This is a genomic window from Winogradskyella sp. ECml5-4, assembly GCF_036903175.1.
Classification (GTDB): domain Bacteria; phylum Bacteroidota; class Bacteroidia; order Flavobacteriales; family Flavobacteriaceae; genus Winogradskyella; species Winogradskyella damuponensis.
Genome location: NZ_JAYJLF010000001.1, coordinates 1 through 115,343 on the forward strand (window position 1 = coordinate 1; position 115,343 = coordinate 115,343).

89 protein-coding genes and 1 riboswitch (1 of these 90 running past the window's edge) are annotated in these 115,343 nt (G+C 34.1%); of the genes, 55 read left to right on the forward strand and 34 right to left on the reverse strand.

What is annotated here, in order from left to right; all coding sequences use genetic code 11:
• The first annotated feature begins 729 nt into the window (after nucleotides 1-729).
• The 23 genes from ilvD to hisIE all read left to right on the forward strand — a co-directional run bounded on the left by ilvD (nucleotide 730) and on the right by hisIE (nucleotide 26,338).
• Nucleotides 730-2,409: a dihydroxy-acid dehydratase gene (gene ilvD / locus VDP25_RS00005; RefSeq protein WP_334465174.1), complete on the forward strand. Its 1,680-nt coding sequence runs from the start codon at nucleotides 730-732 to the stop codon at nucleotides 2,407-2,409.
• 156 nt (nucleotides 2,410-2,565) lie between these two features.
• A complete protein-coding gene (gene ilvB / locus VDP25_RS00010) occupies nucleotides 2,566-4,302 on the forward strand; it encodes a biosynthetic-type acetolactate synthase large subunit (protein WP_334465176.1) in 1,737 nt (578 codons plus the stop codon).
• Nucleotides 4,303-4,304: 2 nt separating this feature from the next.
• Nucleotides 4,305-4,835, forward strand: a complete 531-nt coding sequence (gene ilvN / locus VDP25_RS00015; RefSeq protein WP_334465179.1) for an acetolactate synthase small subunit — start codon at nucleotides 4,305-4,307, stop codon at nucleotides 4,833-4,835.
• Nucleotides 4,836-4,848: 13 nt separating this feature from the next.
• Entirely contained in the window at nucleotides 4,849-6,348 is a 1,500-nt protein-coding gene (gene ilvC / locus VDP25_RS00020; RefSeq protein WP_334465180.1) for a ketol-acid reductoisomerase, read from the forward strand.
• A 150-nt stretch (nucleotides 6,349-6,498) separates the two neighbouring features.
• Nucleotides 6,499-7,764, forward strand: coding sequence for a threonine ammonia-lyase IlvA (ilvA, locus tag VDP25_RS00025; protein WP_334465181.1), 1,266 nt, complete (start codon nucleotides 6,499-6,501; stop codon nucleotides 7,762-7,764).
• Between the two features lie 79 nt (nucleotides 7,765-7,843).
• On the forward strand, nucleotides 7,844-9,436 hold the full coding sequence (locus tag VDP25_RS00030; protein WP_334465183.1) for an NADP-dependent glyceraldehyde-3-phosphate dehydrogenase: 1,593 nt from the start codon (nucleotides 7,844-7,846) through the stop codon (nucleotides 9,434-9,436).
• 412 nt (nucleotides 9,437-9,848) lie between these two features.
• Nucleotides 9,849-10,478, forward strand: coding sequence for a GNAT family N-acetyltransferase (locus VDP25_RS00035; protein WP_334465186.1), 630 nt, complete (start codon nucleotides 9,849-9,851; stop codon nucleotides 10,476-10,478).
• On the forward strand, nucleotides 10,471-11,652 hold the full coding sequence (locus tag VDP25_RS00040; protein WP_334465188.1) for an argininosuccinate synthase: 1,182 nt from the start codon (nucleotides 10,471-10,473) through the stop codon (nucleotides 11,650-11,652). Before VDP25_RS00035 ends, VDP25_RS00040 begins: the two co-directional genes overlap by 8 nt.
• A 51-nt stretch (nucleotides 11,653-11,703) precedes the next feature.
• On the forward strand, nucleotides 11,704-12,687 hold the full coding sequence (argC, locus tag VDP25_RS00045) for an N-acetyl-gamma-glutamyl-phosphate reductase (RefSeq protein ID WP_334465191.1): 984 nt from the start codon (nucleotides 11,704-11,706) through the stop codon (nucleotides 12,685-12,687).
• A gap of 58 nt (nucleotides 12,688-12,745) precedes the next feature.
• On the forward strand, nucleotides 12,746-13,546 hold the full coding sequence (gene proC / locus VDP25_RS00050) for a pyrroline-5-carboxylate reductase (RefSeq protein ID WP_334465194.1): 801 nt from the start codon (nucleotides 12,746-12,748) through the stop codon (nucleotides 13,544-13,546).
• Nucleotides 13,543-14,682 carry an aspartate aminotransferase family protein gene (locus VDP25_RS00055; RefSeq protein ID WP_334465196.1) on the forward strand — a complete coding sequence of 380 codons (1,140 nt, stop codon included), beginning with the start codon at nucleotides 13,543-13,545 and terminating at the stop codon, nucleotides 14,680-14,682. The genes proC and VDP25_RS00055 overlap by 4 nt, the downstream gene beginning before the upstream one ends.
• A 67-nt stretch (nucleotides 14,683-14,749) precedes the next feature.
• Nucleotides 14,750-15,685: an acetylornithine carbamoyltransferase gene (locus tag VDP25_RS00060; protein WP_334465207.1), complete on the forward strand. Its 936-nt coding sequence runs from the start codon at nucleotides 14,750-14,752 to the stop codon at nucleotides 15,683-15,685.
• 70 nt (nucleotides 15,686-15,755) lie between these two features.
• On the forward strand, nucleotides 15,756-16,532 hold the full coding sequence (gene argB, locus VDP25_RS00065) for an acetylglutamate kinase (protein ID WP_334465210.1): 777 nt from the start codon (nucleotides 15,756-15,758) through the stop codon (nucleotides 16,530-16,532).
• Entirely contained in the window at nucleotides 16,529-17,590 is a 1,062-nt protein-coding gene (locus VDP25_RS00070; protein ID WP_334465212.1) for a M20 family metallo-hydrolase, read from the forward strand. The genes argB and VDP25_RS00070 overlap by 4 nt, the downstream gene beginning before the upstream one ends.
• Nucleotides 17,591-17,686: 96 nt before the next feature.
• The gene (gene argH, locus VDP25_RS00075) at nucleotides 17,687-18,961 is read left to right on the forward strand and encodes an argininosuccinate lyase (protein WP_334466073.1); all 1,275 of its coding nucleotides are present in this window, start codon (nucleotides 17,687-17,689) and stop codon (nucleotides 18,959-18,961) included.
• Nucleotides 18,962-19,202: 241 nt separating this feature from the next.
• Nucleotides 19,203-20,060, forward strand: coding sequence for an ATP phosphoribosyltransferase (hisG, locus tag VDP25_RS00080; RefSeq protein WP_115815982.1), 858 nt, complete (start codon nucleotides 19,203-19,205; stop codon nucleotides 20,058-20,060).
• The gene (gene hisD / locus VDP25_RS00085) at nucleotides 20,060-21,349 is read left to right on the forward strand and encodes a histidinol dehydrogenase (protein ID WP_334465219.1); all 1,290 of its coding nucleotides are present in this window, start codon (nucleotides 20,060-20,062) and stop codon (nucleotides 21,347-21,349) included. Before hisG ends, hisD begins: the two co-directional genes overlap by 1 nt.
• A complete protein-coding gene (gene hisC / locus VDP25_RS00090; RefSeq protein WP_334465222.1) occupies nucleotides 21,342-22,406 on the forward strand; it encodes a histidinol-phosphate transaminase in 1,065 nt (354 codons plus the stop codon). Before hisD ends, hisC begins: the two co-directional genes overlap by 8 nt.
• Nucleotides 22,406-23,497, forward strand: a complete 1,092-nt coding sequence (gene hisB, locus VDP25_RS00095) for a bifunctional histidinol-phosphatase/imidazoleglycerol-phosphate dehydratase HisB (RefSeq protein ID WP_334465225.1) — start codon at nucleotides 22,406-22,408, stop codon at nucleotides 23,495-23,497. Before hisC ends, hisB begins: the two co-directional genes overlap by 1 nt.
• 101 nt (nucleotides 23,498-23,598) lie before the next feature.
• Nucleotides 23,599-24,177 (forward strand): imidazole glycerol phosphate synthase subunit HisH, encoded by a 579-nt coding sequence (gene hisH / locus VDP25_RS00100; protein WP_334465228.1) that lies wholly within the window; start codon nucleotides 23,599-23,601, stop codon nucleotides 24,175-24,177.
• A gap of 117 nt (nucleotides 24,178-24,294) precedes the next feature.
• Nucleotides 24,295-25,008, forward strand: coding sequence for a 1-(5-phosphoribosyl)-5-[(5-phosphoribosylamino)methylideneamino]imidazole-4-carboxamide isomerase (gene hisA, locus VDP25_RS00105; protein ID WP_334465231.1), 714 nt, complete (start codon nucleotides 24,295-24,297; stop codon nucleotides 25,006-25,008).
• The gene (gene hisF, locus VDP25_RS00110; protein ID WP_334465234.1) at nucleotides 25,002-25,760 is read left to right on the forward strand and encodes an imidazole glycerol phosphate synthase subunit HisF; all 759 of its coding nucleotides are present in this window, start codon (nucleotides 25,002-25,004) and stop codon (nucleotides 25,758-25,760) included. The genes hisA and hisF overlap by 7 nt, the downstream gene beginning before the upstream one ends.
• On the forward strand, nucleotides 25,751-26,338 hold the full coding sequence (hisIE, locus tag VDP25_RS00115; protein WP_334465237.1) for a bifunctional phosphoribosyl-AMP cyclohydrolase/phosphoribosyl-ATP diphosphatase HisIE: 588 nt from the start codon (nucleotides 25,751-25,753) through the stop codon (nucleotides 26,336-26,338). Before hisF ends, hisIE begins: the two co-directional genes overlap by 10 nt.
• A gap of 174 nt (nucleotides 26,339-26,512) precedes the next feature.
• On the opposite strand, the gene VDP25_RS00120 is transcribed toward hisIE, so the two are convergent.
• Nucleotides 26,513-27,976 (reverse strand): glutamate synthase subunit beta, encoded by a 1,464-nt coding sequence (locus tag VDP25_RS00120; RefSeq protein ID WP_334465240.1) that lies wholly within the window; start codon nucleotides 27,974-27,976, stop codon nucleotides 26,513-26,515.
• A 77-nt stretch (nucleotides 27,977-28,053) separates the two neighbouring features.
• The gene (gltB, locus tag VDP25_RS00125) at nucleotides 28,054-32,562 is read right to left on the reverse strand and encodes a glutamate synthase large subunit (protein ID WP_334465243.1); all 4,509 of its coding nucleotides are present in this window, start codon (nucleotides 32,560-32,562) and stop codon (nucleotides 28,054-28,056) included.
• A 442-nt stretch (nucleotides 32,563-33,004) separates the two neighbouring features.
• On the opposite strand from gltB, the gene VDP25_RS00130 reads away from it, so the two are divergent.
• Both VDP25_RS00130 and VDP25_RS00135 read left to right on the forward strand, forming a co-directional pair.
• On the forward strand, nucleotides 33,005-34,063 hold the full coding sequence (locus VDP25_RS00130) for an outer membrane beta-barrel protein (protein WP_334465245.1): 1,059 nt from the start codon (nucleotides 33,005-33,007) through the stop codon (nucleotides 34,061-34,063).
• Between the two features lie 30 nt (nucleotides 34,064-34,093).
• Complete coding sequence (locus VDP25_RS00135; protein WP_418636624.1) at nucleotides 34,094-35,392, forward strand: ammonium transporter; 1,299 nt, start codon at nucleotides 34,094-34,096, stop codon at nucleotides 35,390-35,392.
• A 183-nt stretch (nucleotides 35,393-35,575) separates the two neighbouring features.
• Here the strand turns inward: VDP25_RS00135 and VDP25_RS00140 are convergent, their stop codons facing one another.
• From VDP25_RS00140 to VDP25_RS00160, 5 genes are all read right to left on the reverse strand, one after another.
• On the reverse strand, nucleotides 35,576-38,155 hold the full coding sequence (locus VDP25_RS00140) for a phosphoenolpyruvate carboxylase (RefSeq protein WP_334465249.1): 2,580 nt from the start codon (nucleotides 38,153-38,155) through the stop codon (nucleotides 35,576-35,578).
• A gap of 9 nt (nucleotides 38,156-38,164) precedes the next feature.
• Entirely contained in the window at nucleotides 38,165-39,283 is a 1,119-nt protein-coding gene (gene leuB / locus VDP25_RS00145; RefSeq protein ID WP_334465251.1) for a 3-isopropylmalate dehydrogenase, read from the reverse strand.
• Nucleotides 39,284-39,328: 45 nt separating this feature from the next.
• Complete coding sequence (gene leuD, locus VDP25_RS00150; protein WP_334465252.1) at nucleotides 39,329-39,919, reverse strand: 3-isopropylmalate dehydratase small subunit; 591 nt, start codon at nucleotides 39,917-39,919, stop codon at nucleotides 39,329-39,331.
• 80 nt (nucleotides 39,920-39,999) lie between these two features.
• Nucleotides 40,000-41,382 (reverse strand): 3-isopropylmalate dehydratase large subunit, encoded by a 1,383-nt coding sequence (leuC, locus tag VDP25_RS00155; protein ID WP_334465255.1) that lies wholly within the window; start codon nucleotides 41,380-41,382, stop codon nucleotides 40,000-40,002.
• 5 nt (nucleotides 41,383-41,387) lie between these two features.
• Nucleotides 41,388-42,563: a 2-isopropylmalate synthase gene (locus VDP25_RS00160; RefSeq protein WP_334465258.1), complete on the reverse strand. Its 1,176-nt coding sequence runs from the start codon at nucleotides 42,561-42,563 to the stop codon at nucleotides 41,388-41,390.
• Nucleotides 42,564-42,711: 148 nt separating this feature from the next.
• On the opposite strand from VDP25_RS00160, the gene VDP25_RS00165 reads away from it, so the two are divergent.
• From VDP25_RS00165 to VDP25_RS00210, 10 genes are all read left to right on the forward strand, one after another.
• A complete protein-coding gene (locus VDP25_RS00165; RefSeq protein ID WP_334466079.1) occupies nucleotides 42,712-44,259 on the forward strand; it encodes a hypothetical protein in 1,548 nt (515 codons plus the stop codon).
• A gap of 102 nt (nucleotides 44,260-44,361) precedes the next feature.
• Nucleotides 44,362-44,485, forward strand: a riboswitch (SAM riboswitch).
• Between the two features lie 120 nt (nucleotides 44,486-44,605).
• Complete coding sequence (locus VDP25_RS00170; RefSeq protein WP_334465261.1) at nucleotides 44,606-45,904, forward strand: O-acetylhomoserine aminocarboxypropyltransferase/cysteine synthase family protein; 1,299 nt, start codon at nucleotides 44,606-44,608, stop codon at nucleotides 45,902-45,904.
• Nucleotides 45,905-45,985: 81 nt separating this feature from the next.
• On the forward strand, nucleotides 45,986-46,438 hold the full coding sequence (locus VDP25_RS00175; RefSeq protein ID WP_334465264.1) for an OsmC family protein: 453 nt from the start codon (nucleotides 45,986-45,988) through the stop codon (nucleotides 46,436-46,438).
• Nucleotides 46,439-46,447: 9 nt separating this feature from the next.
• On the forward strand, nucleotides 46,448-47,455 hold the full coding sequence (locus VDP25_RS00180; protein WP_334465265.1) for an alpha/beta fold hydrolase: 1,008 nt from the start codon (nucleotides 46,448-46,450) through the stop codon (nucleotides 47,453-47,455).
• A gap of 144 nt (nucleotides 47,456-47,599) precedes the next feature.
• The gene (locus VDP25_RS00185) at nucleotides 47,600-52,684 is read left to right on the forward strand and encodes a translocation/assembly module TamB domain-containing protein (protein WP_334465267.1); all 5,085 of its coding nucleotides are present in this window, start codon (nucleotides 47,600-47,602) and stop codon (nucleotides 52,682-52,684) included.
• Between the two features lie 2 nt (nucleotides 52,685-52,686).
• The gene (tamL, locus tag VDP25_RS00190) at nucleotides 52,687-54,969 is read left to right on the forward strand and encodes a translocation and assembly module lipoprotein TamL (RefSeq protein WP_443089846.1); all 2,283 of its coding nucleotides are present in this window, start codon (nucleotides 52,687-52,689) and stop codon (nucleotides 54,967-54,969) included.
• A 106-nt stretch (nucleotides 54,970-55,075) separates the two neighbouring features.
• Nucleotides 55,076-55,549 (forward strand): nucleoside deaminase, encoded by a 474-nt coding sequence (locus VDP25_RS00195; RefSeq protein ID WP_282030532.1) that lies wholly within the window; start codon nucleotides 55,076-55,078, stop codon nucleotides 55,547-55,549.
• Between the two features lie 163 nt (nucleotides 55,550-55,712).
• Nucleotides 55,713-57,125: an FAD binding domain-containing protein gene (locus VDP25_RS00200; RefSeq protein WP_334465276.1), complete on the forward strand. Its 1,413-nt coding sequence runs from the start codon at nucleotides 55,713-55,715 to the stop codon at nucleotides 57,123-57,125.
• A complete protein-coding gene (locus tag VDP25_RS00205) occupies nucleotides 57,115-59,445 on the forward strand; it encodes a xanthine dehydrogenase molybdopterin binding subunit (protein ID WP_334465279.1) in 2,331 nt (776 codons plus the stop codon). Before VDP25_RS00200 ends, VDP25_RS00205 begins: the two co-directional genes overlap by 11 nt.
• Before the next feature lie 229 nt (nucleotides 59,446-59,674).
• The gene (locus VDP25_RS00210; protein WP_334465281.1) at nucleotides 59,675-60,049 is read left to right on the forward strand and encodes a hypothetical protein; all 375 of its coding nucleotides are present in this window, start codon (nucleotides 59,675-59,677) and stop codon (nucleotides 60,047-60,049) included.
• 648 nt (nucleotides 60,050-60,697) lie between these two features.
• On the opposite strand, the gene VDP25_RS00215 is transcribed toward VDP25_RS00210, so the two are convergent.
• Genes VDP25_RS00215 through xdhC form a run of 3 tightly spaced genes read right to left on the reverse strand, consistent with a single transcriptional unit; the run spans nucleotide 60,698 to nucleotide 63,109 of the window.
• Nucleotides 60,698-61,180 carry a nucleoside-triphosphatase gene (locus VDP25_RS00215; RefSeq protein ID WP_334465283.1) on the reverse strand — a complete coding sequence of 161 codons (483 nt, stop codon included), beginning with the start codon at nucleotides 61,178-61,180 and terminating at the stop codon, nucleotides 60,698-60,700.
• Nucleotides 61,177-62,319 (reverse strand): hypothetical protein, encoded by a 1,143-nt coding sequence (locus tag VDP25_RS00220; protein ID WP_334465286.1) that lies wholly within the window; start codon nucleotides 62,317-62,319, stop codon nucleotides 61,177-61,179. Before VDP25_RS00220 ends, VDP25_RS00215 begins: the two co-directional genes overlap by 4 nt.
• A 7-nt stretch (nucleotides 62,320-62,326) precedes the next feature.
• Entirely contained in the window at nucleotides 62,327-63,109 is a 783-nt protein-coding gene (xdhC, locus tag VDP25_RS00225; protein WP_334465289.1) for a xanthine dehydrogenase accessory protein XdhC, read from the reverse strand.
• 177 nt (nucleotides 63,110-63,286) lie between these two features.
• On the opposite strand from xdhC, the gene VDP25_RS00230 reads away from it, so the two are divergent.
• From VDP25_RS00230 to VDP25_RS00290, 13 genes are all read left to right on the forward strand, one after another.
• On the forward strand, nucleotides 63,287-63,622 hold the full coding sequence (locus VDP25_RS00230; RefSeq protein WP_020895861.1) for an arsenosugar biosynthesis-associated peroxidase-like protein: 336 nt from the start codon (nucleotides 63,287-63,289) through the stop codon (nucleotides 63,620-63,622).
• A 69-nt stretch (nucleotides 63,623-63,691) separates the two neighbouring features.
• Nucleotides 63,692-64,747: an arsenosugar biosynthesis radical SAM (seleno)protein ArsS gene (arsS, locus tag VDP25_RS00235; protein ID WP_334465298.1), complete on the forward strand. Its 1,056-nt coding sequence runs from the start codon at nucleotides 63,692-63,694 to the stop codon at nucleotides 64,745-64,747.
• Between the two features lie 35 nt (nucleotides 64,748-64,782).
• Entirely contained in the window at nucleotides 64,783-65,463 is a 681-nt protein-coding gene (locus VDP25_RS00240) for a DUF2064 domain-containing protein (RefSeq protein WP_334465301.1), read from the forward strand.
• Between the two features lie 89 nt (nucleotides 65,464-65,552).
• On the forward strand, nucleotides 65,553-68,747 hold the full coding sequence (locus VDP25_RS00245; protein ID WP_334465304.1) for a SusC/RagA family TonB-linked outer membrane protein: 3,195 nt from the start codon (nucleotides 65,553-65,555) through the stop codon (nucleotides 68,745-68,747).
• An 82-nt stretch (nucleotides 68,748-68,829) separates the two neighbouring features.
• Nucleotides 68,830-70,272 (forward strand): SusD/RagB family nutrient-binding outer membrane lipoprotein, encoded by a 1,443-nt coding sequence (locus VDP25_RS00250; protein ID WP_334465308.1) that lies wholly within the window; start codon nucleotides 68,830-68,832, stop codon nucleotides 70,270-70,272.
• 6 nt (nucleotides 70,273-70,278) lie between these two features.
• A complete protein-coding gene (locus VDP25_RS00255) occupies nucleotides 70,279-71,613 on the forward strand; it encodes a sodium:solute symporter family transporter (RefSeq protein ID WP_334465311.1) in 1,335 nt (444 codons plus the stop codon).
• Nucleotides 71,598-72,425, forward strand: coding sequence for a metallophosphoesterase family protein (locus VDP25_RS00260; protein WP_334465313.1), 828 nt, complete (start codon nucleotides 71,598-71,600; stop codon nucleotides 72,423-72,425). Before VDP25_RS00255 ends, VDP25_RS00260 begins: the two co-directional genes overlap by 16 nt.
• Before the next feature lie 30 nt (nucleotides 72,426-72,455).
• Entirely contained in the window at nucleotides 72,456-72,950 is a 495-nt protein-coding gene (locus VDP25_RS00265; RefSeq protein WP_334465315.1) for a rhodanese-like domain-containing protein, read from the forward strand.
• Nucleotides 72,943-73,572 carry a TIGR04282 family arsenosugar biosynthesis glycosyltransferase gene (locus VDP25_RS00270; protein ID WP_282030517.1) on the forward strand — a complete coding sequence of 210 codons (630 nt, stop codon included), beginning with the start codon at nucleotides 72,943-72,945 and terminating at the stop codon, nucleotides 73,570-73,572. Before VDP25_RS00265 ends, VDP25_RS00270 begins: the two co-directional genes overlap by 8 nt.
• Nucleotides 73,565-74,377 (forward strand): purine-nucleoside phosphorylase, encoded by an 813-nt coding sequence (locus VDP25_RS00275; protein WP_282030516.1) that lies wholly within the window; start codon nucleotides 73,565-73,567, stop codon nucleotides 74,375-74,377. The genes VDP25_RS00270 and VDP25_RS00275 overlap by 8 nt, the downstream gene beginning before the upstream one ends.
• 72 nt (nucleotides 74,378-74,449) lie before the next feature.
• A complete protein-coding gene (locus VDP25_RS00280; protein ID WP_282030515.1) occupies nucleotides 74,450-75,358 on the forward strand; it encodes a sterol desaturase family protein in 909 nt (302 codons plus the stop codon).
• 27 nt (nucleotides 75,359-75,385) lie between these two features.
• On the forward strand, nucleotides 75,386-76,246 hold the full coding sequence (locus VDP25_RS00285; RefSeq protein WP_334465325.1) for a DUF547 domain-containing protein: 861 nt from the start codon (nucleotides 75,386-75,388) through the stop codon (nucleotides 76,244-76,246).
• A gap of 32 nt (nucleotides 76,247-76,278) precedes the next feature.
• Nucleotides 76,279-77,031: a TIGR04283 family arsenosugar biosynthesis glycosyltransferase gene (locus VDP25_RS00290; RefSeq protein ID WP_334465329.1), complete on the forward strand. Its 753-nt coding sequence runs from the start codon at nucleotides 76,279-76,281 to the stop codon at nucleotides 77,029-77,031.
• 7 nt (nucleotides 77,032-77,038) lie between these two features.
• Here the strand turns inward: VDP25_RS00290 and VDP25_RS00295 are convergent, their stop codons facing one another.
• Nucleotides 77,039-77,773: a metallophosphoesterase family protein gene (locus tag VDP25_RS00295; RefSeq protein ID WP_334465332.1), complete on the reverse strand. Its 735-nt coding sequence runs from the start codon at nucleotides 77,771-77,773 to the stop codon at nucleotides 77,039-77,041.
• 171 nt (nucleotides 77,774-77,944) lie between these two features.
• On the opposite strand from VDP25_RS00295, the gene VDP25_RS00300 reads away from it, so the two are divergent.
• A complete protein-coding gene (locus VDP25_RS00300; RefSeq protein WP_334465335.1) occupies nucleotides 77,945-79,474 on the forward strand; it encodes a carboxypeptidase-like regulatory domain-containing protein in 1,530 nt (509 codons plus the stop codon).
• 69 nt (nucleotides 79,475-79,543) lie between these two features.
• Here VDP25_RS00300 and VDP25_RS00305 read toward each other — a convergent pair whose 3' ends face one another.
• Complete coding sequence (locus VDP25_RS00305) at nucleotides 79,544-80,821, reverse strand: hypothetical protein (protein WP_334465338.1); 1,278 nt, start codon at nucleotides 80,819-80,821, stop codon at nucleotides 79,544-79,546.
• Between the two features lie 59 nt (nucleotides 80,822-80,880).
• On the reverse strand, nucleotides 80,881-81,888 hold the full coding sequence (locus VDP25_RS00310; RefSeq protein WP_334465341.1) for a glycoside hydrolase family 113: 1,008 nt from the start codon (nucleotides 81,886-81,888) through the stop codon (nucleotides 80,881-80,883).
• A gap of 97 nt (nucleotides 81,889-81,985) precedes the next feature.
• Between VDP25_RS00310 and VDP25_RS00315 the strand changes: the two genes are divergently transcribed.
• From VDP25_RS00315 to VDP25_RS00335, 5 genes are read left to right on the forward strand one after another with little or no spacing between them, the layout of a single operon-like run.
• A complete protein-coding gene (locus VDP25_RS00315; RefSeq protein WP_334465344.1) occupies nucleotides 81,986-83,290 on the forward strand; it encodes an NAD(P)/FAD-dependent oxidoreductase in 1,305 nt (434 codons plus the stop codon).
• 2 nt (nucleotides 83,291-83,292) lie between these two features.
• Complete coding sequence (locus VDP25_RS00320; protein ID WP_215927109.1) at nucleotides 83,293-84,882, forward strand: 4Fe-4S binding protein; 1,590 nt, start codon at nucleotides 83,293-83,295, stop codon at nucleotides 84,880-84,882.
• A gap of 32 nt (nucleotides 84,883-84,914) precedes the next feature.
• A complete protein-coding gene (locus VDP25_RS00325; protein WP_334465348.1) occupies nucleotides 84,915-85,607 on the forward strand; it encodes a glycosyltransferase family 2 protein in 693 nt (230 codons plus the stop codon).
• On the forward strand, nucleotides 85,604-87,094 hold the full coding sequence (locus VDP25_RS00330; RefSeq protein WP_282030506.1) for a cellulose synthase family protein: 1,491 nt from the start codon (nucleotides 85,604-85,606) through the stop codon (nucleotides 87,092-87,094). The genes VDP25_RS00325 and VDP25_RS00330 overlap by 4 nt, the downstream gene beginning before the upstream one ends.
• Nucleotides 87,091-88,458 (forward strand): mannosyltransferase, encoded by a 1,368-nt coding sequence (locus VDP25_RS00335; protein WP_334465351.1) that lies wholly within the window; start codon nucleotides 87,091-87,093, stop codon nucleotides 88,456-88,458. The genes VDP25_RS00330 and VDP25_RS00335 overlap by 4 nt, the downstream gene beginning before the upstream one ends.
• 37 nt (nucleotides 88,459-88,495) lie before the next feature.
• Here the strand turns inward: VDP25_RS00335 and VDP25_RS00340 are convergent, their stop codons facing one another.
• From VDP25_RS00340 to VDP25_RS00400, 13 genes are all read right to left on the reverse strand, one after another.
• Complete coding sequence (locus tag VDP25_RS00340) at nucleotides 88,496-88,867, reverse strand: hypothetical protein (RefSeq protein WP_215927105.1); 372 nt, start codon at nucleotides 88,865-88,867, stop codon at nucleotides 88,496-88,498.
• Nucleotides 88,868-89,046: 179 nt separating this feature from the next.
• A complete protein-coding gene (locus tag VDP25_RS00345; protein WP_215927103.1) occupies nucleotides 89,047-89,460 on the reverse strand; it encodes a VOC family protein in 414 nt (137 codons plus the stop codon).
• 76 nt (nucleotides 89,461-89,536) lie between these two features.
• Nucleotides 89,537-89,863 (reverse strand): hypothetical protein, encoded by a 327-nt coding sequence (locus VDP25_RS00350; protein WP_215927101.1) that lies wholly within the window; start codon nucleotides 89,861-89,863, stop codon nucleotides 89,537-89,539.
• Nucleotides 89,864-90,000: 137 nt separating this feature from the next.
• Entirely contained in the window at nucleotides 90,001-91,530 is a 1,530-nt protein-coding gene (locus tag VDP25_RS00355) for a bifunctional GNAT family N-acetyltransferase/carbon-nitrogen hydrolase family protein (protein ID WP_334465357.1), read from the reverse strand.
• On the reverse strand, nucleotides 91,530-92,507 hold the full coding sequence (locus tag VDP25_RS00360) for a deoxyhypusine synthase family protein (protein WP_215927097.1): 978 nt from the start codon (nucleotides 92,505-92,507) through the stop codon (nucleotides 91,530-91,532). Before VDP25_RS00360 ends, VDP25_RS00355 begins: the two co-directional genes overlap by 1 nt.
• Complete coding sequence (gene speB, locus VDP25_RS00365) at nucleotides 92,497-93,438, reverse strand: agmatinase (protein ID WP_334465361.1); 942 nt, start codon at nucleotides 93,436-93,438, stop codon at nucleotides 92,497-92,499. Before speB ends, VDP25_RS00360 begins: the two co-directional genes overlap by 11 nt.
• 176 nt (nucleotides 93,439-93,614) lie before the next feature.
• Entirely contained in the window at nucleotides 93,615-95,063 is a 1,449-nt protein-coding gene (locus tag VDP25_RS00370) for an arginine decarboxylase (protein ID WP_334465364.1), read from the reverse strand.
• A gap of 547 nt (nucleotides 95,064-95,610) precedes the next feature.
• Nucleotides 95,611-95,994, reverse strand: a complete 384-nt coding sequence (locus VDP25_RS00375; protein WP_334465367.1) for a hypothetical protein — start codon at nucleotides 95,992-95,994, stop codon at nucleotides 95,611-95,613.
• A 117-nt stretch (nucleotides 95,995-96,111) separates the two neighbouring features.
• A complete protein-coding gene (locus VDP25_RS00380) occupies nucleotides 96,112-96,951 on the reverse strand; it encodes a pseudouridine synthase (RefSeq protein ID WP_215927091.1) in 840 nt (279 codons plus the stop codon).
• 112 nt (nucleotides 96,952-97,063) lie between these two features.
• Entirely contained in the window at nucleotides 97,064-97,966 is a 903-nt protein-coding gene (locus VDP25_RS00385) for a geranylgeranylglycerol-phosphate geranylgeranyltransferase (protein ID WP_215927090.1), read from the reverse strand.
• Nucleotides 97,967-98,021: 55 nt separating this feature from the next.
• Nucleotides 98,022-98,951: a mevalonate kinase family protein gene (locus VDP25_RS00390; RefSeq protein WP_334465373.1), complete on the reverse strand. Its 930-nt coding sequence runs from the start codon at nucleotides 98,949-98,951 to the stop codon at nucleotides 98,022-98,024.
• 40 nt (nucleotides 98,952-98,991) lie between these two features.
• Nucleotides 98,992-100,083 (reverse strand): diphosphomevalonate/mevalonate 3,5-bisphosphate decarboxylase family protein, encoded by a 1,092-nt coding sequence (locus VDP25_RS00395; protein WP_334465376.1) that lies wholly within the window; start codon nucleotides 100,081-100,083, stop codon nucleotides 98,992-98,994.
• 98 nt (nucleotides 100,084-100,181) lie between these two features.
• Entirely contained in the window at nucleotides 100,182-100,715 is a 534-nt protein-coding gene (locus tag VDP25_RS00400; RefSeq protein WP_334465379.1) for a DUF1697 domain-containing protein, read from the reverse strand.
• A 348-nt stretch (nucleotides 100,716-101,063) separates the two neighbouring features.
• Here VDP25_RS00400 and VDP25_RS00405 point away from each other — a divergent pair, with 348 nt between their 5' ends.
• Entirely contained in the window at nucleotides 101,064-103,208 is a 2,145-nt protein-coding gene (locus VDP25_RS00405) for a response regulator (RefSeq protein WP_334465382.1), read from the forward strand.
• Here VDP25_RS00405 and VDP25_RS00410 read toward each other — a convergent pair.
• The 8 genes from VDP25_RS00410 to VDP25_RS00445 form a co-directional block, all read right to left on the reverse strand.
• Nucleotides 103,175-104,392, reverse strand: coding sequence for an NAD(P)/FAD-dependent oxidoreductase (locus tag VDP25_RS00410; RefSeq protein WP_334465385.1), 1,218 nt, complete (start codon nucleotides 104,390-104,392; stop codon nucleotides 103,175-103,177). The two genes, VDP25_RS00405 and VDP25_RS00410, sit on opposite strands and share 34 nt — an antisense overlap.
• A gap of 80 nt (nucleotides 104,393-104,472) precedes the next feature.
• Entirely contained in the window at nucleotides 104,473-104,961 is a 489-nt protein-coding gene (locus tag VDP25_RS00415; RefSeq protein ID WP_334465388.1) for a hypothetical protein, read from the reverse strand.
• 24 nt (nucleotides 104,962-104,985) lie between these two features.
• Entirely contained in the window at nucleotides 104,986-107,106 is a 2,121-nt protein-coding gene (locus tag VDP25_RS00420; RefSeq protein ID WP_334465391.1) for a glycoside hydrolase family 97 protein, read from the reverse strand.
• A 63-nt stretch (nucleotides 107,107-107,169) separates the two neighbouring features.
• A complete protein-coding gene (locus VDP25_RS00425) occupies nucleotides 107,170-108,846 on the reverse strand; it encodes an alpha-amylase family glycosyl hydrolase (RefSeq protein ID WP_334465395.1) in 1,677 nt (558 codons plus the stop codon).
• A gap of 77 nt (nucleotides 108,847-108,923) precedes the next feature.
• The gene (locus tag VDP25_RS00430) at nucleotides 108,924-110,819 is read right to left on the reverse strand and encodes an alpha-amylase family glycosyl hydrolase (protein ID WP_334465398.1); all 1,896 of its coding nucleotides are present in this window, start codon (nucleotides 110,817-110,819) and stop codon (nucleotides 108,924-108,926) included.
• 5 nt (nucleotides 110,820-110,824) lie between these two features.
• Nucleotides 110,825-113,212 (reverse strand): TIM-barrel domain-containing protein, encoded by a 2,388-nt coding sequence (locus tag VDP25_RS00435; RefSeq protein ID WP_334465401.1) that lies wholly within the window; start codon nucleotides 113,210-113,212, stop codon nucleotides 110,825-110,827.
• A 47-nt stretch (nucleotides 113,213-113,259) separates the two neighbouring features.
• Nucleotides 113,260-114,267 carry an alpha/beta hydrolase gene (locus VDP25_RS00440; protein WP_334465405.1) on the reverse strand — a complete coding sequence of 336 codons (1,008 nt, stop codon included), beginning with the start codon at nucleotides 114,265-114,267 and terminating at the stop codon, nucleotides 113,260-113,262.
• Between the two features lies 1 nt (nucleotide 114,268).
• A protein-coding gene (locus VDP25_RS00445) for a glycoside hydrolase family 13 protein (protein WP_334465408.1) crosses the window boundary here: on the reverse strand, nucleotides 114,269-115,343 show its 3' portion. 869 nt of this gene lie beyond the right edge of the window; the window shows 1,075 of its 1,944 coding nt (coding positions 870-1,944); the start codon falls outside the window, past its right edge — the gene reads right to left on this strand; it ends in the stop codon at nucleotides 114,269-114,271.

A 115,343-nucleotide genomic window follows, 5' to 3' on the forward strand; every position in this document is an offset into this window, starting at 1 on the left:
TTCAATGCTAAAATAAAAGCGTTCAGGGCACAGTTTAGAGGGGTCAAGAATGTGGAATTCTTTCTGTTTAGATTAACTACAATCTTTGCTTAAACACAACTTTTGATCTTGATCCAAAAATATACCGTTTTTTAATATTTATTTCAGCTCTGTCACCATTTTTTATAAAATCAAAAAAATTACCACTGTGAGGTATTTCTACTCATTTTACACTTATTACTTTCAAATAAAACAATACAATCAGGTCTGCATAACTTTATAAAACGACAATAGCGTACTAAAACGCACCTTATTCAAAACATAAAAAGTATAAAAAGCGCCATAAAGTTCATAAGAAGATGTTGTGCGCAATGTGAACTCTAAAATACCTGTTATTGGGTATTTAATACCAACTGAAACTATTCATGTACCAAACCAAGATTTATCTGAAACGAATGAGATAAAAAGATTGAAACCTATTCGGACAAACCCAACAACAAAGAATAAAAGCATGAACATTCTAGAAACCATAATTTTATTTTAAGCCTTCCTTACATCGAGAAGGCTTTTTTTATGCAAAAAAATAGCACACTTGGACATCATATTTATTTCAAATCAAAATACTGATTAACAGCGATTTATAACCGTGTCAGTTCTATTGAATTTAGATTAAGAAATAGAATATTAATATACAAACGCTGCATAACAAGTAATTTAGATTCAGCAAATCATTTTTGCCATAATAAAACTATGAACGAATTAAACAAATACAGCAAGACCGTCACTCAAGATCCAACACAACCTGCAGCTCAAGCTATGCTACATGCCATTGGATTAACAAAAGAAGATTTTTTTAAACCTATTGTTGGTATTGCAAGTACAGGTTACGAGGGCAATCCGTGTAACATGCACCTTAACGACTTAGCCAAATTGGTAAAAGAAGGCACAAAAAACGAAGACATCGTTGGATTAATTTTCAATACCATTGGAGTAAGTGATGGCATTTCCATGGGAACGCCAGGCATGCGCTACTCACTTCCATCGCGAGACATTATTGCAGATTCTATGGAAACCGTAGTCCAAGCCATGAGCTACGACGGCTTAGTAACTGTAGTCGGTTGTGACAAGAACATGCCTGGCGCTTTAATGGCTATGATTCGATTAAACAGACCAAGTATTTTAGTCTATGGTGGCACTATTGATTCGGGTTGTCATAACGGCAAAAAACTAGATGTTGTTTCTGCTTTTGAAGCTTGGGGAAGTAAAGTGGCTGGTACAATGAATGAATCAGAATACCAAAATATTGTTGAAAAAGCCTGTCCAGGAGCTGGCGCATGTGGTGGTATGTATACCGCAAACACCATGGCTTCTGCAATTGAAGCTTTGGGAATGACATTACCGTTTAATTCTTCAAACCCAGCACTAAGTGATGCCAAACAAAACGAATCCATAAAAGCTGGAGAAGCCTTACGTTTATTATTAGAAAAAGATATTAAACCTTCAGATATTATTACAAGAAAGTCACTCGAAAATGCCGTAAGACTTGTAACAATCTTAGGAGGATCAACCAATGCCGTCCTACACTTTTTAGCAATAGCAAGAGCTGCTCAAATAGATTTTACACTTAAAGATTTTCAAGATATTAGTGATAACACGCCATTCTTAGCAGATTTAAAACCTAGCGGAAAATATTTAATGGAAGATGTGCATGCTGTTGGAGGTATTCCAGCTGTATTAAAATACCTTTTAAAGAAAGGCATGATTCACGGTGATTGTTTAACCGTTACAGGAAAAACAATTGCAGAAAACTTATTAGATGTTCCTGACCTTAAAGCAGGGCAAGATGTTATTAAACCTATTGAAGAACCTATAAAAATCTCTGGACATTTAAGAATGCTTTATGGCAATTTAGCAACCGAAGGCAGTGTGGCTAAAATTACAGGAAAAGAAGGCTTATGCTTTAGAGGAAAGGCCAAAGTTTTTGAAGGAGAATATGCCGCTAATGATGGTATTAGAGATGGCAAAGTTGAAAAAGGAGATGTTGTTGTCATTAGATATGAAGGGCCAAAAGGCGGGCCAGGAATGCCCGAAATGCTAAAACCTACCGCTGCTATTATGGGAGCTGGTTTAGGTAAGGATGTTGCTTTAATTACAGATGGTCGTTTCTCTGGTGGAACTCATGGTTTTGTGGTAGGTCATATTACACCTGAAGCACAAGAAGGAGGCACAATCGCCGTCGTAAAAGATGGAGACATTATTACTATTGATGCTGAAACCAATTCCATATCATTAGAAGTTTCTGAAGTCGAGCTTCAGAAAAGACGCCAACAATGGAAAGCACCAGAATTAAAATTTGAACGTGGTGTCCTCTATAAATATGCCAAAACAGTATCGTCAGCATCTAAAGGATGTGTGACTGACGAGTTTTAACTAATTTCTTAAAAAAGGAATCTCTAAGTCGGAAAAGCAAAAAGCCAATCCATAAAAAAAGAGAACGATAATATAAGTATTGAATAACCAATCTATGCTTCCTTCGAGACGTACAGATTTTAAAATGAGATTCCCATTGTCGTGGGAAGTAAAAACATGAAAGAAACTCAAACCGTACAAAACAACACCAAAAACACTGAAGCTACAGAACGTATTTCTGGAAGTGAAGCCATTATAAAATGCCTATTAGCCGAAGGTGTTGATATTCTTTACGGATATCCTGGAGGTGCCATTATGCCTGTTTATGATGAACTATATAAGTATCAAGACAAAATCCATCATGTTTTAACGCGTCATGAACAAGGCGCAACACACTCAGCACAAGGTTATGCTCGTATTTCAGGTAAAGTTGGTGTCTGCATGGCAACGTCTGGCCCTGGAGCCACCAATTTAATTACAGGTATTGCTGATGCCCAAATCGATTCGACACCAATGGTTTGCATCACTGGCCAAGTCGGTTCGCATTTATTAGGAAGCGATGCGTTTCAGGAAACTGATATTGTTGGAATTTCAACTCCTGTAACCAAATGGAATTGTCAGGTTACTAAAGCCTCTCAAATCCCAGAAGCTATTGCTAAAGCATTTTATATTGCTAGAAGCGGACGACCAGGACCGGTTTTAATAGATGTCACTAAAGATGCTCAATTTGAAGAATTTGACTTTAAATATAAAAAATGTAAAGGCGTAAGAAGCTACAAACCTTTACCAGACACTGATAAAAACACACTAAAAGCAGCTGCCGAACTTATTAATAATGCAAAAAAACCATTAGTCGTTTGGGGACAAGGAGTCATTTTAGGTAAAGCGGAACAAGAGTTTAAAGCTGTTATCGAAAAAGCAGGAATCCCTTCAGCTTGGACAATTTTGGGTGCTTCTGCCATCCCAACTTCGCATCCATTAAATGTTGGTATGGTTGGCATGCATGGAAATTATGCTCCAAATGTATTAACAAACGAATGTGATCTTTTAATCGCGATTGGCATGCGATTCGATGATCGTGTTACCGGAAATTTAGAAACATATGCAAAACAGGCAAAAATCATTCATTTTGATATTGATCCTGCCGAAATAGATAAAAACGTAAAAACAGATGTTGCCGTTCTTGGAGATGCAAAAGCAAGTTTAGAAGCTTTACTACCCTTGTTAAATGCCAATTCTCATATCGAATGGCATCAAAAATTCAAAGATTTATATAACATTGAATTCGAAAAAGTCATTAAAAATGATTTACACCCAACCAAAGAAGGCCTAACCATGGGAGAAGTGTTGAAAGAAATCAACATTCAAACCAAAGGAGATGCTGCTATTGTAAGTGATGTTGGTCAGCACCAAATGATTGCTTGTCGTTATGCCGAATTCAATAAAAGCAAAAGCAATATTACATCAGGTGGTTTAGGGACTATGGGATTTGCATTACCAGCAGCCATAGGTGCAAAAATGGCAGCACCAGACCGAGAAGTCATAATGATTGCAGGAGATGGTGGTTACCAAATGACGATTCAAGAGTTAGGTACTATTTTTCAACAAAAAGTACCCGTTAAAATCGTGGTATTAAATAACGAATTCCTAGGCATGGTTCGCCAATGGCAACAGTTATTTTTTGACAAACGTTATGCATCAACAGAAATGACAAACCCCGATTTTGTAGCCATTGCAAAAGGCTATTCTATTGAAGCTAAAAAAGTAACCGAAAGAAAAGATTTAAAAGCAGCTGTAAAAGAAATGATTGACTGTGAAGGGCCTTATTTCTTAGAAGTCCGAGTGGAAAAGGAAGGTAATGTCTTCCCAATGATTCCAACAGGCGCAAGTGTTTCAGATATAAGACTAGACTAACTATGGAAAACGAAATAAAACAATTTACCGTTTCTATATATACGGAAAACAACATCGGATTATTAAACAGAATTTCTGCAATATTCCAAAGAAGACACATCAATATTGAAAGTTTAAACACTTCGCCATCTGAAATTGAAGGAGTCTCTAGATTTACGATTGTCGTCAATATTACAGAATCTCAAATGAAAAAGATTCAAGGCCAAATTGAAAAGCAAGTCGAAGTCATAAAAGCCTATTATCATACTGAAGAAGAAATCATTTATCAGCAATCGTGCATCTTTAAAATGAAATCTAATTTATTGTTTGATGAACGTCAAATTCAGAATATCATTAAAGAAAGCAATGCTAGAATTGTCACTGTAAATCGCGATTTCTTCGTTATAGAAAAATCAGGTAGAAAAGAAGAAATCGATTTATTACATAGAGAATTAAGTGTCTTTGGCATTATGCAGTTTACACGCTCAGGTCGTATTGCTGTAACCAAAGACGAAATGAAAATATCAACAATGCTATTAGCATTAGAACATTAAAATACAAGAAAAAATGTCAAATTACTTTAACACATTACCATTAAGAGAACAATTAGGTCAATTAGGAAAATGTCGTTTTATGGACGCTTCAGAATTTGAAGATGGCGTCAACGCATTAAAAGGAAAGAAAATCGTTATTGTGGGTTGTGGAGCGCAAGGCCTTAATCAAGGTTTAAATATGCGCGATTCTGGATTAGATATTTCATACACGCTTCGTCAAGTTGCCATTGACCAACAACGCGATTCTTATAAAAATGCAACGTCTAATGGATTTACAGTAGGCACTTATGAGGAATTAATTCCTACAGCCGATTTAGTTTTAAACTTAACTCCAGACAAACAACATACCAATGTCGTAAAAGCCATAATGCCTTTAATGAAGAAAGGAGCGACGTTAAGCTACTCTCATGGTTTCAATATTGTTGAAGAAGGCACTAAAATCCGAGAGGATTTAACCGTAATTATGGTGGCACCAAAATGTCCTGGAACCGAAGTAAGAGAAGAATATAAACGTGGATTTGGAGTCCCAACATTAATTGCTGTACACCCTGAAAATGACCCAGAAGGTAAAGGTTGGGCGCAAGCAAAAGCATATGCCGCTGCAACTGGAGGACATCGTGCTGGTGTTTTAGAATCCTCTTTTATTGCTGAAGTAAAATCAGATTTAATGGGAGAACAAACCATATTGTGTGGTCTGTTACAAACCGGAGCTATTTTATCTTTTGATAAGATGGTTGAAGAAGGTATTGAACCTGGTTATGCTGCTAAACTAATTCAGTTTGGCTGGGAAACCATTACAGAAGCCTTAAAACATGGAGGTATTACCAACATGATGGATCGTTTATCTAATCCTTCAAAAATAAAAGCCCACAACTTATCAGAAGAATTAAAAGTGATTATGCGTCCATTATTCGAAAAGCATATGGACGACATTATCTCAGGTCACTTCTCTCAAACCATGATGGAAGATTGGGCTAATGACGATATTAATTTATTAACCTGGAGAGCCGAAACTGGTGAAACTGCTTTTGAAAAAACAAAATTGACTTCAGATCATATTACAGAGCAAGAATATTTTGACCATGGAGTATTATTAGTCGCTTTTGTAAAATCTGGTGTAGAACTCGCTTTCGAAACCATGGTAAGTGCAGGTATTATTGAAGACTCAGCTTATTATGAATCGCTTCACGAGTTACCATTAATAGCTAACACTATCGCAAGAAAAAAATTATTTGAAATGAATCGCGTCATTTCTGACACGGCAGAATATGGCTGTTATTTATTTGATCATGCTTGCAAGCCCTTATTAACGGATTTCATGAAAACAGTAGATACATCTATCATTGGAAAATCATTCTCAAAAACAACAGGAGTTGACAATATAGAATTAATTGCTGTTAATGACGCGATTAGAAATCACCCTATCGAAGCTGTTGGTCAACGTTTGCGTGCAGCAATGACTGCTATGAAAGTGATTAAAACTGAAGATGTAAAAGCATCTGTTTTAGCGTAACAAAAATTATCCTGCAAGGTTTCAAAAACCTTGTAGGTTTAAAGATAAAAAAAACTCTGTTTACTGCGAAAATTAAAACTTCGTAGAACATTAACTTTAAGATTTAATGAAAGTAGGTCATTCTCAAGAGATTTCTGCTTTCGCAGGAATATGGAAACCAAAACCACATACAGACCAACATTAAAAGCTATTGAAGCTGCAGCAGAAAAATTACAAGGCATTGCATCCGTAACACCTTTAATTAAAAATGCACGATATTCTAAAGATTTTGATGCTAATATTTATTTTAAAAGAGAGGACTTACAAGTTGTGCGTTCTTACAAAATTCGTGGTGCTTATAATAAAATAGCCTCATTGAGTCCATCTCAAATTGAAAATGAAATTGTGTGCGCAAGCGCAGGAAATCATGCGCAAGGTGTTGCCATTTCATGTAAACTTTTAAAAATAAAAGGCACTATTTTTATGCCCTCGCCTACTCCCAATCAAAAGATTGAACAGGTAAAAATGTTTGGGGAAGAGTTTGTTGACGTTGTTTTAGTTGGAGATACGTTTGATGATGCTTACCACGCAGCAATGCAACAAAGTAAGGAACTCAATAAAACCTTTGTACACCCTTTTAATGACGAAAAAGTTATTGAAGGCCAAGCAACCGTAGGCTTAGAGATTATAGACCAAGCCAAAACACATCCCATTCATTATGTTTTTGTGCCAGTAGGTGGTGGTGGACTTGCCGCAGGATTATCCTCTGTTTTTAAGATCTTATCTCCTCAAACTAAAATTATTAGCGTGGAGCCGAAAGGAGCACCAGCAATGCTCACCTCTATTAGAGCTAACCGAAATACAGAATTAAGTACCATCGATAGTTTTGTAGATGGTGCTGCTGTTAAACGTGTTGGAGATTTAAGTTTTGCTATTTGTAAAGAAACACTGCATCGTGTCGTTACAGTAGACGAAGGCAAAATTTGCCAAACGATTTTAGACTTATATAATAAAGATGCTATTGTAGTTGAACCTGCAGGAGCTTTGAGTCTTTGTGCCTTAGACCAATTTTCTGAAGAAATCAAAGGTAAAAACGTGGTTTGTGTGATTAGCGGAAGCAATAACGATATCACGCGAATGGCAGAAATAAAAGAACGTGCGCTTCTTTATGCCAATCTTAAACATTACTTTATCATCAAGTTTCCACAACGCGCAGGAGCTCTACGTGATTTTGTAGTTGATATTTTAGGACCTACAGATGATATTACACATTTTGAATATACTAAAAAAGTCAATCGCGAAAATGATGTCGCAGTCGTTGGTTTACAGTTAAAATCACCAGAGGATTTAGAACCTTTAATTACCAAAATGAAGCTTAATAACCTCTATGGAGATTACCTAAATGATAAACCCGATTTATTTCAGTTTTTAGTATAGCTTAACATAACCATAACCACACAAGAGATGCGATTTAGTATCTTTATTACTTACAATTAACAGTTCAAAACAAGTTATTATGACTTCAGCATTTGTGAATATTCCAGAACAGTTTCAAATTAAAAATTTAGTCGAACAAAACACCTATTTAGTAGACGGCGCACTGATACCTTGGCGCGGAGAAACTTCTAAAGTATATTCTACAATTTCTTCCACTGAAGATTATAAACCCACATTACTTGGAACTATTCCAACTTTAGGAAAAAAAGAAGCTATAAAAGCATTAGATGCTGCTGTTTCAGCATACAATAAAGGACAAGGTTTATGGCCAACAATGAAAGTTGTAGACCGTATTGCTTGCATGGAAAAGTTTGTAGAACAGATGAAGACGAAACGTGAGGAAGTCGTCAAATTACTAATGTGGGAAATTGGAAAAACCCTACCTGATTCTGAAAAGGAATTTGATAGAACCGTTGAATACATTTACGATACCATTGAAGATTACAAACAAATGGATCGTGATAGCGCTAAATTTGTAAAAAGCTCTGGTGTTAATGCTCACATTAGAAGAGGACCTTTAGGTGTCGTTTTGTGTCTAGGCCCTTATAACTACCCTTTAAATGAAACTTTTGCGTTGTTGATTCCGGCATTAATCATGGGTAATACAGCCATTTTTAAACCTGCAAAACATGGAGTTTTATTAATTACACCTTTATTGGAAGCTTTTAGAGATAGTTTTCCAAAAGGAGCTGTAAACATTATCTACGGAAGAGGAAGAACCGTAGCGGCTCCAATTATGCAATCTGGTAAAGTGGATGTTTTAGCTTTAATCGGGAATAGTAAATCCGCAAATGCGTTACAAAACCAACATCCAAAAAGTAACAGGTTACGTTTAGTTTTAGGTCTTGAAGCTAAAAACCCTGCTATTGTGTTGCCAGACGCTGATTTAGATTTAGCCATTGATGAATGTATTGCAGGAACTACTTCTTTTAATGGTCAACGTTGTACGGCTTTGAAAGTTCTATATGTACATGAAAATATCATAGAAGAATTTAACAAGCGTTTTTCAGCTAAAGTCGATGCGCTTAAATTCGGAAACCCATGGGAAGATGGAGCAAAACTAACTCCGTTACCAGAACCCGATAAACCAATATATATTCAAGATTTAATTGACGATGCCATTGAAAAAGGAGCCAACATCATTAATAAGAAAGGTGGAAACACCACAGAAAACTATATTTTTCCAGCAGTTTTATATCCAGTAACTAAGGATATGCGCGTCTTTCAAGAAGAACAATTCGGACCAGTTATTCCAATAGTTCCATTTAATGACATCGAAGAACCATTGGATGATATGGCAGCATCGAATTACGGACAACAAGTGAGTTTATTTGGAAACGACGTTAAAACCTTAGCGCCATTAATTGATACTCTTGTGAATTTAGTTTGCCGTGTGAATCTAAATAGTTCTTGTCAACGTGGACCAGATGTATATCCATTTACTGGACGAAAAGATTCGGCTGTAGCAACATTAAGTGTACATGATGCCTTACGTTCATTTTCAATTAGAACCTTTGTAGCGTCAAAAGACAATAATTATAACAATGCTATTTTAAAAGATTTACTAGATTCTAGAGCCTCAAATTTTGTGAGCACAGATTATATCCTCTGACAAATAGCCGATTAGAATGAATTATTTAAAATTTTAGTCGCTTATATTATGAATTTCATAAAAAAATAGCAAAAGTGAACGCGTTGCGACGAATATTAAATATTAATTCTAAATTTACACTATGTTAAGTCAAAAAAATAGAATCGAAAGACCCACACGCTTGTTGTTAAACAGGCGACGTCGCTAATGGCATTACTTAAAACCATTTAGTTAATCTTTTATTTTTTTACATTGAACAATTTATCATATATATTTTCCGCTTTAGTACTTTCCTTTTCAAATCGAAATACTTTACGTTGTACCCATAATCGTCGCCCGTAAGGGTACACTTCCATTTATAGAACTTAGGTGAGTCCGGTTCTCCTTTCAGAAACAAAAATTAAGTCAATTTATAATTAAAAAATCAATTACAATGAAAATTGTTATTGCTGATAAATCACATAGCATATACGCAGAAATCATCTGCGATACTATTGCTGAAGCTGCTAAAGTTAGAGGTACTGGTATCGCAAAACGCCAACCAGCATACATCATTACCAAAATGAAAAATGGTAATGCTGTCATTGCATTAGAAGGTGATAAATTCGCTGGCTTTTGCTATATCGAAGCATGGAGCCACGGGAAATTCGTCGCTAATTCCGGCTTAATTGTTCATCCAGATTTTAGAAATATAGGTCTTGCTAAACAAATTAAGAAAGTCATTTTTGAACATTCTAGAACCAAATTTCCAGATGCAAAAGTTTTTAGTATTACCACAGGTTTAGCGGTTATGAAAATGAATAGCGAATTAGGTTACAAACCTGTGACGTTTTCAGAATTAACAGACGATCAATCCTTTTGGAAAGGCTGTCAAACATGTAAAAATTTCGATGTATTAACGAGAACAGAACAAAAAATGTGCTTATGCACAGGAATGTTATATGATCCTTCTAAAGCTGAAGCATCAAAACCTAAAACACGTCCGTATGATAAAAAAGTATGGACACGATTAAAATTGATAAAACAGAATATGTTTTTAATAAAAGACAAAAAAGATGAGTAAAAAATTAGTTATAGCATATAGTGGAGGCTTAGATACCTCTTACTGCGCAGTAAGTTTAAGTAAAGCAGGATATGATGTTCATGCGGTTAGTGTGAATACTGGCGGATTTACTCAAGAAGAAATTAAAACTATTGAAAGCAATGCCTATAAAATGGGTGTTTCAACATACAAGAATATTGATGCGGTTGCATCCTATTACGATAAAGTGATTAAGTATTTAATCTTCGGAAATGTTTTAAAAAATAACACTTACCCTTTATCTGTGAGCGCCGAACGTATTATTCAGGCCATTGAAATTGTACAATACGCCAAAAGTATAGATGCTAAATATATTGCACACGGTAGTACAGGCGCAGGAAATGACCAAGTGCGTTTTGATATGATTTTTCAAACCTTAGCACCAGAAATTGAAATCATTACACCAATTAGAGATGGCAAATTAACCAGACAGCAAGAAATTGACTACCTCATAGAAAATGGCATCGACATGTCTTGGAACAAAGCAAAATACTCAGTAAACAAAGGCCTTTGGGGAACGAGTGTTGGTGGAGAAGAAACGTTAACGTCTGAAAAACCATTACCAGAATCCGCTTACCCATCACAATTAAAACATACAGACCCAGAGAAAGTAGTACTTACATTTTCTGAAGGTGAATTAGTAGCTTTAAATGGTGTAGAAAATAATCCCGAAGTCAATATCGAAGTGCTGAACAACTTAGCATCTGCTTATGCTATTGGCAGAGATATTCATGTTGGCGATACGATTGTAGGTATCAAAGGTCGTGTTGGTTTTGAAGCTGCAGCTGCTTTAATTATTATAAAAGCCCATCACCTATTAGAGAAACACACCTTAACGAAATGGCAACTGCAACATAAAGATTATTTATCTAATTTCTATGGCATGCATTTACACGAAGGGCAATATTTAGACCCAGTAATGCGAGACATGGAAGCCTTTTTACAAAGTAGTCAAGACAAAGTTTCTGGTGATGTAACTGTAACGTTAAAACCTTACCACTTCACGCTAGATGGCATAAAATCTAAACACGATTTAATGAGTGCGAAGTTTGGAAGTTATGGTGAGGAAAATAAAGGTTGGACAGCAGATGAAGCCAAAGGATTTATTAAAATAGTTGGCAATCAAAACAAGATTTATCAGCAAGTAAACAACTAAATAAGACCTCACAGGTTTTCAAAACCTCGTAGGTCTCAAAATGTTAGCACAATGAAAAAATTAAATATAGGAATCATTGGAGGCGCTGGTTACACAGCTGGAGAATTAATACGATTATTGATTCATCACTCTAAAGTAGAAATCGATTTTATTTACAGCACTTCTAACGCAGGAAACAAAGTTAGTAAGGTGCATCAAGATTTGTTAGGCTCAACTGATTTGATGTTTTCAAATGAAATCAATACCAATGTTGATGTGCTTTTCTTGTGTTTAGGTCATGGCAATTCAAAAGCATTTTTAGAACAAAATACATTTTCTGAAGGCACTAAAATAATTGATTTAAGTAATGATTTCAGATTAACTAAAGACGACGTTTTCAATGCAAAAACCTTTATTTATGGTTTACCAGAATTACATAAAGAAGCGATTAAAAAAGCCGATTATATTGCTAATCCAGGTTGTTTTGCTACAGCAATTCAATTAGCAGTATTACCTTTAGCTAAAGCCGAAATTTTGCAAAACGATGTTCACATCAATGCTGTAACTGGTGCCACTGGTGCCGGAACTTCATTATCTGCGACAACACATTTCACTTGGCGAGATAATAATTTTTCACACTACAAAGCATTTACACATCAGCATTTAGGAGAAATAAATCAAACCGTAAATGCGCTACAATCAGATTTTAATTCTGAAATCATTTTTATGCCGAATCGCGGTGATTTTTCAAGAGGCATTTTTGCAACACTTTATACGAAATATGAAGGCAGTTTAGAAGACGCAAAACAATTGTATACGGAGTTTTATAAAGATGCTGCATTTACCTTTATTTCTGATGAAGACATTCATTTAAAACAAGTGGTTAACACCAATAAATGCATCCTTCATTTACATAAACACAACGATAAATTACTGGTTACAAGTATTATTGACAACCTATTAAAAGGTGCCTCTGGACAAGCGATTCAAAACATGAATTTAATGTATGGCTTTGAAGAAACTGAAGGATTACAATTAAAGGCAAATTATTTTTAATAAACACTATAGACCTGTAAGGTTTTTGAAACCTGACAGGTCTTAAAACATTAAACACATGAAAATAGCAATCATAGGAACAGGAAACTTAGGAAAGTCCATCGCAAAAGGGCTCATCACTAACAACGCCATAACGACTCTTTATTTAACCAAAAGAAATCTGGATGATATTCAAGATTTGGATGGCTATAAAAACGTCATATTAACAACCGACAATATTGAAGCAGTAAAGCAATCTGATATTTTAATATTTGCTATTCAGCCTAGACATTTCGAAAACATATTAAACGATGTTAAACCGTATTTAACAGAAAAACACGTTTTAATCTCAACGATTACAGGTTTTCTAATTCCTAAAATCGAAGGTATCGTTGGGACTGACCAATTTATCATCAGAGCCATGCCAAATACAGCTATTGCGGTTGGTAAATCTATGACTTGTATGTGTAGTAATGAAAAAGGTGCTAAACGTATTAAAATTGCCGAAGCTATTTTCGATAGATTAGGTCATACCTTAGCCATTCCAGAATCTCAAATGCAAGCAGCAACGGTGGTTTGCGCGAGTGGCATTGCCTTTTGGATGCGACTAATTAGAGCAACAACACAAGCTGCAATACAATTAGGTTTTGACGCTAAAGAAGCACAAGAATTAGCCATGTACACCAGTGAAGGAGCTGCCAATTTATTAATTACAAACGGCAATCATCCGGAAGAAGAAATTGATAGAGTAACCACACCTAAAGGTTGTACAATTCAAGGTTTAAATGAAATGGAACACAAAGGCTTAAGTTCATCTTTAATCCAAGGCATGGTCGCTTCTTTTAATAAAATCAATACCATTAAAGAAGAACAAATATGAGTTTATTTAATGTTTACCCACTGTTTGATATCACACCAATAAGCGCAAAAGACATTTACGTTTACGATGATAAAAATGTAGAATACTTAGACCTTTATGGTGGACATGCAGTAATTTCTATTGGTCATTCGCATCCAAAATATGTTTCGGCAATTTCTAATCAAGTTGAAAAATTAGGCTTCTATAGTAACGCAATTCAAAACCCATTACAAGTTGAATTAGCAGATAAGCTTGAAGCTGTATCTGGCTGTAAAGACTACCAATTATTTTTATGTAATTCTGGTGCTGAGGCTAATGAAAACGCTTTAAAATTAGCATCATTCCATAATGGTAAAAAGAAAGTTTTAGCCTTTAAAAATTCATTTCATGGTAGAACGTCAGCTGCTGTTGCCGCAAGCGACAATCCTATAATTGTTGCACCAATTAATGCGCAACAAAAAGTTGATTTTGTAGAATTAGGTGACTTAGACACGGTTGAAACCATTTTAAAACAAAACGAAACTTGCGCAGTCATCGTAGAATTCATCCAAGGTGTTGGTGGCTTGGACCAAAGTACAACGGAATTCTATAAAGGACTAGAACAACTTTGCAAACTATACAACACAGCATTTATTGCAGACGAGGTACAATCTGGATTTGGCAGAACTGGCGACTTTTTTGCTTTTCAAAAACACAATATTACACCTGATATTATTTCTATCGCCAAAGGCATGGGAAATGGTTTTCCAGTTGGAGGGATTTTAATCCATCCTTCAATTAAAGCTTCTTTTGGGTTATTAGGTACCACATTTGGCGGCAACCATTTGGCTTGTGCAGCGACCCTTTCGGTTTTAGAAGTTTTGGAAGAAGAACAATTAATGGAAAATGCTAAAAACATTTCAGAGTATTTTCAAGATAAAGCGAAATCATTACCACATTTAAAATCGATTAAAGGACGTGGATTAATGTTGGGGTTAGAGTTTGATTTTCCAATTTCAGAACTAAGAAAAAAATTAATTTTTAACCATCATATTTTTACAGGAAGTGCAAAGAACCCTAATTTAATTAGAATACTTCCGCCTTTAACGATTCAGAAAAAACACATTGATGTATTTTTTGAAGCCTTGGAAAATGAATTAAAAATATTAGATTATTAAAACCCCTCGACTGCGCTCGAGGAGACAAATTCACTGTCTGGTCGAGCGCAGTCGAGACCTATTAAAGATGAAAAACTACACCAAAATAAAAGACATTTCCAACCTTTCCGAAATCATAAAGGATGCCATTTTATTAAAAATGAATCCTTTTGAATTTGAAGACTTAGGAAAACACAAAACCTTAGTCATGCTATTTTTCAATTCGAGTTTAAGAACACGATTAAGCACTGAAAAAGCAGCAAAAAACCTAGGTATGGAAGTGATGATTTTAAACGTGAATGACGCTTGGAATTTAGAATTTGAGGATGGCACCATTATGAACGTTGACAAATCTGAACACATTAAAGAAGCAGCGCGTGTTATTTCTCAATATGCAGATATCATTGCTGTAAGAGCATTCCCAACGTTACAAGATAAAGCTAAGGACGAATCGGAATACATTCTCAATAACTTTAAAAAATATGCAACAGTACCCATTGTAAATATGGAAAGTGCTACTGCGCATCCTTTACAAGCATTGGCTGATGCTATTACCATTACCGAACTTGCAGAAAAAGTAAAACCAAAAGTCGTGTTGTCTTGGGCACCACATCCAAAAGCTTTACCGCAAGCAGTTGCAAATTCGTTTGTAGAAATGATGCAAGATTTAGAAGTAGATTTAACCATTACGCATCCTGAAGGCTACGAATTAAATGAAGTAATCACTAAAGACACATCAATAAATTACAACCAAGAAGACGCCTTAAAAGATGCTGATTTTGTCTATGTAAAAAACTGGAGTAGCTATAAAGACTATGGAAAAGTTAATAATCAAGATAAAAATTGGATGATGACAAAAGCCAAATTAGGTCACGCCAAATTCATGCATTGTTTACCTGTAAGACGAAATGTTGTGGTGGAAGATGCCGTTTTAGATAGTCAACAATCTGTGGTAATCAAGCAAGCGAATAATAGAACGTATGCTGCACAAATTGTATTGAAGCAGATTTTGGAAGCATTGTAATTCTAGACCTGTCAGGTTTTTAAAACCTGACAGGTCTAAAACAAAAAATACTCGCTTTCGCGAGCACGAGATGAAAACAATAAAAATCATAAAAATAGGGGGAAATATTATCGATAATGAAGACGCACTAGCCACCTTCATTAAAGATTTTTCAACTATTACAGGTCCTAAAGTCTTAGTTCATGGAGGCGGAAAATTAGCCACCAAGTTAGCAACACAAATGAATATTCCTGTAAAAATGACTGAAGGTAGACGCATTACTGATACAGATACTTTAGATATTATCACTATGGTTTACGCTGGAAAAATCAATAAAAATATAGTAGCGCAATTACAAGCTAATCAATGCAATGCTATTGGACTTTCTGGTGCAGATGGTAATACTATTATTTCAGAAAAAAGACCTGTTAAAACCATTGATTATGGCTTTGTTGGCGATGTAAAAAAAGTAAATACAGAGGTATTAAAGGTATTACTAAGTAACAATATCACACCTGTTTTTTGTGCTATAACTCATAATGAAAACGGACAATTACTAAATACAAATGCAGACACGATTGCTTCTGAATTAGCCATTGGCTTGTCGTCTATTTTCAACACCGAATTATATTATTGTTTTGAAAAAAATGGTGTTCTAGAAAGTGTAGAAGATGATGATTCTGTCATTGAAAACATCAACACAGAAAGTTATAAAGCATTAAAAGATAACCATATCATATTCGAAGGCATGTTACCGAAATTAGACAACTGTTTTCATGCTATAAATCAAAACGTTCAAAAAGTTTGTATTGGAAAATCAGACATGCTTCTCAATACTAACAACAAACATACAACCATCACAAAATGATAGAAAGCCTTACCACAGAAGCCATTGACTTGTTAAAACAACTCATAGAAACACAGTCATTCTCGTCAGAGGAAGACCACACCGCTTTGCTTATTGAAAATTGGTTTACATCGCATAACATACCATTTAAAAGAAACAATCATAACATTTGGACAACCAACAAATATTTTGATGAGAGCAAACCCACCTTATTATTAAACTCACATCACGATACCGTAAAACCAAACAACGGTTACACAAAAGACCCTTTTAAGGCGATTGTTGAAGATGGTAAATTATATGGTTTAGGAAGTAATGATGCTGGTGGATGCTTGGTCTCTTTAATAGCCACCTTCACGTATTTTTATAATAAGAAAAACCTCAACTACAATTTAGTCATTGTGGCTTCTGCAGAAGAAGAAAGCAGTGGACCAAAGGGCTTGAATAGCATGTTATCTATTATTCCTAAAATCGATGTCGCTATTGTTGGAGAACCAACACTAATGAATTTAGCCGTTGCTGAAAAAGGTTTAGTTGTTTTTGATGCGAAAGTAAAAGGAACCGCTAGCCATGCAGCACACCCCAATAATGACAATTCAATTTACAACAGTATTGCAGTTTTAAATTGGTTTAAAGATTATAAGTTTGAACGTAAATCACCAGTTTTAGGTGATGTAAAAATGACGGTCACCCAAATCAATGCTGGTAAGCAACACAATGCGGTTCCTGCAGAAGTTGATTTGGTCATCGATGTGCGTGTGAATGACAAATACTCAAATCAGGAAATTGCGGATATTTTAACCCAGAAATCACCTTGCTCAAGCATTACACCACGTAGCTTACGATTAAATTCGTCTTCTATTCCTATTAATCACGATTTGGTAAAAGCAGGCATTGAATTAGGTAGAGAAACTTATGGTTCGCCAACGCTTTCTGACCAATCGGTTTTAACTTGTCCGTCGTTAAAATTAGGACCTGGAGATAGCACACGTTCGCACACGGCTGATGAATTTATTTATCTAGCCGAAATTGAAGAAGGTGTTGATTTGTATATTAAATTGTTAGAGAAAGTATTATAAAAAGATAATAGACCTAGCAGGTTTTTTCAACCTAGCAGGTCTAAATTTATTAACTAAATAATGAAGGCAGAGATTACTGCCTTCGCAGGAATAAGTATGAAATTGTGGGACAAAGGCTATTCAATAGATAAAAAAATAGAATTATTTACCGTCGGCAACGATAGAGAAATCGATATGCATATTGCAAAATATGATGTAGAAGCTTCACGAGCGCATGCTGTGATGTTAGAATCCATCGGAATCATAACTTCAGAAGAGTTAGAACAATTAAAATCAGGATTAAATATTTTAGCAAAATCTATTGAAGATGGTACGTTTATCATTGAAGATTCATTTGAAGATGTACATTCTAAAATTGAACATGAACTCACCAAAACTTTAGGCGACGTCGGAAAGAAAATCCACACCGCACGTTCTAGAAACGACCAAGTTTTAGTAGCCCTTCAACTCTACTACAAAGAGAATCTTGAAATCATAAACAGTAAAACAAAAACGTTTTTCGATACGCTTTTAAATTTAGCCGAAACACATAAAACACAATTATTACCAGGCTATACACATTTACAAGTAGCCATGCCTTCCTCTTTTGGTTTATGGTTTTCTGCTTATGCTGAATTGTTGATTGATGATGTGTATGTACTGAATGCAGTTTCAAAAATTGCAGACCAAAATCCATTAGGTTCGGCTGCAGGTTACGGCAGTTCGTTTCCTATTGATAGAGATATAACCACTAAAGAATTAGGCTTTTCAACACTAAAATATAACGTGGTTGCTGCACAATTAAGTAGAGGAAAAAGCGAACGTGCTATCGCCAGTGCTTTAGGAGGCTTATGTAATACCATGGCACGTTTTGCCATGGATATTTGCTTGTATATGAGTCAGAATTTTGGGTTTATCACATTTCCAGATGAGTTAACTACAGGAAGCAGCATCATGCCACACAAAAAAAATCCTGATGTCTTTGAATTGATACGAGGTAAGTGTAATAAAATTCAGGCTTTACATTCTGAGATGTTGTTAATCACCAATAATTTACCAAGTGGTTACCATAGAGATTTTCAATTGTTGAAAGAAAACATCATCAATGCTTTTGAAGATGTAAAAGATATTTTGGACATCTTTAATTATTCCATTCAACAAATCATCGTAAAAGATATTGACCTCACTGATGAAAAATATCAATACTTATTCACCGTAGATAGTATTAATAATTTGGTCGTAGAAGGCATGAGTTTTAGAGAGGCCTATCAGAAAATTGGAGGCCAAGTACAAGCAGGAACGTATAAACCAGATTTAGGAAAAGAGCACTCACATATAGGTAGTATTCATAATCTATGTTTGGATGCTATAAGAGCTAAGTTTCCGGAGTAATGTTAAAAAAAACGAAAATGATTTTGAATAATTTCTTCAATTAGAAATTAATGTTACCTTTGATTCTCAAATAAGAAACAAATGACATTTAGTCAATTACATCATCATCATTTTCATACTTGCATTCAGGCGAGCAGGAATTGATATATGTAATTTAAAATATTTCAAAACCCGTCTGAATAAATTCAGACGGGTTTTTTAGTTCTACACGTTTGGTTTATTCAGATTTAAAAAACTAAAAATGAATAAATTAAAAATTGCTATTCAGAAAAGCGGAAGATTAAACCAAGACTCTCTAGAACTCTTAAAAGATTGTGGTATAAAAATAGACAACGGAAAAGATCAACTGAAAGTTTCAGCACGTAATTTCCCTTTAGAAGTCTTGTATTTGCGAAATTCAGATATCCCACAATATATTGAAGATGGTGTTGTAGATATCGCTATTATTGGTGAAAATATTCTAATTGAAAAACAGAAACAAGCGGAAGTCGTTGAAAAACTAGGCTTCGCCAAATGTAGAGTTTCACTAGCTGTTCCTAAGCGGATTGAAATCGATGAAGCCGCTTACTTCAATGGAAAAAAAATTGCAACCTCTTACCCTAACACACTTCAGACGTATTTAAAGAAAAACAATATAGAAGCCGACATTCATGTCATTTCTGGTTCTGTAGAAATCGCGCCAAATATTGGCTTAGCAGATGGTGTTTGTGATATCGTAAGTTCTGGAAGCACACTTTTTAAAAATGGTTTAAGGGAAACTCAAGTGATACTAAAATCCGAAGCCGTTTTAGCAAAAAATCGCAATCTTAATGCGGAAAAAGAAGCTATTCTAGAAAAGCTCATATTCAGAATCCAAGCGGTTTTAAGAGCAAAAAATTCGCGCTACGTCTTAATGAACGTACCAACTTCTAAGATTGATGAAGTCACTGCAATTCTTCCGGTTTTAAGAAGTCCAACAATACTACCTCTAGCACAAGAAGGTTGGAGTTCATTACACTCTGTAATTGAAGAAGAAAAATTTTGGAATAATATTGACGCCCTTAAAAACGCAGGAGCAGAAGGTATTTTAGTCGTTCCTATTGATAAAATGGTGCTATAATGAGAGTATATAAAAATCCAAACAAATCAGACTGGAATACGCTAGTAAAGCGTCCCATTTTAGAACAACAAGATCTTGATGATATTGTAATTGACATTCTAAAAGATGTTAAAAACAATAAGGATCAAGCCTTATTTAAATATGCTGAGAAATTTGACAAAACGAAATTAGACACTATTCAAATTGATGCTAACGAAATTGAAACTGCAAAAAATCAAATACCTCAAGATTTGAAAAATGCCATCAATTTAGCGAAACAGAATATTGAAACATTTCATAAAAGTCAAAAAGAAAAAGAACAAATCATTGAAACCACAAAAGGAGTTAAGTGCTGGAGACGATCTGTTGGAATTGAAAAAGTAGGCTTATACATTCCTGGAGGTTCCGCTCCCCTATTTTCAACAATCTTAATGCTTGGTATTCCGGCTCAATTAGCAGGTTGTAAAGAAATTATATTATGTTCTCCACCAAATAAGAAAGGCCATATAAATCCTGCCATTTTATATACCGCAAATCTTGTTGGTATTTCAAAAATATATAAAGTTGGTGGCGCACAAGCTATTGCTGCTATGGCTTATGGTACGGAATCTATTCCGCAAGTATATAAAATATTCGGCCCAGGAAATCAATTTGTGACTAAGGCAAAAGAATTGATTCAACAACAAGGAGTGGCTATAGATATGCCTGCTGGTCCTAGTGAGGTTTTGGTAATCGCAGATAAAACGAGTAATCCAGAATTTGTCGCAGCAGATTTATTGTCACAAGCAGAACATGGAGCAGATAGTCAGGTGATATTAGTATCAGATGATGAAAATATTATCAATCAAACCATCGCAGAATTAGACAAACAACTTAGCCAATTACCTCGAAAAGCCATTGCCGAAAAAGCTCTAAAGATAAGTCGTGCTATTCAATTAAATTCAATAAACGAATGCATCGAATTCAGTAATTTGTATGCACCAGAACATTTAATCATTGCTACAGATAATGCTTCAGATTATATAGAACACATTACAAATGCAGGTTCTGTATTTTTAGGAAAATACAGTTGCGAAAGTGCTGGAGATTATGCAAGTGGCACTAATCATACCTTACCAACAAATGGACATGCAAGAAATTACAGTGGAGTATCCTTAGATAGTTTTGTAAAGAAAATTACGTTTCAAAATTTAAATAAAGAAGGCATAAAAAATATTGGTCCTACAATAGAATTAATGGCTAAAGCCGAAGGATTAGATGCACACAAAAACGCCGTAACATTAAGATTAAAACAGATAAACAATGTTTGATTTAAAGACCTTAGTTAGACCAAATATATTGGCGCTTAAGCCATACTCTAGCGCTCGCGATGAATTTAAAGGTGATGAAGGTGTATTTTTAGATGCCAACGAAAATCCGTTTGGCACTTTGAATCGCTACCCTAATTCAGATCAAAAAAACCTAAAACAAAAGCTAACAGCATATAATGGCATAGCAAACAACAATACTTTTGTTGGAAATGGTAGTGACGAAATTATAGACCTTATTTATCGCATTTTTTGCAATCCAGGAAAAGATAAAGCACTCACGTTTACACCAACATTTGGCATGTATCAAGTCGCTGCAGACATCAATGATATTGCATTAATAACACTTCCGCTAAATGATGAATTTCAGATTAACAGAAATGATTTAACATCATATTTCGAAGATGAAAATCTAAAACTCATATTCATCTGCTCACCAAACAATCCTACAGGGAATTGTTTTAATAAATCAGACATTGAATTCATCTTAAAAAATTTCAAGGGTATTGTGATTATTGATGAAGCTTATGCAGATTTTAGTGATCAGCAATCTTGGCAAAATTCTTTTGAAGCCTATCCTAACCTTATCGTTATCCAAACATTTAGTAAAGCTTGGGCTTTAGCAGCTGCAAGAATAGGAATTGCATATGCTAACGACGAGATTATTCAATTACTCAATAATGTTAAGATGCCTTACAATATTAGTAAGTTAAATGAAACTGCTGCTATTGAAGCCTTAGAAAATCGAAAAGATTTTGAAGCCAATAAGCAAATCATTCTTGATGAGAAAGCGCTATTGATTCAAGAATTGAAAACCTTAGACATTATAAAAAAAATATATCCATCTGATGCTAATTTTTTATTGGTTGAAGTTGATGATGCCAATGAACTATACCAAAACTTAGTGGAACAAAAAGTGATCACCAGAAACCGAAATAGTCTGGTAGAGAATTGTATAAGAATTACGGTTGGAAGACCTGAAGAGAATAAGAAATTAATAAAAGCACTAACAGGCCTGATAGGTTTTAAAAACCTGTCAGGTCTCAATACGACCAAATAATGAAAAAAGTTTTATTCATAGACAGAGACGGCACATTAGTCATAGAACCACCAATCGATTTTCAACTCGATAGTTTAGAAAAATTAGAATTTTATCCTGGTGTTTTTCAATGGCTATCAAGAATCGCAAAAGAGTTCGATTACGAGCTCGTTATGGTGACCAACCAAGATGGTTTAGGAACAGATTCGTTTCCTGAAGACACCTTTTGGCCAGCACAAAATAAAATCATTCAAGCCTTTAAAAATGAAGGTGTAGAATTCTCAGAAATACTAATTGATAAAAGTTTTCCTGAAGACAATGCACCAACTCGAAAACCCAGAACAGGCTTACTTAACAAATACATTCACGGCAATTACGATTTAAAAAATTCTTTTGTCATTGGAGACAGAGCTACAGATATTGAATTGGCTAAAAACCTAGGAAGTAAAGGCATTTACATAAATTCGGAAGGTAGCGATTATGCCATTTTGAATACCACCTCATGGGAAGAAATTTACAATTATTTAAAAGCGATTCCAAGAACCGCAACTATTGTTAGAAAAACCAATGAAACTGATATCCAGGTTGACATTAATTTAGATGGTTCTGGAAAAAGTAATATTTCTACAGGATTAGGATTCTTTGACCACATGTTAGAACAAATTTCAAAACATGGAAATATCGATTTATTTGTAAAAGTGGATGGAGATTTAGAAATAGACGAACACCACACCATAGAAGATGTTGCCATAACCTTTGGTGAAGCTTTTATTGAAGCTTTAGGAAGCAAACGCGGTATTGAACGCTATGGTTTTTTATTACCAATGGACGATTGCCTAGCACAGGTTGCCATCGATTTTGGAGGCAGACCTTGGTTGGTTTGGGAACCAGAATTTAAACGTGAAATGATTGGAGAAATGCCAACTGAGATGTTTATGCACTTTTTTAAATCTTTTAGCGATGCCTCTAAATGTAATTTAAATATTAAGGCTGAAGGCGACAATGAACACCATAAGATTGAATCCATTTTTAAAGCCTTTGCTAAAGCTATAAAAATGGCAGTTTCAAAGACCAATAATTTTTCAATACCAAGCACAAAAGGAAGCCTTTAGATGATGAATACGAACTAAAATTTGAAAATAAAAATAATGATTAATTCTCGGATTGTCCCCTTGAGGGGACTTTAGGGGTGTTTTAAAAATAGGAACAAAAAATGATTGCAATTATAAAATACAACGCAGGTAATATTCGTTCTGTCCAAAATGCTCTCAATCGTTTAGGTTATGAGAGTATGATTACAGATGATAAAACCGAGATATTAAATGCTGATAAAGTTATTTTCCCAGGTGTAGGAGAAGCGAGTTCAGCTATGAAATATTTAAAAGACAAAGGACTTGACGACGTCATTAGATCCATCGAAAAACCTATGCTTGGTATTTGCTTAGGCTTACAATTAATGTGTGATTATAGTGAAGAAGGTGACACCAAATGTTTAGGGATTTTTAATACACAAGTGAAAAAATTTCCACCAAAAGAGAAAGTACCTCATATCGGTTGGAATAGTTTTGCTGAAGTAAAAGGCGAACTTTTTCAACATATAAAACCCGAAAGCGACATGTATTATGTACACAGTTATTATGCTAAAAAAAATGAGCAAACTATTGCAACTTGCAATTATATAAAACCATTTGCAACAGCAATACAGCACAATAATTTTTACGCCACACAATTTCACCCAGAAAAATCGGCTGATGTTGGTACACAATTATTAAAGAATTTTTTAGAGTTGTAAAAAGATAATGCAGACCTCGCAGGTTTTAAAAACCTCGCAGGTCTAATCAAGTAATAAAAAGAAGTAGTAATAAAAACAAGAGAGTAAGGATGAGATTCCTGCTTTCGCAGGAATAAAATGAGAATCATACCAGCAATAGACATCATAGACGGAAAATGTGTTAGACTCACAAAGGGAGATTATAACACAAAAAAAGTATATAACGAAAACCCTTTAGAAGTAGCCAAGGCCTTTGAAGCTAATGGCATTGAATATTTACATTTAGTAGATTTAGATGGAGCCAAATCTAAACATATTGTCAATCATAACATATTAGAAAGCATTACCACAAAAACCAATTTAAAGGTTGATTTTGGAGGCGGCTTAAAATCTGATGACGATTTAAGAATTGCATTTGAATGCGGAGCGCATCAAATTACAGGAGGAAGTATTGCTGCCAATAATCCAGATGTATTTTTAGCATGGCTAGATAAATATGGCTCTGAAAAAATAATTTTAGGAGCCGATTGCAAAGACCGAAAAATTGCTACCAATGGTTGGTTGGAAGCTTCAGAATTAAATGTTGTTGATTTTATAAACGATTATGAATCAAAAGGCATTCAATATGTAATTTGTACAGATATCTCAAAAGATGGCATGCTACAAGGCACTTCAAACGCATTATACACCGAAATTATTTCAAAATCGAATGTAAAACTAATTGCAAGTGGAGGTGTGTCTTCTATGCAAGATTTAGAATTGGTAAATGCCATAGGTTGCGAAGGAGTAATTCTAGGAAAGGCCATTTACGAAGGCAATATAACACTTAAAGAACTTCAGAAATTATGCTAAAAAAACGAATTATACCTTGTCTTGATATCCAAGATGGAAGAACCGTAAAAGGCATCAATTTTGTGGATATTATCGATGCTGGCGACCCAATTGAATTGGCGAAAAGCTACGTGGCTCAAGGTGCTGATGAATTGGTATTTTTAGATATTACAGCTACAATTGAAAAGCGAAAAACATTAGTAGAATTGGTGACTCATATTGCTGAAGAAATTAATATTCCGTTTACCGTTGGAGGTGGCATCAATTCTATTGAAGATGTTTCTGCAATTATAAAAGCTGGAGCAGATAAAGTGAGTGTGAATTCTTCAGCCGTTAAAAACCCTAAATTGATTACTGAAATCGCCAACGAATTCGGGAGTCAATGCGTGGTTGTTGCCATCGATACAAAATTTATAGATGACGAATGGATGGTATTTGTACATGGAGGACGCACAGCAACACCATTAAAAACATTAGATTGGGTACAACAAGTTGAAGCTTTAGGAGCTGGTGAAATACTACTTACTTCTATGAATAACGACGGTACCAAAGCAGGTTTTGCTCTTGATATTACTAAAAAAGTAAGCGCCTCTGTTAATATTCCGGTAATTGCTTCAGGAGGAGCAGGAACTAAAAAACATTTTAAAACCTTGTTTGAAAACACGCAAGCAAGTGCAGGATTGGCAGCAAGCATTTTTCATTATGGTGAAATTCCAATTCCAGAATTAAAACAGTATTTAAAAAACGAAAACATAGCAATACGATGGACATAGATTTTTCAAAAGACAACGGACTTGTCCCTGTCATTATTCAAAATAATAACACCTTACAAGTATTAATGTTAGGTTACATGAATTTGGAAGCCTTCAATAAAACTAAAGCCGAAAACAAAGTCACTTTTTTTAGCAGAAGCAAAAACAGACTTTGGACCAAAGGCGAAGCATCTGGTAATTTCTTAATAGTTAAAGACATTCAAATTGACTGCGATAACGATACTATTTTAATTAAAGCAGAACCTAAAGGACCAACATGCCACACAGGAAGCACCTCTTGTTTTAAAGAAGAAACGGCCAAAGGTTTTTTATATGAATTGCAGCAAACTATCAGTGACCGAATTGATACTAACGATGAGAATTCTTATACCAACAAATTATACAAAAGCGGCATTAACAAAGTTGCTCAAAAAGTAGGTGAAGAAGCTGTAGAATTGGTTATTGAAGCCAAAGATGACGATGCCGATTTATTTAAGAATGAAGCAGCCGACTTAATGTACCATTATTTAATTTTACTGAAAGCTAAAGGGTTTACGCTTGAAGACATTGAGAATGTATTGGAAAGCCGACAACGGTAAATCCTTTTATTCCACATACTTATTGATTGAATCATCATCTAATAAAAAAATCCCGAAAGGTTTTCAAAACCTTTCTAGAACACAAAAAAGCATCTGAAAACAGATGCTTTTAACTTCTACCCTAAAATTAGACTTACCCTTAGAAATTGATAGCAGTAGAATGATTTTATATAATTAAACTCCAACTAAATCGCCTTCTTCATTTTTAGTGGCTAAATCGGATTTACCCATTAAATACATATCTACTTGACGAGCCGCTTCTCTACCTTCCGAAATTGCCCAAACAATTAAGGATTGTCCTCTGCGCATATCGCCAGCTGTGAATATATTTGGAATATTGGTTTGGTATTTTCCGTAGGTTGCTTTGTAATTAGAACGCACATCTCTTTCTAAACCTAGTTTATCTGCAATAGTAGATTCTGGACCTGTAAAACCAAGCGCTAATAATGCTAAATCACATTTCCATGTTTTTTCTGTACCTGCAACTTCAATCAGTTTAGGACGTTCTCCTGGCACCATTTCCCATTCTACATTTACCGTTTTTAAAGCTGTTAATTTACCTTTAGCATTTGTTACAAACTCTTTAGTGTTGATTAACCAATTACGCTCCACACCTTCTTTATGAGATGTTGACGTTTTTAATTGCAACGGCCAATATGGCCAAGGTGTTGCCGGTGAACGATGTCCTGGTGGTTTTGGCATAATTTCAAAATTAACTACCGATTTTGCACCTTGACGATTCGATGTACCTATACAATCTGATCCTGTATCTCCACCTCCAATTACTATAACATTCTTGCCAGTTGCTAAAACTTGATCTTTTACTTTCTGACCGAAAACAACTTTAGTTTGTTGCGTTAGGAAGTCCATCGCTTGCACTACGCCATCTGCATCGACACCAGGTGTTGGTAAACTTCTTCTTTCAGTTGCACCGCCACAAAGTACGACAGCATCAAACTTTTTTAAATCTTCAACATCATAATTCACACCAACATTAACATTGGTTTTAAACACAATACCTTCAGCTTCCAAAATGGCTAAACGCCGATCTATAATGCCTTTTTCCATTTTAAAATTTGGAATTCCGTAGCGTAATAATCCACCAATAGCATCATCACGTTCAAAAACCGTTACTGTATGACCAGCTCTGTTTAATTGTTGCGCTGCAGCTAAACCTGCTGGACCAGAACCAACAATTGCAATTGTTTTTCCTGTTCTGGTTTTAGGTGGCTGCGGTTTAATCCAACCTTCTTTAAAGGCACGTTCAACAATATTTTTTTCGATATTTTCTATAGAAACTGGATCTTCAATAATACCCAAAACACATGCTTGCTCGCAAGGTGCAGGACACAAACGACCTGTAAACTCTGGGAAGTTATTTGTTGAGTGTAATATCCAAGAGGCTTTTTGCCATTCGCCTTGGTGTACCATATGATTAAAATCTGGAATTAGATTCCCAAGCGGACAACCACTATGACAAAATGGAATGCCGCAATCCATACAACGTGACCCTTGCTCTTGAAGATCTTTATCCTTTAAAGGCACAGTAAATTCATTATAATGCTTTACACGATCCTTTACTGGCTTGTATGACTCATCTTTTCTTTCAAATTCTTTAAAACCTGTTACTTTTCCCATTTTATTCCTGCGAAGGCAGGAATCTCATCCTGCTTTCTAAATTTAATTGTATTATCACTTTTATCTTCTCCCTTAGCTTACACCAATTCTTCAACCATTTGTTCTTCTGTCTCTAAACGTTTTAAAGCACGTTTGTATTCCGTTGGCATCACCCGAACAAAATTCTTCAAGCTTGTTTCCCAATCTTCCAATAGAGATTTACCTAATTGACTATCTGTATATTTTACATGCTTTTCAATTACCGCTTTTAAATCGTTAGCATCTTTCTTCAGAATCTTTTCAAATTCTATGGTTTCGGTATTACATAATCCATTAACAAATTTGTTCTCTGGGTCATATACATATGCTATTCCTCCACTCATACCTGCAGCAAAATTTCGTCCTGTTTTACCAAGAACAACCACTTTTCCACCTGTCATGTATTCACAACAATGGTCACCTACACCTTCTACAACTGCTGTTGCACCCGAATTTCTAACTGCAAAACGTTCTCCTGCAATTCCATTGATATACGCTTGTCCTTCGACCGCACCAAATAAGCAAACATTACCAATAATGATATTGTCTTCTGCTTTGAAATCTGCTTTCGTTGGCTTCTTAACAATTAACTTAGCTCCAGATAATCCTTTCCCTAAATAATCATTTGTATTTCCTTCAAGTTTAAAAGTCAATCCGTGTGCTCCAAACGCTCCAAAACTTTGTCCTGCAGAACCTTCAAAATTTATATTTAAGGTATCTTCAGGTAATCCTAAATGTCCATAGATTTTTGAAATTTCATTACTTACAATCGCACCAACCGTTCTATTCGTATTCTTTATTGGATAAGCTAACGACATCTGCTCTTTTCGATATAAAGCGCGATGCGAATCTTTTAGAATTTTGAAATCTAAAACATTATCTAAATTATGTTCTTGCTTCTCAGTATTCTTAACCGTCATCTTACTATAAGCTTCTGGTCGGTATAAAATAGAAGATAAATCTAAGCCCTTAGCTTTATAATGCTTAATGGCTTTATTAGCATTAATTTTATGTGTTTGACCAATCATTTCTGCCATAGATCGAAAACCTAGTTCTGCCATAATACCTCTTAATTCCTCTGCGATATAATAGAAGAAATTAATAACATGCTCTGGTGTCCCTTTAAAGTTTTTACGCAACTCTTTATCTTGAGTTGCGATACCAACAGGACAGGTATTTAAATGACATTTACGCATCATAATACAACCAGAAGCCACTAAAGGTGCTGTTGCAAATCCGAACTCTTCCGCTCCTAATAATGCTGCAATAGCGACATCACGACCTGTTTTTAATTGCCCATCACATTCAACAACAATTCGACTTCTTAAATTATTAAGTACTAAGGTTTGTTGTGCTTCTGCTAAACCTAATTCCCAAGGCAAGCCCGCATGTTTTAAAGAGGTTAGAGGTGATGCTCCTGTTCCGCCATCGTATCCTGAAATAAGCACCACATCTGCTTTTGCTTTCGCTACACCTGCAGCAATGGTACCTACTCCAACTTCTGACACTAATTTTACATTAATTCTAGCTTCTCGATTTGCATTTTTTAAATCGTAAATTAATTGTGCTAAATCTTCAATTGAATAAATATCGTGATGTGGTGGTGGTGAAATTAAACCTACAAATGGTGTAGAATTTCGAGCTGCAGCAATCCATGGCAATACTTTTTCACCAGGTAACTGACCACCTTCTCCAGGTTTTGCACCTTGAGCCATTTTTATTTGAATCTCTTTAGCGTTGGTTAAATAGTGAGAGGTTACTCCAAAACGACCAGAAGCCACTTGCTTAATGGCAGAATTTCTGCTATCGCCATTGACATCGGGTTGAAAACGTCTTCGGTCTTCTCCTCCTTCACCTGAATTAGATTTTCCTCCAATTCTGTTCATGGCAATGGCTAAATTTTCATGCGCTTCACGCGAAATTGAACCGTATGACATCGCACCTGTTTTAAATCGTTTTACGATATCTGTCCAAGGTTCTACTTCTTCAATAGGAATTGGGTCAATATTATTAAATTCAAACAACCCACGAATGGTCATTAAATTTTCTGACTGTTCATTAATGGCTTTTGCATACACATCGTAACTCGCTTGGTCACTCAATCTCACAGCTTGTTGTAATTTTGCAACCGTAGTTGGGTTAAACAAATGCTTTTCACCATTTCGTCTCCATCTATAATCTCCACCAATATTTAGACCTAATCGCTTATCAACTTCGGTATTTGGATAGGCAAATTTATAGCGCTTTTCTATTTCTTTTTCAATTTCATATAATCCTATACCTTCGATTCTTGAAGCTGTATACGGAAAATATTTTTCAACAAATTGAGAATTAAACCCTACGATTTCAAAAATCTGAGAACCTCTGTAAGAACGTAAGGTTGAGATTCCTATTTTATTCATTACTTTCAGTATTCCTTTTCCGATAGCTTTATTGAAATTATCAACCGCCTTTTGCTCATCCATACCAGTGATAAAACCCTCTTTAACTTGCGCTCTAATGATTTCATTTACCATATAAGGATTTACAGCACTTGCTCCATAACCAAATAATGTTGCAAAATGATGTGGCTCACGTGGTTCTGCAGATTCGATAATAATATCGAAATATGAACGCTTACGTAAACGATTCATCTGATGGCTTACATAAGAACAAGCTAATAATGGTGGAATTGGCGCCATTTCTTTACTAACACCTCTATCTGATAAGATTATAATGTTTGTTTTTCTAACTAAAGCTTTTTCAATTTGAACTATTATGCTGTCTAAAGCATCTTCTAAACCATTAAGACCTTTATCTTTTTGATATAACATCTCGATGGTTTCAGCTTTAAAGCCTTCAACTTTAATATTTCTAATTTTAGCTAAATCGTCATTTGAAATTACTGGATTCTGAATTTTCAATTTTCTACATTGCCTTTCGGTAATACTAAAAATGTTTCTATCCTTTCCTAAAGACAAACTAATATCTGTAACAATTTCTTCACGAATTCCATCTAAAGGTGGATTGGTAACCTGAGCAAATAATTGCTTAAAGTAGTTTGAAATTAATTGCGGTTTATTAGATAAAACGGCTAAAGGTGTGTCAGTCCCCATAGAACCTAAAGCTTCCTTAGAATTTATAGCCATTGGCGTAATAACTTCTTGAATATCTTCGAACGTATAATTAAATAAACGTTGTCTTGTTTTTATATCTAGAGTTTCAATCGGACAGGTTTCACCAGTATACGGAATATCTTTTAAGTGTAATCTCGTTTTATCTAACCATTCTTGATATGGTCTTTCTCTAACAATTTTACTTTTTATTTCTTCGTCATTAATAATTCGACCTTGGTTCATGTCTACTAAAAACATTTTTCCAGGCTCTAAACGACCGTGACTTTCAACATCTTCTGGTGCAATATCTACAACACCAATTTCTGAAGACATAATCAATTTACCACTTTTAGTCACTGTATATCGTGACGGCCTTAAACCGTTTCTATCTAATAATGCCCCAATATAATTCCCATCTGTAAATGGCACAGAAGCTGGTCCATCCCAAGGTTCCATAATACAAGCATTATAGTCGTAAAATGCTTTTCGTTCTGGCGACATGGTTTTGTGTTTTTCCCATGCTTCAGGAATCATCATCATCATGACTTCAGGTAATGAACGCCCTGTGTGTGTCAACAATTCTACCACCATGTCCATAGAAGCTGAATCTGATTTTCCTGGTAAGATAATTGGGAATAATTTTTCTATTTGCGGACCAAAGACCTCACTTTTCATGATTTCCTCACGCACACGCATTCTACTAATATTTCCACGAAGGGTATTTATTTCTCCATTCTGACACATAAATCGAAATGGTTGCGCTAACTCCCAAGTAGGCATCGTATTGGTAGAAAAACGTTGGTGCACTAAAGCCAAACGTGTTACTAAATCGTCTTCTTGTAAATCTTTGTAATAAGGACCTATATCTTCTGGCATAATAATACCTTTATATATCAGTGTATTCATTGATAAACTAGACACATAAAAATAAGAGCTTTGCGACATCTTAGATTTTCTAACGGTATGCTCTGTGATCTTACGTGCTGCATAGAGTTTTGCTTTAAAATCTGCCTCAGAAACTTCGTTAGATTTTCCAACAAAAAGTTGTTCTATATTAGGTTCTGAAGCTAAGGCGATTTCACCTAATTGTGTAGAATCTACAGGCACTTCTCTCCATCCAATTACAGAGAGTCCTTGAGCTATAATTTCTTTCTCAAAAGTATCCTTGCAAAACTTATATTGATTTCTGTTTTTTGGCAAGAAAACCATACCTACAGCATACTTCCCTTTTACTGGCACTTTAAACCCACAAACACGCTTAAAATAAGCATGAGGAATATCTATTAAAAGACCTGCTCCATCACCTGTTTTTCCATCAGCACTTACACCTCCTCGATGCTCTAGTTTTACCAGTATTTCTAAGGCGTCATGTATAATTTGATTTGTCTTCTCTCCCTTTAGATTACAGATGAATCCAGCACCACAATTTTCGTGTTCAAATTCCGGTAAATAAAGTCCTTGCTTCTTAAACATAATTCAGAAAAATTTTAAAGGTTTTTACCCCTTATTACATCTCTAATATAGAAGCTATAATTCGATTAAAAAAAAAGTAGAAACACTTTTCAAGAATTCACAATAAGCATTAAAATGATTGCGGTAAATCTAATTAACACGACATCTGAATGCTAAATCAATAATAACAAATCACCAACAAAAAAACCAATACAATAAGAAAACAATTTAAAAACAAATAAAACATTGAAAATAAATCACAAAAACACGCTTTTTAATGAAAAATACAAAAACCTCAATTGTTGATATAATAAAAATATAGCTTAAATTAATTTTAACCCCCAAATTAACAGGGTTAAAAATTACAATTTCATAAAAATTAACTATTTACCCTATATTTTTAGGGGGTATAAATAAAGATTATATAGATTTGAAACGAACTAACTACACAAAATACATCATTATGAAAAAAATTCTCACTCTAACACTACTTGCTATGTCTGTAGTTTTAACAGCTCAAGAAACAGAAGAGATTAAAGAAAAATCTTTTACAATAAGCGGAAGCGTTGACGCGTATTACCAAACTTACCTCACCGCTTCTGACGATTCTGGACAAACATTTGGAACCGCATTCGCTGGACAAACAGGATTTGCCTTAGGCATGGGAAATATAATCGCTAACTACGAAAGTGGTAAAGTAGGCGCTGTACTTGACCTGGTTACAGGACCAAGAGGTGGTGATGCCACATTTAGCAACGACATTGTTGATGGCATTGTAAACCAAGCCTATGCTTATTGGAACGTTTCTGAAACTACAACATTAACATTCGGACGTTTTAATACGTTTTTAGGGTACGAAGTTATTGCTCCAGCAGCAAACTTTAACTACAGCACATCTTATTTATTCTCTAACGGTCCTTTTTCTCATGTTGGCTTAAAAGCAGATTTTGCATTATCTGATGACTTTAGCCTAATGCTTGCCGTTATGAATCCTTGGGACACCAACGACACGTCGACAACTGGCGAATATTCATTTGGCGCTCAATTAGGGTACAAAGGACAATACTTAAACCTATATTATGATAGTGGTGCTAATTCTGGCTTAGGATTTGAAGTCGATTATACTGGCGGATTTGATGTGTCTGACAATTTTTTCTTAGGAATCAATGCGGCTTACCAAACCACTTCTTATGTTTTTGATGATAATGGAGATGTATTAAATGATGATTTTAAAAACGGATTCTATGGAGCTGCTTTATATCCACAGTACACATTATCTGAAGATTTTGCTCTTGGCTTAAGAGGCGAGTTTTTTGGATACCATGCTGAAGAAGGGGAAGACTTACCAAGCGTAATCGGCGCAACCTTAACAGGTAGCTACACCGTAGACAGTAATTTAATCATTAAACCAGAAATCAGGTTAGACTCTTGGAGTAATAACGACGCAGCATATTTTGATGCTGACGGTGAAGACGCAAGCAGCTTAGCTGCATTTACTCTAGCTGCCATCTACTCATTCTAAAAAACCAAACACTAACTAACACTTTTTATTATGATACATAATTTTTTAACAATACTACCAACCCTTACAACAGTGCAAGATGCTGCACAACCTTCTGAAGTCGAAGCTGCTGTTGCCGCTATAAACAGTGACATGGGAATGCTCTGGATGCTAATCTCTGCTATCTTAGTATTCTTTATGCAAGCTGGATTTACACTAGTTGAAACTGGTATGACCCGCTCCAAGAACGCCGCCAATATCGCAATGAAAAATTTACTTGACATTTGCGTTGGCTCATTAACTTACTGGTTTGTTGGCTATTCTTTAATGTATGGTGACACTTCAAACGGATGGTTTTTCTGGAGTGGCCTAATGCAAGGAGAAGGAGCTGACTTATTATTCCAAACGATGTTTGCCGCTACAGCCGCGACCATTGTATCTGGAGCTATTGCTGGTAGAACAAAATACTCTACTTATGCTATATTTTCAATCGTAATGACTGCGTTAATCTACCCTATTGCTGGTGGATGGCAATGGCAAGGATCTGGTTGGTTAACCGAACTCGGATTTATTGACTTTGCAGGATCTTCAATTGTACACTCTGTTGGAGGATGGGCCGCTTTAGTTGCCGCCTATATGGTAGGACCAAGAATAGGAAAATATGTTGACGGAAAAGTAATGCCAATCCCAGGCCACAACCAAGTACTGGCAACTTTAGGTGTTTTTATCCTATGGTTAGGATGGTTTGGATTTAACGGAGGTTCTCAATTAGCCTGGGGAGGTGACGATTCTATTGCAGCTTCTAATGTTATTTTAATAACAAACTTAGCAGCAGCAGCCGGAGGTTTAGGCGCACTAATAACGACATGGATCTGGTACGGAAAACCAAATCTACCACAAACTTTAAACGGAGCATTAGCCGGTTTAGTAAGTATTACTGCTGGTTGCGGAAACATGTCTACATTAGGCGCGCTTTTAGCTGGTTTAATTGGTGGTATTATTGTCGTATTCTCGATAGAAATAATTGAGAAAAAACTTAAAATTGATGACGCTATTGGAGCTGCTTCTGTTCACGGTGTTGCCGGAGTTTGGGGAACACTTGTTATTGGCCTTTGGGGAATTGATGGTGAAACAGGAATAGGCCTATTCAACGGCGGAGGATTTACACAATTAGGCGCTCAAGCTACAGGTGTTTTAGCTTACGGCGTATGGTCTGTTGTGCTATCATTCATCATTCTAAAAATATTAAAATCTACAATGGGTCTTCGTGTTAGTGAAGAAGAAGAACTTGTTGGACTTGACCTTTCCGAACATGGTGAAATTGCTTATCCAGGAAAAAGAGAACGCTAATCAACTTGCTGTATTCTTTCACATAAGTTTAAATTGATAATTAATTTAGTTGTTAGAATGAAAACCCTCGAAGCCTAACCTTCGGGGGTTTTTGCTTTAATACAGCTTTATATAATTGCATAAAAAATCCTCAAAAGCTCAACACCTCTGAGGATTTATAATATTCTAAACTAGTTGTTTTTTTTATGCTGAATTACGACTCGCGTTTATATTACCAAACAAAGAACGTGTTACCATCTTTTCAAAGATTTTAATCTGCTCTTCATCTCGTACCTCAGCTTTTTCAAGCTCTTGAATTTTCTTTAAAGCATATTGCTGAATCGTTAATAACGGCAACACAATAGACTCTCTTACTGCAATTGATGCTTTTCCAGAAGGCTCTTCTTGCATCAATTCCTTATAACCCGTAAGTTTTAAAATCAAACGTTTTGAAACTTCATATTCTTTATAAATTACATTCCAAAATTCACCGTATTCTTCATCTTCAGACATATAACGTGTTAAGTCGAAAAAAGACTTAGACAGAGACATCATACTATTTTCAATTAAAGTTTTGAAGAACGCAGATGTTTTAAACAAATGCTGTGCTTTATCAAACTCACCAATATCTTCATAATGCTTCAATGCTGTACCAACTCCAAAGAAGCCTGGCACATTTTGTTTCAATTGACTCCAAGATCCTACAAAAGGAATCGCTCTTAAATCTTCAAAAACCAAACCTTCCGATTTACCTCTTTTAGACGGGCGACTACCAATATTTGTTTTCGCATAATATTTAAGCGTACTCATATGCTCTAAATACGAAATAAATTTAGGATGCGCTTTAAAATTCGCATACGCCTCATAACTGCGATTCGCCAAGTCCGTCATAACCTCCCTGTTTTCTGGCTGCATACTTAAATCGGCATCACTTAAACTGTTACCAATACCAGAACTAATCAATTGCTCTAAATTATATTGTGCAGATTCTAAAGTTCCAAAATTAGAACTTATAGTCTGACCTTGTATTGTTAATTGTACTTCCTCATCTTCTATTGTCGGCCCTAAAGACGCATAAAAATTATGTGTTTTTCCACCACCACGTGCCGGCGGCCCACCACGTCCATCAAAGAAAATTACTTTGACACCATGTTCTCTAGACACTCTGGTTAAATTTTCCTTAGCTTGGTAAATTGCCCAGTTTGCCATTAAATAACCACCATCTTTGGTACCATCACTAAACCCAAGCATAATAGTTTGCCTATTACCTCTTGCTTTTAAATGCTTCGCGTAATCAGGGTTAGAATACAACTCCTCCATCACTTTTGGAGCATTCTCTAAATCGGTAATAGTTTCAAATAATGGCCCAATATCAACAGTTAAATCGTCTTGAAATGCCACTAATTTTAACATCGCAAACAATTGCATGACATGCAAAGTCGATTGGTTATTACTAATTATATAACGGTTTGCAGCTTGCTCCCCATTGGTTTCTTGAATGGTTTTTATAGCCTTAATCGTCTCTAAAGCCATTAAAGTTTCTTCATCTTTTATTAAAGATAAATCTACAGAACCTTCAACTTTAGATAAAATTTTAATTTGTTCATGTTCTGGTAATTCGTGATAATTTTTAGGAAAGATGTCACTTCCATTTTCAAGCAACGCATTCACCATATCATTAAAAAACTGCTCGTGTTTTCGGCTGTCTTGTCTGATATCTAAATTCGCAAAATGAAATCCAAATAAATGAGTTTTATTAATCAAACTATTCAACTCATCAACATATAAAGACTGATGCTTATCGATAATAATTTGCTTCACCGCTTTTAATTCTGAAACGAAAGTCTTCAAAGTTAAATCAGAAGCTTCATTTGTAATGATACTATAAAGCTCACGCTCTAAATTACCCATACGATCTTCGACTCCTTGAAACGTTAACTTCCGCTTTAATTGTCTTACGTTTCTATAATAATTTTTAATAATTGAAAGTCGTAATCTATCAGCAACCTTCAGCGTAATTTCTGGTGTTACAAAAGGATTTCCATCTCTATCTCCTCCTGGCCAAAAACCTATATTAATAATATTGTTTTCTATTTGTTCACCATCGAATATATTCTGTTGAATGTAATCGTATATACCTCCAAAGGACTTATAAAATACATTCTCTAAATACCAGATTAAACTCACTGCTTCATCAAAAGGAGATGGTTTTTCGTGCTTAAAAAATGGTGTTTTTCCTAATTGCGCCAATAAATCATTAATTCTTAATAAATCATTTTCGCGAATAGCCTCGGTTAAATCTGTAATAATTCCTAAAACAGAACCAGGATAAAACTGTGTTGGATGGGCTGTTAGAACAATTCGCACTTTAAATTCTTCTAAATATTTACGAAGGGTCTCCAACTTATTATCAGCAGAAACCGTTTCTTTTAAACTTCGCAAGGTTCCGATACCATCCATATTATTTACAATAGGAAAAGCAGCATCTTCAATAGCATCGAATAAAACGACCTGTCTTTCGATATATTGAATAAATCGAAATAACAGATTCACCTGACTCTCAGAAGAGCGTCTGGCTTGGTATTTTTTAAAAAAAGTATTAACGATTGTTGTAGGATCTTCTTTATTTTCAAATCCTTTATGGCAAGTTTCGTGAAACAAAGGCAAAAGCGCTCCTGTTTTTGTAACCGCATCAAAAGGTAAGGTCATAAATATACTATTGTATATCTGATACTTGGACAATACATTTTGATTGAATCGTGTTAATTTTGGTTGTGTGGACATTATCTTAAATTATATTATTGTAGACTGCCCTAAATGGATATTCTTAAAATTGAGATTAGTATCTTTTGGATTGTAAATAAAATCTTCAACAAAGTCACCAACATTAGAGGTCGTCACTGTATTTACCACCGAATTTATATCTGGTGTTGTAATGTTTAATTTTAACGATTTTTCTACAGCTAACCTAATTAATTCGGCTTCATTATGTAATTCAAAATGACTCAACAACATAGCAGCCGATAAAATTGACGCAATCGGATTCGCAATACCTTTATTGGCCGCCTGAGGGTATGAACCATGAATAGGTTCAAACATCGCATATTTATCTCCAACTGAAGCTGAAGCTAACAATCCTATAGAACCTCCGATAACACTAGCTTCATCACTAATAATATCACCAAACATATTCTCTGTTAAAATCACATCGAACTGTTTTGGGTTTAAAATCATTTGCATTGCTGCATTATCTACAAACAAAAAGTCGAGTGTAACATCTGGATATTGCTCCGCAACCTCTTTAACTACACGTCTCCAAAGTCGAGATGTTTCTAACACATTAGCCTTATCTACCAAAGTCACTTTATGATTTCTATGTTCAGCAGCAACAAATGCCAAATGTGCAATACGCTCTATTTCTTCACGTGAATAACTACATAAATCTGAAGCATAATCACCATCTTTTGACGTCTGTTTTTCACCAAAATAAATACCACCAGTCAATTCTCTATAAATAGAAATATCTGTCCCCTGAATGATATGCTTCTTTAGCGGAGATTTATCTAGCAATGTTTTATAAGCTTTTACTGGCCTAATATTAGCATACAATCCCAACTCTTTGCGCAATTTCAGCAAGCCTTGTTCTGGTCGTACTTTTGCAGAAGGATTATTATCATATTTAGGATCACCAATAGCTCCAAATAAAATGGCATCACTTTTTTTACAAAGTTCTAATGTTTCCTCTGGCAAAGCATCATTATGCTTATCAATGGCAACAGCACCCACATCTGCTGTTGTAAATTTAAAATTGTGATTAAACTCTGAAGCAATCGCCTTCAAAGCTTTTACAGCTTGATTCGTTACTTCTGGACCAATACCATCACCTGGTAAAATTGCTATATTTAATTTCATCGAAGAAAAATCAATTCCCGAATTAACGAAAATCTTATTTAGTTATTAATATATTTTTTGAGCTTCAAAAGCTTCAATTTGTTCTTTATTATTAATCAAATAGTCAATATCATCATAACCATTGATCATACATGTTTTCTTGTAGGCATCGATTTCAAAATTTTCGGATAATTCTGAATCTTTTACTGAGATGGTCTGTTTTTCGAGATCAACCACTAATTCTGTCTCTGGATTGGACACGATTTCCTGCATTAAGTCACTCAAAAAAGCTGGCGAAACCTGTACTGGCAACAAGCCATTATTTAAGGCATTTCCTTTAAATATATCAGCAAAAAAACTAGATACCACAACTTTAAATCCAAAATCTGTTATAGCCCAAGCGGCATGCTCTCTACTCGATCCGCAGCCAAAATTATCTCCAGCAACTAAAATACTTCCTGAGTATTTTGAATCATTTAACACAAAATCCGTATTAATTGTTCCGTCTTTGTGATATCTCCAATCTCTAAATACATTGTTTCCAAACCCTTCTCTATCTGTTGCTTTTAAAAAACGAGCAGGTATAATTTGATCCGTATCTACATTCTCTATATGTAATGGAATGGCTCTTGATTGTAATGTTGTAAACTTTTCCATAGTAACGCCCACGAAAGTGGGTATCTTCTTTTAATTCATTTTAAATACCTACAAGTTTTTTGAAACCTTGCAGGATCATATCAATTCAATTGCTTTGAAATATCTATAATTTTACCTTCTACAGCTGTTGCTGCAGCGACCAAAGGACTTGCCAAAATCGTTCTTGAACCTTGTCCTTGGCGACCTTCAAAATTTCTATTAGAAGTTGATACACAATATTCTCCTTGAGGAATCTTATCATCGTTCATTGCTAAACATGCCGAACAACCAGGTTGACGCAATTCAAAACCTGCATCATCAAAAATGGCTTTTAGACCTTCCTCTATAATCTGTGTTTCAACTTGCTTACTTCCTGGCACTAACCAAGCCGTAACATTAGCGGCTTTTTTCTTGCCTTTTATATAATTGGCTGCGACTCTAAAATCTTCAATTCTAGAATTGGTACAACTTCCTATAAACACAAAATTGATGGGCTTATTAATTAAGCTTTCTCCAGCTTCAAAATTCATATAAGCTAAAGATTTTTTAAACGATGGATTTTCATCTACAGGAATCGTTTCAGAAATTTTAATTCCCATTCCCGGATTCGTTCCATAGGTAATCATTGGCTCAATATCTTCTGCATCGAAGCTGTATTCTTTATCAAATTTAGCATCGCTGTCTGTTGGCAAGGTTTTCCAATAAGCCACTTTCTTATCAAATTCCTCCCCTTTTGGCGCAAATTCTCTACCTTTTACGTATTCAAAGGTCGTTTCATCTGGAGCAATCATACCTCCTCTTGCGCCCATTTCGATACTCATGTTACAGACCGTCATTCGACCTTCCATACTCATCTCTTCAAACACGTTTCCGGCATATTCACAGAAATAGCCTGTCCCAGAATTGGTTCCTAATTTTGAAATGATATACAGAATGACATCTTTAGGTAAAACTCCATTTTTCAACTTACCATTAACGGTCACTCTTAAACTTTTTGGTTTTGTAAGCAACAAGCATTGGCTCGCAAATACTTGCGCTACCTGACTTGTCCCGATGCCAAAAGCAATGGCCCCAAACGCACCATGTGTAGACGTATGACTATCTCCGCAGACCATGGTTAAACCTGGTTGTGTCACCCCTAACTCTGGAGCCATTACATGCACAATACCGTTATATTTATGCCCTAATTCGTATAGTGTTATATTGTTTTTTTTACAATTTTCAGATAATTGCTCCAATTGCTTTCTAGACAAGGCATCTTTTATCGGTTGATCTTGATGTAATGTTGGAGTATTATGATCTGCTGTAGCTACAATCTGATTGGGTCTAAAAACAGGAATACCACGTTCTTTTAACTCGTTAAAAGCCTGCGGACTTGTTACTTCATGTATTAAATGTTTATCTATATATAATATTTGTGGCCCATTTTCTATAGTACTGACCACATGCGAATCCCAAACTTTATCAAATAATGTTTTACCCATCTATCTTATGCTGAAATTATTTGTTGATACACATTGCTCGTTTCGATAATTTGATGAATATCATTATCATTGATTTCTTTCTTTCGATCTGCAAAACTCAAAAAGTTTGCATACACATCATCTAACTGCAACTTCGTAAGTTCGTAACCTACATTTTTTGCTCTGTAAGCTAAGGCCGCTCTTCCACTTCTTGCGGTTAACACAATAGCCGACTCCGTAACACCAACATCTTTAGGATCGATAATCTCGTAAGTTGCTCTATTTTTTATCACACCATCTTGGTGAATCCCAGAACTATGCGCAAAAGCATTTGCTCCAACAATCGCTTTGTTTGGCTGCGTATAAATCCCCATACTATCGCTAACCAACTGGCTCATTCCGAATAGCATTGATGTATTAATATTTGTATCTAAATTAAGATAAGGATGCTGCTTCAACACCATCACTACTTCTTCTAAAGCTGTGTTTCCTGCACGTTCACCAATACCGTTGATCGTACATTCAATTTGACGTGCTCCGTTAATGACACCTTCAATAGAATTTGCTGTTGCTAAGCCTAAATCATTATGACAATGACAAGACAGAATAGCCTTTTCAATACCTTTTACATTTTCTTTTAAGTATTTTATTTTTGCACCATATTCACTTGGCAAACAATACCCCGTTGTATCCGGAATATTCAATACTGTTGCACCTGCCCTAATAGCAGCTTCACATACACGAGCTAAATATTCGTTATCTGTTCGACCGGCATCTTCAGCATAAAACTCAACATCTTCAACAAATGATTTTGCATATTTTACCGCTTCAAAAGCACGCTCAATAATCGCCTCTCTGTTTGATTTGAATTTATGAAGGATATGTGAATCTGAAGTTCCTATTCCTGTATGAATCCTTGGCTTTTTAGCATACTTTAAAGATTCTGCCGCTACTTTTATATCATTTTCTACGGCTCTAGTTAATCCACAAACAGTCGCATTTTTAACAATTTTTGAAATCGCTTCTACCGATTTAAAATCACCTGGACTGGAGACCGGAAATCCTGCCTCAATCACATCCACCCCAAGTTGATCTAACTGTTCTGCAATGACTACTTTTTGTTCTGAGTTGAGTTTACAACCCGGAACTTGCTCTCCATCGCGAAGTGTTGTATCGAAGATTTGTATCTTGTTATTTGACATATATCAAAATATATTTTATAGTATTGTCTAACGAATGTATGTTTTGATTTAGATTTAAACATTATTGATATAGTTAGTTTACGATGTTCAGTCGCCAAAATATACTTTAAATAACTGATTTACAGATTCATAAATCTATTTTCTATTGATAACTAAAGACCAAAAAGATAATTTATTTTCACTTGTAAAGTCCTTAACAAAATCCGAAAAACGGCAATTTAAACTTTACGTAGGGAGACTTGGAGTAAATTCAGATTCTAAATTCTTGAATTTATTCAATCTTTTGGACAAAGCTAAAACCTATAATGAAGTTTTTATTTTAAAAAGTGGCATTGTAAAAAAGCAACAACTTGCCAATGTCAAAGCGCATTTATATAAGCAAATTTTAATCAGTCTTAAGCTCAATCCATCACATCAAAATGTACGTTCACAAATTAGAGAACAACTCGATTTTGCTTCTATTTTGTACCACAAAGGCTTATATAAACAAAGCTTAAAAATTTTAGATAAGGCCAAGGAGCTCGCAATTATTAACGAAGAAAAAAATTCAGCTTTTGAGATTGTAGAACTTGAAAAATTAATTGAATCTCAATACATTACACGAAGTATAAATACTCGAGCAGATGAGTTAGCTGTACAAGCCAAAGAACTGAGTTCTCTTAATCTTATTGCCAGCAAACTCTCCAATTTATCACTGCAACTCTATAGCACCATTCTAAAAACAGGCTATATAAGAAATGAAGAAGAAGCCAATATGGTTATTAATTATTTCAACAAAAGCCTTCCAAAAGTTAAAATCGAAAAATTAGGATTTAGAGAAAAATTGTGGCTATATAAAGCTAATTTATGGCAAAGCTTTTTGCTTCAAGATTTTTTGAATTGTTACAAATACGCTTCAAAATGGGTGGATTTATTTTATCAAAACCCAAATATGATTAATCTGAACCCCGTGTTCTTTTTAAAAGGCAATAATTACCTCCTAGAAGCCTTATTTTTCATTGGTAACAAGTCAAAATTTTTAGAAAAATTCTCTGAGTTTGAAGCGACTGTTCAAAAATCGACATTTCCAACCGATGAAAATGTAGCTACTCTTGTTTTTTTATACACCAATTTCCACAGCATTAATCAACACTTTATTGATGGTAGTTTTGAAGACGGACTTCATCTAATTCCAAAAATTGAAAACGACTTAATTCCGTTTAATGACAGAATTGACCCTCACCATAAAATGGTTTTTTATTATAAGTTTGCGAGTTTACAATTTGGAGCCGGCAACAACAAAGCTTGTATAAAATACTTAGATAAAATTATCTCTAACAAAACACTTTCGATGCGCGAAGATTTACTCTGTTTTTCGAGAGTTCTAAACCTTGTAGCGCATTATGAAGCTGGACTAGATTACCATTTAGAAACCCTTTTACGAAGTACATACAAGTTTTTAATTAAGATGAATGACCTGCATGAAGTGCAAAAAGAAATGATAAAATTCATTAGAGGACTTCAGGATATTTATCCACACGATCTTAAAAATGCATTTAAAGAATTACACAAAACACTAAAGACTTTTGAAGACCATCCGTACGAACGACGCGCCTTTTTATATCTCGATATTATTTCTTGGCTAGAAAGCAAAATTGAAAACAAACCTGTTAGCGAAATCATCCAAATTAAGTATTTAGCAAAGAAAAGTTCGTAATTCTACGAAATTCATAAAAAACTCACAAAATCTACAAATAATTTGGATTTCTAATTTTTGTGTTGCAATATTTGTGCTCACAAAGTTCAAACACTTACTGAAATGTTATCAAGAAAGGTGGAGGGAATGACCCTATGAAGCCTTAGCAACCCTTAGATTTACTAAGAAGGTGCTAAATTCTACTTAATTATCCGATTCATTAATCGGAAAATTGGATAGATAACTCAAGACTAATTACTCATCTGTAATTAGCATTTTCTTTATAATATTTTTCTATTAAGTACGCTTCTAACGAGGCTTATTTGGCTTTTGGTTTAATCATTTATTAACTCAAAAACTTAGAAAAATGAGTACACAAAAATTTGCAACACAAGCGTTGCACGCAGGTCACGACGTCAGTCAAACTTCAGGAACAAGAGCTGTTCCTATTTACCAAACATCATCGTATGTCTTTAATGATTCAGATGATGCAGCCGGACGATTTAACCTTTCTGTTCCTGGCTTTATTTACACACGTTTAAACAATCCAACAAACGACATTTTAGAGCAGCGATTAGCAGCGCTAGAAGGAGGAATTGCAGCAGTGGCTACGGCTTCTGGAACCTCAGCAATTGCAACAACTTTACTAACACTTTTAAGAGCAGGAGACCACATTGTGGCGTCGAGTAGTTTGTATGGAGGCACCTACAATTTATTAAGCGTCACCCTACCAAGACATGGTATTACCACAACATTTGTTGATGCGTCAAATCCGGAAGAATTTAAAAAAGCAGCACAAGAAAACACAAGAGCCTTTTTTGTAGAATCTTTAGGAAATCCAAAATTAGATGTTTTAGATCTTGAAGCCATTTCAAAAGGAGCGAAAGCCCATAAAGTGCCCTTAATTGTAGATAATACCGTGGCTACACCTTATTTGTTAAATCCAATAGAATATGGTGCTAACATCGTTATTCATTCGCTAACCAAATATATCACTGGAAACGGAACATCACTAGGAGGTATTATTATTGATGCCGGAACATTTGATTGGACTAACGGAAAATTCCCAGAATTTACAGAGCCATCTGCAGGTTACCATGGTTTAGTCTATAGCGAAGCCATAGGAGCAGCTGCATTTATAGCAAAAATTAGAATTGAAGGTTTACGAGATTATGGTGGAGCCTTAAGTCCATTTAACGCCTTTCAAATTATTCAAGGTTTAGAAACTTTAGAACTACGTATTCTAAAACATAGTGAAAACGCTCTTGAATTAGCAACATGGCTAGAGTCTCAACCTGAAGTTAAATGGGTGAATTACCCAGGATTAAAATCTAGCAAGTACAATGCGTTAGCTAAAAAGTATTTACCAAAAGGCCAAAGTGGCGTCGTCACTTTTGGAGTGGATGGTGGTTACGAAGCGGCAAAAACCATTGCTGATACAACGAAACTATTCTCATTATTAGCCAATATTGGAGACACAAAATCACTTATCATTCATCCTGCAAGTACAACGCATCAGCAATTAAGTGATGAAGCGCAAGAAACTACAGGTGTTACTAAAGATTTAATTCGTTTGTCTGTTGGTATTGAAAATATAGAAGATTTAAAAAACGATTTAAAAGAAGCTTTTGCTGTTGTTAAACAGAAAAAAGCCCTTCAAAATTAAATTTAAATTGTGAAGTAAAATGGATGTCTTTAATTGTAAAGACATCTGTTTTATAGTATTCAATACTAAAAAGACAAAAATATGAGTGATTTAAAATTCTCCGTTGTAGGAGACAGTACTTCTGCAACCCAATTTATAGGAAAAACAAGACAATTTACTTTAGTTGTAGATGAACCGGAAGCTTTAGGTGGCACCGATGAAGATGCCAATCCCGTAGAATACATTTTAGCAGGCTTTGCTGGTTGTGCCAATGTTGTTGGACATTTGGTAGCTAAGGAATTAGGTTTTACAATTAAAAATTTAAAGATTGAAGTGACGGGTGAATTAAATCCTGATCGATTTTTAGGTACGTCTACCAAAGAACGCGCAGGCTTTAAAACCATTAATCTCAACCTTATTCCAGAGACCGATGCCAGTATTGAAGTTTTAACGCAATGGCTTCAGATTGTTGAAGAACGTTGTCCTGTAAAAGATAATTTACAGAACAAGACACCTTTAAAAATTTCCGTAGAAAAAGAATATACAGCTATATAAATATTTGTAATGGCACATTTACACTACATAACCCTAAATAATTACGTTACTGAAAGTGGTAAGACAATCAATCCTAAATTGTCTTACCAAACTTTTGGTAAAGCATTACATTCTGCACCCATAATTTTAGTCAACCACGCCCTTACCGGAAACTCAAATGTGGTTGGAGAAGACGGCTGGTGGAATGATATTATTGGAGACGACAAATGTATTGACACTAATGATTATACGATTTTAGCGTTTAATATTCTTGGCAATGGCTACGATAATATTGCAGAAAACTGCATTGAAAATTACAAAGACTTTACAGCAAGAGATATTGCCAAACTATTTGCTTTAGCCATAGAGCAATTAGAAATTGAAAATTTATTTGCCGTTATAGGAGGCTCTGTTGGTGGCGGAATTGCATGGGAATTAGCCGCATTAAAACCCCAATTAATTCAACATTTAATTCCTATTGCGACCGACTGGAAATCCACGGATTGGGTCATTGCGAATTGCCATATTCAAGATGCGATATTGAATAACTCGTCACAACCTTTAGTCGATGCTAGAATGCACGCCATGACCTTGTATCGTACACCAGAATCGTTAACACAAAAATTTGATCGCACTAAGAAAAACGATGCCCTTTATAATATTGAATCTTGGTTGAGTTATCATGGAAATGCACTAGACAATCGATTTCAGTTGGCTGCCTATAAACTGATGAATCAGATTTTGCGTACTATTGATATTACAAGAAACAGAACTGATTTTTTAGAAGTCGCTTCAAAAATTGAAAGCGATATTCATATCATCACCATTAATTCTGATTTGTTTTTTAAAGCGGATGAAAACTGGAATACCTATGTGGATTTAAAAGGAGTGAAAGACAACGTTAATATTCATGAAATTAAATCCGTGCATGGCCACGATGCTTTTTTAATAGAATTTGACCAATTAGCACGCTTTTTGAAACCTATTTTTTCGACGGCATTGAAATCAAAGGAAAAATTAGTACAGCAAGTTGCGTAGAACATACTTACATTTTATTAATATAAAGCCAAACGACCTGTTTGGCTTTTTTACGTTATAATTTTAGCTAAAATTAAAGTATGAGCGTTAATATTATTAGCAATAACGACAATTGTAATACTTTTACTCGTATATTTTTACGTATTGAACAAAACAGAAGACACAGCACCCCAAATACCAAGAAAACGAAAATTTCGTTGGTTGCGCAGAACCTTACGCGTACTGTTAGGAATTCTTACGTTTTTATTTTTGGTGATTCTTTTTGTTCGTAGTCCTTGGGGACAAGGTATCATTGTGGACAAAGCCGTTAGCTTCGTTTCAGATAAAACCGGAACTAAAGTCGCCATAGAAAAACTCTTTATTACGTTTGACGGTGATATACAACTCGATGGTTTATATCTCGAAGACAAAAAAGGAGATACTTTAGTCTATTCAAAATCATTGGAAGCTAACATCCCTCTAATTAAAATTATAAGTGGTAATGGCATCGGAGTTGATGCTTTAGATTGGGATGGTTTGCGTGCCAATGTGATTAGAAAAGATAGCATTGAAGGTTATAACTTTCAATTTCTAATTGATGCTTTTGCTTCTACCGACACTACAACCGTTGCAACAGATACCACCTCCACTCCACTGAACCTAGTTTTAGGCAACTTAAATTTCAATAATTTTGATGTTGTTTTTGATGATGCGGTTGCAGGCATTGATTCTAGATTTAAAATTGGGAAGTTGAAAGCTAATATGAAAACCACAAATATTGAAGACATGATTTTTGATGCTTCAACGATTAAACTTAGTGAAGCCAATATTAAGTTTATTCAAAAACCAGTAGCGATTGACACCACAACTTCAAACACACCTTTACCAAAATTAGCTTTTGAAACTATTGCGTTAAACAATGTGGTTGCTTATTACGAATCGCAACCTGACCGTTTGATTGCTGATGTTGATATTTCAGAATTCACTACAGAATCACCACTTATAAATTTAGAAGCTAGTGATTTCAACCTTAAAAACATCACGCTTAAAAATTCTAAAATCAGCTTAACCACAGACGCTGAAATTAATGGCTTAACACAAAAAATAGAGGAAGTTACTGAGGAAGTAAAAACAGACATCACAACGTTTGAATGGCCGCAACTAACAATTAATATTGCTGCTATTGATTTTGAAAACAATCACATTAATTATAGCGTTGGTAATGCAAAACCAAAACAAGACATCTTCAACCCGAATGCCATAGCACTTTCAAATTTTACGCTTCAAGCGAAAGACATTTCTTTAAAAGATAAAAAAGCGACACTAGACTTAGAACAACTAAATTTTAACGAATATTCAGGATTAAACCTTAATCAATTGGCTGTTAATTTTAACGCAACAGACCAAAATATGCGTTTGGATGATTTAAAATTCAAATTAAATAACAATTCAATTTCAGGTGATGCACATTTAGAGTATCAGTCACTTTCAAAATTAATAGAAGCTCATGAAACTACTAAGGTCAACTTAAACCTCCCAGCCTTTCAACTCTCATTGACAGAGATTTTCAAATTTCAACCTGATTTAAAAAATAACGAATACCTCAATAAATTAAGCAAAAAACTAATTCTAGGAAATCTAAATGCTTCCGGAACTTTAGCATCAATTAATTTAAATAAAGCAGAACTTAACTGGGGAAATTCAACAAAAATCTCTACTAAAGGAACGCTTCAAAACGTCACCAATCCTGAAACACTTCAATTTGATATTCCACAGTTTTTAGCAGTTACAAAACGCTCTGATTTAATTCAGTTTGTAAATGAGGAAGACTTAGGAATTAGCTTTCCAAATGACGTGAAATTTGTGGCACAATTTAAAGGAAATCTTGAAGATATTTCAACTAAAGCAAAACTCACCACCTCACAAGGTCTGGCTGCAGTAGATGGTAATTTTAAAAACACTGATAACATTTCTTATGACGCGCTATTAACTATTGAAGAATACAAGGTTAACGAATTACTTAGCAATCCTCAACTTGGAGCTTTAAGTCTTACGTTAAAATCCACAGGATCTGGCAGCACTATCAATACCTTAAATGCGGATTTAGAGGCAACTATTTCTGAATTTCAACTTAATAATTATGCCATAAAAGATCTTCATCTTAATGGTGATATTAAAAACGGAACAGGAAATATTCAGTCGCAATACAAAGACAATAATCTCAATGCGAACCTAGATGCTTTTGTGGTTTTAGATTCTATTTCACCTGAAGCTAAAGTCAAAATTAACGTTATTGGCGCCAACCTAGAAGCGCTTGGTGTAATGAGTCGTAATATTAAAACGGCCATGAATGTCACTGTAAATTTTAAAGGTAATGGCGAAACTTACGATGCTAGCGCTAACATTGACAACGGTGTTGTTGTGTATGACAATAGAAGTTATTTAATAGGTGATATTAAAGCCTTTGCTCATGTGGATACAGACACGACTTCGGTTTCTTTTAAAAACAACATTTTAGATCTTGATTTAAAGTCAAATACCAATCCTCAAACGTTTAGTAAAGCGATTAAACGCCACGTTTTAAGTTATTTTTATAGAGATGAAAATGTCTCAGACACAATTAGCGATTTTGTGAACTTAAACCTCAAAGGTAAAATTTCGCAATCCCCTTTACTGAATGACGTCTTCTTAGTTAATGTTCAAGGTTTAGACACCATTAACGTGGCTGTAGATTTCAACGAAAAAGCGCGACAATTACAAGCAAATATTACAGCACCACATATTAATTATAGTGGCAACAAATTGGACAGTCTTGCTTTTTCTATGGATACCGACAAAGAAAATTTCAATTTTAATCTAGGTTTTAAAAACATCACTGCTGGTCCGTTAGATGTACCTAAAACCATCATAACTGGCCACCAAACCAACAACGAATTAGCGCTTAACTTTTTGGGCTATCATCAAGGAGAGCAGCTCATGAATGTCAACACTAAAATCACTGGCAGCAGAGAGCGTTTAAGATTTACAGTAAATCCGGATAGCTTAATTCTCAATAAAGAGAAATGGTTAATTCCTGAAGATAATGAAATCATCCTAACAGATAAGCATCTCGAATTTAATAACTTTAAAATCAACCAAAATAATCAATCCATTGCGATTACAGATAAACTAGAGTACATTTCAAAAGAGCATATTGCCATTGAATTCGAGAATTTTGACATCAATGCCGTCTTTGATTATTTAAATCCAGAAGCCGAATTAGCAACCGGACAACTAAATGGTAATTTTATTCTTGAAGATCCGTTTACCAATGCTGGTATTTTAGCCGATTTAAGTATTGAACAATTGAACATGCTTAAAACCGATTTAGGGACTTTAAGTGTGAATGGAAATTCATTGGACGACAATAGTTATGCGTTTAATGCTGGACTAAAAGGTGGTGATATTGATTTTGATCTCGTCGGCGATTACACTGTCACCAATAACATAGCAAATCTCGATCTCGATTTTAATATCAACGAATTCAAAATACAAGCACTCAACACTTTATCTATGGGCGAAATTAAAGATGCTGATGGTAGTTTTTCTGGTGCTTTTAAAGTTACAGGTTCAACATCAGATTTAAAATACGATGGCTCCATAACATTTAATAATGCTGGTTTCAATGTCGCTAAACTGAACACTAAATTTAGTATGGCTAAAGAAACGCTGAGCATCAATAATAATGGCCTTTCAATGAACGATTTCACCATTCGTGATGAAAACAATAACGCCTTAGTACTTTCTGGTAAGGTTGGTACCGAGAGTTTTATTAATCCAACATTCGATTTAAGTGTAAAAACCTCCAATTTTCAAGTCTTAAATGCCACTAAAGAAGATAACGAAGAATTTTACGGCAAAGTTACTTTTGACGCCAATGCTAAACTAACTGGCGATTTACAAATTCCAAAATTAGATGCTAAATTGACTTTAGGTTCCGATACAGATCTCACTTATGTACTACCTTCATCAGTAGCCAGTGTAGAGGAACGTGATGGAGTTGTTGTATTTGTTAATCGTGAAAATCGAGATGCTATTCTTACACAAACTGAAGAACAAACGGCTACGATAAAAGGCTTTGATATTAGGGCTTTATTCAACGTTGGAAAAAATGCAGCAGTCACTATAATTATAGATGAAGAAACCGGAGATAATTTTAAAATTTCAGGTGAAGGTGATTTTGTGTTCACCATGAAACCCAATGGGCGAATCACACTCACTGGCGCCTATGAAATTTCAGAAGGACATTACGAACTAAACCTTTACAATTTAGTGAATCGAAAATTCTTAATTGCTCAAGGCAGTCGTGTCACTTGGTCTGGCGATCCGTTTGATGCGAAACTAGATATACGCGCCATATACAATTTAGATACTTCAGCTTACGGACTAATGGCTTCGCAAATTTCTGGTTCAGATTCATCCGTAAAAACTAAATACCAAGAAGTTTTACCTTTTAATGTCTACCTCAATATTGATGGCGAATTATTACAACCTAAAATTTCATTTGGTTTAGATATGCCAGAAGAAGACCAAGGTGCCATTAGCGGACAAGTATATTCTAGAGTACAACAAGTCAACCAGCAAGAAGGAGAATTGAATCGCCAAGTCTTTTCACTTTTAGTGCTCAATCGTTTTTATCCAGATTCTGGTAGTGATGGTAGTGACGGAGGCTTTGCTACAATTGCAAGAGACAATTTAAATGATGCGGTATCCGATCAGCTGAATACATTTTCTGATAAAATATTAGGTAGTACTGGTATCGAACTCGATTTTGGACTTAACAGCTATACCGATTATCAAGGCGATTCACCAACCGACCGTACCGAGTTAGAAATCGCAGCAAAGAAAAAATTGTTTAACGACAGATTAACGGTTAGTGTTGGTAGTGACGTTGATATACAAGGCAGCAATAGTACTGATAAAGAAACACCTGTAATTGGTAATGTAAGCTTAGAATATGCGTTAACAGAAGATGGCAGATACCGACTAAAAGGTTTTAGAAAAAGTGAATTTGAAAATGTAATAGATGGCCAAACCATAGTGAGTGGTATTAGTTTAATATTTACAAAAGAATTCAACCAATTTAGCGAACTTTGGGATGCTATTTTACGCTCTAAAAAAGAAAAGAAAGCAAAATCCGAAGCCGAGAAAAGGGCACAAGAAAAACAGCAAGAAGCAACAGACAAAAGCATGGAACAGAAAACCAATTAAACTTGAAAAGAATCTTAAAACATAGTATCTCTTTTATTTTCTTAGGAATGATTTTATACTCATGCAGTATAAAAAAACACATTCCTGAAGGCGAACGTTTATACACTGGTGCTAAAATTGAAATTGAATCGGATTCTATCATAAAAAATGAAGAGGAACTAAAAACAGAATTGGAAACCGTTTTAAGACCTGAACCAAATTCTAAGTTCTTGGGAATGCATTTAGGCTTGTATTATTATTACAAAATGCAAAAGAAAAACCCAGGTTTCCTCAACAGATGGCTATATAAACAAATAGGAGAAAAACCTGTTTATCAATCTAGTGTAGAACCCTTTGAGATTGAAGACGTATTAAGAAATCGCCTAGAAAATAAAGGATTTTTCTATAGCACTGCAACTTCCGCTTTTGAAGAAAAAGAGATTGAAGCGTCTATCAATTATAAACTAAAAATCACGGAACCATATAAAATGGAACGTTTTCAGATCGATTCTATGCCGTCACCACTCTATGAAGATGTAAAAAAGGAAACCGACAAATCCCCATTTCAAAAAAGCATGCGTTTCGATTTGTCTAATATGAAATTAGAACGCCAGCGTATTGATGCACAACTAAAGAAAAAAGGCTATTATAACCTCAATCCCGATTTTTTTATTTTTGAAGCAGACACCAATCAATACGACAACAAACGCTTCGATTTATTTTTAAAATTGAAAGCTGAAGTTCCTAAAAAAGCGACTATTCCTTATCGTATTTCAAAGATAAATGTATTTGCTAATTACGACTTACAAGATTCTACATACGCCAAAACAGAACGGTTCAATAATAAGAATTACATACAAGACACACTGTTTATAAAACCTAAATACCTCGATGAATTTATTACACTAAACGAAGGGGATTTCTACAGTCCTGAAAATTCTAAAAATACCGCCAGACGTTTATCTAAAATTGGTGCGTATAAATATGTTAACATTCAATATAAAGAAGTTGATTCGCTACTCACAGACAGTTTAGGTATTCTTGAAACCAATATTTTTTTATCACCATTAACTAAACGTGCCGTCCGTGCCGAAATACAAGCCGTCACCAAATCCAATAACTATACAGGACCTCATTTAGCACTAACCTACAGTAATCGAAATGTATTTAAAGGTGGTGAAACGTTCAACATTAGTACAAATGTTGGTTACGAATCGCAATTTATAAGTGGCAACAACACAGGACTTAGCAGTATAGAATTGGGTCTAACAACGGAACTCATTTTCCCTCGTGTTTTATTTCCTGTAAAAATTAATACGGATTTCTTTAAATATTCTATCCCAAAAACAAAAACAAGTATTGGACTTAATTATTTGAGTCGAAGTCAACTGTATACTTTACTTTCAGGAACTGGACAGTTTGGGTACTCTTGGAATGCTAATAGATTTATAACCTATCAATTTAATCCTATTTCCGTAAGCTACACTAGACTTTCAAATACCACTGCTGAATTTGAAGCTATTTTAGACGAAAATTCATACTTACAACAAAGTTTCGATCAGCAATTTATTTCAGGTATGACCTTTTCATTTACCTATAACGAAATGGTAGATGCTAACGATCCTAATCAGTTTTACCTAAACACAACTTTAGATGTTGCAGGTAATTCGATTAGTTTACTAGGAAAAGAAACCACTTCTGGCGAACCTAAAGAATTTTTAGGATTGCAATATGCGCAATATGCTAAAGCCGATTTGGATTTAAGATTCCATCTTAACTTCGGTAAAGATAGAGCACAAACCTTAGCAACACGATTATTTGCTGGCTACGGCTTACCTTATGGAAACTCGGATGTTATTCCGTATGTAAAGCAATATTTTTCAGGTGGTCCTTATAGTGTTAGAGCTTTTAAAACGCGCTCTTTAGGACCAGGAACTTACAATGACGATAGCAATAACGACGATGTAACCTATTGGGATCAAACCGGAAATATTAGACTAGAAGCCAATGTAGAATATCGTTTTCCTATAGTTTCATATTTTAAAGGAGCGGTATTTGCCGATGCTGGAAATGTCTGGAACTCTAAATCCAATTCTGTGTTTGACGGAGAAGATAAATTCACCTCTAACTTCATCAATGAATTAGGTATGGGTGCCGGATTTGGGTTGCATATTGATGTGCAAGGTTTTGTTATTCGTTTCGATTTGGCAGCACCTTTCCACGATCCGTCATTAGCACCAGGAAAACGCTTCGATTTTAAATATGACGAACCTGTGCTTAACTTCGCTATTGGCTATTCGTTTTAATTATGTGATAAACCGAAGCAATCCTATACAATTGCAAATACCTTATTATATTTGAATTTAATATCTTTATTGAAACATAGGTTTCAAAAACAGACAACAATTATATATGACAGATAAAGAACAATACATGAAAGAAGCTGTAAACGCAGCTTTAAAAGGAATGAACAACAACGAAGGAGGACCATTTGGTTGTGTCGTTGTTAAAGACGGAAAAATTGTAGGACGCGGAAATAACAAAGTTACCTCTACTAACGACCCAACGGCTCATGCTGAAGTTACAGCGATTAGAGACGCTTGTAAAAACTTGGATTCTTTTCAACTAGATGGTTGTGAAATTTACACCTCTTGCGAGCCTTGTCCAATGTGTTTAGGCGCTATTTATTGGGCGAGACCAGACAAAGTATATTATGGAAGTAACCAAGTAGACGCTGCAAATATTGGTTTTGACGATGAATTTATTTACAAAGAAATTCCATTACCTTACGAAAAAAGAAGTATTCCTTTTGAGCAATTAGCTCGTGAGATTGCTTTAGAGCCATTTCAGGAATGGACTAAAAAAGAAGATAAGACAGAATACTAAACAATCCTATACGTCAGTTCGAGTGTTTTGACTTTTGGGTCGAAAAGTATCGAGAACTTTTGTCACTAAAAAAGCTTCTCGATAGAAAATTCCGAAAAGGGAATTTCACTCGAAGTGACGCTATCGTTACATTTTTAATTCATTTATAATTGAAATAACTAACATGATCACCTTCATCCTAAATAACAAAACCATTAAAACATCGGAGCATTCCGGAACCACTTTACTGGATTTTGTACGTTACCAACAACGCTTAACTGGCACCAAAATTGGTTGTCGTGAAGGCGATTGTGGTGCTTGCACACTTTTGGTCGGTACACTAAACGACGACACGATGGAATACCAAAGTATCACCTCATGTATTTCACCATTAGGAAACGCACATGGCAAACATATTGTAACGGTTGAAGGCACCAATTTAAAAGACACACTCACCACAGCTCAAGAAGCCATGAAAGCAAATTACGCCACCCAATGCGGATTTTGCACACCAGGCTTTGTCGTAGCTCTAACTGGCTTTGCTTTATCTAATTCAGATAAAAATTACAGTAATGCCATTGACGCTATTAGTGGAAACATTTGTAGATGTACAGGTTACAAAGCCATTGAAAAAGCGGCACATCAAGTGGTTGAAAAACTAGAGCATCAAGAAAAAAACTCTTTTAAATGGTTAATTGACAATGGATTTATTCCAGAGTATTTTGAAAGCATTCCACAACGTTTAAAAGATATTGAAGCTAAAGATTTAAATCAACCCAAAGGAAAATATGTTTCTGGAGGAACAGATTTATATGTACAGAAAGCAGATCATTTAGCAGATAACGACGTACACCTCATTGCTGAGAAAGATTATTTAAAAGGCATTTCAATTGAAAACGGAATTTGCACTATTGGAACCAACTCTACCGTTTCTGATTTATGGAATCACAGGGAGTTAAACAGCATTTTACCCAATTTAAGAAAACACTTAAAGTTGGTCTCTTCAGAACAAATTAGAAATATGGCTTCTTTGGGTGGAAACATCGCCAATGCTTCGCCTATTGGAGATATGACTATATTTTTCTTAGCGCTTAATAGTGATCTTACAATTACCAATGAAAAAGACGAAGAGCGTAGTGTTGCACTAAATAACTTTTATCAAGGTTATAAAACTTACGACTTAAAAGATGATGAACTTCTAAAAGCCATCAGCTTTAAGTTACCAACAGCGCAGTCCTTTTTTAATTTTGAAAAAGTTTGTAAACGCACCCATTTGGATATTGCGAGTGTCAATTCAGCGATACATTTATCAGTTGAAAATAGTACCATTTCAGAAGCGCATGTGTCTCTTGGTGGTGTTGCTGCAATTCCGAAGTATTTACACGATACTTCAGCATTTTTAACAGGAAAGCCCTTGACTTCTGAAACGGTATTAGAAGCTAATGAGATACTTCAAAAGGAAATTAGTCCAATTAGTGATGTTAGAGGAACTAGTGATTATAAGCGTTTGCTCGCAAGACAATTGTTTTTCGCGCATTTTACGGAATTGTTCCCTAATCATTTCACCTTAAACGATTTTGTTCAGTATGCACAATAACAAGACAAATACAGTACGCAACACTAAATTAGATGCGGTTTCAAAATCATTAAAACAAAGCACTAAAAACTTAGATTCTTATACGCATGTTCGTGGTGAATCGTTATATGTTGATGATGTTAATATTAGACAAGGTACCTTTCATGCCGTGGTTTTTGACTCACCAAAAGCACACGGAAAAATAAAACATATCGATTATTCTAAGGCTGAAGCTCTAGAAGGTGTCGAACGTATTTTTACCTACAAAGATGTTCCAGGTGAAAATGAAATTGGAGGCATCATCGCAGACGAACCTTTATTTGCGGAAGACGAGGTTCATTTTTGGGGCATGCCAATTGCCTTAATTGTTGCCGAATCTGAATTTATTGCACGAAAAGCAAGAGGTTTAATCGAGATTGAAATTGAAGATTTACCAGTCATCACCACAGCAAAAGAAGCCAAAGCAAAAGGTAGTTTTATCAACGCACCACGCTCTTTTAGTTTAGGTGATACCGAAAAAGCATTTGCAGACTGTGACTACGTTTTTGAAGGGGAAACCTTTTCCAACGGACAAGAACATTTATACATTGAAGCACAAGGAGCTTACGCTGAACCAATGGAAAATGGCAATATAAAAATCACTTCATCTACGCAAGGCCCAACAGCTGTACAAGCCACAACAGCTAGAGTTCTAGGCATTGCAATGCATAAAATTGAAGTCGATGTCACACGTCTTGGCGGTGGATTTGGTGGAAAAGAAGATCAAGCCACACCTTGGGCTGTGATGGCTGCTTTAGCGACTTATCATTTAAATCAATCGGTAAAATTAATACTGAATCGTCATGATGATTTACGCATGACAGGAAAGCGTCATCCTTATGAAAGCACTTATAAAATTGGATTATCTAAAGACTTAAAAATCTTAGCTTACCAAACCGAATTTTTACAAAATTCTGGAGCAGCAGCAGATTTATCACCTGCGATTGCAGAACGTACTTTGTTTCATGCTACCAATAGTTATTACGTACCAAACGTGACCACAAAAGTGTTGAGTTGCAAAACCAATTTACCACCAAATACGGCCTTTAGAGGTTTTGGTGGACCACAAGGTATGTTTGTAATTGAGTCTGCGATTGCAAAAGCGGCTTCTGAAATTGGGGTTTCAGCTAGACAAATTCAGGAAGCGAATTTGTTAGATGAAAATGACACGTTCTCCTATGGACAAATTGCAAAAAAAGTAGAAGCCAAAAACACATGGCATTCTGCTAAAAACATATTTAATAGTGATGCTTTAGAACAAGAAGTTGCTGATTTCAATAAGAATAATACAGCCTTCAAAAAAGGGCTTTCGTTTATGCCAATTACTTTTGGTATTTCGTTTACCAATACACCAATGAATCATGCACGTGCTTTGGTTCATATTTATTTAGATGGCAGTGTTGGCATAAGCACAGCGGCTGTCGAAATGGGTCAAGGTGTAAATACTAAAATGATGCAGATTGCTGCAGATGTATTTTCGATTCCTATTGATAAAATCAAAATAGAAACCACCAATACGACGCGTGTTGCTAATACGTCGCCTTCTGCTGCGAGTTCTACGGCAGATTTAAATGGAAAAGCAACTTTAATGGCTTGTAATGCTTTAGTGGAACGCTTAAAACTAGTAGCTTCAGAAGATTTAAATGTATCAGAAAAGGATATTACTTTAAAAGATGAATCTGTCTTTATAAATGATAAACCATCAGAATTATCCTGGACAGAACTTATTAATAGTGCCATGTTAAAACGTGTCGCTTTAACTGAAAATGCCCATTACGCCACACCAGAAATTCACTTTGATAAAACCAAAGAAAAAGGACATCCTTTTGCTTATCACGTATACGGCACAGCGATTACAACGGTGACGGTGGATTGCACGCGTGGCACCTATGAATTTGATTCGGTTAAAATCGTGCACGATTACGGAAAAAGCATGAGTGAAGGAATTGATTTAGGCCAGGTAGAAGGTGCTTTAATACAAGGTATCGGTTGGATGACTTTGGAAGAAATCGCCTATAATGATGACGGTAAATTATTATCTAATGCATTATCCACTTATAAAGTACCTGATATATTTTCTGTACCAAAACGTGTGGAAGTGATTCCAGTAGAAACCGAAGGCAATGACATGGCGATCTTAAAATCTAAAGCCGTTGGTGAGCCACCATTAATGTATGGTATTGGCGCTTATTTTGCACTTCAAAATGCGATAAAGGCTTTTAATTCTAATTATGATATAGAATTTCATGCACCGATGACACCTGAGAAGGTTTTGATGGGGTTGTATGAAAATAAAAAATGAACAAAGAACACCCCTCAAGTCCCCTCAAGGGGACATTCCAAAAAATAAACATTGGTACTATTGTCCCCTTGAGGGGACTTTAGGGGTGTAAATAATCACAATAAACAAACGCCTTATCGCTCTACATTACAAAAAACAAAACATCCTTAAAGGCGCACTAATTTACAGTGCTGGTGATACTATTGCTGCTCTTTTACTTGGTGAATTCATCTGGTATCGCTTGCTAGGCATGATGTGTATTGGCGCTACTTTTTATGCGTTTGAAATCCCGAATTATTTTGATTGGATAGTAAAAACGACACAGTTTCGAAAAGGAGCCAAAGCCACATTAAGTAAAACTATTTTAGCAATAGCCTATTTTAACCCCTTGTGGGTCGCCAGACATTTACTGTTTATTAAATTATTTTCAGGTCAGTTTGACGCTATTGGTTTTAACCTTTTAGAGATTGCGTTTTGGTCGTTTTTGGTGAATATTCCTATTTCTTTTATGGCAAATTATATTATTCAAAATCGATTCCAACTGAAATGGAGGTTTTTGGGATCTGCTGTTTTTTCTGCTTTAATGGCGATTTATTATGCTTTGAGTGAGACTATTTTTTCTTAACCAATTCCTGCAAACGCAGGAATCTCATTAATGAGAAGAAAATTACTATCGTACATATCCTGTAAGGTTTTTAAAACCTGACAGGTATGAAAGTTAATTAACAGGATAATAACCTAACAAATAGATCGTATGTTCTTTTATTACCAGACCAGCTAGGTTTTGAAAACCTTCAAAATCTAAAAGTTACTTATATCAATGATCTTTAAAATATGTAAACAATTTCAGAATAAAAAAGTAAAAAAAGAGTATTAAACATGTTTTCAGCCTAACATTACGTCTCGCCAACAAAACACATAAAAATCTAATAGTCAACCTTTTAAATTGTATTCAAATTTATTTCAATTCAAAAAAATTTTAATATTTTAGGTTTTTTTTTTAGGAAACCTAGAACAGTTTCACGTGGTAAAAGGTACGGTAAAACCCCACCTGGTAACAAGTAAGGGAATATCCCATCTGGGAATAACCAAGAAAAAAGCTCACCTAGGAATAGGTAAGGAAAAAGTTCTAATATTTGGTGTAAAGTTTCGATATTCAAATATATTATTTTAATTATAACTTATTATAAATGAATCATTAACATATTAAAAGTTATTAACTAATTAAATTATTTAAAACAACTGTAATTTTGAAATACCTAGAAACAAAAGCCTATAAATTTTCAAAATCTATCTTTTCAAGAATTTCATATTTAGCAATAGCATAATGCTTCAAAACAGCATCCAACAAATAATCGCGAACCACTAAAATTAAATGCTGTCTTTCATCAGACTTATAATTTGAAATTAATTTTTCAGCAGAAGCATGCAAACCTTCATTCTTTAATTCCAACTTCCCTAATTCATCAATAATAAGATATTGCGATTCGTTTTCTGAAGCAACAGATTGTAAATAAGCATTCGCTTTTTCAAAAGCCGATTTTAAAAATTTAAAGTTTCCTATTTCAATGATGGCTTCAGTGTCAAGTTCAGTTTCAAGTTCAAATTCATTCTTAGACTTTACTTCTAGAAAATAGCGCTTTCCTTCAGCATTATCAGGACATAATACTCCATCAACATCATCACGGTTTTTACACCATTCTTGTAAAGCTGTTGTTTTTCCTATTCGGATATCACCTCTGAGGATATATATCATTCTGAAGGCACTTTAAAATGAATACAATTAGAAATACTATTCGCCATAAAATATTGGAATCGCGTATAGCCTTTTAAATGTTTTGTATCTTTCCATGTGAATGCAATAATTTGACGGAAATACGGAAACAAGTCCATCGCATTCGCAATATCTTCTTGATATTTAGATTCTTTTTTTCGAAGATACTTCTGAACGACTTTCAACAAAAAAGGACCAATTACTAGATACCAAAGCATTAAAATCAAGAAACTTCTCAATACAATATAAATGGCTTTTTGCCATCCCAAAAGCGGACCTCCAAATATTGAAAAGGCCAAAACCATAACCGCAACTGTGCCTAGCCACACCCAAATGACTTTCGTTTTAAAAGCTACTTTTTTGGTTTTCTTATCAAGTTTATCCGTTTCAAGGTGAAGATAAAAATCAGTTTCTTTTTTATTCGAAATAATCTTAATCGTGTTTTTAATAAAAATCCCTGCTAAAATTCCGCAAATCCCATAAACCAAAAGATAGGTGGTGACTAAAACTGATGTTGTAGAGGTTTCTGAAACAAAATCTAATTTTTTCTGAACCCAAGCTCCATAAATATCAATGGCTTCCCAGAGGTTTGTTCCGTAAACAATGGTTAGTATTAATAATTTTTGAAGGGCCGATTCTAAAAAGGTCACCATTCCTAAAACCATTATCGTAGCTCCTTTCCATGAGAAATTAGAAAATAAAATCGCTCCCAAAACCGCTTGAAAACTCACAGCAACATAAGCTCCGAATGGAGAATATGGACTCACTGCCATTTTAATAATTAAGACAATGACCAATGCTTTTAAGATGGCTTGCCATTTATTTTTGGCATAATAGGCAATTAAACTAATGAGTAAAATGGACACGCCACCTACAATCAATCCTGTAAATGGCGAATTAAATACATGCAAAAAACCGCCTAAACCGGACTCGTTTAGAGCCCAAAGTGCTGTTAGTTTTTCTATGATGGATTTGTTATTTTTCATGCTACTTCCCGTGAAAACGGAAATCTTTTTAAGTTTTTCATTATTCAAAAACACCCCTAATGAGCTTCGCTCGCTATCTTCATCAAAAGCTATCGCTTTTATTTCAATAATCCTCAAGGGGACAATCTTATTCAAATAACATTTATTTTTCGATGGTACATTTATAATGCACTTGAAGTAATTGGGAGACCACACTAATCGCGATTTCTTTTGGTGTATCGCCTCCAATATCTAATCCTATTGGACAAACCACATTTGTCATCCCTTCAGGAATATCCATCTCTTTAATCAACATAGTATTGAATCTTACTTTTTTTGTTTTGCTTCCTATTAGTCCTAAAAATTTAGTTTCATTTTGCAAAGCCATGGTTATCAAATCAAAATCGATGGCGTGATTATGCGTCAACACTAATACATAACAATTAGGTCCCCATTTCACAGCATCTTTAAACGATTTAAAATCGGTTTCATTGGCTTGATGCGTCGTTACACTGCTGTCTAATTCTAAATTAGAAAACCAATCGTCACGTGAATCTATAAGGTTCACCTTAAAAGGTGTATCGACTAAAAGTTTGCAGATTTCAACACCAATATGTCCTGCTCCAAATAAAAATAATTCTGGTGATTGATTCATAGGTTCTATGATAAATTCTACTTTTCCTCCGCAACATTGTTCAAATTCTGGACCTAAAGTATAGGTGGATTCAATAATTCTATTCGCTTTTAAAGCAACGATAGCTTCGTCTATGGCTTTAAACTCAAGCTTCCCTCCTCCTATGGTTCCGTGAATATCTTTGTTCTCAGTCACAAGCATACGCGAACCCACCACACAAGGTGTTGACCCTAAACACTTCGTTACCGTTATAAAGGCAACAGGTTTTTGCTTTTGTTTAAATTCAGAAAGTAATTCAATCCAGTTTTGCATTTCTAATAAAAAAAAGAGAATTTAAAAGTAAGGTTTTTTGATTGAAATGCTCTTCTATTTTTAAAACTAGCGTCAAACCTTTTAATAGAAATCAATCTTTTAAAATTTTCTGTAATCTTTAAGATTTAACTTCGACTTAATCGTTATATTGATTTTTCTAAATCAAAAAATAATTTTATGTCGAAACCATATTACGATGCTGCGGATTTACGCAAGTTTGGAAAAATTACCGAATGGAGTGAAGAATTAGGAACTAAATTCTTTGACTATTACGGAAAAGTATTTGAAGAAGGCGCTTTAACAGCGCGTGAAAAATCACTCATAGCTTTAGCTGTAGCGCACACGGAACAGTGTCCGTATTGTATAGATGCTTATACAAAAGACACCTTGCAACGTGGCATTACCAAAGAGCAAATGATGGAAGCTATACATGTTGGAGCAGCAATAAAAAGCGGTGCCACTTTAGTGCATGGTGTACAAATGATGAATAAGGTTAATAAACTTGATGGATAATGTCTGGTCGAGTACAATTGAGACCTAAACCTCTCAACTGCGCTCGAAAAGACAACTTTAAAATAATATATGGCAACAAAGTCCCTAAAGAAACTCGGAAATAACTTAGCACAAAGCAATAAACAATTAGAAATACTTTCTAATGGCATCTTTAAAAGTGGTGAATTACCAACCTTTAAAGATAAGATTTCAGAAACGAGTCAATTTCCTATAAAAGCAAAAAAACTAGAAATTCTACAGATTAATGTTGGTTACATGTGTAACCAAGTTTGTGATCATTGCCACGTAGATGCTGGTCCGGACAGAAAAGAAATTATGACGAGAGACACCATGAGACAATGTCTTGAGGTGATTAAAAATTCTGGAGCACACACGCTAGACTTAACTGGTGGAGCACCAGAAATGAATCCTGATTTTAGATGGTTTGTAGAAGAAGCTGCTAAAGTCGGTATTAAAGATTTTATTGTACGTTCTAATTTAACCATCATTAGAGCCAATAAAAAATATTACGATTTACCAGAATTCTTTAAAAAGCACAATGTACACGTGGTAAGTTCTATGCCACACTGGACGCGTGGAAAAACGGATAAACAACGTGGAGATGGTGTTTTTGATAAATCTATAAAAGCCTTACAAGAATTAAATGCTGTGGGTTACGGAATGCCAGGAAGTGACCTAAGATTAGATTTGGTTTACAATCCGTCTGGAGCCTTTTTACCAGGTGATCAAGTTGCAATGGAAAAGGATTTTAAAAAGGCATTGATGGACGATTTCGGAATTGAATTTCATAATCTATTTGCCATTACAAATTTACCTATCGCACGATTCTTAGATTATTTAATCGCTTCAGAAAATTACGAAGATTATATGTATTCTTTAGTGGAAGCTTATAATCCGGCTGCTGTAGAAAACGTGATGTGTACCAATACCTTATCGATTAGTTGGGATGGTTATTTATTTGATTGTGATTTTAATCAGATGTTAGAATTACCCGTTAATAGTAAATCGAGACACATATCTGAATTTAACGAAGAATTATTAGAAGGACGAAACATCGTCATTTCACAGCATTGTTACGGTTGTACTGCTGGTGCAGGAAGTAGCTGTCAAGGTGTTGTAGCATAAACAAATTAAGGTTTCTGCCTTCGCAGGAATAAATAATGAAGAACAAAACCGCCATATTAATCTTTGCAAATTCTGCAGAAAAAGAATTGACTTCAAAATCAATTTCTTCTTCTGACTTCTTTAATTTGCTTGATTCTGATACTGTAAAAACGGTTAAGAAAACGAATTTACCTTATTTTCATTTTTCCGAAAAAGAGCAAATAGGTAGTTCATTTGGCGAGCGCTTTACTAATGCCATTGAAGCTGTTTTTAATAAGGGCTTTGAACATGTTATTTCTCTCGGAAACGACATACCTCATCTTAGAGCCAATCATATTCTAAAAGCGACTCAGAACTTAGCAACTTCAGACTATGTTTTAGGACCTTCAACCGATGGTGGTTTTTATTTGATGGGTTTCAAAAAAACACATTTTAATAAAACTAGTTTTCAGAATTTACCTTGGCAAACCGCTAAATTAAGACAGCGTTTAAATACCGAATTACAACATCAAAACGAAAGTGTTTCTTATTTAGAAATACTCACAGATATTGATGATGTTTCCGATATCGACTCCGTTTTAGAAAGTTTTAAAACTTTAGATTTTAAGATAAAACGATTGCTATTAATACTTCGAAAAACAATTAAGACCATTGTAACGTCTGCTTCCGTTTTTCAATATGCTACAGTCTTTGAATCACCATACAACAAAGGCTCACCAATATCACTTCATCTATAAAGAGGGATTTTAACGCTATTAAAGTCCAAGAATTTTTACAACTAACGATTCTCACATCTTAAAAAATTGCCACGTTTTGTGGTCGTGATATGAAGTACATTTACTCATGCTTACTGCTATGCTTATGTCTATTGGGCAATGCGCAAATTACAATTACTGGAACCGTCACCGATGCCGTTTCAAACACACCTTTACCGTTTGTAAACATCTCATCTAACAATGGCAATGGAACAACAACAGACGAGCAAGGCACATATAGCATTGTCGTCAACTCAAGTACCGAACAACTTACTTTTTCCTTTTTAGGCTTTAAAACCCAAACCATTACTGTTGGTAATACAACTATAATCAACATTGCACTTGAAGAAGACTCGGCTGCTTTAGACGAAGTGGTCATTACTGCTTTAGGTTTAGAACGTGACACTAAAGAATTGGGTTACGCAGTTCAAGCCATTTCTGCTAAAAAATTAACGGAAGTAAAAACGGTGAACTTTCTAGACAACCTACAAGGTAAATTAGCCGGAGTTACCGTAACGCAAGGTGCCACAGGTGTTGGTTCTTCTTCCAAAATTACGATTCGAGGCGAAGCGTCCTTTTCTAACAACAATCCTTTATTTGTTTTAGATGGTGTACCAATAAATAATGAAACGGTTTTTAATTTCACCAATGAAGCTGCAGCCGGATTTCAAGAAATTGATTTTGGTAATGGAGCCATGGAAGTTAATCCTGATGATATTGGCTCTGTTACCGTTTTAAAAGGTCCAAGTGCCGCAGCATTATATGGCACAAGAGCGTCCAATGGTGTTATTGTTATTGAAACCAAAAACGGCAAAAACAAAAGAGGTTTAGGTATTAGTTTTAATTCCTCTCTTTTTGTGGAAACAGCATTTAGACTACCTGATTTTCAAAATTCGTATGGTCAAGGAAATTCGGGTCAGTTTGAATATATTGATGGACTTGGCGGCGGCATTAACGACAACATCACCTATTCTTGGGGACCACGATTAGACACGGGTTTGTTAATTCCGCAATTTGATAGTCCTGTGCAATTACCAAATGGCACTTTTGTTAGAGGTGGAGATACTGCGCTTTATGATGGTTTAGAAATCACAGCAACACCTTTTAAATCGAATCCAGATAACTTGAAGGATTTTTATGAAACAGGTATTACAACCATTAATAATATTTCAGTTTCTAATGGATTTGATTCTGGTAACTACAGATTATCATTCACCGACTTGAGAAGTGAATCGATTATTCCTGGCGTGAATTTAGACCGCCAAACCATTGCTGCTAAATTAAACTTTCAACCAAGTGACAATACCGAAATCAATTCATCTTTTAGCTACATAAATTCTAGTAGCGACAATAGACCATCCAATGGTTACGGAAGTGAAAACGCGAATTACTCGTTAGTAGCTTGGGGACCACGTTCTTTAAATATTGAAAATCTTAAAAATTATTGGCAACCGGGTTTAGAAGGCACACAACAATATTCTTTTAACTACACGTTTTTTGACAATCCGTATTTTATCTTAAATGAGAACACCAATTCCTTTAATCGCGATCGTATTTTTGGAAATCTATCCATTACACAAGAGCTGACTAAAAACTTAAGTGTTTCCTTAAGAACAGGGATGGATTATAGTACTGAAAAGCGTGAATTACGCAGAGCATACAGTAGTAATCGTTTCAGTAATGGTGCTTATGCCGAGCATGATGTAATGTTTAGAGAGATTAACACCGACTTTCTCATCAACTACAACAATCAGTTTGAAGACTTTTCACTTGATGTTTTTTTAGGTGGAAATAGGTTGAACCAAACCGCATCGACTAAACAATCGCAAACGGTTAATTTAGCACAACCCGGAATTTACAATTTAAACAATGCAGCATCACCAATTGAAGTTTTTCAGTTTGAAAGTGAAAAGCGAATTAATTCATTTTATGGTATTGCAAAACTGGGTTATAAAGATTATCTATTCTTAGATATTACGGGAAGAAATGATTGGTCTAGTGCTTTAGCTACACCTTTTTCCGTGGATGGCACTTCGTTCTTCTACCCTTCTGTGTCATCGAGTTTTATTTTATCTAATATTACGGAATTGCCAGACGTATTTTCGTTTGTAAAACTTAGAGCAAGTGTGGCACAAGTTGGAAATGATACTAGCGCTTACCAAACTTCAGGTGCTTTTGTATCGCAAACCCCTTATAATAGTCAACCCACATTTAGCGATCAAAATTTTATCCCAAATGCCAACTTAAAACCAGAACGCACCACCTCTTATGAATTTGGTACAGACTTACGTTTTTTTGAAAATAAATTGCGATTAGACGTTACCTATTACAATGCCAATACCGAAGACCAAATTATTTCTTTACCTGTGGCTATTTCTTCGGGCTACAATCAGCAAGTGGTTAATGGCGGAAACGTAAATACGCAAGGTGTGGAAATTATTTTAGGGATCACACCTATTCAAACCGATCATTTTAATTGGAATAGCACTTTTAACTTCGCAACGAATCGTTCTGTAATTAAAGATTTACCGCAAGCCGATGGCAGATTAACATTGGCTTACAGTAGAATTTATGATAGCGCCAACCAAACCGTTTGGTTTCAAGTGGAAGAAGGAGGACGTGTTGGTGATTTCTATGGAACAGGTTATGATAAAAACGACAATGGCGAATTTTTAATTGATGATGAAGGTCGATTTATCGCAGATAATGATTTAAAAAAATTAGGAAATTACAATCCTGATTTCACTTTAGGCTGGAGTAACAATTTCAATTATAAAAATTGGAGTATGAGTTTTTTATTCGATTGGAGACAAGGAGGCGAAGTCGTTTCTAGAACACGTGCTTTAGGAAATGTTGGTGGTCAATTAGCCGAAACCAGCTATAGGCCAGATGCTGGAATTGTAGCGCAAGGTGTTAATGTAAATACAGGACAAGCCAATACTGTAGCGGTTTCGGCAGAAAGTTATTACCGGCAATTTTATGATAGAAATCACGAAGAGAACAACGTTTACGACGCTTCCTTTTTAAAACTACGTCAATTCGCTATTGGCTATACCTTCAATATAAAAGATGGTTTTTTAGGATTGAAAGAAGGTGCTGATTTAAGTCTTTCCTTAGTTGGAAATAATCTATTTGCAATTACTGAGAATCCGCATTTTGACCCAGAACAATTAGCGGTTCAAGGGAATGGTTTTGTAAGTGGTGTGGAAGACATGAGTTATGCGACCACACGAAGTATTGGTTTTAAAGCTGGATTTAATTTCTAGTTCTCACAACAACGGGAATCTCAAGAATAGTGAACAAAATAATAGGCTTCCCTTTTTTAAGGGAATGAAAATAAAATTTTCAATGAAAAAAATTATATATATCGTTTCGGTTTTAAGCTTGATTTTTACCACAAGCTGTACCAAAGATTTTGAAGACATCAATACGAATCCAAATGCACCAAGTTCTGTTCAGCCTAGTTTATTACTGCGACAAGTGATTTACGATTTTGGCGAAAACATGAGCTATGAAGGTTTTGTTGCAGGTGACTTATTAGCGCAACACAGAACCGCTTTAGATTTTAATTTATTTGATAGACATGCGCTAAAATCACCACAATTGGGTGGTAATCCTTGGCCTATTTTTTATACCAATTTAAGAGATAATGAGATTATTCTCAACCAAGCCAGAACCACAGAAACCTTTGCTGTTTATGAAGGTCCTGCTTTGATTTTAAAAGCGTATATGGCGGCTGGGTTGACGGATTTATTTGGAGACGTTCCTTATTTTGAAGCTTTTAATGGTGTTAACGGTACAGTAACACCAGCATATGATTTGCAAGAAGAGATTTACCTCAATGAAAACGGCATTTTAGATAACTTAGATAAAGGCATTGCGGCTATTGAAGCCTATACGGATGTGATTCCGTTAGAAGGTGATATTTTATTTAATGGCAACTTAGACGCTTGGATAAAATTTGCGAATGCTTTAAAAATTAAACAATTGGTGCGTATTTCTGATAAAATTGATGTTTCTAATGATTTACAATCCCTTTTTGATGAAGGCAACTATATCACTTCCAACAGTGAAAATGCTATTTTCAATTTTACCAATACAGACCCAAACAGTTTTAGGTTAGCACAATTACGCATTGGTGATTTCAACAATTTTGTCTTATCCGAAACAATGGAAACAATTTTAGTCGGTTTGAATGACACACGACTTTCAAGTTTATTCCGACCATTTTCTAATTCAACTGCCAATGAATTTAATGGTTTATTAAATGGCATTGATGCCTCATCAACCTCAATTGCCTTAGCTAATTATTCTTTAGCAAGTACTGCTTTTCGAGAAGACACCTCAACCTTAGACGCTAATTTTATTACCGCTTGGGAAGTGCAATTTGCCTTAGCTGAAGCGGCTGCCAAAGGCATTATCAACGCAGATGCACAAACGCATTATAATACTGGAGTCACTTTAGCTTTCGAATATTGGAACACAGCATTACCTGCAGACTACCTCACTGGTCCTGCAGCTTATAATGCTTTTGGGTCAAATCCAATAGAACAAATCTTAACGCAAAAATGGATAGCTAATGTTATTAATGGTTATGAAGGTTGGATAGAATACCGAAGAACAGGTTTCCCCGAACTACAAACCATTTCAGCAAGTTTAAACAATGATTTAATTCCGATTAGAATGCCTTATCCTGCTGAGGAAGCCGCTTTAAATTTTGAAAATTACAGTGTTGCAGCAACCGCAACAGACAACAATAGTATAAACGTACCGGTTTGGTGGAATGAATAAACACACATGGATATAATTAACTGGCAATGGACCTTGATAATCGTATCGAGTTTACTACTCTTTCTATTATCACCATTAGCAAAAACTACAGACGAATTTTTTAAGGCGGTTCATAAAAAGAAAGCACCTAATAGTTTAGTGCTTACAGGAAGTCTTATCATTTCTTGGATTTTTGCCAAGAGCATTACCAACGCCGCCAACTTAGGTTTAGACTTTGGTATTGTTGGTGGCGTTGCGTATGCTGGTTATTATGTATCCTTTGCTGTCGCTGGTTTACTAATTTACAAAATGCGCGTTGTTGGTGGATTTAAAAGTATTCATCAGTTTTTAACCACCAAATTTGGAAAAGAAGCCATGGCTTTATTTTCTATATTGATTGCCATCAGGTTGTTTAATGAAGTGTGGAGTAACACCATGGTTATTGGTAGTTATTTTGGCGAAACAGGCAGTTCCAATTATTATTGGGCGATTATTGTTTTTACCATTTTGACTCTAGCGTATGCGATAAAAGGAGGCTTAAGCAGTTCTATTTTTACCGATGTCATTCAAATGGTATTGTTCAGTATTCTACTTATAGTAATTTTATGGAATATCTTCTCTATAGAAACCTTTAGCGTTACTGATGTCGTAACCTCTGGTACGTGGAGCTTTGAATTGGGTTTGAATTTATTTTTCGCTGCCATTATTCAATCGTTTAGTTATCCGTTTCACGATCCGGTTTTAACGGATAGAGCCTTTATTAGTTCACCAAAAGTCACCCGAAAAAGCTTTTTATGGGCAAGTTTATTAGGTGCTATTTGTATTATACTATTTAGTGTTATTGGCGTCTATGCACAAACCCAAGGTTTTAAAGGTCAAGCCGCTGTAGAAGTCGGAAAAGCCTTTGGCGTGGTTATTTTATTAGTCATTAATTTTATAATGATAACCTCAGCCGCATCAACATTAGACTCTACCTTTTCATCGTTTTCAAAATTATTGGCGATTGATTTAGGTATGGTTAACGATATTAACTTTGGAAGAGCATCCATGGCAGCTATTGCTATATTAGGTACATTGCCTGTTTTTCTTGAAGCCGAAATTTTATCCGCAACCACCATATCTGGCACCATGGTTATTGGTTTAACACCCATCTTTCTGTTTTGGAACATTAAAGTACCCAAAATGAGTTTCTATTTGAGTGTTATTACCGGATTAATATTTGGATTTATCTTGATTTTTAATGTGTTTCCGGAAGCCTTAATTTTTACAGAAGGCAAGTATGCCGATTTACTTTGGGTGAATATTTGGGGAATTTTAAGTTGTAATATTTTATATTTCATACCGAAATGGATAAAAACATAATTGACATAGGAAAATTATCAGGTAAAGTACTACTCTTTGGTGGTGTTTACAGTAATCTTCAAGCACTTGAAGCACTAATTGCTGTGGCAGAATCTGAAGGTATTCCACCTGAAAATTGTATTTGCACTGGCGATATTATAGGCTATTGCGCACAACCTGAAGAAACCATTCAGACCTTCAAAAACTGGAATGCCAGAAGCATTGTTGGTAATGTTGAAATACAATTACGTGATGATGAAGATGATTGCGGATGCGATTTTAGAGAAGGTTCGCGATGCGATGGTTTTTCGCAACAATGGTATCCGTATGCGAAGAGTAAACTCTCTAAAGATTCACTTAACTATCTTGAAACGCTTCCAGATTATATAAAATTCACACTTGGAAATCAGAAGGTGACTGTTGTACATGGTTCGTATTTTAATGTTTCAGAATTTATTTTCAAATCGACAGCTTGGGCTACTAAGCAATCTAATTTTGAAGCTACAGAAAGCGATATCATTATTGCTGGCCATTGTGGTTTACCTTTCAAACATAAAAACAATAATAAACGTTGGATAAATCCTGGTGTCATTGGTATGCCTGCTAATGATGGAAATCCCAATGTTTGGTTTGCTATTTTGGATGACTTGACAAAACCTTTGCAGGTAAATTTTCGTAAGTTAGACTATAACCATACGCTCACTAACAAATTAATGCTAAACGGATTACTTCCAGAATCTTATGCAAAAACGATCGTTTCAGGGATTTGGGACAACATGGAAATTTTACCTGAAGTCGAAAAACAGCAGCAAGGAAAACCACTAGAACTGTAAGGTTAACCAAATTATTTATACTAATCACAAATGCGAAACCTCATTATCTTATCGTTTTTACTCTTAAGTTGCTTTGGAAATAGCCAAGAAACCCTTCATGAGTTATTGAAAATTCATAATAAAGAGCGTATTCCTTATATTTCTGTTCAAGAATTGGCCATGCCAAAAACGAATGCTATTCTACTGGATGCCAGAGAATTTAAAGAATACAATGTAAGTCATATTGAGGATGCTATACATGTTGGCTACGATAATTTCGATTTAGATACTGTTATAAAAACACTGCCTGATACAACATCAACTATTGTTGTATATTGTTCTGTTGGTATTCGATCTGAAGACATTGCAGAACAACTTAAAAAGAAAGGCTACACTAATGTTTACAATTTATTTGGTGGTATTTTTGAATGGAAGAACAACAATTTTCCCGTATATAATTCCGAAGAAAAGGAAACAGATCACGTACACGCTTACTCTAAAGACTGGAGTAAATGGTTATTAAAAGGCATTAAAATCTATGAATAAATCACTTGTTATTGTGTTTGTCAAAAACATAAAATTAGGAACTGTAAAAACAAGACTCGCTAAAACCATTGGCGATTTTGGTGCGTTTGAAGTGTACACCGAATTGGTAAAAATCACAGAAAAAGCAACTCAGAAATTAGACATAGATAAACGCATTTATTTTTCTAATGCTATTGTAGATGACCAATGGAAAGGTGAATTTAAAGCGGTACAATATGGAGCTGATTTAGGTGAGCGCATGCTTAACGCTTTTAAAGATGGATTTGATGCTGGCTATAACAACATCGTATTGATTGGTTCTGATTTACCAGACATTCATTCTACACATATAAAAAATGGATTAGAGGCCTTAAATACGAGTGAAGTGGTTTTTGGTCCAGCAGAAGATGGTGGTTATTATTTAGTAGGCATGTCTAAATTGAATACCGAAATTTTCACCAACAAACCATGGAGTCAACCCAATTTATTTCAGTTAACGTTACAAGAGTTACAGAGTAATCAAATTTCAGTTGGTATCTTGGACACTTTAAACGATATTGACACCTATGAAGACTTAATTGCTTCAGACTTTTATAAATCGAACATCAAATTACAAGAAAAAATACAGCAACTCAATGATTAACCAAATAACAGAAAGCACAGCATATTTACAAGGCAAAGGCTTTGATCAACCCGAAATCGGCATCATTTTAGGTACCGGTTTAGGACAATTAGTTGATGAAATTGAAATCATAGCCGAAGCAAGTTATAATCACATTCCCAACTTTCCTACAGCAACCGTAGAGTTTCATAAAGGCAAACTTATTTACGGCATTTTAGAAGGTAAAAAGGTAGTTGTTATGCAAGGCCGTTTTCATGTTTATGAAGGTTACACGTTACAAGATGTAACGTTTCCGGTAAGAATTATGGAAAAACTAGGTATAACAACCTTATTGGTTTCTAATGCTTCCGGAGCCATTAATCTCAATTATAAAAAAGGAGAATTAATGCTTATTGACGATCATATTAATCTTCAAGGAGGTTCACCTTTAGCGTTTAAAGGCGTTTCAGAATTAGGAGAACGTTTTGCAGACATGAGTGCACCTTATGATGCCGAAATTAATGCGAAATTTGAAAGCATTGCTAAAGCACACAATATAACGTTACACAAAGGTGTTTATACTAGTGTGGTTGGCCCTCAACTTGAAACACGTGCCGAATATCGCATGTTAAAAATCATGGGGTCTGATGCAGTTGGCATGAGTACGGTTCCTGAAATTATTGTGGCAAATCACCTGAATTTAAAAGTTGCTGCCGTTTCTGTATTAACAGACGAATGTGATCCAGATAATTTAAAACCCGTTGATATTTCTGAAATCATTGCTATGGCCGAAAAAGCAGAACCAAATATGATTACGCTTTTTAAAGAGCTGATTAAGACCTTATAAAAAAAAGACCTGCAAGGATTTAAAAACCTTGAAGGATAACAAAAGACATTCCTGCCTACTCAGGAAGCACCTATGGAAAAGTATATAGACCTCATTAAAAATTCCTATTCAGGATACTGGAATTACCTCAAATACGAACTCATTGACCTCAATCATTGGGACAACTTTTTTTATGGTCTTATCCTTATTTCTGTTTTAGTTTGGATTCTTGAAATTGCATTTCCTTGGAGAAAAGAGCAAGCCTTATTCCGAAAAGATTTTTGGCTAGATACATTTTACATGTTTTTCAATTTCTTTTTGTTGAATCTTATCGTTTTTATTGCTTTATCTAATACGGTTTCAGAACTGTTTAATGATGTTTTAGGTCTTATTGGACTATCTGTTTCTAGCTTTCAACTTTTTGATGTTGATGAACTCCCTAAATGGTTAGGCTTATTTATCTTTTTTATTGTTTCAGACTTTGTACAATGGAATACGCATCGGCTTTTGCACCGTTTTGAATGGTTATGGAATTTCCATAAAGTGCATCATTCTGTAAAAGAAATGGGCTTTGCCGCACACTTACGTTACCATTGGATGGAACCTGTGGTTTATAAATCTATACTTTATATTCCTATTGCTATCATTGGTGGTTTTGACGCACAAGATGTGGCTATTGTTTATTTCTTCAGCATTGCTATTGGTCATCTTAACCATGCTAATTTGGGTTGGGATTATGGCTTTTTAAAATACATTTTTAATAATCCTAAGATGCATATCTGGCATCATGTAAAAGAATTACCGGAAGATGTAAGGTATGGTGTAAACTTTGGACTAACGTTAAGTCTATGGGATTACATTTTTAAAACCGATTATATACCACACGATGGTAGAGATATTGAACTCGGTTTTGAAGGTGATGAAAATTTTCCTAAAGATTTTTTAAAACAAGAATTGTATCCTGCGTTTTCAAAAAAACAGGACATCAAGAGTTCAGAATAGTAAATCTAACACCTAAAAACACCATATATGAAATATTTATCAGCCTTAATTGTCACCTTAATATTTACGTTATCGTGTAGTGGATTGCAACAAACAACTCAAGATAAAGCTATAGAAACAAATGCTTCTGAGCTTGTTTTTACAGAACAAAAAAAAGACAATAATTCTACTAAAATAAGCTTAGGGGAAGATGGTAGCATCAGTGATGATGGCATTTCAGTAACTACAGAGCTTATTTATACGGAAGCTTTTGATCATACTATTTTTAATGCATTGTTAAAAAAGTATGTTTCAGAAAATGGAAATGTAAATTATAAAGGTCTTAAAGCTGAATCAAAAACTTTACAGCGTTATATTGATTTATTAAAATTATACCAACCTAATGATGATTGGACTAAGAACGACAAACTCGCTTACTGGATTAATGCATACAACGCTTTAACCATAGATTTAATCCTCAGAAATTACCCAACAAAAAGTATAAAAGATATTAAAGATCCTTGGGATCAGCGTCTTTGGAAATTGGGTGATACTTGGCAAAATCTAAACGATATTGAGCATAAAATACTAAGAAAAATGAATGAACCTAGAATTCATTTTGCTATTGTTTGTGCTTCTGTATCGTGCCCAAAACTTCAGAATACAGCATTTACAGCTTCAAACTTAGATGCACAATTAACCCATGCTACAAAAGAATTTTTAGCGGATACGTCTAAAAACGAATTGTCTAAAGACAACATCAAGATTTCAAAAATATTTAAGTGGTTTAAAAAGGATTTTGAGCAAGATGGTAGCTTAATTGATTTCTTAAATCAATACTCAGACATTACCATTTCAGAATCTGCTAAAAAAAGCTATACCGATTACAATTGGAATTTAAATGATTAAAACTACGATCATTAATTTATCGTAAGTACTGTATGATTAGTATAATTATTCCTGTTTTAAATGAGGCTGATACTATTAGCCGTTTGTTAACACATTTAATAGAGAATTCGTCGTCTAAGAACATTTCTGAAATTATAGTGGTTGATGGAGGTAGTACAGATGGTACTTTGGACATACTTAGACCTGTTAGGCTTCAAGAACCTGACAGGTCTGAAGTGAATTCAAACCAATCAAAAGGTCTCGACTGCACTCGACCAGACATAAAGTTACTATCTTCAGACAAAGGCAGAGCAAAACAAATGAATTTGGGTGCAAAGCATGCAACTGGAAGTATTTTATATTTTCTTCATGCCGATTCTTTTCCACCTAAAGATTTTGATCAATTTATTCTAAATGAAGTTCAAAAAGGTAATCAAGCAGGTTGTTTTAGAATGCAATTTGACAGTAACCATTGGTGGTTACGTTTAGCCAGTTGGCTTACCCAATTTTCTTGGCGTGCTAGTAGAGGTGGCGACCAAAGTCAGTTTATTACAAAAACACTGTTTAACGATATTGGTGGTTATAACGAGAACTATATTATCTACGAAGACAATATTCTGATTAATGAATTGTATGCCCGGAATGAATTTACAGTCATCAATAAAAAATTGACAACCTCAGCACGACTCTATCGTAAACATGGTGTTTGGAAACTACAATACCATTTTTGGACAATTTATGTAAAAAAATGGTTTGGTGCGTCTGCTCAAGACCTACTCTATTATTACAAAAAAAATATTTGTTAAGTATTGCTTACTTTTTCTTATTTCGTCCTATTTCATTTGGATACAAATCCATTAGTTTATCACTTTGAAAAATGGCTTTTGTATCAATATCTATAGCAGATAATTTCCCTGTAAAGGTGGCTCCTGTATCAACATTCCAGACATTAGCACAATGCATTGGTTGGTCTTCACCAAAATTAATGGTTGGTGTATGACCAATATAAATTTCAGAATAATGCTTTAAGCGATTAGGATAACGCACTGATCCTTGTTTGATATTTTTATCTAGCGTTAATGCCATTTCCCAAAGCGTTCTATCAAAATAGAAGTTTTCTTTATGTAATTCGCGCTCCACACCATGCATAGATGTAAAACCAGCATGAAGAAATAAGCGATTTTCAGCATCAATGTGATATAAGGCCATAGCGTCAAAAAAATCGAGATGTATTAGTTTTTCTTCTTTAGAAAATGCCTCATAACTTTCAATAGTTTCTTTTCCTCCGTTATTAAACCAAATATCATTTACAACACCCGAAGCCAACCAATTTTGACACCATACATCATGATTTCCTTTTATAAAAATACAGGTATTGGTTTTAGACAACTCAATTAAATATTGAATGACTTGAGCCGATTGACTCCAACCATCAACATAATCTCCTAAAAAAATCAATGTATCCTCTGAGCTAACGTTTGCTCTTTCTATAATTTGAATTAAACCTCTTAATCCTCCATGTATATCTCCTACGGCTAATATTCGCATTTTATTTCTATTTTTATTAAAGTTGACAGTTCATTTTAATTAAAATGACTCTTAAATATTCTTAAAGTTGTTAAATTTAAGATAAATCTTACTTAATAAAAGTTTAAATCGGGTTTATAAAATCCATCAATCTTATACTTTGGCTGTAAATCAACCAATCAATCCTTCATCATGAAAATCAATCAAATCATCATTGCGATTATCCTATGCATAGTGTCGCAATCTTACGGACAGGAAACTTTTTCTTCAACATTATTAGACGCAAAAACAGAACAACCCATTCCTTTTGCAACTATTCAATTTAACTCAAAAACAGGTGTTATTAGTAATGATAATGGGGAATTTAATATTACAATTAAACGTGCTATTAGAGCAACAGACTCATTAATGATAAGTTGTTTAGGGTATGAAGAAAAACGAATTTCACTATTTAACTTCAACAATTCTCCTATTTATTTAGAATCAAAATCTGTGGATTTATCGGAAGTGCTAGTCACCAATAAAAATTACACCATCGACGAAGTTTTAGATAAAATAAAAGAAGGCTTAACGGTAAATTACGACTTCAGCTATAACAAACGTAAACTCTTTTATAGGACATCCTATTATACTGAAATGGACAAATACGATGTGAGTTTAGAAAAATCGACCATACCAGAATTCAACCAGCAATTCATAGATAGTTTGCTTCATATAATGCCTAAAAACAATAGTAATCACACTGAAATTTTAGGTGAGATCTACGGTGAAATTGAACCAAAGGCCTCTCAAAAAATGGAGATTCTAAAAGCTTGTCGTTTATATGATAAATCTAAAGACATTAACCTAGATAATTATGAAAAACGTTTTAATGACATCTTTAAAAAGTATGTAAAACGCGATTCGTATTTTAAAATAAAATCGGGTTGGTTTAGTGTAAAAGAGGAAATGGATTCTTCATTATTTGGAGATACAAATAAAAAAAATGAAGCCGCTACAGATGCCTTACTTGCCGAACAAAAGAAAAGAGATTCTATTCGTAAAATTGGCTTTTTACATTGGCGAAAAATGATGATTCATAATTTTGAAAACAACAACTTTATTGATGAAGATAATGATCTTAACTTTATTCATAAATCGAGACGTTATGAATTTGAAATTGCAGATTATGCATATATCAATGATATGTTTGTGTATGTGATTCCGTTTAAGCCCAAACGCAGTGAAGACTTTTCTGGTACCATGTATGTGAATACTGAAGATTTTGCAGTTGTAAGAGTTGATTATAAAAATGTAAAACCACTAAGTAAGTTTTCTCTTCTTGGCATTTCCATGAAAAAATACTTAAAGGAAGGCACAATCATCTTTCAAAAAAATGACAATGATAAATACACTTTAAAATACAGAGATGAGTCTTTAGGCGAACGCGTTGGCATTAAACGACCTTTTAAAATTGTAGAGAAAAATAAAAATGTAAAAGGCAGACGTAAACAAAATGAATTAAAAGGAGACATTCACTTTATCGTTAGAAATATTGAAAAAACAGAACTTGTAGTTTTTGAAACTGATGCCATATCTGAATCAGATTTTAAAAATTTCAAAGAAAAATCACTTGTTACTCCAACCCAATTAAACCAATACGATCCTGAGTTTTGGAAGGGTTATAATATTATTGAGCCTAATAAAGCTTTAAAAGAATTTAAAGCCATTGATATGGAATAATAAACAAGAACAATACATTGGGATAACAAAACAAGCTTCGAGCAGAGCTCTTGCTTGTTTTGAGTCTCGTTAAAAATACTGCCCTATTCCAAAGACAATACCATTATTCGCTTTTTTTCCTATTCCAACACCATAATCTATACGAAAGACAGCATTAAAAATACGCTTGTGAATAAACCGAACACCTAAACCAGTGAATGCGCTTGCTTTTTCTCCTTCAATTAAATCTCCGAGATTACCACCTGGCTCTTGCCACGTACCAGCATCGATAAACGCATTGGCTTGCATGGCAAACCATCCTTTTTCTAGTATTGTATGTCTATATTCTGTATTTAATACTACAGAGGCCGTACCTCTATCAATGGTATTTCCAACTCCTCTTAAGTTAAGTTGATTATCTAATGCAAATGGTGCAAATGGAGTTGTATCATTAGTAGCATATCCTAAACGAAGTCTATTAGCCCAATTTCCTTTATTACCAATACGTTTAAAATATTCAAAATCGTTTCTACCAATAAAAAAATTACGTAACAATGCGTTGTCACCATTAGAATGCAATGTAAAACTGTAAGTAAAAACACTTCTAAACCCATCTATGTATTGATACTCATTGGTAATATTGTTATGCTCGTACTCACCAACAACCCTTACCCTATCGACACCTAATTTTTCTGGAATGCTTTGAGGTAGATTTCCGCTCAAATAATTATAATCTTCATTAGCGACGTTTATACCAATTTCGAATCTATTCTTAAAATTATGTTCATACATCAATCTTAATTCAAAGGCACTACTTGTGGATTTATAATTAACATCACGTCCATCTTCAAAAAAGATAGGATCTTGTAATACATTGTTTTGGTAATTAATACCGACTCCTAATTTTCTTGTAAATAAATTGGGTGCCTCCCAATAAAACCCATAAGAATCAAACACATTTCTCGCATAAAACCCACCCAATATTTGGTTTTGCCCAAGAAAGTTAAAATCGAAAACAGATGTTCTAAATGCAAAATCATCATTATTATCTTGAGATACATTTAGCCCAGGAATAATAGCAAAATTTTCAACAATCGTATAGATAAGTCTGTAGTTTTCATCTTCAATTTTTTCTAATTTTGACGAGGCACTAGCAACAGAAGCTAACAACTTAAAACGTCTTACATCTGCAGCTATTATAGTAGAATCTACTGTGCTTCCTCTTTTTACAAAAGCTAAACGTTTTAAAAACTTAGTCTTAGTACGTTTATTGCCTTCAATTTCAACCTCAGCAATGACGATATCTTGTGAATAGCTTAAGCATCCTAAACAAAGTATTACTATAAATAATATTAATTTTAAGTTCATACATATTAGTAATTGAACTCTCAGACGTTAAATATTTTATAGCATTACAAAACTTTAAATTAAAACTGACTATAATGCGCCTTTATAATGTCTTCAACGGGCTTATTCTGTGGAGTAAACTGATTGTCTTCTAATCCTCCAGCTTTATTATGTTCTATAAACCATTTCCATAAATAACCACCAGCAAACCAATCTTCTTGCCATACGGCTTCAAATAGAGCTTGGGTGGCATTGTTTTGAGCTTCAAAATTCACAGAAGTCATAGAACGATCATAGCGCCAAGGTTCTTTAGCAGAATAATCAACACTTCTATAACCAAACTCTGTAAATAAAATAGGTCGGTCTAATTTTTCAGAAAATGCTTTTAAACCTTGTGTGTGTTTTTCCCAACCTTTTATACAATCTTCAATTGTTGGTGTTTGCATATCGCTCACCGGAAAATAAGCATCAATGCCTACATAATCTAATTCTGACCAAAACGGTGTGGTCCAGAATTCATCCCAATTAGCAGCGTAAGTTAGTTTCCCTGAATAAACCGCTCGAATCTCCTTAATTAATTGCTGCCAATACTCTGGTCTATTTTTAACAAATTCTTCAAGTTCAGTGCCAATACAAAACACTTCTACGTTTACCTCTTCTGCCAATTCTGCATATTCAAGAATAAAACTAGAGTATGAGGACTCTAATAACTTCCAATCTGCTTCAGTATTCATTTTTAATAAACCTGTAAATTCACCATGCCAAATCCAAATTTGAGGTTTTATCATCACCTCAATATGGTCTTTATGTAACGTTTTTATGTATTGTTTAGCACCAGCTCTAGTCTCTCCAAACCATTGACGCTCTGTATTATGAATTATTTCAGGATGATTAACATCTTTTATAAAACCAAAAGGCATAATAGCTGCAGCATTGGCATTTATATTAACAACCGGTTTGGTATGTGTACTATCAATAGCATCCCTAGCCGCAACAAAACTGACACCATTTATTTTTAAAGGCTTGTATTTTGCAGCAGCACAACTTATAACAATGATGCTTAAAAGGAAGTAAAAAAGATATCGCATACTATAAAATTATGCCTAAATTTAAAGAAATTCGACTAATAGATTAAGGTTTTAACAAAAGCTTCGACCTATAGTCCATATCAACAACCTCAATTATATGGAACACATCGTTATTATTGGCAACGGCATTTCTGGAGTTACGCTTGCAAGACACGTCAGAAAACTATCCGATAAAAGAATAACTATCGTCTCAGCCGAAGCCGATTATTTCTTCTCTCGTACAGCATTAATGTATGTTTATATGGGACATATGAAGTTTGAACACACACAACCTTACGAGAATTGGTTCTGGAAAAAAAACAGAATTGAACTCAAAAAAGGTTACGTAAAACAGGTTGAAACAGCAACTAAAACACTTCATTTTGCCGAAGGTGATACGCTTCAATACGATAAATTAATTATTGCAACAGGAAGTAAACCCAATAAATTTGGTTGGCCAGGACAAGATTTAAACGGTGTAATGGGCATGTACCACAAACAAGATTTAGAAAATCTAGAAGTACATGCACCCAATAATGAGGTATGCAAACGTGCTGTAATTGTTGGTGGTGGATTAATAGGTATTGAATTGGCTGAAATGTTGAATAGCCGAAGTATTCCTGTAACATTTCTTGTTAGGGAAGACAGCTTTTGGAATGGTGTATTGCCTAAAGGAGAAAGTGAAATGATTAATAGGCACATTAAAAATCATCATATCGATTTACGACTTTCTACAAATCTGAAAGCCATTAACTCAGACGATAATGGCAATGTAAAATCGGTTATTATTGAAGAAACCGGCGAAGAACTAGAATGTAATGTGGTTGGCTTAACTGCAGGAGTTACACCAAATATTGATTTTTTAAAAGATTCTGATATTGAAATAGGACGTGGTGTTAAAGTGAATCGTTTTTTAGAAACCAACATTCCAGATGTCTATGCTATTGGTGATTGTGCCGAACAGCATGAAGCCATTGGAAACCGAAGACCAATTGAAGCCGTTTGGTACACTGGTCGTATGATGGGTGAAACCTTAGCACAAACCATTTGCGGAAATAAAATGGAATACAAACCAGGCCATTGGTTTAATTCTGCTAAATTTTTAGATATCGAATATCAAACCTATGGTTGGGTATTTGGCGAACGCGGACGACCAGAATACGAACAACATTTTCATTGGAAACATGAAGACGACACCAAATGTATAACTGTTGCTTACGATAAAAATACCCATAAATTTTTAGGTATTAACACCTTTGGAATTAGAATGCGCCATGACGTTTTTGATCAATGGCTTACTGAAAAACGCGATGTAGATTACGTGATGAATCACCTCTCTGAAGCCAACTTTGATCCTGAATTTTATTCAAGATTTGAAAACGAAATTTTAAAAGCCTACACTAACCAGTTACAACCAGTATAAAAATGAGCAATAAATTAAACCATAGTATGTCTTTAGCAAAACCAGATGCTTTAGATATTAATAACAAACAAAAAGTAGCTCTTGCCATAGGTGTTATTGGCTTATTTATTTTAGCCTTAGCGCTTTTTAATACTAATTTTCCCAATAAAGGTTTATTTCTTACACTGTCGTTAGGATCTATAATTGGCGGTATTATCATGTATTCTAGAGAAGCTTACCTTACAAAACTAGAAGGCATAAAGAATGATGGTGTTTGGTTTAAATCTATTTCCTCTCGTGGAGTTTGGGGTTGGATTGTTGGTGTGATTTTAACCACCTTCTATATTGTACTTTATTTCTTTCCTAAATATCTAGGTTTAGGTACTGACGGAGCAGAAAACACGGGTTTAATTAGTTTATTTGATCCTTTGAGTCAACTCTTGAGTGGCAGAAATGCGAGCCAATGGTTTGTTTACGGCACCTTGTATACCGTTGCTATTTTAGCTTTTGGATATAAATTTATTCTAAAATACAGACATAATCGTTACCAACAATTACGTACCGTTTCAGTGATGTTTTTTCAATTGGGTTTTGCCTTTTTGATTCCTGAATTTATGTACGTTATGAACAACGATTTACCATACTACGACCTTAAAAGTATATGGCCTCTTAATTATTACATTTTTGATGAATGGTCTGTAAAAGGATTTTTATCTAATGGAAATATTGGCTTGGCGTTACTCATATTTGGTATCCTATCCATCTTTGTTATAACTCCAATCTTAACCTATAAATATGGAAAACGTTGGTACTGCTCTTGGGTTTGTGGTTGTGGCGGATTAGCAGAAACTGCTGGTGATTCTTTTAGACAATTATCGTCTAAAAAAATGTCGGCTTGGAAATTAGAACGTTGGTTAATCCATACCGTTTTAGTATTTTCTATTGTAATGACTGTTGCCATGGTGTACACCTACTTAGGCTATGATAAAAATGATTTTTGGCTAACCAGAGGTGTTTTTATAAGCTTAGTCATTGGCTTTTTAACTTTAGTATTTGCCGCAGTGATGTTCTTTAAACGACAAGAATTAGGAAAAGATGCAAAATACGGAGCTATAGGATTTTTTATTGTCATTGCTCTTTTATTGATTATGCATTTTACAGGCACCACAGATCATCTATTTTATATTAAAGCTGGCGCCTTAAGATCTGCTTATGGCATTTATATTGGATCCATTTTTTCTGGAGTTATTGGTACAGGATTTTATCCCATTTTAGGAAACCGTTCTTGGTGTCGTTTTGGTTGCCCTATGGCAGCAATTCTTGGATTCCAACAGCGTTTGTTTTCAAAATTTAGAATTACCACTAATGGTGGCCAATGTATTTCTTGTGGTAACTGTTCTAACAGTTGTGAAATGGGTATTGATGTAAGACACTATGCGCAAAAAGGAGAAAACATCGTACGCTCTAGTTGTGTTGGCTGTGGTATTTGTTCTGCTGTTTGTCCAAGAGGTGTTTTAAAATTAGAAAATGACTCTATGAAAGGACGTATTAATCCAACAGAAGTCCTTTTAGGAAACGATGTTGATTTAATGGATTTAGTAAATCAAAAATAAGAAGATTACTTTTGCACTTTCAAATACACTAAATGCCCAACATAAAAGTTATTATTCCTGCTTATAACGAAGAAGAATCAATTCCTCTCGTCATAAAAGACATACCTTCTATTGTCAATGAAATTATTGTGGTTAGTAATAATTCTACTGACAACACTGAAATTAACGCCAAAAATGCAGGTGCAACAGTTTTAGTCGAAAACAGAAAAGGTTATGGTTATGCGTGCTTAAAAGGCATGGATTATATTTCTAAACTAGAAAAAAAACCAGATATCGTTGTTTTTTTAGATGGTGACTACAGTGATTACCCCGAAGAATTAACAAAAATCATTCAACCTATCTTAGAGGATGATATTGATTTTGTAGTTGGTGCTCGTGTTAAAGAATTACGAGAAGAAGGCTCTATGACCTCTCCGCAAATTTTTGGTAATTGGCTAGCAACAAGCTTAATGGCCTTGTTTTTCCGCTCAACATTTACAGACTTAGGCCCCTTTAGAGCCATCACATACAAGAGCCTTTTAGGCTTAAATATGGAAGATAAAACATATGGTTGGACTGTTGAAATGCAATTAAAAGCTTTAAAACAGAAATTAAACTATAGGGAAATTCCTGTTAATTATAGAAACAGAATAGGTGTCTCAAAAGTTTCAGGAACGATAAAAGGTGCTATCTTTGCAGGCATAAAAATCTTAGGTTGGATTTTTAAATACAGTTTTAAAAAATGATTCTCGAATCAATCGTTATTGTTATATACACCATTGCCATTGTACTTATATTTATGTACGCTTTGGCGCAACTAAATTTACTTTATAATTATTTATCTTCGAAAAAGAAAAGGCAAGATTGTGAAACCTTTGATTTTTCCAATTCTGAAGAAATTCCTTTCGTTACCATTCAACTTCCCGTATATAACGAAATGTATGTAATGAAGCGTTTATTAGATAATATTGCGCTTTTAGAATACCCAAAAGATAAATTAGAAATTCAAGTTTTAGATGATTCTACTGATGAGACTATTGCAACTACAAAAGCACATGTAGAGCAGTTGGCCAAAACAGGTTTAGATATTACACATATTACGAGAACAGATAGAAGCGGATTTAAAGCTGGTGCGCTTAAAGAAGGTTTAAAAATAGCTAAAGGTGAGTATATTGCTATTTTTGATGCTGACTTTTTACCACAACCTAACTGGTTAAAACGTACCATTCCTTATTTTAAAAATGAAAAAATTGGTGTTGTACAAACACGTTGGGGACATATTAATAGAAATTATTCTTTATTAACCAAAATTCAAGCTTTTGCTTTAGATGCTCATTTCACTTTAGAACAAGTAGGTAGAAATAGCAAAGGCCATTTTATAAATTTTAACGGCACCGCTGGTGTATGGAGAAAAACTTGCATTATAGATGCAGGTAACTGGGAAGGTGACACCCTTACTGAAGATTTAGATTTAAGTTATAGAGCACAACTAAAAAACTGGGAATTTAAATATTTAGAAGATGTAGAAACTCCAGCTGAATTACCAGTTGTTATTAGTGCTGCACGTTCTCAACAATTTCGTTGGAATAAAGGTGGAGCAGAAAACTTTAGAAAAATGCTTTGGCGTGTTATAAAGTCTGATAATATTTCTACAAAAACAAAAGTTCACGGTTTACTACATTTATTAAATAGTACAATGTTTTTAAGCATATTCACAGTGGCTATTTTAAGTATTCCAATGTTATATATAAAAAATGAATATGCGCATTTAAGAAACTACTTTTATATTATGAGTTTCTTTGTAATGAGTACTATTATTTTCTTTGTGTGTTATTGGTTTATGTACCGTAATATTTATGGTAGTGGTTTTAAAAAATTCTTTAGTTATATAGGAATGTTTTTCACCTTTTTCTCTATCGCCATGGGCTTTTCTTTACATAATTCTATTGCTGTAATCGAAGGTCATATAGGCAAACGAAGCGAGTTTGTAAGAACTCCTAAATTTAATATTAGCACTATTAGAGATTCATGGAAAGGCAACAAATACATTATAAAAAAGATGTCTCCTCATGTTATTATTGAAGGTATTTTAATGCTTTATTTTGCTTTTGGTATGTACAGTGCATTTGTGGTTGGTGACCAAGGTGGTGACTTTGGATTGTTTCCGTTTCACTTAATGCTATTTATTGGCTTTGGGTATGTATTTTTTAAATCACTAAGTTCTAAAGTGTGATTGCGCTTTGGAAATATCACAAAATTCCATTTCTATTTTTTATTATTAGTAGTGCTTTCTATGCTTGGTTTGCGTATGATTTAATGCGTTGGGACACCATAGAACTATTACTAATTTACATTACTCTCTTTTTTTTAGCTTTTCAAATAATTAAGAAAACCGGTTTTAACTTTAAACTTTTAGTTGGTTTTTCTATTCTGTTTAGATTGCTATTTCTTTTTGCTATCCCTAATTTATCTCAAGATTTTTATCGCTTTATTTGGGATGGCCGTATGATTTTAGAAGGTTTTAACCCTTACCTATACACACCAGATTCTTTTATTAATAATCTAAAATTCCCTATAAATCAAGCTCAAGAATTGTACAATGGCATGGGAAGCTTAAGCTCCTCTCACTTTTCTAATTATCCTCCTTTAAATCAATTTTGTTTTGTTCTGGCCAACCTATTACCAGGAAAGAGTATTCTAAGCTCAGTTATTGGATTAAGGCTCGTTATTATAGCAGCTGATCTTGGCACACTATATTTTGGAAAGAAACTTTTAGAACGCTTAAAATTACCTTCAAGTAGAATATTTTGGTACATTTTAAATCCGTTTATTATCATAGAATTAACAGGGAATCTTCATTTTGAAGGTGTCATGATTTTCTTTTTCATTTGGTCATTGTATTTATTACTCTCTGGAAAATGGAAATGGGCTGCTGTGGTTTTGGCTTGTTCTATTTCTGTAAAATTAATTCCACTAATGTTGTTGCCCTTATTTTTTGGATGGTTTACATCTAATACCATAGATAAACAAAATAATACATTAGGATTCATAAAATTAATTACATTCTACGCCATTGTAGGAGCAACTACATTGCTATTATTCTTACCGTTCTTTTCTATGGAATTTTTGAATAACTACTCAAAAACTGTTGGACTTTGGTTTGGAAATTTTGAATTCAATGCTAGTGTTTATTATCTAGCAAGAGCCATTGGTTATGCTATAACGGGTTATAATGAAATTGCCATTATTGGAAAAATTCTACCCTTAATTTCAGTACTTATTATTTTAGGATTTACATTCTTTAAAAAGCATACTAATTTACCAAACTTAATAACCTCAATGCTTTTAGTACTTACCCTATACTTTTTTTTAAGCACAACTGTTCACCCATGGTACATTGCAACCTTAATAATATTAAGTGTTTTTACCAATTATAAATTTCCACTAGTTTGGTCTTTGGTAATTGTACTAAGTTATTTGGCCTATTCTAATACTAACAATTCTGAAAATTTATGGGTTATTGCTTTAGAATACAGTATTATAATTTCCGTTTTTGTTGGGGAAGTTTTAAAACAAAAAAGACTGCAAGTTTCCTAGCAGTCTTATTTTATTGGCTATTGGTTTGATGTTATAATTACAACCTCTTAACCTGTATTAATTTATAACTCTCATAGGTTTCTATAAAACCGTTTTCATCTTCTTCTTCATATTCTGTAACCTCATATATAATCTCAAAACGCTTACCAATAAGGTCATTAGATTTTAGATTCACTGCTTTTAGAGCAGCTTCTGTGATTTCAGTAAAATAAACAATTGCCTCACTGTCTTCATCATCTTCATCTTCTCTAATAATAAAAGCATAGCCATCTTCTGCATCGTAACCATCAAAAGTTGCAACCTTAGTTACTTTAATCTTATTTTGATTAATTTGATTTGTAATTGAAAATGCATTTGCGCTTAAAACCATGACCATAAGCACAAATACTGTTATTTTTTTAGTATTCATCGCATTAAATTTTATACTGAAATAATTCAGTAATAATTAAAATTTTTAGTTTGTGGTTTTGGGATTTTGCCACCTCAAGCCCAAATGCTTTTAGATTACAACCTCTTGGTTATAAATACTGTGGAACTTTAAAAGACGCTATTTTTTGTCTATTTCTGTTTTAAAATAAAAGTAGTTCATTATACTTTAAATATATCATCAGAGTCTTTAAAACTCTTAAACTCTAACATATAATCGTTTGAATCTTTAATAAAAAACGATAAATGTTCACCTGTTTGATCTTTTAAAAACGTGGTTTGAGTTACCACTTTTAAATTCAGATTATTCAGTTTTGCATAGAGTTCTCCCCATTTTTCAACATCTACAATAACACCAAAATGAAATGAAGGTAACATCTTACCTTCAAAGACATAATTTGGGCTATTGAAATTGAATTTCTCGGCTTGAATAAATGTTAGTTGATGACCAAATAAATTTATATCTATCCAATTTTCGTTAGCTCTTCCCAAGGAAGCTCCAATGTTATTAATGTAAAAATTTTTAGTTTCTTCTACACTTAAACAAGGTAACGACATGTGAAATGATGTTTCCATAATTCAACCATTTTAAAATTTATAACATTTTAACATACAGTAAATTACAAAATATTCTTAACGTAGCAACACTAATTTAGTCAAAATCTTCACCTTCGGCTCCTGGCTCTAAATCTGGGTCAACTACAGCATCTGGATCATCATCTGCAAAGTCTTCATAATCATCTTCATCATAGTTTTCCATCGTCTGTTCTAACTTAGTACTTACTTTTACTAAATACTTAGTGTCTTCTGTAGTGACTTCTACGGCTTCGACTGTTTCGTTTTTTGCATTTTTAAACGAGATAACATTATCGTCGTCATATCCATCAGGATATTTCTCTACCAGAAGTGCTAAAATTTCTGGTGTTAATTTTTTAAAATCAACTATAACTCGTTTTAAATGTGCGTCTTTTGGTTTCATCAGGTAAATTCTATTTTTTTTCTATATGTCAGATGTTATATCCATTTTAAAAATGATTCTCCATGATAAACTTTTAGCAATGGATATGTCATTCTTTAATAATATTTCTGAAGCTATTTTTTTTTTAAATATAATACTTATTTATTTACACGAATAACATCATATACATCTTTTCTTCGATCTTTTAAATTTTTCACAGCTCCAAAGGAATGTAATTCTCTTAATAAACTCAAGTCTACATCTGCAACTAGAATCATTTCTGTATTAGTAGTCGCTTCTGCTTTTATTCCATTACTAGGAAATGAAAAATCACATGGTGTAAATACAGCCGACTGTGCATATTGAATATCCATATTATTTACATTAGGCAAATTTCCTACACTACCTGCAATGGCAACATAACACTCATTTTCAATAGCTCTAGCTTGAGCACATAAGCGTACTCTAGAATAGCCATTTTGTGTATCGGTTAAAAATGGTACAAATAAAATATCCATACCTTCTTCTGCCAATAACCTTGATAATTCTGGAAATTCTGAATCGTAACAAATTAAAATTCCTATTTTTCCTGCATCAGTATCAAAAGTTTGTAGTTTATGGCCTCTTTGCATTCCCCAAACTTTAGCTTCGTCTGGTGTTATATGAATTTTCTCATAACGCTCTAAACTCCCATCTCTTCTACACAAATACCCAACATTAAACAACTTGTTATCAATTAATTCTGGCATACTACCTGTAATAATGTTGATATTATAAGAGATTGATAATTGTTGCATTTTTTCAACAATAATAGCGGTATACTTTGCCAATTCTCTAATAGCATCTGGCTCGTACATATGATTGTATTTTGCCATTAATGGTGCGTTAAAAAATTCTGGAAACAAGGCAAAATCAGACCTATAGGCCGCAACACTATCTACAAAATATTCTACCTGCTGCATTAACTCGTCCAAACTATTGTAGGTACGCATTTGCCATTGTATAAGGCCTAATCTAACAACTGTTTTTATAGCACTTGTTCTTTTACTTTTTTTGGTATAATAAATATTATCCCATTCCATTAAAACTGCATATTCATTTGAAGCTGTATCTCCTTCTAAATAGCCTTTTAGAACTCTAACGGGATGAAAATCATTAGAAATTTGAAAATTTAAAACCGGATCGTGAATTTCCTTGCGCTTTACTTTTTCAATATATTCTTTTGGTGTAAGCTCTTTATATTTATGAAAATTTGGCATTCTACCACCAAAAACAATACCTTTTAAATTTAGGTTTTCACAGATTTCTTTTCTGTAATCGTATAACCGTCTTCCTAAACGTAAACCTCTATATTCTGGTTTTATAAAAACATCAATTCCGTAAAGCACATCACCATTTGGGTCGTGTTTCTTAAACGAATCGCCTTTTATGATATCTGCATACGTATGTTCGTCATCAATACTATCATAATCAACAATAAGCGACAAGGCACAACCTGCAATATTACCATCAATTTTTATTACCACTTGCCCTTGAGGAAAAATAGATGTTAAGCGCTCTATGTGGTGTTTTTTCCAATAGGAATCTAAAACACCTCCATAAGATTCTAAGGTTGCAGATTTTAATTCCTCAAAATCATCAACGGTTAAAAACTTTAATTCTATATTTTCAATTCTATGCTCTTCCATTACATATCTAAAAGATAAGCAAAAATTAATGGTGCTACAATGGTCGCATCACTTTCTATAATAAATTTAGGAGTGTTAATATCTAATTTTCCCCATGTTATTTTTTCATTTGGAACAGCTCCAGAATAAGATCCATAACTGGTTGTACTATCACTAATTTGGCAGAAATAACTCCAAAATGGTGTATCTGTACGTTCCATATCTTGATATAACATAGGTACTACGCAAATAGGAAAATCTCCTGCAATACCTCCACCTATTTGAAAAAATCCAATACCATTTTCAGAGTTATCGGTATACCAATCTGCTAAAAATGTCATGTACTCTATTCCAGATTTCATGGTACTTGCTTTTAACTCGCCTTTTAAAACATAACTAGCAAAAATATTCCCCATAGTACTGTCTTCCCAACCAGGACAAACAATAGGAAGGTTTTTTTCTGCTGCAGCATACATCCAAGAATCTTTTAAATCTATTTCATAATGCTCCTCTAAAACACCAGATAACAATAATTTGTACATATACTCATGCGGCAGGTAACGCTCTCCTTTAGCTTCGGCATCTTTCCATATTTTAACGATATGTTCTTGAATACGTCTAAACGCTTCCTCTTCAGGAATACAAGTATCTGTAACACGATTTAACCCTTTTTCTAATAAATCCCATTCGTCTTGAGGTGTTAAATCTCTATAATGAGGCACACGTTTGTAATGGCTATGTGCTACTAAATTCATGATATCTTCTTCTAAATTTGCACCAGTACAAGACACAATTTGCACCTTATCTTTACGAATCATTTCAGCAAAAATCTTACCTAATTCTGCAGTACTCATAGCTCCAGCCAAAGAGACTAACATCTTTGCTCCAGAATTGAGTTGTTCTTCATACCCTTTTGCCGCATCAACTAAAGCTGCTGCGTTAAAGTGCAAGTAATACTTTTCTATAAATTTTGAAATTTCTCCTTTATTAGTAGTCATCTTCTGTATTGAATTTAGATTTTTTGTTTCCTTCGTTAGTTGAATTGTTAAAATTACTTTCAAAATCATCTTCTATATTTTGATCTTGAAATTTGTAACTTAACATTTTGTAATACAATTTGGCCGCTAAGAAATCTGAAGATTTCTCCTTTTCATTAGGACATAATTCTACAATATCAAAACCAACTACGTTCTTTTCTTCAAACACTTGTTTTAAGAATTCTAATGTTTCATAATATAGTAAACCACCTGGTTCTGGTGTGCCCGTACTTGGCATAATTGAAGGATCAAAAGCATCTAAATCAAAAGTAATAAACACGTTATCTGTCATTTGATCGATTGCAGCATCCATCCAACTATCATCTTCTGCCATTTCATGAGCAAAATAGGTTTTCTCATCATCCATAACCGTTTTTTCAAGGATATCCATAGAACGAATACCCACTTGAATTAAGTTTGTCGTTTGACTCGCTTCATAAACGGCACAAGCATGGTTGCATGTAGAACCTTCGTAGCTTTCACGTAAATCGGCATGTGCATCAATATGTAAAACCGTTAAATCATCAAACATTTCATTAAATGCTCTAATGGTTCCGATAGACACAGAATGTTCACCACCAAAAACAGTAACAAATTTATTCTTCTTAATGTATCGTTTTGTTGCTTGATGAACTGCTTCTACCATAGCTTCTGGAGAATCATTTTCTGTGACAGCATCTGCTAAAAACACACCTTGTTGATACACTTCAGAATCGGTTTCAATATCGTAAAGTTCCATGTTTGTCGAAGCATCTAAAAACGCATCAGGACCTTTGTCTGCTCCTTTTTGCCATGTACTTGTACCATCATAAGGTACAGGAATTAATACAATTTTAGCCGTTTCTAATTTTGCTAATTCTTCTGGAATACCAGCGTAAGTTTTTGTTTTCATAATCTTATCCCGTGAAAACGGGAATCTTATTTAATTGTACTTAAATTTTTATTTTATATTCTTGAAAGAGGTTTCGACTGTGCGCAACCTGACAAAATGGTTTTGTGTAACCTTTTGTTTCAATTCATTTTTTACGTAAAATAATTCGATTCAAATTATATGTTCATAAACTTCAACTATATTCTACTTTCAGAAAGCGAAGCGGTCTTTACGATTTTCGCTTTTTTCTCGGTATCATAACCTAAGATACCCAATAGATTTTCGCTTTTTTGTTGCTCTGCAAATACCTTAGTATTTAAATTACCGTCGGCATCTTTTTGAATTAAAACATGCTTTGGTGTAGGTATTAAACAATGTTGTAACCCTCCAAATCCTCCAATGGTTTCTTGGTAAGCTCCTGTATTAAAAAAGCCAATATATAAAGGTTTGTCTTTATTGTATTTTGGCAAATAAATAGCATTTACGTGTTGCTCGCTATTGTAGTAATCATCACTATCACAAGTTAATCCTCCTAAAAGAACACGCTCATAGCTATCTTGCCAACGGTTTATTGGTAACATCACAAAACGTTTGTTAATAGCCCAAGTATCTGGTAGTGTTGTGATAAAAGAAGAATTAATCATGTTCCATTTTTCACGATCGTTCTGTTGTTTTTGGTATAAGATTTTGTAAATCGCTCCTCCACTTTCACCAACTGTAAAACTGCCAAATTCTGTAAAAATATTTGGTGTAGCTACTTCTTCCTCTTCGCAAACAATTTTAATTTGGTTTACAATTTCATCTACCATATAGGCATAATCAAAATCGAAAGCCAATGAGTTTTTAATTGGAAATCCTCCACCAATATTCAAACTATCTAAAGTTGGACATATTTTCTTTAAAGCTGTATAGACTTTTAAACATTTGTGCAATTCGTTCCAGTAATAGGCATTATCTCTAATACCTGTATTAATAAAAAAGTGTAACATCTTAAGCTCTACCTTTTTATTCTTCTGTATTTGATTTTTGTAAAAAGGCACAATATTTTTATACCCAATACCTAAACGTGAGGTGTAAAATTCAAATTTTGGTTCTTCTTCTGAAGCAATTCTAATACCTACTTGAAATTTGCCTTTAATTTCTTGAGATAATAAATCTATTTCTTCATAATTATCTATAATAGGAATGGCATTTTTATGTCCATCATTTATAAGGTCTGCAATATTAGTAATGTATTGTTCGCGTTTAAAGCCATTACTTAATACGTAGGTTTTATTGGTTATTTTACCTTCTTTTTTAAGTGCTTTAATAATATCAATATCGAAAGCAGAAGAGGTTTCAATATGAATATCATTAGTTAATGCTTCATCTAACACATGCTTAAAATGCGAACTTTTAGTACAATAGCAGTAATTGTATTTGCCTTTGTAATCGTACTTCTCAAATGCATCAGCAAACCATTTTTTAGCCCGTTGAATGTTATTAGAGATTTGTGGCAAATACGTAAATTTTAATGGTGCTCCATATTGCTCTACTAGTTTCATAAGATCAATATCGTGAAACTGTAAGTTTTTATCCTCAAGCTTAAATTCTGGCTGAGGAAAATCGAAAGATTGATCGATAAGATCAATGTATTTATTGTTCATGTTGTAAAAAATGTCAAGTATAGATTAATAAAATATAAGCGTGGTACAAGTTGTATTGACGTTATATCATACTTGAATTTGGCTTTGTGTCGTAGGAACAAAACCATATATATGCTGACTGGCAGCAATTGTAGAAGCGGAAGTTAGCTCTAAAATTCGGTTACTTATCTTATAAGCGGCTTTTGAATATGACTTCCTAATTTTCAAAAACCCGAACGTAAAAACACGTTTCAATTGTTCAGCTAAATGCGCAACAAATGTAATTTATTTTTTAATATGGAAAACTTTTTTTTATTTTTTTTTACACCAATAAAAAAAACCATTAAACTAGAACACATAAGCCTTCTAGTTGATAATGGTTTTAATAATTTTAAAACAAATACAGTATTAACTCCAATTTAAAGCGAATTATTAATCCTAAAACACCAATTTTTAATACATGGTTTTTATAATTTTCACCTTTATTTGAGAGGTCACTTAATTGTTTTAGCTTTTACTATTTAGAGTAAAACGAACGATTGTTTAGATTGATAAAATGATATTTTGATTATAACACTGTCAAGGTATCATTAGTATCTATCTCTACCTCAATAGTATCGCAATTCTCTAAGCTTAATTGTACTTTTTGACCATAATCAAATTCATTAGAGGCTATAACTACAACATTGTCGCTAGACAATTCAATCCAATCACTATCTGATCCAAGAGGAATACTCCCAGAATATAGCGTGGTATAGTTATCATCTATATCGTAAATAAGAAAATTGTAGCCATGCACTCCATTGTTAGTTATTCTAACTTGGGGCAAATCATCAACACAATTTTGTGCTTCTGGGGCTAAGATTTCTGAAGTTTCATTAACTTCATTAGGTAAGTTTGTTGTGCAATTTACTATAAGTAAAAGCACTAAAAGTAGTTTTACATTCTTCATAAGTAGGTTATTTTTCATTCTATTTGGGGCTGCAATATAGAAAAAAAAATAACCTAGTCGTTAAAATGTGCTATTTATTCGACAAACGGTAATTATTTAAAAAATGTCGTTTAAAAATTAAAGCATTTTTAAGGTGTTCACCTCTTGTTCTGTTAGGTGTTTCCAGTGACCGCGAGGAATATCTTTTTTGGTTAAATGACCAATAGCTACACAATCAATTTTTACAATATCATAATTGAGATGGTCAAATATGGTACGTAAAATGGTATTTCCCGTGTTTTTAATTTTGATTCCTATTTGAGTTTTAGACTCACCTTGAATATAGCTAATCTCCTCTACTGTAATTAATTTGCCTTCGACTTTAAAACCTTCTTGAATCTTTTTTAAATCTTCATATTTTAGGTTCTTATCTAATTCTACCTGAAATAATCTTGCCACACCATTTTTAGAATTGGTGAATTTTTGCACGATCTTATCATCATTTGTAAATAATAATAGACCTAACGAGTTTCTGCCCAAACGGCCAATTGGCTTTATGTTTGCATTTGTAGCATTGGCTACCAAATCCATAACCGTTTTACCTTTGCTTTCTGCAGTTGTAGTTGCAAACCCTTTAGGTTTATTTAATAATACATATGCTTTGGCTTCTGGTGTAATACGACTACCATCAAACCTAACTTCATCAGTACGTTTTACTTTATAACCCATTTCGGTTACGACTTTACCATTAACAGAAACCAAACCAATGGCTATATTTTCATCTGCTTCACGTCGTGAACACATGCCTGAATTAGCAATGTATTTATTTAAACGGATTTCATCTGAATTAGATGGTTTTTCAGACTTCGTTTTCTTTTTATAAGGAGCATTTCCTTTAGCAAAACTTCTTGTTTTACTATTAGCGTTTCCTCTTCCTGAAGTCTTTCCTTTTCCTTTGCTATCTTGTTGTTTGCTCATGGTATATAAATTTTTGCAAAGGTATAACAATAGTTCACATTTTTTACTTAAATAGTAGAGTAGTTTAAATACTAGGTATTGATATAACGATACAAAGCACTATTAATGAAGTTTATATCCTATTTAGAACAATAGATACATCAATCAATAAAATAGAAAACACACCAGCAACAATAATAAACTTAAGCATGTTGTGAAGAATAAGATAATGAGCTTTATTTTCAGATTTCCACAGAATGAGTAAAAAGATGAAAAGCAACACAATACTGAGATAAAAGAAATAATACATATACCCAATCTTAAAAAATAAGACAAGAATGGCTGCTGAAATTATAGTTAAAATCGCGACTACGGTAAGCATAACCTTAGATACTTTTTCTCCATAAACAACAGGAACCGTTCTATAATTAAGTGCTAAATCTCCTTTAATATTTTCTAAATCCTTAGTAAGTTCTCGCATTGATATTAATAAAAACAAGAATATAGCATGGGCAAAAACAACTTTTTCAAAATTTTGATAATAAATAAATACAGCAAAAAATGGAGTTACTGTTAAAATTGCTGATACAATATTACCTATTATTGGTTGCTTTTTTAAACGGTGCGAATACAGCCAAATAGCAAAAATATATGCTGCAAAAAATATTACGGCTTTAAACGACACATAACTAGCAAAAACAACGGCAATAAAATTAAGTACAAAATAAAAGGACAGTTTGGTGTTTTGACTCACCAAACGATCTAACATGGTTTTCCTGGGTTTGTTTATTAAATCTTTTTCAGAATCATAGAAATTATTAATAATATAACCTGCCGCAATGGTAGCAGAAGAAGCTAGCACTAGCATTAAAAGATTAAGACTTAATAGAACAGACTTTAAGGGCTTATCGTGAGCAAAAATATAAACTGAAGCTAAATACTGAGCAATTACAACAACTAAAATATTATATCCCCTAACTACTGAAAATAGGCTAAAAAATTTGAGAAGAATGTGTTTCTGTCGTCTTGATAACATGACTGATTTTTAGAAAACACTTAGACTGTGCTCAGTGTTGTGGCAACATTTGGACTTAAAAATTATAGACTACCTCTAACTTTTGGCCTTTTAAAGCTTCTTGGGCTCTATCTATATTTTCAGTAAATCCAAGAATATAGCCTCCACCACCAGAACCACATAATTTTAAGTAGTAATCGTTAGTTTCAATACCTTTTTTCCAAAGCTCATGAAATTGAGAAGGGATCATAGGTTTAAAGTTGTTTAATACGACCTTAGATAATTGCTTTGTATTTTTAAATAACGATTTTATATCGCCTTTTAAGAAATCATCTACACAAGCATCGGTATGCTTGATAAATTGGTCTTTTAGCATACTACGGAAACCTTCATTTTTCATGTTTTCCATAAAAATACTAACCATAGGTGCTGTTTCACCAACAATACCACTATCTATTAAAAATACCGCTCCTTTTCCTTCGGTCTTTTGAGACGGAATTCCGGTAGCTTCTATATTATCTTTAGAATTTATTAAAATAGGAAGACTTAAATAACTGTTTAAAGGATCTAATCCTGAAGATTTACCATGAAAAAATGATTCCATTTCAGAAAAAACAGCTTTTAACTTTAGCAGTTTTTCACGTGTTAAATTCTCTAAAACAGTAATTTTATCATTGGCATATTTATCGTAAATCGCAGCCACTAACGCACCACTACTTCCCACTCCATATCCTTGCGGAATGGAAGAATCAAAGTACATTCCTGCCTCAACATCACGTTGTAATGTGTCAATATCAAAAATCACTAAATCTTTATCTAATTCCCTTAAATACACTACAAAACGCTTTAAACTCTCATTTGAACTTATAGCTTCTGGTGTAGAATTATTTTCTGCTTTTAACGCTCCATTATAAAAATTATATGGAATAGATAAGCCTTTAGAATCTTTAATAATTCCGTACTCACCGAATAAAAGAATTTTAGAATAAAATAGTGGTCCCTTCATGTATTGTAAACAGTTACTTTAACAAATATACGTATTAAAATTATATTTGGTTGGCTCCATGTCCAATTTGATCGCAAATATAATGTCCGTTTTGACAATAGTTAGCTAATTCATTCTTAATGAATTGCAGGACATCATCCTTTTCTTTTTCTGGATAAAGAACATGAACATTTGCTCCTGCATCTAGCGTAAAACAAATTTTTGAATCTGTTTTTTCTCTGAATGCCCAAATTTTATTAATGATTTCTAATGTATTTGGTTTCATTAATATAAAATAAGGCATGCTCGTCATCATCATAGCATGTAGCGTTAAGGCTTCACTTTCTACAATTTTGATAAAGGCATTTAGGTCTCCGGAAGCTAGAATTGTTTTCAGTTTTGCTAAATTATCATGCGCTTGGGCAAAACGTTTTGTTGCAAACGGATGACCATACATTAATTGATGACCGACCGTACTGCTCACTTGTTTTTCTCCTTTATCTACTAATAAAATAGTGTCTTGATAATTTTTAAAGTTTGCATGTACATCTCCTTCAAATTTTACACCATATAAATCAGAACTACCAACAATACTTTCGTTTTTTCCCCAAACCACAAGTTCTCCTTCAATACTTCTACAAGCACTTCCTGAACCTAAACGCGCAAGGAATGATGCTTTTTGATTGAAATAATCTTGGAACTCTACATTGTCGCTCTCAGGTACAGACAGCTCCTTTTCAATACTCATTAAGCATAAGGCAATAGCACTCATACCAGATGCTGAAGACGCAATACCTGAGCTATGTGGAAAGGTATTTGATGTTTCTATTTTAAAATGATAATCCTTTAAAAAAGGCATATAAATTTCAATACGCTCAAAAAAGGTTTGAATTTTTGGTATGAAAGCTTCGTTTTTTTCGCCTTCAAAATAAATATCAAAACTAAACCCTTGGTTATCCTTCTTTGTATAAGTCATTTCGGTAATGGTTTTACAATCTGAAAGTGTAAAACTAATAGACGGATTTTCGGGAATTTGATGTGCTTTTTTTCCCCAATATTTCACCAAAGCAATATTACTTGGTGAAGCCCATTTTACGGAACCCTTATCAATATTGGAATTGTAGGATTTAAGAATAAAGTCTTGTTCTGTCATTGCGTACTAAATATCTGACCAAGACTGCCTGGAGGCAGACTTTTCAATTGCATCTTATAATTATCTGCAAAAATAAGTAAATTCTAAAGGTTCTTACTTTATTCTTCTGACAATGCAAGTAGTTTTACCATTGTCTTATAATTTCTTGACGTTGCATTGACTTTCATTTTTTTTTCAAAATAATTAACATTGAATTTTGCTCGCCCATACCCCTTTGGGCAAAACAGATAAATACAATCATTAAAAATAATATATTCATCATCTGGGTATATTTTTAGAGATGCTTCTTTAACTAAATATTCATCAGGAATTTCATTAAGTACTATAAAATAACTTTCGGCTTTTTTAATTGTTTCAAAAGGATTATTATCAAAAATCATAGATAATTCAGCTCTACTTTTAACCATAACAGGAACCACGAACCCAAAGTGATTTAAAATGGATTTCTGAATACTTTCTTCTAAAGCTTTTGCATCATTATTTGAAGATTGAAAAATAACATTTCCACTTTGAATATAAGTTGTTACATTTTTTAATCCTGATTTTAAAAGTAATTCTCTTAACTCAGCCATTACAACTTTTTTGTGTCCACCAACGTTTATCCCTCGTAACAATGCGATATATGTAATCATAAATTAATAGTCTTAAGCTTGGTAAACAAATGTAATAATACTAGCGCCTCTTACAATGTTAAACAAACAATAGAATGGTATTAGAAAAAAAAAGAAGGTCTCTTACAACTTAAGCTAACACAACAAAAAAAATCTATAAAAAGCAATAAAAAACGTTTAAGTAACAATAGTTTTGTGAAAAAGTGTAATTTTACCCACTAATAGACTAATTACATGTGTTTCCCCAAATTGAACACTGTTATTATTTTGTTTATAGCCCTAATTACAAATGTTTCTTTTGCACAAGCACAAGAATCACTTATAAACATAAATAACAGTTCTTGCACCTTTAACAGTTATAAGCTGGATATGCTCGTAAAAAACGACAGTCTTTATAAGGCAACTGTTCTACTTAATGATGCCATACGTTTTTCTAAAAAATATAATTTTAAGGACACTGAAGCCAAATCCTACAATGCTTTAGGGCAAGTATTAACCAAAATGTCTAATTTCAAGAGGGCTGAAAGCTACCATGTAAAGGCATTAAAAATATACGATTCTCTTAACCAAGACAAAGGTCGAGACCTTTCTTACTCAGGCATACTAAATTCATATGTTTTAGGTAAGAACTATTCAAAATTTGATAGTCTATATCCAATAGCTCAAGACATATCAAAACAACTTAACAGTGAAATATATTTTATAAATCTTAGGTACAAAATAAAAAAAGACTACTACAGTTTTGATAATGCCAGCATGCTAGAGTCTAGCAACATAGGCATAACAGCTTTAGAAACTACTAATTTTGATTCCTTAAATTATTCTAAGAATTATAGAATAGAAAATCTGAAAAAGAATTTACATCAATCTTACCAGTATTACAATGCTATTGCACATGTTAAATTATCTAATTTTAAAGTAGAAGAAGATTATAAGCCATTGTTTTTAATAAATGAAGATGAGCTAAAAGCGTCTATTTCTACAGATATTAATTCCTATAGAAAAATAGCATCTTTAAATTACTACAAATACCTTTATTATACCAATAGCAATAAAAATTTAGATTCTGCCAATAAATATCTTTTAAAATCTGACACCTATAAATACACAGCACTTAATAATATAGAGCTAAAGAACATTAGAAATGGTGAGTTAGTAGATAAAATTATTAATGCTGAGCAAAAGCTAGCTACAGCAAATGAAACCCGTAAAAAAGAAGCACTAAACTCACAAATATTCTTAGTAAGTACTATTATTATGAGCCTTACTTTAGCCATAATACTTACTGTTTTTTACTTTTATTTTAAGGCCAGAAAAAATATTGTAAAGATTAACGAAGCATTAAAAGCTTCTAATTCTAAACTTATTGCCATTGACAAAGACCGCTTAGAGTTTTTCTCAATACTCAGCCATGAATTACGTACGCCAATTTATGGTATTAGTGGTTTAGCAACACTTATAGATCAAGAAAATGATGCTATTAAAAAGCAATCGTATTTAGATTCATTAATATCGTCAAGCAACTATTTATCTATATTAATAGACAATATTTTACAAGCTAACAGACTTAAATTTGACAATAAAACCCTTAGATTAAAACCAGATAAAATCGAAAAAATTGTTAGTCACGTTGTGAGCACAATTGCAGTAGCGGCTAAAAATAAAGATTTAGAGTTGATTGTTAATATTGACAAATCAGACAAAAATGAAAATATTTTGGTCGATAAAGTAGCTTTTAGTCAAATATTAATCAATTTGGCTTATAATGCTATACGTTACACCAAAAAGGGTTCTATTACGATTAATGTTATAGAAAAAAGCAGAAATGATGAAGAAATCACTTTACGCTTTGAAGTTAAAGATACTGGTATTGGTATTAAAGAGGAACACAGATCTGTTGTTTTTAGTGCTTTTGAAAACAAGACGTTTTTAAATAAAAATAGCAGTGGTTCTGGTTTAGGATTATATATTGTAAAGACCTTATTAAAAAGCCACAATGCTGATATCGATTTTATATCTACACCTAATAAAGGCTCTTGCTTTTTCTTTGAAATAACATTTCAGCTTTCTATGTCAAAAGAAAATAAAAGTACGCCCACACTTTTCACACATAGAGACATGCGTGTTTTAATTGTTGATGACAACAAAATTAATCTATTAATCACGAAAAAGAATATTGAAAAAATTGAAGGTTACAGTTGCCAAACAATCTCTAATGGTAAAGAAGCGATATGTCTTGTAAAAGAGAAAGATTTTGATTTAATATTGATGGATATTAACATGCCAGACATGGATGGTTATGAAGTAACAAAGCATATAAGAATGTTTAATCCTTATATTCCTATTTTAGCACTTACGGCTTTAAATTCTTCTGAAATTTCTGCAAAAGCTGAAACTTCAGGAATAAACCAAATTATTACCAAACCTTATATTTTTGAAGATTTTAAAGCTATAATTCTATCTTATCGCACAATGTATAATCAATCCAATATTATAGATGCAGAAGCAATATAAGCTCCCGTCCATGCATTTTGAAAATTAAAACCACCTGTAACAGCATCTACATTAATAATTTCGCCTGCAAAGTAAAGGTTAGAAATTAGTTTACTTTCAAAAGTTTTAAAATTTACTTCTTTTAAATCTACGCCTCCAGCTGTTACAAACTCTTCTTTAAACGTGCTTTTTCCTGTAACCTGAAAAATCGCTTTTGTTAATTGCTCTGCTAAATCTTCTAATTGCTGTTTATTAATATCTGCCCAACGTTCATTTTCTCTAATATTGGCTGCCAGAATTAACTGTTTCCAAAGGCGTTTTGGCAAATCAAATTGTGTTGAATTAATAAGGGTCTTTTTGGCATATTCTTGTTTACAATTTTTGAGTTCTTCTAAACAGCTCTCAGTATCCAAGCTTATAAAATTAACTTCGATTTGAAAGTTGTAATTCCGCTTTGCTAATTCCACAGCACCAAACGCAGACAGCTTTAAAATCGCTGGCGCACTCATACCAACATGTGTAATTAGTAATGGTCCATTAGACTCTAAATCTGTACCAACAACTTTAACTTCTACCTGTTTTGCTACAACACCTGGAATATCTTTAATGCGTTTATCTTTAATATCAAAAGTGAATAGCGATGGTACTGGTTGTATAATGGTGTGCCCTAAATCTTCGAGTAATTTCCAGATTTTAGGATTACTTCCTGTAGCCATTAATACCTTTTTAGATTGAAAAACTCCTTGAGATGTTTCAATTTTAAAACCATCTGTTAAAGTATCAATAGACTTTACAGCATGATTATACAATACTTCAACACGATGCTTTTCTGCTTCGTTTAAAAAACAATCTATAATGGTTTGTGAAGAATTTGAAACCGGAAACATTCTACCATCTTCTTCAATCTTTAACTCCACTCCACGTTCTTCAAACCAAGCAATAGTATCTCCTGTCATAAACCTATGAAAAGGGCCTAAAAGTTCTTTTTCTCCTCTTGGATAATTTAAGACCAATTCAGATGGAATAAATTCGGCATGCGTCACATTGCATCGCCCACCTCCTGAAATTTTCACTTTTTGCAAACCTTCTTTACCACGTTCTAATATGGCAACAGACAAGTCTGGATGTTGTTCTGCAATGTTAATAGCAGCAAAAAAACCTGCAGCTCCTCCTCCTATGATAATGATATCTTTGTGATTATTCAATGTTGTGATTTAAAAAAGATAAAACTACAATCTTATACGTCAATAGACTAATACTTTTTTAATGATAAAAAAAAGAAATACTAAAGTCCCAAATGTCCATAAGTCCAGTTAGCACCATCACTAATAAAAATTAGAGTTTTAGTAATATCTCCTCCATCATTTCCCACATCTGCTGTCATTGTTACCGAACCCAAAGGCCCTTGACTATTTCTACCATCTCCACGAAAAAACTCTACTCCAGCACCTGCTGTAGCATTAGCACCAAATGTATAAATAACAGCATTTTCTGAGTCAGAAATATTTCTAAGCACATATATTCTACCTGGAACGGTTGTCGCATTGGGTAATATGAACTCTACATTGAATGCTGTTGGTGATAAATTAATATAAACACCATCATCAATTGGTGTTGCAGCACCACTAGGACCTCCATTATAATCAACAACTTTAATTGATAAATTACCATTAATATCTAAAGTGCTTTTAGGATCTGTTGTACCAATGCCTACTTGAGCATTAATACTATTAAAACAAAATGTTAATACGATTATTAGAAGTATATTTTTCATAAGGGATAAAAAATTACATTAATATTATTTCTTTTTTAAACTGATAGCGAAACCTCCACCCTCAGCTAATTTTATAGCTAATTTTGAATTTTTATTAAGTTCAGTTCTTTCTATTGTTAAATCTAATGGGTTATCGTCCCAATGGGCATTTTCTCCATCTTTATAAATGATAGCTTCATAGGATTGATCTTCGTCTAAAAAACTAAAATCTAATTTTAAAGATCTTGCATTTTCGTCTGTAATGCCTCCTACAAACCAATTTCCAGTCTCTCTTTCTTTTCTTGCAATAGTCACATAATCACCGACTTCACCATTTAAAACTACTGATTTATCCCAATCTACACCAACATCTCTGATAAACTGCAAAGGTTTTGGGTTAGCTTCATAATGTTCTACTAAATCGGCTGCCATTTGCACAGGACTATAGATTACCACATACAAAGCCAATTGCTGAGCTATGGTTGTATTGACTTGATTATCCTTTTTATATTCATCGAATTTTATATTGAAAATGCCTGGTGTAAAATCTATTGGTCCAGATAACATTCTTGTAAAAGCTACAATGGGTAAATGCTCTGGAGGATTACCACCATCACTAGACCAAGCATTAAATTCTTGACCTCTTAAACCTTCTCTCGAAATTGTATTTGGATAGGTTCTTCTTAAACCCGTTGCTTTTATAGGTTCATGTGCATTGATAGCAACTTGATACTTTGCTGCTTTTTCTACTGTATGATTATAATGATTCACCATGTATTGCCCATGATGATATTCGCCTTTTGGTAATATTTTACCAACATAACCTGTTTTAACCGTATGCATACCGTATTTCTGCATCAACGCAAAAGCGGTGTCTTGTTGTTTGGTATAGGTTTCTGTAGCTGCGGAAGTTTCGTGATGCATAATAATATCGACCCCCTTTTTCTTTCCATAACGCACCACCTCATCAATATCATAATCTGGATATGTAGTAACAAAATCAAAGACGCCTTCTCTATCTTCAAATCCAATCCAATGTTCCCAACCTGTATTCCAGCCTTCAACTAAAACACCTCCAATGTTATTTTTGGCAGAAAAATCAATAAAATTCTTAACGTTTTCTGTCGTTGCTCCATGTTTGCCATGTGCTTTTCCTGTATCTGCCCATTTAGCATCCACCTTTTCCATACCATAATCCCATGACGATTTCCCTAAATGCATTTCCCACCAAACTCCGGTATATTTCATAGGTTTAAACCATGACACATCGCCAAGTTTATTGGGTTCATTTAGATTAACAATAAGCTTAGATTCAATTAAATCTGGGGCATTATCTGTAATTTGAATGGTTCTCCATGGAGTATGAAAAGGAACCGTACGTTTTACTTTATAATCGTTGTTTTTGGAACCTACTAAATTGCTTTTTAGATTAAGGTTTTCTGTATCAACTTTTAAGGTCATACCGGAATAATCAACCAAAGCAGCTTCATGAAAACTTAGATGTATTCCATCGTTTCCAACCATAGTTACAGGTGTATTCACCGCATTCTCTGGAATATAAGTTTGTGCTAAATTTTTATGATTAGCATACTGCAAAGCATCAATTTCAGAAAGGTTTGTTGTGTTATATAAATGTTCGTAAATATCCCAATCTCCAGGAATCCAAAAAGTTTTATAATCTTCTGTTAGGTTAAATTCGGTGTGTTCTTCTGTGATGAAAACCTCACCTCTTAATCTTGCTTGTTCTGGAAATTCGTATCTAAATCCAATACCATCATCGTAAACTTTAAATACAATATTTAGAAAACGCTCTGGTGTGGTTTTCTCTTGAAGCTCAACTCTTAATTCATTATAATTATTAACCACATCTAACTGTTCTCCCCAAGGCATCTGCCAAGTTTCATTAAAAGTTGAAGTGCTTGTATTTTTTACAATGAAATTCTTATGAAATGCTGGTACATCTTTAAATTCAAATCCTAAATATGAAGTATCTACAACTGTTTTAGTATTGAATTTAACCTTATAAAATGGTCGTCCTGCTTTGTTCAAACTAAAATTCACAACGACCTTTTTATTTGGCGATGTGATTTCTGTAGTCTGTATTACATTATCATTACAAGAAAGTAATGCAAATGCGACAACTAAGGTTAATAAATACGTCTTCATAAGTTGAACAATATTATTTAAGATCTACCAAGTTTTTAAAACCTTAGAGATCTAGTTTATTGATTATTTCTTTTCTAACAACACTATTTCAAATGGTGATTGAATCGTAATTGTTCCTTTTTCTACCACTTGAGTTTGTCCGGAATAAGCATCATGTAAAGTGTCTCCATCTTCAAAAACTTTAGAGACATCGATTATTTTTTCTCCTTGCTTTAAGTCTAAGCCAACTACGACCAAATCCTTATAATTTCCTTTTTGATAGCTTCTATAAAAATAATATGGAGAAGCTGTAATCATTTGATGCTTTCCGGCACCAATTGCTGGGTGTTTTGCTCTAAATTGACCTAATTTTTGCCAATGTGTTAATACGTCTTTGGTATGTTGTCTTTTAGCAATAGAATCCCAATTCATCATTGAGCGTAATGTTGCATCCCCTTCGGTTCCTTCTACTATGAGAGAACGTGATGATTCATCTCCATAATAAACTTGAGATGTTCCTGGTGATAACAATAATTTATTAGCTGTTTCAAAAGGCTTTTTTCTTTGAGCATCAAATGGTCTTCCATCATCATGAGAGCTTAAATAATTTACAGTTCCAAAGCCTTTTAACTCATCATTTAATATGGTATTATAGTGTTTAAATAACTCTTCATAATTTTTATCTTTTGAATTGTATTTAAACTCAAAATTTATCAAACTTTGAAAACTAGGTGGATTAAAGTAATTTACTTTTCGATCACCAAAATCAAATTCCTGACCAGAACTTACACCATAATTATAGACTTCTCCAAGGAGGTAAAAAGGGTTGTCATCTAACACCTTTTCTGGATTTTGTTTTTTGTATTGGGCAAATGCATAATCACATTCTACTTTAAACTCTTCCCAAACGTATTCTTCAACATGTTTTACAGTATCTACTCTATAGCCATCGACACCGAATTCTGTGATGTAATCCGTTAGCCATTTCATAATATAAAAACGTGGAGCTCTTGGATGCCCTGTTCTTTCAAAGAATTCATTAAGTTCTTTTACCTCTTGTTCGTAACGCCCTTCAGCTTTCCATTTTTCTACTAATTGTGGTGGCAATTCTACATTATTGTTACTCTCTGTTCTAATATCTGGTAGATTAGCAACCAAAGTGCAACTTATGGTGTTTTCATAATCTTCATAAGAACATTGCTTATCTGTTCTCACCCACTCTTCTGGCCAAACTGGATCTTTTTCAGTTACAGGACCTGTATGGTTAATTACAGCATCTAATACAATTCTTATGCCTCTAGCATGTGCTTCTTTTACTAACGCATGCAAATCTTCTTTGGTACCAAAATTAGGATCAATTTTTGTCCAGTCTTTTGCCCAATAGCCATGAAAACCATAAGAGACTCCTGTTCCTTCATCGGTTCCTCCGTGGATTTGTTCCACTATTGGAGTCATCCAAATCGCATTAATTCCTAAATCGGTAAAATACCCTTCTTTAACTTTTTGAGTAATTCCTTTTATATCTCCACCTTTAAAACCTCTAAGTTTTCCTGTTTCTAGAGTTCTATCAAAATTGACATCATTAGAAGTGTCACCATTATTGAAACGATCTGTTAGTAAGAAATAAAGATTCGCAGCTTCCCAAATAAATGGTATTTCTACAACTTCGGGTGTTTCCACGGTAGCGGTTTGGTTTTCTGTGTCTTTATTTTTGCAACTCAAAGTGACAAGAATTATAGTAAATAAAAATAGTTTTTTCATATGTATTGCCCACGAAAGTGGGTATCTTTTTGATTATCGGTATTAGACCCGCTAGGTTTACAAAACCTGCTAGGTCTTTATTTGATTTTTAAAATAAACGACTCCAAAGGTTTAATATCAATTCTGACTTGTGCTTTACCATTTTCAACTTTTAAAGTTGAAGTATATGTTTTATACAATTGGTCTTTTACTTCGTATTCACCATCTTGAAGTTTTAATTTTTGAACTAAATCTTCTGGTAATTGCAACTCAAAACCATAAGTATTATCTGCATTAAAGTTTGAAATAATTATTAATTTTTCATCATCACTCCAGCGAACAAAAGACAACACTTTATCATTATACCATTCCGTATTTTGGTGATTGTAATGCTGAATATCTTGATACTCTCCCATTAAGGCCGAGCTATTGATGGTAAAAGTCAATAAGCGTTTATAAAAATCTCGAAGCTCTAATTCTTCTGTTGTAGACTGCCCTCCATCAAACTGTTTATTGTTAACCCAACGAACTACACTTGGTACAGAGCCATAATCGAAAATAGATGTTCTCGTTGGATCTCCAAATCCTAAATCTTTGGCGCCTGGCTCACCAAACTCTTGTCCAAAATAAATCATAGTTGGTGCTGTTGATGACGTTGCCGAAACCACCATTGCGGGTTTTCCTTTGGCTGCACTTCCTGCAAAATCTGGACTCGCAATACGTTGCTCATCATGGTTTTCTAGAAAATGAAGCATATGGTGTTCTATATCACTTAAATCTTTCAAGATTGGAGGAATATTATCTGTACTTCCATGACCTTGCATCACGTGTTTTAAGGTATCATACAATTGTACTTTATCATACAAATAATCCATTTTTCCTCTTTTGATATAATCTCTGTATAAACTTGGATTGTAAACTTCGGCTAATAAGAACGCATCTGGATTTTCCATTTTAATATGCGAATTCATATAACTCCAAAATTCAACAGGTACCATTTCTGCCATATCGTAACGGAAACCATCCACTCCTTTGGCGGTCCAATACAAGGCTATGTCTTTAAATTTTATCCATGAGCTAGGAACCGTTTTACCTTTCCAAAATTCGAAGTGTTTTTTGTAATCTTCAGTATCGAAACCATCTGGTAATTCATCAAAGTCTTTTCTTCCTTCTGGTGAAATTCCATAATTTACTTTTACAGTTTCGTACCAATCGTTCATATCTGGTTGCGATGCACGTGAACCATTACCTGTCCATTTTGCAGGCACTTCTTCAAATTTACTATCTGCTAAAGGATGTTGCTCACCTCCTAATGGTTGGTAGCCATTTTTCCATTCTGGCACTTTAAATGCTTCACCTGGATTATAGTAAAAATTATTATTGACGTCGTAGGTTTTAGTTGTATCATCTTCGGCTCCAAAATCGGTTGTGCCTTCAGGATTAGTTAAACTTTGATAATTACGCGCTACGTGATTTGGAACGATATCAATAATCACTTTTAATCCGGCTTTGTGTGAGCGCTCTATTAAAGCTTCAAATTCTTCTAATCTGTTGTCTACATTTACAGCTAAATCTGGATTAACATTGTAATAATCTTTAACTGCGTAAGGAGAACCTGCTCTACCTTTTACAATATCTGGATCGTCGTTTGAAATTCCGAATGCTGTATAATCAGTAATTACATCATGATGTGGCACACCTGTATACCAAATATGCGTAACTCCTAAATCTTTAATTTCATTTAAAGCTTTATCTGTAAAGTCATTGAACTTTCCAACTCCATTTTCCTCGAGTGTTCCCCATGGTTTATTAGTGGTATTTGTGTTTCCAAATAAACGTGTAAACACTTGGTATACGACTTCTTTCTTCTTCATGCTTTCTTTTATTTCACTTTCATTACGACTATGATCAATGTCTAGCTTTTTCGTTTCATTCTTACACGCAAAAAAGCTTAGTACAATTAACAATGCTGTGATTCTTTTACTATTTTTCATTAGGATTATTTTTTCAGTTTAACTGTAATTACAGCTATTTCTTCAGAACTCTTTTCTATTGGAATTCTTACTGTTTTTAATGTTTCAGACCAATCAAAATCGTCATGTCTTCCAACCATAACGCGTTTGGGTTTTTTATCTAATCCGTGAATGGTTAGATAATAAGTTCTGGATTTAGGGCTAAAATTCTTTCCTGTTTTATCAGTTATAACAAATTCTAGTGTAGACCCCTTAGAAGTCATTTCTAAATTTAAAATTTCATAATCTTCGTTAGCAATGGCATTTGCGGATTGACCATCGTCGATATAAATTTGTCGGCTACTTTTTAAAACTGAAGCATCATGATAATAATCAATTTTATAAACCGTGTCATCATATTTTGCAGTGGTTTGAATCACATTTGTATGCGGTAGAAAAGTTCCTGCTCTTACGTATGTCGGAATTGAGTTTTCTTTTAATGCTACCGATTTTGTTTGTCCACCATTTATTTTTTCATCCGTATAAAAATCAAACCAGACATTCTCCTTTGGAAAGTAAACGTCTTGTTCTGTTATCGCTGCTTCTAAAACAGGTGAAACTAAAATATCATTTCCCCATAAATAGGTTTTTGAATAGTTAAACAGTTCCGAATTATCCGATTCTTCAAAAAACAATGGTCGCATTAATGGTTTCCCAAATTTGGTATTTTCATACACCAAATTGTAATTGTATGGCAATAATTTAGAGCGTAATTCAATAGCTTGCTTGGCTAGTTCTTTTGCTTTTTCGCTTCTAAAAATGGGTTCGCTTGGCACATCTTCTTGAGCATGTGGTCTAAATATTGGATTAAATACTCCGTACTGCAACCAACGTACATAAAGCTCATCATCTAAATTAGCGCCCGCAAAACCACCTAAATCACTATGCATATACGCTAATCCTTGCATTCCCATTTGTAGTGCAATTTCAGGTTGACTTTGTAAACCACCCCAAGTTCTATTTACATCTCCTGACCAAGGAATTAATCCATAGCGTTGTGAACCTGAGTAGCCCGCACGCATTAAAATGAATGGTCTTGTATTTGGAAAATCGCGTTGGTAGCCTTCAAAAACTAATCTTGCCCAATCGTGGCCATAAATATTATGAACTTCATCTGCACTACCTGTTTTATGTTGTACCCAATTGGGGTGCACTTCTGGCTCACCCAAATCGCCCCAAACTCCAGCAACTCCTTTATCGGCTAATCCTTTATAAATATTCCAAAACCATTTTTCAGCATCACGATTGTAAATGTCAATGAGCCCTGTATTCCCAAAATAGAAATCATATTTTGCAGGGTTTCCAATAGAGTCTTTGGCTAAAATGCCTTTTTCAACAGCTTCATCCCATTTTTTAGACGTTGATAAAATAAACGGCTCTGTGATGGTTATTGTTTTTACACCTTTATCATTGAGGCGTTTTACCATGCCTTCAAAATCTGGAAACGAATCTCTAAAGACTTCTAAATTTCCCATGGTTCCTTTTAATTCTTTTCCAAACCAATATAAATCTAGAATTATAGCATCAACCGGAATTTTTTCGTCATTAAATTTAGCTATGGTTTCTTCAACTTCTTGCTGAGAATGATACCCAAAACGGCTTGAAAAATTACCTAAAGCCCAACGTGGCAGCATTGGTTGCTTTCCTGTTAAATCGGTATAAACATCCATCATATCTAACCAAGAATCACCAACAATGACTTGGTAGGTTTTTCGGCCTGAGATGGTTTCATATTTTAAGGTATTGTCATCTTTACTGTCTAAATCTAAAAAACCAATTGGTGCATTATCAAAATGCAACATGTACTGTTTTGAAGACACTACAATTGGCATGGTGTAATTCATCAGTTCGCTATGTGTTTCGTAACCATAATGTGCTCTATTGTATAATTGCAAACGATTACCACGACGATTCATTCCTAATGCTCTTGCGCCTCCTCCATATAAAACTTCATCTTTTGTAAGATTAAAATTTATAGTTTCTAAACTGTCATTTTTTACATAACCTTCTTTTTCTGAAATAATAAATTTGTCTTTGTAATAATATGAAATTTGAAAAGGGCTTTTTGTAATGGCAACGTATAAACCTTTGGTTTTTAAAACAACATCATTGCCTCTGTCTGTCATTTCAAAATACGAATTGTAAGGCTTTGCCACCACAGCATGAGATTGTGCTTTTAAGTATTCGCCTTTAGGCACAAAAGTGGTTTCAATAATATTTGAAGAATAGGGTTTGATAATATAATAGCCATCGTTGACTTCAACTTTTAAATCTAAGCCCTGTTTTACAGCGCTTTTAAAAACTCGATTAGTATTTTGAGCATTTAAAAGAGTAAATGAAAAGAGGGTTACAATAAATAAAATTATGTTTTTCATTTTTAAGTTTTTGAATTCTGACAGACGCATTCCATCCATCTTCATATCTATTTCGTTTTCTTGGTTAATGTCCCTAGTAAAAATTCTAAAGGTTGATCTAATCGTTTATTCCAAGAATTTTCAGAATGATCTGTACCTTCAAAAAATAAGTTCTTAGCATCTAATTCTGTATAGCCTTTTGCTTTTAAAATGCCATCTACTCTTTGAGCGTACTGTGGATAATGGGCATCTAAGGTTTTATTACCATAATCGAAGTATAATTTGTGTAATCCCGCTTGTGGTAAGTTGGCTTCCATATATTTAAAAATAGCTTCAGGAAAAGGGTTATTTTCTCTTGGTGCTGCACCAACCCAATGTGTAGATAAACATGCTGCACCTCCAAAAACATCTGGATATTCACTCACAGCATACATAGACATTAAACCTCCCATACTAGACCCCATTACAAAGGTATTGTCCTTGTCTGTAGCAACGGGATAGGATTTATCAATAGCAGGTTTTAATTCTTCTACTATAAATTTCAAATAATTATCGCCATTAAATTTGGAATCTGCATTGGCATTCACAGCTTCCTTGAACAAGTTTTCTTGAACAGATTCATCTAACATTTCAAATGCCTTTTCAGGAAACAAATCTTGCCAGCGAATTCTAGGAATATTATGAATCCCAACAACTATAAAATCCTTTACAGTACCTTCTAACATTAACTTTGAAGCCCATTCATCTACTTTCCATTCTTGCTTATTCCAAGTGGTAGTAGAATCGAATAAATTCTGACCATCGTGCATATACAATACGGCATATTTTTTATTTTCAACATAGCTTTCAGGTATCCAAATATCTACCGCTCTTGGTTGAATATATTTAGAAGGAAAACTATCGACACGCAAAATTTCTCCTTTAAAAAGGGTCGCACTCTTTACGTGTATAAAATTTGGTGTTGGCGTATTTACGACAATTTCAGATTCAGTATCATTAACCTCAGTTGTTTTTGTGTCTTCTTTACATGAAACCATGAATAAACTACACAGCAAAATTGATATTACAATTCTCATCTTAATTAGATTTGGTGGTTAATATAACACTTCCTTTATTAGCTATTTTTATGCTAGTATCCCAAATTATTATTTCATCTGAAATAATATTTTTTAAGCTCTTTCCATCTAAACCTAACTCTTCAAATCTATCTAAATCTAGTTCTAGCGGATTTTCATTTTTATTAATAATATGCACAATGGTTTCATTGCCTAAAATTCTAGCTAAAACATAAACTCCATCTTCTGGTGCAAAATGCATGGTTTTCCCATTGTGAATAGCCTTGCTGTTTTTCCTGTAATTTAGGATTTGTTTAAGATAGACTTGCATGTCTTTTTGTGCTGCAGTTAGTCCTTCTCCTGAAAATGCATTTACAGTATCACCTTCCCAACCTCCTGGGAAGTCTGTGCGGATTAAACCATGATCCCCTGGATTATCAAAATCGTCCATTAAGATTTCTGTTCCGTAATAAATCTGTGGAATTCTTGGCATCATCAATAGATAACTCAATGCCATTTTAGTATTAGTTATATCGCCTTTAAATTCTGTAAAAACACGACTCTTATCATGGTTGTCTAAAAATGCCATTATATCTTTTGGAGAGGTATAGGCAAAATCATTAGCTAAGCCTTCATACATTTTAACAAGTCCTTGATCCCAAGATTCATATTCATTTAAGGCATCTACGATATGTTTTTGCATGGCAAAATCCATGGTCGATTTTAAATTAGAATCGTATTTATCATTGTTATGGTGTCCTTCTTGCCAATACCCTATTAATAATGGATTATAACTCCATTCTTCACCTACAATAGAAAAATTGGGATATTCGGTCATAATAGCTCCTGCCCAATCACTCATAAAATCTTTATCAGAATATGGATAGGTATCTTGACGAATACCTCCTAAACCTAAAGTTTCGACCCACCAAATACTATTCTGAATAATATAGTTTGCCATAAATGGATTGCGCTGATTTAGATCTGGCATATCAGACACAAACCAACCATCAGCCATCTCGCGATGATCGCTTTTAGAGGCATAAGGGTCTTGATTGGTAGTACGTCTGTGGTTGGATGTTTTAGTGACTTTCCAA

Bases quoted from the DNA above. Each gene is read 5' to 3' on its own strand.
- ilvD (WP_334465174.1), top strand. From the start codon at position 730: ATGAACGAATTAAACAAATACAGCAAGACCGTCACTCAAGATCCAACA.
- ilvB (WP_334465176.1), top strand. From the start codon at position 2,566: ATGAAAGAAACTCAAACCGTACAAAACAACACCAAAAACACTGAAGCT.
- ilvN (WP_334465179.1), top strand. From the start codon at position 4,305: ATGGAAAACGAAATAAAACAATTTACCGTTTCTATATATACGGAAAAC.
- ilvC (WP_334465180.1), top strand. From the start codon at position 4,849: ATGTCAAATTACTTTAACACATTACCATTAAGAGAACAATTAGGTCAA.
- ilvA (WP_334465181.1), top strand. From the start codon at position 6,499: ATGGAAACCAAAACCACATACAGACCAACATTAAAAGCTATTGAAGCT.
- VDP25_RS00030 (WP_334465183.1), top strand. From the start codon at position 7,844: ATGACTTCAGCATTTGTGAATATTCCAGAACAGTTTCAAATTAAAAAT.
- VDP25_RS00035 (WP_334465186.1), top strand. From the start codon at position 9,849: ATGAAAATTGTTATTGCTGATAAATCACATAGCATATACGCAGAAATC.
- VDP25_RS00040 (WP_334465188.1), top strand. From the start codon at position 10,471: ATGAGTAAAAAATTAGTTATAGCATATAGTGGAGGCTTAGATACCTCT.
- argC (WP_334465191.1), top strand. From the start codon at position 11,704: ATGAAAAAATTAAATATAGGAATCATTGGAGGCGCTGGTTACACAGCT.
- proC (WP_334465194.1), top strand. From the start codon at position 12,746: ATGAAAATAGCAATCATAGGAACAGGAAACTTAGGAAAGTCCATCGCA.
- VDP25_RS00055 (WP_334465196.1), top strand. From the start codon at position 13,543: ATGAGTTTATTTAATGTTTACCCACTGTTTGATATCACACCAATAAGC.
- VDP25_RS00060 (WP_334465207.1), top strand. From the start codon at position 14,750: ATGAAAAACTACACCAAAATAAAAGACATTTCCAACCTTTCCGAAATC.
- argB (WP_334465210.1), top strand. From the start codon at position 15,756: ATGAAAACAATAAAAATCATAAAAATAGGGGGAAATATTATCGATAAT.
- VDP25_RS00070 (WP_334465212.1), top strand. From the start codon at position 16,529: ATGATAGAAAGCCTTACCACAGAAGCCATTGACTTGTTAAAACAACTC.
- argH (WP_334466073.1), top strand. From the start codon at position 17,687: ATGAAATTGTGGGACAAAGGCTATTCAATAGATAAAAAAATAGAATTA.
- hisG (WP_115815982.1), top strand. From the start codon at position 19,203: ATGAATAAATTAAAAATTGCTATTCAGAAAAGCGGAAGATTAAACCAA.
- hisD (WP_334465219.1), top strand. From the start codon at position 20,060: ATGAGAGTATATAAAAATCCAAACAAATCAGACTGGAATACGCTAGTA.
- hisC (WP_334465222.1), top strand. From the start codon at position 21,342: ATGTTTGATTTAAAGACCTTAGTTAGACCAAATATATTGGCGCTTAAG.
- hisB (WP_334465225.1), top strand. From the start codon at position 22,406: ATGAAAAAAGTTTTATTCATAGACAGAGACGGCACATTAGTCATAGAA.
- hisH (WP_334465228.1), top strand. From the start codon at position 23,599: ATGATTGCAATTATAAAATACAACGCAGGTAATATTCGTTCTGTCCAA.
- hisA (WP_334465231.1), top strand. From the start codon at position 24,295: ATGAGAATCATACCAGCAATAGACATCATAGACGGAAAATGTGTTAGA.
- hisF (WP_334465234.1), top strand. From the start codon at position 25,002: ATGCTAAAAAAACGAATTATACCTTGTCTTGATATCCAAGATGGAAGA.
- hisIE (WP_334465237.1), top strand. From the start codon at position 25,751: ATGGACATAGATTTTTCAAAAGACAACGGACTTGTCCCTGTCATTATT.
- VDP25_RS00120 (WP_334465240.1), bottom strand. From the start codon at position 27,976: ATGGGAAAAGTAACAGGTTTTAAAGAATTTGAAAGAAAAGATGAGTCA.
- gltB (WP_334465243.1), bottom strand. From the start codon at position 32,562: ATGTTTAAGAAGCAAGGACTTTATTTACCGGAATTTGAACACGAAAAT.
- VDP25_RS00130 (WP_334465245.1), top strand. From the start codon at position 33,005: ATGAAAAAAATTCTCACTCTAACACTACTTGCTATGTCTGTAGTTTTA.
- VDP25_RS00135 (WP_418636624.1), top strand. From the start codon at position 34,094: ATGATACATAATTTTTTAACAATACTACCAACCCTTACAACAGTGCAA.
- VDP25_RS00140 (WP_334465249.1), bottom strand. From the start codon at position 38,155: ATGTCCACACAACCAAAATTAACACGATTCAATCAAAATGTATTGTCC.
- leuB (WP_334465251.1), bottom strand. From the start codon at position 39,283: ATGAAATTAAATATAGCAATTTTACCAGGTGATGGTATTGGTCCAGAA.
- leuD (WP_334465252.1), bottom strand. From the start codon at position 39,919: ATGGAAAAGTTTACAACATTACAATCAAGAGCCATTCCATTACATATA.
- leuC (WP_334465255.1), bottom strand. From the start codon at position 41,382: ATGGGTAAAACATTATTTGATAAAGTTTGGGATTCGCATGTGGTCAGT.
- VDP25_RS00160 (WP_334465258.1), bottom strand. From the start codon at position 42,563: ATGTCAAATAACAAGATACAAATCTTCGATACAACACTTCGCGATGGA.
- VDP25_RS00170 (WP_334465261.1), top strand. From the start codon at position 44,606: ATGAGTACACAAAAATTTGCAACACAAGCGTTGCACGCAGGTCACGAC.
- VDP25_RS00175 (WP_334465264.1), top strand. From the start codon at position 45,986: ATGAGTGATTTAAAATTCTCCGTTGTAGGAGACAGTACTTCTGCAACC.
- VDP25_RS00180 (WP_334465265.1), top strand. From the start codon at position 46,448: ATGGCACATTTACACTACATAACCCTAAATAATTACGTTACTGAAAGT.
- VDP25_RS00195 (WP_282030532.1), top strand. From the start codon at position 55,076: ATGACAGATAAAGAACAATACATGAAAGAAGCTGTAAACGCAGCTTTA.
- VDP25_RS00200 (WP_334465276.1), top strand. From the start codon at position 55,713: ATGATCACCTTCATCCTAAATAACAAAACCATTAAAACATCGGAGCAT.
- VDP25_RS00205 (WP_334465279.1), top strand. From the start codon at position 57,115: ATGCACAATAACAAGACAAATACAGTACGCAACACTAAATTAGATGCG.
- VDP25_RS00210 (WP_334465281.1), top strand. From the start codon at position 59,675: ATGATGTGTATTGGCGCTACTTTTTATGCGTTTGAAATCCCGAATTAT.
- VDP25_RS00215 (WP_334465283.1), bottom strand. From the start codon at position 61,180: ATGATATATATCCTCAGAGGTGATATCCGAATAGGAAAAACAACAGCT.
- xdhC (WP_334465289.1), bottom strand. From the start codon at position 63,109: ATGCAAAACTGGATTGAATTACTTTCTGAATTTAAACAAAAGCAAAAA.
- VDP25_RS00230 (WP_020895861.1), top strand. From the start codon at position 63,287: ATGTCGAAACCATATTACGATGCTGCGGATTTACGCAAGTTTGGAAAA.
- arsS (WP_334465298.1), top strand. From the start codon at position 63,692: ATGGCAACAAAGTCCCTAAAGAAACTCGGAAATAACTTAGCACAAAGC.
- VDP25_RS00240 (WP_334465301.1), top strand. From the start codon at position 64,783: ATGAAGAACAAAACCGCCATATTAATCTTTGCAAATTCTGCAGAAAAA.
- VDP25_RS00245 (WP_334465304.1), top strand. From the start codon at position 65,553: ATGAAGTACATTTACTCATGCTTACTGCTATGCTTATGTCTATTGGGC.
- VDP25_RS00250 (WP_334465308.1), top strand. From the start codon at position 68,830: ATGAAAAAAATTATATATATCGTTTCGGTTTTAAGCTTGATTTTTACC.
- VDP25_RS00255 (WP_334465311.1), top strand. From the start codon at position 70,279: ATGGATATAATTAACTGGCAATGGACCTTGATAATCGTATCGAGTTTA.
- VDP25_RS00260 (WP_334465313.1), top strand. From the start codon at position 71,598: ATGGATAAAAACATAATTGACATAGGAAAATTATCAGGTAAAGTACTA.
- VDP25_RS00265 (WP_334465315.1), top strand. From the start codon at position 72,456: ATGCGAAACCTCATTATCTTATCGTTTTTACTCTTAAGTTGCTTTGGA.
- VDP25_RS00270 (WP_282030517.1), top strand. From the start codon at position 72,943: ATGAATAAATCACTTGTTATTGTGTTTGTCAAAAACATAAAATTAGGA.
- VDP25_RS00275 (WP_282030516.1), top strand. From the start codon at position 73,565: ATGATTAACCAAATAACAGAAAGCACAGCATATTTACAAGGCAAAGGC.
- VDP25_RS00280 (WP_282030515.1), top strand. From the start codon at position 74,450: ATGGAAAAGTATATAGACCTCATTAAAAATTCCTATTCAGGATACTGG.
- VDP25_RS00285 (WP_334465325.1), top strand. From the start codon at position 75,386: ATGAAATATTTATCAGCCTTAATTGTCACCTTAATATTTACGTTATCG.
- VDP25_RS00290 (WP_334465329.1), top strand. From the start codon at position 76,279: ATGATTAGTATAATTATTCCTGTTTTAAATGAGGCTGATACTATTAGC.
- VDP25_RS00295 (WP_334465332.1), bottom strand. From the start codon at position 77,773: ATGCGAATATTAGCCGTAGGAGATATACATGGAGGATTAAGAGGTTTA.
- VDP25_RS00300 (WP_334465335.1), top strand. From the start codon at position 77,945: ATGAAAATCAATCAAATCATCATTGCGATTATCCTATGCATAGTGTCG.
- VDP25_RS00305 (WP_334465338.1), bottom strand. From the start codon at position 80,821: ATGAACTTAAAATTAATATTATTTATAGTAATACTTTGTTTAGGATGC.
- VDP25_RS00310 (WP_334465341.1), bottom strand. From the start codon at position 81,888: ATGCGATATCTTTTTTACTTCCTTTTAAGCATCATTGTTATAAGTTGT.
- VDP25_RS00315 (WP_334465344.1), top strand. From the start codon at position 81,986: ATGGAACACATCGTTATTATTGGCAACGGCATTTCTGGAGTTACGCTT.
- VDP25_RS00320 (WP_215927109.1), top strand. From the start codon at position 83,293: ATGAGCAATAAATTAAACCATAGTATGTCTTTAGCAAAACCAGATGCT.
- VDP25_RS00325 (WP_334465348.1), top strand. From the start codon at position 84,915: ATGCCCAACATAAAAGTTATTATTCCTGCTTATAACGAAGAAGAATCA.
- VDP25_RS00330 (WP_282030506.1), top strand. From the start codon at position 85,604: ATGATTCTCGAATCAATCGTTATTGTTATATACACCATTGCCATTGTA.
- VDP25_RS00340 (WP_215927105.1), bottom strand. From the start codon at position 88,867: ATGAATACTAAAAAAATAACAGTATTTGTGCTTATGGTCATGGTTTTA.
- VDP25_RS00345 (WP_215927103.1), bottom strand. From the start codon at position 89,460: ATGGAAACATCATTTCACATGTCGTTACCTTGTTTAAGTGTAGAAGAA.
- VDP25_RS00350 (WP_215927101.1), bottom strand. From the start codon at position 89,863: ATGAAACCAAAAGACGCACATTTAAAACGAGTTATAGTTGATTTTAAA.
- VDP25_RS00355 (WP_334465357.1), bottom strand. From the start codon at position 91,530: ATGGAAGAGCATAGAATTGAAAATATAGAATTAAAGTTTTTAACCGTT.
- VDP25_RS00360 (WP_215927097.1), bottom strand. From the start codon at position 92,507: ATGACTACTAATAAAGGAGAAATTTCAAAATTTATAGAAAAGTATTAC.
- speB (WP_334465361.1), bottom strand. From the start codon at position 93,438: ATGAAAACAAAAACTTACGCTGGTATTCCAGAAGAATTAGCAAAATTA.
- VDP25_RS00370 (WP_334465364.1), bottom strand. From the start codon at position 95,063: ATGAACAATAAATACATTGATCTTATCGATCAATCTTTCGATTTTCCT.
- VDP25_RS00375 (WP_334465367.1), bottom strand. From the start codon at position 95,994: ATGAAGAATGTAAAACTACTTTTAGTGCTTTTACTTATAGTAAATTGC.
- VDP25_RS00380 (WP_215927091.1), bottom strand. From the start codon at position 96,951: ATGAGCAAACAACAAGATAGCAAAGGAAAAGGAAAGACTTCAGGAAGA.
- VDP25_RS00385 (WP_215927090.1), bottom strand. From the start codon at position 97,966: ATGTTATCAAGACGACAGAAACACATTCTTCTCAAATTTTTTAGCCTA.
- VDP25_RS00390 (WP_334465373.1), bottom strand. From the start codon at position 98,951: ATGAAGGGACCACTATTTTATTCTAAAATTCTTTTATTCGGTGAGTAC.
- VDP25_RS00395 (WP_334465376.1), bottom strand. From the start codon at position 100,083: ATGACAGAACAAGACTTTATTCTTAAATCCTACAATTCCAATATTGAT.
- VDP25_RS00400 (WP_334465379.1), bottom strand. From the start codon at position 100,715: ATGATTACATATATCGCATTGTTACGAGGGATAAACGTTGGTGGACAC.
- VDP25_RS00405 (WP_334465382.1), top strand. From the start codon at position 101,064: ATGCTCGTAAAAAACGACAGTCTTTATAAGGCAACTGTTCTACTTAAT.
- VDP25_RS00415 (WP_334465388.1), bottom strand. From the start codon at position 104,961: ATGAAAAATATACTTCTAATAATCGTATTAACATTTTGTTTTAATAGT.
- VDP25_RS00420 (WP_334465391.1), bottom strand. From the start codon at position 107,106: ATGAAGACGTATTTATTAACCTTAGTTGTCGCATTTGCATTACTTTCT.
- VDP25_RS00425 (WP_334465395.1), bottom strand. From the start codon at position 108,846: ATGAAAAAACTATTTTTATTTACTATAATTCTTGTCACTTTGAGTTGC.
- VDP25_RS00430 (WP_334465398.1), bottom strand. From the start codon at position 110,819: ATGAAAAATAGTAAAAGAATCACAGCATTGTTAATTGTACTAAGCTTT.
- VDP25_RS00435 (WP_334465401.1), bottom strand. From the start codon at position 113,212: ATGAAAAACATAATTTTATTTATTGTAACCCTCTTTTCATTTACTCTT.
- VDP25_RS00440 (WP_334465405.1), bottom strand. From the start codon at position 114,267: ATGAGAATTGTAATATCAATTTTGCTGTGTAGTTTATTCATGGTTTCA.